Raw genomic sequence first — 112,203 nt, 5'->3', positions numbered from 1 at the left:
CGCCGAAGCCCAGAGCCACCAGGCCGTCGATGACCTCGCGGCCCACACGGTCCAGGCCCATGAACTCGGTCAGCACGGCGTAGTAGCCGGCTACGCCCAGAAGCGCGCCGCCCGCCACGAACATGCCGGTGATGGCGCCCGAGCGAAACGCCAGGTCCAGCCCGCCGGCCAGGCTCTTGGACGCCGCCTGGGCGGTGCGGACGTTCGCCCTGACCGAGATCAGCATGCCCGCGAAGCCCGCCGCGCCGGACAGGACCGCGCCGATCAGGAAGCCGACCGCCGCATAGGTCCCGATAAGAAAAAAGGCCGCGATGAGAATCACGACCCCGACCATTCCAATCGTCATGTACTGCCGCCGCAGATAGGCGGAGGCGCCTTCTTGGATCGCCGCGGCGATCTCTCTCATCTTGTCGTTGCCGGCGTCGGCCTTCAGCAGAGCGGCGGTCTGGACGGCGCCGTACAGCACCCCCAGCGCGCCGGCCGCGATGACCAGCCAAAGATAGTTCGTCATGGCGTTTCCAAGCCCTCGTGCAAAAACGCACGGATCCTTGGCGCGGCGGGCGTTATCGCCTCTGTCCGCCTTCCGGTCCCCCCGTGCGGTACGGACGCGACCGTGCGTCCCGCGGGAATTGCGGCGGAACCGTGCCATAGCGCGACATGAGGACGCAACCGCCCCTGAACAGGGTTATCCGCCCGTGCGGACTCCGGTGCGGCGGCGCGGGGTCTGCGAGACGATCTCGGCGCGCGTCACCGCCCCGCGCCCGCCGGCCGCCACGCCCGCACGAACGATGGCCGCCGCGAGGGCGCGCTCGTTCAGCCGGGTCCAGTCTCCGGGTACGGTGAAGGGCGTGCGATGCGCCGCCTTGACCACGGCGTCGCGGATGTACGGCTCCTTGAGCCGCATCTGTTCGACGGTCTTGCCCCCGCCCAGATGCAGGCGAATCGCCACGAAGACGTAGTTCCGGATGCGGCCGTCCTCGATCACCGGCAGACCGACGCCTGCGACGTTGAGCACCGGCGCGCCCTCGGGGGCCTTCTTGTCGCCAGCGAGCGCCGGGCCGGCGGCCAGGGCGGCGCCGGAGACGGCGGTCAGGGCGAGCAGGGCGCGGCGATCCATGCCCCACCTCATACCAGCGCGGCGTTGACGAAGCCTTGCTACTCGGCGGCTAGGGCAGCGGCGCGTTCGGCGTTCAGCCGGCGCGTCAAGCCCGCGTGCTGGTCCCACAGCGCTTGGGGCAGGCGATCACCGAACCTCGCGTAGAAGTCCGGGATCAGCGCGGCTTCCTCGGTCCAGATCTCGGCGTCCACGTCCAGCAGCGTCGCCAGCGCCTCGTCCGACATATCCAACCCATCCAGGTCCAGCGCGTCGCGCGTAGGCGTGCGGCCCACCGGCGTGTCCAGCGCCTCGGCCTCGCCGTCGATGCGTTCGGCGATCCACTTCAGCACGCGGGCGTTGTCGCCGAAGCCCGGCCAGACGAACTGGCCGTCTTGGTCCTTGCGGAACCAGTTGACGAAGAAGATGCGCGGCAGTTTCGCCGGGTCCCTGCCCTCGCCCATCTTCAGCCAGTGGGCGAAGTAGTCGCCCATGTTGTAGCCGCAGAACGGCAGCATGGCGAAGGGATCGCGCCGCAACTCGCCCACCTTGTTCTCAGCCGCTGCGGTGCCTTCCGACGCCACGGTCGAGCCCATGAAGACGCCGTGCTCCCAGTCGAAGGCCTCGGTCACCAGCGGCACGGCCGAAGCCCGCCGGCCGCCGAACAGGATGGCGTCGATCGGCACCCCCTTGGGGTCTTCCCACTCGGGGGCGATGGCGGGGCATTGGCCGGCGGGAGCGGCGAAGCGGGCGTTCGGATGCGCTGCGGGCTCGCCCGACGCGGGGTCGTGGGCCACGCCCTTCCAGTTGGTCAGGCCCTCGGGCGCCGTCTTGGACAGGCCCTCCCACCACACATCGCCGTCGGCGGTCAGGGCGGTGTTGGTGAAGATGGTGTTGGAGTTCAGCGTGGCCAGGGCGTTCTGGTTGGTGTTGCGGCTGGTGCCCGGCGCGACGCCGAAGAAGCCGGCCTCCGGATTGACCGCGTACAGCCGGCCGTCGTCGCCGAAGCGCATCCAGGCGATGTCGTCGCCCACCGTCTCGGCCTTCCAGCCGTCGAGGCTGGGCTGAAGCATGGCCAGGTTGGTCTTGCCGCAGGCCGAGGGGAAGGCGGCGGCGACATACTTCTGGCGGCCCTTAGGATCCGTCAGCTTCAGGATCAGCATGTGCTCGGCCAGCCAGCCCTCGTCGCGGGCCATGATCGAGGCGATGCGCAGGGCGTAGCATTTCTTGCCCAACAGGGCGTTGCCACCATAACCCGAGCCGTAGGACCAGATCTCGCGCGTCTCGGGGAAGTGGACGATCCACTTGTCGTCGTTGCACGGCCAGGCCACGTCGGCCTGCCCCTCGGCCAGCGGCGCGCCCAGGGTGTGGATCGCCGGCACGAAGACGCCGTCGTCGCTCAACTGCTCCAGGGCGGCGGCGCCCATGCGGGTCATCACCCCCATCGACACGGCGACATAGCCGCTGTCGGTGATCTCGACGCCCAGGGCGCTGATCTCGGACCCCAGCGGGCCCATGCAGAAGGGCACGACGTACATCGTCCGCCCGGCCATGCAGCCGTCGAACAGACCGTCCAGACGCGCGCGCATCTCGGTCGGTTCGGCCCAGTTGTTGGTCGGGCCGGCGTCGGCCTCGTTTTCCGGGCAGATGAAGGTGCGACTCTCGACGCGGGCCACGTCGCGCGGGTCCGAGGCGGCGTAGTAGCAGCCAGGGCGCTTGGTCTGATCGAGCGGCTTCAGCGTGCCCTTCTCGACCAGATCGGCGATGATCGTCGCCTTCTCGGCCTCCGAACCGTCGCACCAGTGGACCCGCGCGGGCTTGGTCAGAGCCGCGATGCGGCCGACCCATTCGATCAGACCGGCATGGCGAGTGGGCGCGGGCGACAGCCCGGGAATCGAGTCGATGGAAGTCACCTGAACGCTCCTGAACCTCATGGCGACCGGCGATCTGACGCCCCGTGTCGCAAAAGACCTTTGCGTCTCCGATTCCGGATCACGCAATGTTTCAGGGCCAATGACACCCGAGGCGACGCCGCGTCAACCGACGCAAGAATTCGCCCTGCAAGGGGAGTTGGAGAAGGGATTCAGGCAATTTCACCTCAGTCATCACCCACGCATCCCCGCGAAGGCGGGGATGCGCGGGGTCAGGACAGCATGACCCACGTGCATTTTCGCTCTAGGTCGGTGCAATGATCTTTTCGAGCCCTCCGCCCGACGCCCGCTTCTCGCCTGCCGCTGAGCGAAACACTCGGCCTATCCTTGAGGTGTTGCGGGCGCACCTGCCGGCCGAGGGCAGCGTGCTTGAGATCGCAGCCGGCACGGGCCAGCACGCCTGCGCCTTCGCGCTGGCTCTGCCCGGCCTGGACTGGACGCCCAGCGACCCCGATCCCGAAGCGCGCGCCAGCATCGCGGCCTGGCGCGGCGTGGCGGACGCGGCGAATCTGCGCGAGCCGCTTGCGCTGGATGTCAGGGAACGACAGTCGTGGCCCGACCGGCAGTGGTCAGCCATCGTCTGCATCAACATGGTGCACATCAGCCCGTGGGCGGCCACGGAAGCGCTGATGGAGATGGCGGGGCGCACTCTGGCACTCGCTGGCCTTCTGGCCCTGTACGGCCCCTATCGCGAAGCCGACACGCCGCTAGCTGAGTCGAACACCGCCTTCGACAAGAGCCTGAAGGCGCGAGACCCGGCCTGGGGTCTGAGAGACCGCGACGACGTGATCGCCCAGGCCAAGGTCCACGGCCTGGCCTTCACCCTGCGAAAGGCCCTGCCGGCCAACAACTTGATGCTGCTGTTCCGGCGGGCCTGACGTTCAGACGGATTAGCTGATCGCGCCGACCACGGCCGCGAGCTGGGCGCGGTCATTCATCAGGGCGACCTTGCCGTTGTGGAAGGCGGCGCCTTCGGCTTCGGCGGACACTTCAAGACGATCGGCGACCATGGCCACCGCGTCGCCAAAGGCCAGGATCGGCAGGTCCTTGGCGCGCGCCGCGTCGACCAGCGACAGCACAGCCGCCATGGAGGCTTCATCGGTCGAGCCGCCCGGCACGACCAGACCCTTCACAGCGCCGCTGGTGATGTCGGAAACGGTGGCGGTCGGCAGCACGGTCACGCCGCTGGCGCTCAGGCTGGCGTCGCCGGTGGACATAGGGGCCAGAGAGACGCCTTCGCCGCGCAACGCGGGCTCCATGTCTCCCAGCGGGCCGAAATCCATGTCGCGCCGCATGACCAGACCCATGCGAAGGCGGGTCGGAACGGGGCGGTTATAGCCGGTGCGGGAACGGGGGCCGGATGATGCGTTGCGTTGAGCGTACAAGACGTCTCCTTCGAGGGTTGTCGATCAGTATTTGACCATCCGATCATCAGAGATCGGACGAAGACCAAGCGAACTGTCTCGAAAACGAGAGGCGGCGCGTCTCGGCCGAAACCGGACGCGAACTCGACCGGTTCGCTGGAATGGTGGGGATATAGGGGGAATAACACCCGATTTCAACGCCGGCCTGACCGAGATAGTGTCAATGATCTCATAGCTGCGGGCTCTTGCGGCGACGGGTCGCCGGACCGTACACAACCGCCCGCACGGGAACCCGACCATGGCCTTCATCCGCACCTACGACGGCGACGAGCCGGTGCGCCTCAACAAGTGGCTGGGTCAGTCCGGCGTCTGCTCTCGTCGCGAGGCGGAAGCCCTTATCGCCGCCGGGCTGGTCTCCATCGACGGCGAGACGGTCACCGATGCCGGGCGCAAGATCAGCGCCGGCCAGACCCTGACCCTCAGCGACAGCGCCCAGCAGGCCCTGGCCGAAGGCGTCACCATCGTGATGCACAAGCCGCTGGGCTATGTCTCGGGCCAGCCCGAGCTGGACAAAATTCCGGCCGTGCGCCTGCTGACTGCCGAAAACCTGATCGGACCGGGCGAGCCGCCGGCGCGCGACGCCTCCCTGCCCCCGATCGGCCGGCTGGACCTGGATTCGCGCGGCTTGCTGCTGCTGTCATCGGACGGCGTGGTCGCCAAGGCGGTGATCGGCCCTCAGTCGGACCTGGAGAAAGAATATTTGGTCCGCGTCGCCGGCGACGTCACCGAAAAGGCTCTGGCCACCCTGCGCTACGGTCTGATGCTGGACGGGCGGGTGCTGCGCCGCGCCCGCGTCAGCCGTATGGATCCGCACCGCCTCCGCTTCATTCTTAAGGAAGGCCGCAACCGCCAGATCCGCCGGATGTGCGAGATGGTGGGCCTGGAGGTCACCGACCTGCTGCGCATCCGCATCGGGCCGATCCGTCTGGACAATATGCCCGAGGGACGCTGGCGCCTGCTGACGCCGGACGAGCGCACGGCCCTGACGCAGCCCCTTCCCGCCCCGTCGCCCCGGTCGTAAGGCAGACCCATGAGCCTGCGCCCCCTGTTCGTCACCCAGGTCTATGAGGCTTCCCTCGCGTCCGGCCGAGGTTTCGAAACCTTCAACGCGGGCCTGATCGACGCCTGTCGAATGCTGGCCGAAGAAGATCAGGCCGGCCGCCGCTGGTGCCGCGCGAACGGCTATCGCGGCTACACCTCCTACGGCTCGCTGACCGACCTGCCTCAGCGCATGCCCGAGTTCGCGGAGCTGAAGCGACACCTGGACAAGCACGCCGCCGCCTACGCCGCCCTGCTGAACTTCGATCTGGCGCGCAAGCCGCGGCTGGACAATCTGTGGGTCAACATCCTCAAGCCCGGAGGCGGCCACACCGGTCATATCCATCCTCACGCCTTCCTGAGCGGCACGGTCTATGTCGACGTCCCCGACGGCGCTTCGGCGCTGAAGCTGGAAGACCCCCGTCTGCCGATGATGATGGCCCGTCCCAGCGTCCACGGCGACGCCCCGGAGGCCGAACGCCCGTTCGTCTATCTGACCCCCCAGGCGGGCACGGTCCTGATGTGGGAAAGCTGGCTGCGCCACGAAGTCCCGACCAACGCCGCCCGCGCCGACCGTATCTCGATCAGCTTCAACTACGCCTGACGCCTTCAAACCGCCCCGGCGGGGCGCTACCGGTTTGCCCATCCGGCGCGCAATCGCTACATCCCGCGCCAACCTCCGCATTCGATCAGACGACAGGGCGCACCGCACCTCATGGCGCAGCAATACATTTTCCAGATGCAGGGCCTGACCAAGGCCTTTCCCGGCGGCAAAAAGATCTTCGAGAACATCTGGCTCAGCTTCTACAACGACGCCAAGATCGGCGTTGTCGGGGTCAACGGCTCGGGTAAATCGACCCTGCTGAAGATCATGGCCGGCCTGGACAAGGAGTTCACCGGCGAGGCCAAGGCCGCCGACGGCATCAAGCGCGGTTATCTGGAGCAGGAGCCCAAGCTCGACGACAGCCTGAACGTGCGCCAGAATGTCGAGGCCTGGTGCGAAGAAAAGCAGTGGGTCAACCGGTTCAACGCCATCGCCATGGAGATGGCCGAGGAATACTCCGACGAGCTTATGGAGGAGATGACCGCCCTCCAGGAGAAGATCGACGCCGGCGACGTTTGGGACATCGACAGCCGCATCGAAATGGCGATGGACGCCCTGCGCTGCCCGCCCGACGACTGGGAAGTCACCAACCTGTCGGGTGGTGAGAAGCGCCGCGTGGCCCTGGCCCGCCTGTTGCTTTCGAAGCCCGACATGCTGCTGATGGACGAACCGACCAACCACCTGGACGCCGAGTCGGTCGCCTGGCTGCAGCATCACCTGGAGAACTTCCCGGGCTGCGTCATCCTGGTGACCCACGACCGCTACTTCCTGGACCAAGTGACCAAGTGGACGCTGGAGCTGGATCGCGGCAAGGGCCACCCGCACGAGGGCAACTACTCCTCGTGGCTGGAAGCCAAGCAGAAGCGCGTGGTTCAGGAGCAGTCGGAATCCGAAGCCCGCCAGCGCGCCCTCACCCGCGAACTGGAATGGGTCCGTTCGGGCGCCAAGGCCCGACAGGCCAAGTCCAAGGCCCGTCTGGCCGCCTATGAGCGGATGGTCGACGAGCAGGAAAGCATGCGCGGCGCCCAGACCCATGCCCACATCCAGATTCCGCCCGGCCCCCGCCTGGGCAATGTGGTGCTGGAGGTCGAGGGCCTGCAGAAGTCCTACGGCGACAAGCTGCTGTTCGACAATCTGACCTTCAAGCTGCCGCCCAACGGCATCGTCGGCGTCATCGGCCCCAACGGCGCCGGCAAGTCGACCATGTTCAAGCTGATCACCGGCCAGGAAACGCCCGACGGCGGCTCCATCAAGGTCGGCGAGACGGTCAAGCTGGCCTATGTCGACCAGTCGCGCGACGACCTGAAGCCCGACGAGACCATCTGGCAGGCCATCTCGGGCGGCACCGACGTGATGATGGTCGGCAAGCGCGAGATCAACACGCGCGCCTATGTCGGCAGCTTCAACTTCAAGGGCGGCGACCAGCAGAAGAAGGTCGGCCAGCTGTCGGGCGGTGAGCGCAACCGCGTCCACCTGGCCAAGACTCTGGCGTCCGGCGGAAACCTGATCCTGCTCGACGAACCGACCAACGACCTGGATATCGAGACGCTGCAGAACCTGGAAGAGGCGCTCGAGCAGTTCGCCGGCTGCGCCGTGGTCATCTCCCACGACCGCTGGTTCCTGGACCGCCTGGCCACCCACATCCTGGCCTTCGAGGGCGACAGCCACGTCGAATGGTTCGAGGGCAACTTCGAGGCCTATGAGGAAGACAAGAAGCGTCGCCTCGGCACCGACGCCCTGATCCCGCACCGGATCAAGTTCCAGAAGTTCGGACGCTGATCCCGACACGCTGACAGAACGGCCTTCCGACACAGTCGGGAGGCCGTTTTTCTTTGGGCCGACGTGGGCTAGTCTTCGTTCATGACCCAACGCCCCGCCGTCCTGATCATGCAGCGGCATCTGGCGCCGCTGACCGGCTTTCTGGAAAGCCAGTACGATGTCTATCGCTTCTGGGAAGGCCCGCCGGTCGAGGCTCGGGACGACATCCGCGCCCTGATCGTGGCGGGCGAGTTCGAACTGGACAAGGCGCTGGTAGAACGGCTGCCAAAGCTGTCGCTGATCGCCTGTTTCACCTCGGGTTATGACGGCATCGACGTGGCTTGGTGCCGCGCGCGCGGGCTGGAGGTCACCCATGCGCCCGGCGTGAACCACGAGGATGTGGCGGACCACGCCCTGGGCCTGATCCTGGGTTCTCGCCGCGCGATCGTCAGCGGCGACCGCGCCCTGCGCGCCGGCGGCTGGACGCCGGAAAGCAAGAGCCTGAGCCCATCGCTGGCGGGCCAGAAACTGGGCGTCGTCGGCCTGGGCGGCATCGGCGAGGCCGTGGCCCTGAGGGCGCAAGCCTGTCGCATGGCGGTGTCGTGGTGGGGCCCGCGCGAAAAGCCGGATGCGGCCTGGCCCAAGGCCGCCAGCCTGCTGGACCTGGCCCGCGACAGCGACGTGCTGGTCGTCGCCTGCAAGGCCGACGAGACCAATCGCGGTCTGATTTCGCGCGAGGTTATCGAGGCGCTGGGGCCCGACGGCCTGCTGGTGAACGTCGCGCGCGGACAGTTGGTGGACGAGGACGCCCTGATCGCAGCCCTGAAGGCCGGTCGTCTGGGCGCGGCCGCGCTGGACGTGTTCGAGACCGAGCCGACCGATCCCGACTGCTGGGCCGATGTGCCCAACACGGTGCTGACCCCGCACACGGGCGGCGCGACGACGGCGGGCGTCCAGGGCATGCTCATGCTGATGCTTCAGAATCTGGCCGCCCATTTCGCCGGAGAACCGGTCAGAACCCCGGCTGCATAGGCAGTTTCTGCTTGCATAATCATATAAGGATATCCTTATATGATCGAATGACCCTGAGCGCCGAACAGACGGTTGAAGCCCTGCGTGCGGCCGGCGAGCCGACCCGCCTTCGCGTCCTGTCTCTCCTCGCCGCCGAGGAGCTTTCGGTCATGGAGCTGTCCAGCGTGCTGGAGCAGAGCCAGCCCCGGGTCTCGCGTCACCTGAAGCTGATGGCGGACGCCGGTCTGATCGAGCGCTTCCCCGACGGCGCGCGGGTCTACTACCGCCTGTCGCACGACGCCTTGCTGCGCGGTCTGATCGACACGGTGCTGGACCTTCTGGACGACGCCGCGGGCGAGGCCGACCACCGCCGGCTGGAGTTGGTCCGAAAGGACCGCGAGCAGGCCGCCACGGCCTATTTCGAACAGGTCGCGCCCCAGTGGGACCGCCTGCGCTCCCTCTACGTCAGCGAAAGCGCGGTCGAGGCCGCGCTGGAGCGCGCCGCCGGGCCCGGACCTTTCGAACGGGTCGTGGACCTGGGGACGGGTTCCGGCCGGATGCTGACCCTGTTCGGCAAGAAGGCGAAAATGGCCGTCGGCCTCGACCTCAGCCAGAACATGCTGAACATCGCCAGGGCCAATGTCTCCAAGGCCGGGCTGGACAAGGTCGAGCTGCGCCACGGCGACATCTTCGCCACCCGCCTGCCGGCCCAGAGCGCCGATCTGGTCGTGGTGCACCAGGTGCTGCACTACCTGGCCGACCCGGCCTCCGCCGTCGCCGAGGCGGCGCGGCTGGTGTCGCCGGGCGGACGGCTGCTGATCGTGGATTTCGCCCCGCACGATTTCGAGCACATGCGCGAGGCGCACCAGCATCGCCGGCTGGGCTTCGCCGACGCCGAGATCGCCGACTGGCTGGCCGACGCGGGCCTGACGTCGTCGGCGCCGATCGCCCTGCCGCCCGACAAGGAGGGGCTGACCGTCACCGTCTGGACGGGCGAACGTCCGGCCGTCGCCCAACGCAGGAGCGCCTGATGACCTCCCTGGCCCAGGCCCGCGCCCTGTTGCTGTCGCCGCTCGGCCCTGTGGCGCGCGCAGGCTCGAACCACGACGCCGTGCGCGTCTCCTTCGAGTTCTTCCCGCCCAAGACCGACGAGGCCGAGGCCAATCTGTGGAAGGCGATCCGGCGGCTGGAGCCCCTGAACCCGGCCTTCGTCTCGGTCACCTACGGCGCCGGCGGGTCGACACGCGAGCGCACGCACCGCACCGTTCAGCGGATCATCGCCGAGACCGCGCTTCGCCCCGCCGCTCACCTGACCTGCGTGGAAGCCAGCCGCGACGAGGTGGACGAGGTCATCGCGGGCTACAAGGCCATCGGCGTCGATCACATCGTCGCCCTGCGCGGCGATCCACCGGGCGGGGCTGGCATCGGCGGCGTCTATCGGCCCCGCAACGACGGCTACGCCAACGCCACCGAACTGACCCGAGCGATCAGCCGCGCAGGCGGGTTCGACATCACAGTCGGCGTCTATCCCGAACAGCATCCCGAGAGCCCCTCCATCGATCACGACATCGATGTGCTGAAGGCCAAGGTGGACGCCGGGGCGACCCGCGCGGTCAGCCAGTTCTTCTTCGACATCGACGCCTTTCTGCGGTTCCGCGACCGCGTTCGGGCGGCGGGCGTGACCATTCCGCTGATCCCCGGCGTGATGCCGGTGTCCAACTTCGCCGGCCTGACGCGCATGTGCGGCGCGTGCGGGGCCAGCATCCCCGACTGGCTCAAGGCGCATTTCGACGGGCTGGACGATGACTCCGAGACCCGCAAGCTGCTGGCCGCCTCGGTCGCCGCCGAGACCTGCGCGCGGCTGCAGGAAGAGGGCTTCTCCGACTTCCACTTCTACACCCTGAACCGGGCGGATCTGGTCTACGCCATCTGCCGGGTTCTGGGGGTGCGCGAAACCAAGGCGGCCGCCTAGATGACGTCTCCCCTCACCCGCCCCGAGCGGATCGCCGCCCTGCACGCGGCGGCCAAGGCGCGCATTCTCGTTCTGGACGGCAGCTGGGGCGTGATGATCCAGCGGCGCGGTCTGGAAGAGGTCGATTTCCGCGGCGATCGCTTCACGGCCACAAACGGCTATGACGAAAAGGAGCAGATGAAGGGGAACAACGACATCCTCTGCATCACCCGCCCCGACATCATCGCCGACCTGCATGACCAGTATTTCGAGGCCGGCGCCGACATCAGCGAGACCAACACCTTCTCGGCCACCACCATCGCCCAGGACGACTACCGCCTGGACGCCCAGGTCGTGTGGGACATCAACCTGGAAGGCGCCAAGCTCGCCCGCGCCTCGGCCGACCGCTGGACGGCGAAGGAGCCGCACAAGCCGCGCTTCGCCGCCGGTTCGATCGGCCCGCTGAACAAGATGCTGTCCATGTCGTCGGACGTGAACGACCCCGGCGCGCGGCTGGTCACCTTCGATCAGGTCTATGAGGCCTATCGCCATCAGGTGAAGGCCCTCAACGAGGGCGGCGTCGACCTGTATCTGATCGAGACCATCACCGACACGCTGAACTGCAAGGCCTGCATCAAGGCGATCAAGGATCTGGAGGACGAGGGGCTGGAGCCCCTGCCCATCTGGATCTCGGGCACCATCACCGACCGCTCGGGCCGCACGCTCTCGGGCCAGACGGCCGAAGCCTTCTGGAACAGCGTACGCCACGCCAAGCCGTTCGCCGTCGGCTTTAACTGCGCCTTGGGCGCCGATCTGATGCGCCCCTTCATCGCCGAACTGAGCCGCGTCGCCGACACCCTGGTCGCCGCCTACCCCAACGCCGGCCTGCCCAACGCCATGGGCCAGTATGACGAACAGCCCCACGAGACTGCCCACTTCATCGAGGAATGGGCCGCGTCGGGCCTGGTCAACATCGTCGGCGGCTGCTGCGGCACGACGCCGGACCACATCAGGCACGTGGCGGAAGAGGTCGGCCCGCTGAAGCCCCGAGCCATTCCAGAGCGTCCCGTGGCGATGCGCCTATCCGGCCTGGAGCCCTTTGAGTTGGTGGCATGACGTCGTCGTTAAACTACTTTCGTCGGGAAGCCGAAGCCCTCGCCGAAGCTATTGGATCCGTTCGCCCAGAAGGCGATGGGCTCGAAATCCGCATCCCGGCAGGCGGAGACGACCTCGAAATCGAGATCCAAGGCGGGTTCGTGTCTGTCAGTTGGCAAGCAATCTTCATTGAAGATGCGACCCCAAAGACCCGGCAGGAAGCGGATCTGCTTTTGGCAGTCTGCGACGCGGTGCTTGCGGGACGGGCACGGTCCGCTCGTTCCAAGGCGACCGCGATGCTGACCACGCGAGGTTACTCTAGCATTTGGAGCGCCCCGTGACAAAACCCGCGTTCAACTTCGCCGACCCGGACTTCGTCGCCAAATACATCGAGAAGGGGCCGCGCGCCTTCATGCCCGGCCAGCCCGGCGTGCTGCAGATGGCGGGCATCCTGCTGGGCGAGCGCGTGCCCGACGACGGCCATGTGCTGGTCGTGGGTGCTGGCGGTGGGCTGGATACCCAGGCCCTGGCCAAGGCCAGCCCCGGCTGGCGCTTCACCGGCGTCGATCCAGCCGGCAAGATGCTCGACCTCGCCCGGCATATCCTGGGCGAAGAGACGATGGCTCGCGTAGAGCTGATCGAGGGCGGCGTCGAGGCTGCGCCGGACGGTCCGTTCGATGGCGCGACGATGATCCTGGTGCTGGGCATCCTGCCGGACGACGGAGCCAAGCTGGCGACGCTGAAGGCCATTCGCCGCCGCCTGAAGACGGGCGCGCCCTTCGTTCTGGTCGATCGGTGCGACCGGGCGGACAATCCCCAGTTCGACCGCAACATGGACCGCTACGTCGCCTTTGCAGCGGCGAACGGCGTCGATCCAGAGACGCTGAAGAACGCCCGCGCCAGCCATCGCGGCAACCCGGGCATGGTCCCGGCCGAACGCGACGAGGTGCTGCTGGCGGAAGCGGGCTTCGCCGACATCGAGCACTTCTATCACGCCATGAACTGGCACGGCTGGGTGGCGTACGCGTGAGACCTGTCTTCATCAACGTCGGCGAACGCACCAACGTCACCGGCTCGGCCAAGTTCAGGAAGCTGGTGGTCGAGGGCGACTACGCCGCCGCCCTGAACGTCGCCCGCCAGCAGGTCGAGGCGGGCGCACAGATCATCGACGTTAACATGGACGAGGGCCTGCTAGACGGCGTCGTCGCCATGCGGACCTTCCTGAACCTGATCGCGGCCGAGCCCGACATCGCCCGCGTGCCGGTGATGATCGACAGCTCCAAATGGGAGGTGATCGAAGCGGGCCTGAAGTGCGTTCAGGGCAAGCCGATCGTGAACTCGATCTCGATGAAGTCGGGCGAGGCCGAGTTTCGCGAGCAGGCCGTCAAGTGCCTGCGCTACGGCGCCGCCGTCGTGGTCATGGCCTTCGACGAGGTGGGTCAGGCCGACACCGCCGCCCGCAAAATCGAGATCTGCACCCGCGCCTACAACATCCTGGTCAACGAGGTCGGTTTCCCGCCCGAGGACATCATCTTCGATCCCAACATCTTCGCCGTGGCGACGGGGATCGAGGAGCACGACAACTACGCGGTGGACTTCATCGAGGCGGTGAAGGTCATCAAGGCCACCCTGCCCTACGCCCGCGTCTCGGGGGGCGTGTCGAACGTCAGCTTCAGCTTCCGCGGCAACGAGCCCGTGCGCCGGGCGATCCACAGCGTCTTCCTGTACCACGCCATCAACGCGGGCATGGACATGGGCATCGTGAACGCCGGCGACCTGCCCGTCTATGACGACATCGACCCGGTGCTGAGGGAAGCCGTCGAGGACGTGATCCTGAACCGCCCGCAGCGGACCAATGTCTCCAACACCGAGCGGCTGGTGGACATGGCGCCCGGATACAAGTGCGAGAAGGGCGCGGCCAAGGTCGTGGACCTGAAGTGGCGCGAACAACCGGTCGGCAAGCGGATCGAACACGCCCTGGTCAACGGCATCACCGAATTCATCGAGGCCGACACCGAAGAGGCTCGCCTGGCGTCCGAACGCCCCTTGCACGTCATTGAAGGCCCGCTGATGGACGGCATGAACGTGGTCGGCGACCTGTTCGGCTCGGGCAAGATGTTCCTGCCGCAGGTGGTGAAGTCCGCCCGCGTGATGAAGCAGGCCGTGGCCTGGCTGGAACCCTTCATGGAGGCCGAGAAGGCCGGCAAGCCGCGCGAACAGGCCGGCCGCATCTTGATGGCCACGGTCAAGGGCGACGTCCACGACATCGGCAAGAACATCGTCGGCGTCGTGCTGCAGTGTAACAACTACGAGGTCATAGACCTGGGCGTCATGGTCCCGGCCGACCGCATCCTGGACGCCGCCGTCGAGCACAAGGTCGACATCATCGGCCTGTCCGGCCTCATCACGCCCTCGCTGGACGAGATGGTCTTCGTCGGCGCCGAGATGGAGCGGCGCGGCTTCGACATTCCGCTGCTGATCGGCGGCGCCACCACCAGCCGCACCCATACGGCGGTCAAGATCGAGCCCGCCTACGCCCGAGGCTCCACCACCTATGTCGTGGACGCCAGCCGCGCCGTCGGCGTGGTCTCGGGCCTGCTGTCGCCCACGGAAAAGGCTCGGAACGAGGCCGCCACGCGCGACGAATACATCCGCATCCGCGAGCAGTACGCGCGGGGCCAGGAGGTCAAGGCGCGGGCGTCCCTGCCCCAGGCCCGCGACAACCGCTTCCAGCTCGATCCGGCCCAACCTCGCCCCGGCAAGCCGGCCTTCATCGGCGTGCGCGCCTTCGACGCCTGGGACCTGCAGGACCTGGCCGACCACATCGATTGGACGCCCTTCTTCGCCAGCTGGGAGTTGATCGGCCGCTACCCCCTGATCCTGGACGACGAGATCGTCGGCGAGGCCGCGCGCGACCTGTTCATGGACGCCCAGGCGATGCTGAAACAGATTGTCGCCGAGAAGTGGTTCACCGCCAAAGGCGTCGTCGGCTTCTGGCCCGCTAGAGCGACAGGCGATGACATAGCCGTATTCGCCGACGAGAGCCGCAGCGAAGAGATCGCCCGCTTCCACACCCTGCGCCAGCAGATCAAGAAGTCGAACGGCAAGCCGAACCTGGCCCTGTCGGACTTCGTCGCCGAAGACGATCAGGACTACATCGGCGCCTTCGCCGTCACGGCCGGCCACGGCGAGCTGGAGATCGCCAAGCGGTTCAAGGACGCCGGCGACGACTATTCCGCCATCATGGCCACCGCCCTGGCCGACCGCCTGGCCGAGGCCTTCGCCGAGCGGCTGCACAAGCAAGTGCGGACTCAGCTGTGGGGCTATGCGCCCGACGAAGCGACCAGCGTCGACGACCTGATCGCCGAGAAATACCAGGGAATCCGCCCCGCCCCCGGATATCCGGCCCAGCCCGATCACACTGAAAAGGCGACGCTGTTCCGCCTGCTGAACGCCGGCGCCAACGCCGGCATGGCCCTGACCCAAAGCTTCGCCATGACGCCCCCGGCCTCGGTGTCAGGCCTCTATTTCGGCCATCCGGGCAGCCACTATTTCGGCGTCGGCAAGATCGACCGCGACCAGGTCCAGGACTACGCCGCCCGCAAGGGCTGGGACCTCGCCACCGCCGAACGCTGGCTGGCTCCCATCCTGAACTACGACCCGCAGGCGGCGCGCCGCGAACCGGCGGCCTAAGGGCCGGCGCGCCGCGGCGGCCGTCCACCACGCGTCCCTAACAACACAAAAGAAAAGGGCGGCGGTCCGAAGACCGCCGCCCCAATCCTGTCGGTAAACCGTCGCTTAGAAGCGGGCGGTCAAGCCGATCGAGTAACGACGACCCAGGGTGTCGTAGGTCGACGGGTCGGTGTTGGCCTGAACGCCCGGGGCATAAACCGGCGGTTGCTCGTCGGTGATGTTGTTCACCGTCGCACGCAGACTGACGGTGTCGTTCAGGTTCCAGCTGGCCAGGATGTCGAAGTAATCCTTGGAGGGGATTTCGTTCGCCGTTCCAAACTGGGTCATGCCGTCGATGTAGCGCCAGCGAGCGCCCAGCGAGACAGGACCATAGGCCCAGTTGATCGACGTCAGCGACTTCCATTCCGGGAAGGTGTTGCCGAACACGCTGTCGATCGTGTCGGTCCGGTCGATGAACGGACCGCCTGCGACGTCCTGACGCTCGAATCCTTCAAGCCAGCCAACGACGACGTTGAAGTCCAGCGTGCCCCAATCCGGGGCGCCGATGTCGGCCAGCACCAGACGCCAATCGACCTGCAGATCGACCCCGGACGTCTTCAGCGTGGCCAGGTTGGCCTGCAGTTCCTGCGCATTGACGACGTTGCCGGAAAGCGGGTCACGCTGGAACAGCTGGCAGAAGCCGTTGTTCGGGTCGTAGGTCGGGTTTTGCCCTTGGGCGTTAAAGCAGCCTTGCAGCTGGGTCGACGCCGCGACGGTGCCGATCACGTCCTTGATCTCGATGTTGTAATAATCGATCGAGGCCGAAATGCCCGACAGCCAGGGGTTCTGATACGGCGAGGTCAGAACCAAGCCGACATTGTACGAGTCCGAGGTTTCTTCGAACAGGTTCGGGTTGCCGCCCGACACGCCTTGGACCTGGTTGTTGGTGAACTGGTAGCTGTCGACGGCGCCAGCCGAGATGCCCTGCGCGATACACAGCGCACGAACCTGAGCCGCATTGGGCCCGTTCCGGTATGAGCTGCGAATGTCGCAAGGATCGCCGCCCAGGCCGGTGGCCGACACGGAGCCGATCGCGGGGAAGTTGGCGCCCCCGGCGGCGAACAGTTCGCCGATCGACGGCGCGCGGACGGCGCGCTGATAGCCGCCACGCAGGCGCAGCACGTCAAACATCTGCCAGTCGAGGTCGGCCTTGTAAGCCTCGGTGAAGCCGACAGTGTTGTAGTCCGACAGACGGTAGCCGAGGTTCAGATCAAGCTGCTGCACGAAGGGCAGATCGGCCAGGATCGGCACCAGGAATTCGGCGAAGTATTCGACCGAGTTGACCGAACCGAACAGCGCCGGCGAGGCGTTGAAGCCCGCGATTTCGGTTCCGCCGGTCGTGCCGCCGTCGGGACGGGTCACGACGGGATTGGTGCGCGCCAGCGACGCATCGGGACGGAACGCATAGTCCGTGCCGCGGTACTGAATGCCTGCCGCGAAACGCACGTCGCCGGCGGGCAGCTCGAACAGGCTGCCTTGCAGCGACGCCTCGACGATGTCCTGCTCCTGGACAGAGACGTTCTGCGAGGTCCGGCCGATGTAGGCCTGGCAAGCAGCCGAGAGATTGGCCTGGCCGACAAAGTCGAAGCCGCCGGCGCAGATCGACGCGCCGCCGTCCGCGGCGTCCAGCAGGGTCTGGACCGACGAACGCGACACGTTGCCGGTCTGGATCGTGATCTGCTCGCTGCGACCGCGCTGGGCGTAGATGTCATAGGTCCAGTCGCGCAGCCCGCGCAGCTTGCCGCGCACGCCGAAGGTCGCCTGATAGACGCTGTAGTCGTACTGGGCGTTGCGGCCGCCCAGGTCGGTGAAGCGGTAGTCCAGACGGAAAGAACCCGCCGGGTTAGGCCGCGCGTTCAAGAAGGCGCGCAGCTGCGGCGTGATGAAGGGGTTGGTCGAGGGCACGCGGAAGCCCGTAGGTCCCGCCGCAGGCGTCGCCGCCAGCTCTTGCGCCACGCTGTATTCCGAGAAGATGAACTCGCCATACAGTTCGACGTCGTCGTTCACGTCATAGGAAACGGAGCTGTAGGCGTTCCAGGCGTCAAGCGGGAGCTGCAGGTAGTTCAGCGGGCCGGTGTTGTAGAGGAAGTCCGGAGAGCGGTCGGCGAAGCCGTCGAAGTCGATGCCGCCCGGGCTCTGGAAGTTGCGGCGGCCGACATAGCTGAACAGCGATCCGTCATTGTTGAAGCCGAAGCTGCCGGTGTTGGCGATACAGGGCGCGGTCGCGTTCTGCGGCGTGGCGCAGATGGTCGGCGTGCCGAACACGCCGTTGACGAAGGCCTGGTTGGGGGCGTTGTTCGCATCGAACACCGTGTTGCCCAGCGGCGAGGCGCCAGAAGCGCCCGACACGGATGAAAACTCGCGGTCGGCGTTGAAGATCAGACCGCGCGTGGCGCGACCGACGGAGAAGACGGCGTGGCCGCGGTCATCCGCGAACCGGCTGCCCAGCGCGATCGAATAGCTTTCGGTATCGCCGTCGCTACGGTCGGTGATGCCATACTGGGCGTCCATGCGGACGCCCTCGAAGCGGGTGTCCAGGATGAAGTTGGCCACGCCGGCCACGGCGTCCGAGCCGTAAGCGGCCGAGGCGCCGCCCGAGATGACTTCGACGTTGCGGATCAAGGCGGTCGGCAGGACGTTCAGGTCGACGGCGCCGCCAGAGTTCGGCGAGATCAGTCGGCGGCCGTTGACCAGCACCAGGGTGCGGTTGGTGCCCAGGCCGCGCAGGTTGACGTTGGCCTGACCGCCGTTCGACGGGTTGTTCGAGGTCTGGTTCACCGAGGGCACGAACTGCGGCAGATCGTTGACGAGCGCGTCGATCGTCACCGCCCCTGTCGCTTGGAAGTCTTCCTGCGACACGGTCACGATCGGGCTAGCGGACTGATAGTCCTGACGCGTGATGCGCGAGCCGGTGACGACGATGTCGCTGACCTGAGCGGTTTGCTCCTCAGTGGGAGCTTCCTGAAGCGGCGCAACCTGGGCCGCCGCCATGCCGGGCGTGAACGCGACGGCCGCCAGGGCGCCGCCGATGAATGTCGTCTGCAGTAGACGCTGTCGCGTGGTGCGAATGGTCACGCCATTCCCTCCTGTCAAAATTCACCTCGGCAGTTCCCCGAGGCAATTCAGGGAGGTTAGCTGCTCGAAACGTCCAGACTAGTTATCGCCGCTTGCCGAACACAGAAACGTCGAAGATGTCACACGGCTGACACACCACTGCAATGTATTGATAGATATGCAGAAAGAGTGATTTTTTGCGACTTTGCAATGATATGCAGCCAATGGAAAGCCAATTTCGCGACATTCTGCCGCACCCGTGGGGCGTCTTCAATCGAGCTGGCGTCTCCCTTAGTCCAGCCCCACTTCTTCGGGAGTGGCCGGCGCCGCCGTCACGTTGTTCCGCACGCGGCGCGCGGCGTGTTCACAGCGTCCCGGCAGGCCATAGAACAGGCCGAAGGTCTGGCTGCGCGCCGCCTCGTCCGGATTGGCCAGAACCGGCGCCCACTTGGCCTGCGCCTCGGCGGCGGCGGACGCCGCGAGGCGTTTCATCTCGGGCGACGCCCGGCTTTCGGCCGCGACCAGGGCCCCGCGGAAATCGGCTGCTTCCAGCCTCCCCAGCTGCATGATCTCGCGGTCAAGCTCGTCGGGTTCGCTCAAGCTCTCGCCCGCCGCGACGTGGCCCGACACCAAGGCCTCGCACCAGGCAACCAGCGGGTAGTCCTCGCGAGGGGCGCCTGGCGGCAGGGACTGGGCATAGGCGATCGCCTCGCGCGTGCGTTCCGAAAGCACCGTCTCGCCGCGCGTTGCGGTGGCGATCGGCCCGTCCTGCGAAGGCTGGGCCTGACCCAGGGCGGCGGCGAGAGCGAGCGCGTGGATGATCATGTGGCTTTCAGTTCCCCGATTGGCGGTCTTGCGACCGATAGCAGGTCCCAACGCCCGAGGCCGCCCGATGGTTTGCACCGGCGCGCAAAAAAAGACGGCGGGTCGAAACCCGCCGCCTTGCTGTCCTTCCGATCCGAGGATCAGAAGCTGTAGCGCAGACCGAAGCGAACCGTGCGCGGCGCCTGATAGGAGCGCGACCGGCCGTAGTACGGAGCCCGCAGCGTCAGATCGTTGCCCGCCGTGCGGATCAGCCCCTGCTCGACCACGCGCGTGGTCTCGTCGTTGTCCAGCAGGTTGAAGATGTCGATCGAGGCCGACAGGGCGCCGCCGCGATCCGACTTGATCAGGTCGTACTTCATGTTGAGGTCGACCTGATAGGTCCAGTCCGTCTGGCCCTGAGAGCCGCGCGGCGTGGCGATGGTCGAGTTGTTCGGCCCCAGCGGGCAGAACCAGCCCGACGGCGTGCCGACCTGCGGGGCTAGCGGATCGACCGAGGTCGGCACCCGCCCGATGCAGCCGTAGTAGCGACCCGACTGCGCGGTGAAGTTGGCCCCGACGCTGAAGCGTTCCGTCGGCGCATAGGTGCCGAACAGCTTGATCGTGTGCCGGTGATGGTTCGGCAGATAACCGTAGCTGTTCAGCTGGTTGGCGGAGTGATCGTAGTCCTGGGTGATCGAGGTGTCGGTCTGACCGATGTCCGACTTGACCGCTCCCTCGTAGTTACCCTTGGACTCCGCCAGAGTGTAGGAGCCTTGCAGCCCCCAGACCCCATCGAAGGGCCGCTCGAAGGTGAACTCCAGCGCCTTGTAGGTGCGTTCGACCTCGGGCAGCGCCAGGTCATCCGCCGTCAGATCGATGTATTGCGGATTGTAGGCGGGGTTGGCGGAGCCGTCTTCCAGCGTGCGGGCGTCGCCCTGAAGGTCGATGAACACGCGCGCGCCACTGCCCGGATTGACCAAGACATATGGGAAGATGGAGGCGAAGGCCGCATCCCCCGGACCGGTCTGGCCGCAGGCGGTGTTGGTGCGCACGCAATAACGAACGACCGCATCGCCGATAGCGGTGTCTTCGATCGTGCTTTCCAGGTTGCGGTAGACGCCTCGCACGCCTGCGCGCCAGTCGGCGAACATGCCTTCAGTGAAGGTATGCTCGTATCCCAAGATGAACTCGCGCTCATACATGGGCTCGAGATCCTGCTCGATCACCGCGCGCGGATCCGGCGCGCCGGGCGGGCTGTAGTAGAGGATCTCCCGACGGGTGCCGAGTTGCGGCACGTTGCCGTTCAGAACCAGCGCGCCGGTCGGACCGCCCGTGCGGGTCGCATCGAAATACTCGTCCGTGTAGATTTCACCCGAAGAGGCGCGGATCGACGTATTGGTCGCGATCGGCAGGTAGTAGTCGCCGACCGAGCCGTAAACGCGATCCGTTCCCTGGTCGAACGGGTCCCAGTTGAAGCCGAGACGCGGGGCCCACTGGTTGTCCAGCTTGATGTAGCTGTCGCCATCGACGTTCTTGTAATCGTAGCGGTCGTTCCGCACGCCAAGCTGCAGGTTCAGGTTGGGCAGGATGTCCCAGGAGTCCTGAATGTAGAAGGCGGACTGTTCGGCGGTGAACTCGCCGTTGTTGGCGAAGGTCAGCACCTCGATACAGCCGGCTGCGGGCGTGCCGGCAGGGCAGTCTTCCGGCGCGAGCGCGTAATAAAGCGCGCCGCCCGAATAGGCGCTCTGAGCGGACGAAGTCAGATCCTCGCGGTCATAGCCGACGCGGAAGTGATGCTCGCCCATCAGATTGACGTAGAAATCCGCGTCGATGCGATAGGTGTCGCGGATGTCCTCGCCAGCGAGGTTGTAAGGCCCGGCGTGGATGCCGTTGGTGATGTAGTTACCGCCCGCCGCGACATAGTCGCGGATGCCGGGCAGTGCGATCGGATCGCCGTAATCCAGATAGCTGCTCTCGATGCGTCCATAGAGAGCCGACAGGGTGAACCAGTCGGTGAAGACGCCCGTGTATTTGTAGATTTGAGTCAGGCCGCCGGCGTCGGCGTACAGCGGCGCTGTCTCGGCGGTCTGGACATCGGTCTGTGCGTTGTAGGTTCGCGTGACCGAGGTCGTGGTGGTCTCGTCGTTCATGATCGTCGCCTCGATCCGGTGATCCGGATTGATGACGAAGTCGAGTTTGGCGGCCCAGCGCGGGTCGTCGTAGGACGAGAAGGTCTGGGTGCGCGTCGCGCCCGGCACGCCGGCCGTGTTCAAGGTGCGCGTGCGGGCCCCGGCGGTCTCCACGTCGCGCACATTGTACACGCCGAACAGGAACAGGTGGTCACGCCACAGAGGACCGCCGCCGTAGACGGTGTAGTCCTTGATGTCCGATCGGGAGTACTGATTGAAGACCTGCACGCCGGCGGAGTTGTTGCCGCCCTGCTGATAGGACAGGCCGCGCGACGACCGCAGGCCATTGGGCGTGTAATAGGCGCTGACGCCGCCGGTCCACTCGTTCGTGCCCGAACGGGTGACGATGTTCACCACGCCGCCGGTGCCCCGACCGTATTCGGCCTGATAGCCGCCGGTCTTGGTTTCGATCGTCTGAATGAAATCGAACGGCAGCTCGCCATAGCCCAGGAAGCTGCGCTGATCGGTGACGTTCAGGCCATTGATGTAATAAACGCTTTCAGCGGCGGAAGTGCCCGACAGCGACACCAGCCCTTGGTTCCGGCGCGAACTGGCCCCAATGGTGGCGTCCGGGAGGCTGGCCCCAGGCGTGAACAGGGTCACGGCGTTGATGCTGCGCCCGGTGGGCACACGCTCCGCGAACTCCTGGACATCGACCGTCAGACCGGTGTCGGTGCGGTTGAAGTCCTGAACGCGCCGCACGCCTGTCACGACGATGTCGGAGACTTGGGCGACGTCAGAGTCCGAGCTTAGCGTGAAGGCGTAGGTCGACGACCCCGGCTGTACGCTGATGCGTTGGTTGAGCGCGGCGAAACCGCTTTGTTGAATGCTCACCTGATACCCCCCAACCGCAAGGGCGGGGATGCGGAATGAGCCGTTTGCATCCGTCGTGGCGGTTCGGGTCGAACCTTGCGCCGAGGTCACGCTGATGCTGGCGCCGGCGATCGGGGCCCCGCCGCTGCTCGTCACCGTGCCCGAAAGCACGCCGGAAGTGTAATCCTGAGCCATCGCCATCGACGGCGTCATTACGACGACGGCAGGCGCGGCGGTCAGCGCCATGAGCGCGGCGCCGCCGAACATAGTGGAACGCAGCAAGCGCTCCCGGAAGGTGCGGGTTTTCAAACGTGGTCCTCCTGAGGCGGACCGCTCTGTGCGCGACAGAGCCGTCCGCAACCTTGTCAGGCCGCCCCAATGCGCCCCGACGCTGCGACCTTATGCCTCACCACTGCCTTGTTACAGCCCTGTAATGAGGAATGATTGCGCCTGTCACCCAAGCGACACACCTCGTTCAAGACATTGATATAATGGGATTTTTTGGATGACTCACCTTATTCGGCTCGACGACCTCGTTTTTGTGTCGCCACAAATCCTCGCCGAGGACATGGCTGAGCTGGCGCGACATGGCGTCGCACTCGTGGTGAGCCATCGCCCCGATGAAGAGGAGCCGGGTCAGCCGTCTTTTCGAGAATTAGAGGCCGCAGCGCGCGATGCCGGGTTGCGTTTGATCCACGCTCCCGTGCGAGGCTTGCCCCATGACGACGCCGTTGCCGCGACGGCGCAGGCTCTTGCGGACGCGAGCCCTGACCAAGCGGTGCTGCTGTTCTGTCGATCGGGCATGCGGTCCGCCGCTGCCTGGGCCATGGCGCGGGCGCGGCAGGGCGCGGACTCGCAGGCGCTCAGGGCTGCCGCGGCCGACGCCGGTTACGACCTGTCTCGCGTTCCGCTCTAGCGGCTGATGGCGACGCGCGTCGCGTAGGGCGCGGGCTCGGGCGTGCAGGACGCCACGACCAGCTGCGCCGCCATGAGACACAGGACGGCGGCTGCTATGGGCTGGAGCCGGTTTGACACAGCGAATAGGGTCGATCGCAGCATGAAACGCCTCGGAAGAAGATGACCGAGACGTTAACGCAAGGCCTGGGCCAGACCGCATGATCCCCTTCGTCCGCGACTTCGACTTCGTCTATGGCCGATGCGATCGGGTGTCGCCGCTGATCCGACGGCTGGTGGCGAACAACCCCGGCGCCTTCACCTTCGCTGGCACGGGGACTTACATCGTCGGCCGCGATGCACCCGGTGCGGAGGTGGCGGTCATCGACCCCGGCCCGCTGGACGAGGCGCATCTGGCCGCTCTTGTGGCCGCGGTCGAGGGCCAGAGGGTCATTCATGTGCTGGTCACCCACACCCACCGCGACCATGCTCCCCTCGCCCGCCCCTTCTCCAAGGCCGTAAGCGCGCCGATACTGGCGGCGCAGCCTCCGGCGCGCGACACCCACGCATCGGGGGGACTGGACGAGGACAACGACGACAGCTTCCAGCCTGACATCGTGCTGAAAGGCGGCGAACGTATCGCCGGCGACGGCTGGACCCTGGAGGCCCTGTTCACCCCTGGCCATGCTTCGAACCACATGGCGTTCGTGCTGGAGGAGGAGAACGCAATGTTCAGCGGCGATCACGTGATGGGCTGGTCCACGACCGTCGTGGCGCCTCCGGACGGCGACATGGCCGCCTATATGACCAGCCTGGATGCCGTAATCGAACGCGGCTTCAGCACCATCTGGCCAACGCATGGCGCGCCGATTACAGACCCCGAGCCCTTCCTGAAAGCCTATCGCGCGCACCGACTGGCGCGGGAGGCGCAGGTGTTGGAGCAGTTGGCGCGTGGGCCCGCCGCCATCGCCGACATGGTCCCATTTCTATACGCGGCGGTGGACAGCCGACTGTGGCCCGCCGCCTCGCTGTCGGTCCACGCCCATCTGATCAAGCTGGTGCGGGAGGGCCGCGTGCTGGCCGACCCGGCGCCCAAACTTCAGGCGACCTACCGCCTGCCCTGATCGGTCATTTCATCCAGTATCCGACGCGCCAGACGGCAGGCGACGTCGCCCTGAGGCTGGTCCTGATGCGCAATGACGCGGACATCCGTACGGCCGGGACGGATCCGCACCACCGCATCGTGTCCAAGGCCGAAGAAGTAGCCGTCACGATCCCCTTCGGCGCGGAAGGCGGCGAAGCCTATGACGTTGAACCCGGCCTGCCGCACAGCCCAGCCGGCCACCTCGGGGGCTATCTGCGTGGGTAACGGCTCCAGTCCCTCGCAAGCCACGCTCTGGCCGAGGGGCGAGGCGTTCGCCGCTGTGCGCGCGGCCATCAACTGGCGCGACAGGGCGGGCGGATCGGCCGGATCGGTCGTCACATCGTTCGGGCCGGGAACCGCCTTGGCCGACTGGGTGAAGAACACCAGCGCCGATCCCGCCGCCAGCACCAGGGCCAGAAGCGCCAAGACGCCGCGATCACGAATGTCGGCGCGTGCGATCAGCACCGCCGCCAGGGCCGCGAACAGACCCACGAAGATCAATCCGCGCACCACGGTCAGGACCAGCAGGCCGCGCGCCGTCTCCACGTCCAGCAGCCCGAACTGGCCGCCGAAAACGGCGATGGTGGTTACGATCAGCGGCAGCGCGGTGACCAGCAGCAGCGCCTTCAACCGCGATTGGGCCTTCTTGTCGGCGGCCGGATCAGCCATGCGGGATCAGCCCGCCGCCGGCAGACGATAGTCCTTCATCTGCTCGCGCAGCAGCTTCTTGTCGATCTTGCCGGTCGCGCCCAGCGGGATGTCGTCGACGAAGACCACGTCGTCCGGCATCCACCATTTGGCGATCTTGCCGTGCAGAAAGTCGAGGTGCTCCTGCTTGTCCTGGATCTCGCCGTCCTTCAGCTTGACCAGCAGCACGGGCCGTTCGTCCCACTTGGGATGCGCCGCGCCGATGACGGCCGCCAGGACGACCTTTGGGTGGCCCATGGCGAGGTTCTCGATCTCGATGGAGCTGATCCATTCGCCGCCGGACTTGATCACGTCCTTGGCGCGGTCCGTGATCTGCATGAAGCCCTGGGCGTCCACCGTTGAGACATCGCCTGTGTCGAAGAAGCCTTCGGTGTCCAGGATCTCGCCGCCCTCTTCCTTGAAATAGGCGCCGGCCACGGTCGGGCCCTTCACCATCAGGCGGCCGTAGGTCTTGCCGTCGTGCGGCATCTCCTGACCGGCATAGTTCTTGAGCTTGAGCTCGATGCCCAGCGGCGGCGTGCCCTGTTTGACCCGCCACTTCAGCTGTTCCTCGAACGGCAGGGCTTCGATCTCGGGCGGCATGTTGGACAGGGTGCCGATGGGCGAGGTCTCGGTCATGCCCCAGCCCTGCAGCACCTCGACGCCGAACTCGTCGTTGAAGGCGCGGATCAGGCTTTCCGGGACTGCAGAGCCGCCGATCAGCACGCGCTTGACCGTCGAGAGCTTCAGACTGTTGTCGCGCAGGTGGGTCAGCAGGCCCTGCCAGACCGTGGGCACGGCCGCCGAGAAGGTGACCTTCTCTTCCTCCAGCAACTCGTAGATCGCCGCACCGTCCATCCTCGCGCCCGGCATGACCAGCTTGGAGCCGGCGGCCGGCCCGCCGAAGGCGATGCCCCAGGCGTTGGCGTGGAACATCGGCACGACCGGCAGGATCACTTCCTTGGGCGTCGCGCCCAGCACGGTGGTCTGCAGGCCCAGCAGCGTGTGGATGAAGTTTGAGCGGTGCGAGTACAGCACGCCCTTCGGATTGCCCGTCGTGCCCGAGGTGTAGCAGAGGCCGCAGGCGGTGTTCTCGTCGAAGCCGCCCCAGGTCACATCCTCGGAGCCCTGCTCGACGATGGTTTCGTAGCAGTCTACGACCGGCAGCTGCGTCTGCGGCATATGGTCGGGATCGGTCATGACCACCACGCGCTCGACCGACGGGCAGTGCTTCAGGATCGCGTCCAGGAGCGGCACGAAGGTCAGGTCGACGAAGATGATGCGGTCTTCGGCGTGATTGATGATGTAGACCAGCTGCTCGGGGAACAGCCGCGGGTTCAGGGTGTGGCACACCGCCCCTATGCCCATGACGCCGTACCAGGTCTCGATGTGGTTGCCGGTGTTCCAGGCCAGGGTCGCGACGCGGTCGCCCGGCTTGATGCCCCACGCCAGCAGCGCGCTGGACACACGCTTCGCCCGGCGATGGATCTCGGCGTAATTGGTTCGGACGATCGGCCCTTCGACCGAGCGCGTCACCACTTCGCGGTGACCGTGCCAGTTCTTGGCGTGGTCAAGGATTTTGTCGACCGTCAGCGGCCAGTCCTGCATCAAACCCAGCATCGCGCATTCCCTCGGCGTTGCGCCGACCTTGATCGCGGCGCTTTTCAGCACGCTAGACGAAGTGATCAGCGTTAAGCAACGTGACGCGGCGTCAGGCCGGGCGCGACGGATGGTCCCGCGCCGGCCGCTGTGCCAGAAGGCCCGGCATGACGCTTCTGATCGCCATCACTGGCGGCTCGGGCTCGGGCAAGAGCACCCTGGCCGAGACCGTGGTCGCCGCCCTGCCCGCCGGCCGGGCCGTGCTGCTGCGCGAGGATTCTTACTACAAGGACGCCGCCAGCCTGCCGGACTTCGACGCGGCGACGTTCGACTTCGATGACGTGGCGGCGCGCGATCACGACCTGCTGATCCGTGATCTGACAGATCTCAAGTCGGGACGCGATGTCGTCGCTCCGGTCTATTCCTTCATCCATCACGGCCGCGAGCCGGGCGGCGAGCCGGTCTCGGCGACCGATGTCGTGGTGGTGGAGGGCGCGCACCTTCTTTGCACGCCGGACCTGGCCTGCCTGTTCGACATCAAGGTCTTCGTCGACACCCCCGCCGACATCCGCTTCATCCGCCGCCTCCTGCGCGACCAGGCCGAGCGCGGGCGCACCGCCCAGTCCGTGATCGAACAGTATCTGGGCACCGTCAGGCCCGGCCACGAACGGCTGACCGAACCCTCCAAGGTGCTGGCCGACTTCGTCGTCGCCGATGCGACGGCGGCTGTGCGGCTGACCGATCCGCATGCGGTCGTTCGTCTGGCGGCGCCCGTACTGGCCCATCCGCTGCTGGCGCCATTCATAGAACGCTGAAATTCGGACTTGCGGTTGTTCGGAGGCGGCGCGATCATGGCGCGCTGTCAGTGAGTTCGCATGACTATCGCTTCCAACGTCGACGACGACCCGCGCCGCGACACGGTTCTCCGTATCGCGCGCCGCTCGTTCACCGCCGACGGCTATTCCGTCACCCGGATGGAGCCTATCGCCCGTGAGGCGGGAGTTTCCACCGCGACCCTCTACGCGCTGTTTCCCTCCAAGGAGCACCTGTTCGCGGCGGTGATCGAGCGCGCGGCCGATGAGTTCGCCCAGCGCATGGACCGCGTCCGGGACGAGGCGCAAGGCGATGCTCGGCGCCAGTTGTCGCAATTCATGATCGGCTACGCCGGGTTCATGGGCGACCCTTTCATCCGCTCAATCTTTCGGCTGGTCATGGCCGAGCGGGGGCGCTTTCCCAAGCTGGCGCTGCATTTCTTCGAGCGGGGCCGTTCGGATTTCGGCGGCGTGTTGATGCAAGCCCTTCAGCGACTGAACGCGACCGGCGAACTGGCCGTGTCAAAGCCGTCCTGGGCCGCGGGCCAGCTTATGGGCATGATCGAACATCCGATCTTCTTCATGCCGCTGGTGACCGGCGACGAGCGTCAGGCGACGCGCAGCCACGATCAGATCGTTGAGGACGCCGTTGAAACCTTCATGGCTCGATACGGCGCCCGCTGAGCCTTTAGGCCCGGCGACGACCGCTCCAACGCTTGTTTGACGGCGCGGCCGGTGCGCCGGTCTTCCGGCGCTGCCGATCGCGCCAGACCTGCCAGGCCAGGGTCGCCAAAGCCAGCTTGCCGGCATTGCGGCCGGCCAAGCGGCGGCCGCCGCGGGACAGCAGAAGGCCGCCGATGATGGTGGCGATACGGGGGACGAACATGGCGGACTTCCTTGTGAGCCCGTCGATAACGGTCCAGTCCCCCGTCGGTTTCAGTAGCTCTGCAGCGGCCGGACATCCAGATCGCCGGCGCGGATGGCCGCGATCCCTTGCGCCGCAGCCAGGGCCCCGGCCGCCGTCGTGTAATAGGGGATCTTCATCATCAGAGCGGTCCGGCGCAGGCTGAAGCTGTCGGTCAGCGACTGCTTGCCCTCGGTCGTGTTGATGACCAACTGGACCTCGCCGTTCTTCATGGCATCGACGATGTGCGGACGGCCTTCCAGCACCTTCTTGACCAGGCCGACCTCTTCGCCCTGCTCGGCCAGATAGCCGTGGGTGCCCGAGGTGGCGATGACGCTGAACCCTTGAGCCTTCAGCGAGCGGACGGCCTCGAGGATGAAGGGCTTGTCGCCGTCCTTGACCGACACGAAGGCGCAGCCTTCGGTCGGCAGCACGGTGCCGCCGCCGATCTGGGACTTGGCGAAGGCGCGGGCGAAGGCGGGCGTCATGTCGGCCTCCCCATCGCGCTTCCAGTCCAGGCCCATGACCTCGCCGGTCGAGCGCATTTCCGGCCCCAGCACGGTGTCCACGCCGGCGAAGCGGGCGAACGGGAAGACCGCCTCCTTAACCGCGATGTGGTCGTAGGGTTTGTGCTCGAGTCCGAAGGACGAAAGCTTTTCGCCGGCCATCACCTTGGCGGCGATGGCGGCGATCGGCTGGCCGATGGTCTTGGCCACGAAGGGCGCCGTGCGGCTGGCGCGCGGGTTCACTTCCAGCACGAAGATGCGCGGGCTTTCGCTGTGCGGCTCTTCGATAGCGAACTGCACGTTCATCAGGCCGCGCACCTTCAGCGCCCTGGCCATTTCCGTCGTCTGGCGCATCAGCTCGGCCACCGTCTCTGCCGACAGCGAATAGGGCGGCATCGAACAGGCGCTGTCGCCCGAGTGCACGCCGGCCTCTTCGATATGCTCCAGCACGCCGGCGACGAAGACGGTTTCGTCGTCGCACAGCGCATCGACGTCCACCTCGGTGGCGCGGTTCAGATAGTGGTCGATCAGCACGGGATCGTCGCCCGACACGCGCATGGCCTCGTGGACGTAGCGGTCCAGCTGCTCGCGATCGTGGACGATCATCATGCCTCGGCCGCCCAGCACATAGGACGGTCGCAGCACGACGGGATAGCCGACCTCTTCGGCCTTGGCGGCGGCCTCCTCGGCAGAGCGGGCCAGGCCGTTCGGTGGCTGCATCAGGCCGATCTCGCCCAGCATCTGCTGGAAGCGCTCGCGGTCCTCGGCGAGGTCGATGGAGTCGACCGAGGTGCCCAGGATCGGCACGCCGTCTTCCTGCAGAGCGTGGGCCAGCTTAAGCGGCGTCTGCCCGCCGAACTGCACGACCACGCCGATGAGGTCGCCCTTGGACCGCTCGACGTCGATCAGCTCCAGCACGTCCTCGGCCGTCAGCGGCTCGAAATACAGGCGGTCGGAGGTGTCGTAGTCCGTCGAGACGGTCTCGGGGTTGCAGTTGACCATGATCGACTCGACGCCGATGTCGGCGAAGGCGAAGGCCGCGTGGCAGCAGCAGTAGTCGAACTCGATCCCCTGCCCGATACGGTTCGGACCGCCGCCCAGGATGACGGCTTTCCGGCGATCCGACGGCTCGGCCTCGCAGTACGGCGTCTGGCCCAGCACGCCCGTCTCATAGGTCGAATACATATAGGCGGTGGCCGAGGCGAACTCGGCGGCGCAGGTGTCGATGCGTTTGAAGACCGGACGCACGTCCAGGGCGCGGCGCGCCTTGCGCACCTCGGCCTCGGTCATGCCGGTCAGCTGGCCCAGGCGCGCGTCGGCGAAGCCCTTGGCCTTGAGACGACGAAACTCGGCGGCTTCGCGCGGCAGCCCCTTCACCCGCAGATGCCCCTCCTCGCGCACGATGTCGGCGATCTGGCGCAGGAACCAGGGCTCGTAGGCGCAGGCGGCCTGAACCTCTTCCACCGTCAGCCCGTGGCGGAAGGCTTGGGCGATGACGCGGATGCGGTCGGGCGTCGGACGGCCCAGGGCGCGCACCACGGCGTCGCGGATGGAGGCCTCCTCCTCCATCTCGGTCACGCCTTCGATCTCGATTTCGTCGAAGCCGGACAGGCCGGTCTCCAGTCCGCGCAGGGCCTTCTGCATCGACTCCTGGAAGGTGCGGCCGATGGCCATGACTTCGCCGACCGACTTCATCGCCGTGGTCAGCAGGGGCTCCGAACCCGGATACTTCTCAAAGGCGAAGCGCGGAATCTTCGTCACGACATAGTCGATCGACGGCTCGAAGCTGGCCGGCGTCACCTGGGTGATGTCGTTCTGCAGTTCGTCCAGCGTGTAGCCGACGGCCAGGCGCGCGGCGACCTTGGCGATCGGGAAGCCCGTGGCCTTGGACGCTAGGGCCGAAGAGCGCGACACGCGCGGGTTCATCTCGATCACGACCATGCGGCCGTCCGCCGGATTGATCGCCCACTGAACGTTCGAACCGCCCGTCTCGACCCCGATCTCACGCAGCACGTTGATCGAGCCCGTGCGCATCCGCTGGTACTCTTTGTCCGTCAGCGTCAGCGCCGGGGCGACGGTGATCGAGTCGCCGGTGTGGACGCCCATCGGGTCCACGTTTTCGATGGAGCAGACGATGATGCAGTTGTCCGCCGTGTCGCGGACGACCTCCATCTCATACTCTTTCCAGCCCAGGACGCTTTCCTCGACCAGCACCTCGGTCGTTGGCGACAGGTCCAGGCCGCGCTCCACGATCTCGCGGAATTCCTCGACATTATAGGCGATGCCGCCGCCGGTGCCCGCCAGGGTGAAGCTGGGGCGAATGATCGCCGGCAGGCCCACGAAGGCCAGGGCGTCGTCGCCCTCCTCCACCGTGTGGATGGCGCGCGAGCGCGGGCTCTCCAGGCCCAGCTTGTCCATGGCGTCGCGGAATTTCTGGCGGTCCTCGGCCTTGTCGATGACCTCGGCCTTGGCGCCGATCATTTCCACGCCATGGCGCGCCAGGGCGCCGGACTGCTCCAGCGCCAGCGCCGTGTTCAGCGCCGTCTGACCGCCCATGGTCGGCAACAGGGCGTCCGGCTTCTCCTTGGCGATGATCTTCTCGACCATCTCGGGCGTGATCGGCTCGATATAGGTGGCGTCGGCCACCTCCGGATCCGTCATGATGGTGGCGGGGTTCGAGTTCACCAGAATGACCCGGTAACCCTCGGCCTTCAGCGCCTTGCACGCCTGCACGCCGGAATAGTCGAACTCGCACGCCTGGCCAATGACGATCGGGCCGGCGCCGATGATGAGGATGGACTGGATGTCCGTACGCTTGGGCATCTGGAGCCTCTTTCCGTCAGTTCGTCACGACCGCGCACTCCCAGCCGTCATACTCCAGCTGGAAGGCCGCGGCCCAGGATTGCATCATCGAAGACACCGGCGCGAAGGATGTCTCGTCCACCGCCATCGTCGTCTCCAGAACCGTCTGGTCGTCGGCGCCGCGCGTGACGAAGCCGGCGCGCCGCGCCACCTCGTTCAGGTCGTCGTGGTCGCCGTCGCCGTGGAAATAGAAAAGCGTGTGCCGCGGGGTGACCCCGCTGTCGCCATGTTCGGCCAGCGCCGCGCGCACCATGGCGTCACGCTCGTCATGAGGAACATCGTGGGACAGCGCCGTCAGCCTTTCGCGCACGCGCGCGCCGGCCGCGATCATCGCTCGCGCCCGCCGTCGCCGGATTGTGGGTCAAGGGCGCGGTTTAGAGGGGGGGCCCCGCTCCTGCAAGCGAAACCCCACGTGACAAACATCAGACGTTTGAAGCGCCAGACTGCGACAAATCGTCTCCATTTTGTGACAATCTATTGTAAGCAAGTCACAATCTCACCGCAAAACGGTCGCATCGGGTTACGCGCCGGTCATGACCGCGCTACCCCACCCCCTTTCGCGGATCAATCACGACGCCGGCGCCCGGTCGTTCAGCACATCCGCCCCAGTCAGTATTCAGGACCCAATGATGACGCTACGACGCGCCCTTCTGACCGGCACGATCATCTCCGCCACCGCCCTAGCCGGCGTCGCCGCCGCCCAGACCCAGCCCGAGCCGCAGCCCGCGCAGGACGAAACCGCCACTGTCAGCGACATCGTGGTCACCGGCTCGCGCATTCGTTTGCAGGACTACACCCAGTCCAACCCGGTTCAGTCGGTCACGTCCGAGCAAATCGCTTATTCGGGCATCACCAACCTAACCGACTTCATCTCCGACTTCCCTGCCCTGGTCGGATCGTTCGACAGCCAGGACTCGGCCAACACCTCCGGATCGGCCTCGGCCGGCCTGAATCTGGCGGACCTTCGCAACCTCGGCACCAACCGCACCCTGGTGCTGGTCAACGGCCGTCGTCACGTCGCAGGCAGCCCCGGCAGCGCGGCGGTGGACATCAACACCATCCCGACCGCTCTGGTCGATCGTGTTGAAGTCCTGACCGGCGGCGCCTCGGCCCAATACGGCGCCGACGGCGTGTCCGGCGTGGTCAACTTCATCCTCAAGACCGACTTCGAGGGCGTCGATCTGCGCGCTCAGAGCGGCTGGACCGAGGACGGCGGCGGCCAGAAGACCTATTTCGGCGGCCTGATCGGCCACAACTTCCTGGACGGACGCCTCAACGCCACCCTCGGCTACGAGTATGACGACTCGCGCGCCATCAACGCCAGTGACCGCCGCTACACCCAGTCGGGCCGGCGCGCTGTGCTGGCCAACAACCCGGCCGACCCCCGCACCTTCGGCGGCCCTAGCGCCAATGACCCGAACATCGTCGATCAAATCCCGACGACCAACATACGCTACATCGACACGGCGCGCGGCGGGGCGGTGTTCACCAACTTCGCCACCGCGACCTCGACCGGCGGCGTCAGCTTCAACGGCGACGGCACGCCCTGGAATGACGGCATCTTCATCGGCGGCTTCTCGATGATCGGCGGCGACGGCACGCTCACCGACGACTTCGTCGATCAGTTGCTGCCGGGCCTGCGCCGCAATGCGGTCAACACGACCCTGAACTTCGAAGTCAGCCCGGCGCTGAACTTCTTCTTTGAGGGCAAGTTCGTTAACACCAAGACCCAGTTCCAGGCTCAGCCGACCTTCGACTACGGCATCCTGATCCCGATCGACAACGCCTTCATGCCGGCGTCGATCCGGGCGGACGCGCAGACCCCGGGCGGCTTTGGCGACTTCGTGCTGATGGGCCGTGACAACTTTGATCTCGGCTTCACCGGGACGCGCATCAACCGCGACACCTACCGCGCCGCGACGGGCATCAACGGTGATTTTGGCAGCGTGTTCAACTACGAGCTGTCGTATGTCTATGGTCGCACCGAGAACGACACCACCTACTACAACAACCGTCTGAACGACCGCTGGTTCGCTGCGATCGACGCGGTTGATGAGGGTCTCTTCCGTACTGGAGTGGCGAACGGCAATATCGTCTGCCGCACCAACCTCGATCCCAGCGCTGACCTGCTTTATGACGCCTTCACCGGCGGCAACAGCCCCAGCCGCGCCTTCACGTTCACGCCCGGAGCCAACAGCGGCTGCGTGGCCGCCAACGTGTTCGGCGACGGCAATATCTCGCAGGACGCGATCAACTGGATCAATCAGGACACGCAACGCCGCGCCATCATCGAGCAGGAGGTCGTTAGCGGCTTCGTCGCCGGCGACTCCTCGCCCTGGTTCAGCCTGCCGGCCGGTCCGATCGGATTCGCCATCGGCGCTGAATACCGTCAGGAGCGCAGCCGCTCCTACACCAGCGACATCGAAGCCCTGGCTGCGGCCGAAGGCGAGCCTATCTCCTGGGCGGGCGAAGGGGTCGATGTGATCGGCGCTTTCCACGTCAAGGAAGCGTTCGCGGAAGTGAACGTGCCCCTGCTGCGCGACCTGCCGTTCGCCCACAATCTGACCCTGGACGGCGCCTACCGCATCTCGGACTACTCGACCTCGGGACAGACCGAGGCCTGGAAGGCCGGCCTGCGCTGGAACCCGATCCAGGATCTTCTGTTCCGCGGCACGGTCGCCCGCGCCGTTCGCGCGCCGAACATCAGCGAACTGTTCCTCCCCACGGCTGAAACCTTCGCCCTGCTGGCCGATCCCTGCGATCGGGCGCGCATCCAGAGCGGCAACGAGTTCCGTCTGGCCAACTGCCAGGCGGCTCTGACCGCCGCCGGCATCACGACCCCGGCCGGCGAATGGACGACGTCGCTGTCGTCCTCGGTGCGCGGCGAGATCAGCGGCAACCCCGACTTGAATCCGGAAACGGCCGACACCTTCACCTATGGCGTCGTCTATTCGCCGAGCTGGCTGCCCGGCTTCAACGTCTCGCTGGACTACTACGACATCGACCTGGCCGATGCGATCAACGCGCCGTCGGCCCAGTTCATCGTTGACCAGTGCTACGACCAGCCGCAGCCGAACCAGTTCTGCGACCTAATCACGCGCAACAGCGTGGCGGGCTCGCCGACCCAGGGTTCGCTGAACTCGTTCCGCCAGACTATCCTGAACGTGTCGAACTATCAGACACGCGGTTACGACTTCACGATGCGTTACCTGCTGGATCCGGCCAACTTTGGCTATCAGGACGACATCGGCCGCCTGCAGCTCAGCCTGGCCGCGACCAAGCTGGATCGCCTGACCTTCATCGACGATCCTGAGTCCCCCAACGAGCGTTCCGGCTATCCGGAAGCGCCCGAATGGGTCGCTGCCTTCAACGCGACCTGGATGATCAAGGACTTCGCGTTCAACTATCGCTACGTCTATCAGGACGAAACCTACCGGGTTGCGCCTGAGACCGTCGCGGTGCGTCCGGACATCGTCACGCCGAACTTCTACGAATATTCGGCTCTGACGCGTCATGACATCCAGGCGCGCTGGAACGTCAGCGACCAGGTCACCGTCTACGGCGGCATCAACAACCTGCTGGGCCAAGAGCCTGATCTCGGCAGCGAATCGCTGCCGATCGGTGCGGAGGGCCGCTACTTCTACGTCGGCGCCACCATGCGTCTGGGTGCGCTCAGCTCGCTGAACCCCTTCGGACGCTAAACCCGTTCCACGGTTCGCATCATCGAAGACTTGAAAGGGCGGCTCGCGAGAGCCGCCCTTTTTCTTGACCTCAAGGCTGGAGGCGCTGGGCGTTCCAGGCCGCGCCGTCGCGCATGAACCGCAGTCGATCATGCAGTCGAAACGGCCGGTCGCGCCAGAACTCGACGGTGTGTGGGACGACGCGCCACCCCGTCCATCTTTCCGGCCGCGGCACTTCGCCGTCGCCGAATCGCGCTGTTTCACGGGCGACCGCAGCCTCAAGCGCGCGTCTGTCCGCGATCGACCGCGACTGATCTGAAGCCCAGGCGCCGATGCGGCTTTCACGGGCGCGACTGGCGAAATAGGCGTCGGCCTCTTGGGCGCTTACCGGTTCGACCGCACCCCTCACGCGCACCTGCCGACGCAGCGACTTCCAGTGGAACACCAGGGCCGCCGCCGGGCGCGCGTTCAGCTGCATCCCCTTGGCGCTCTCGCGGTTGGAGTAGAAGGTGAAGCCGCGCGCATCCACGTCCTTCAACAGCACCATGCGCGCATCGGGCAGGCCGTCGGCGTCGACGGTCGCCAGGGTCATGGCGTTGGGATCGTTGATCTCGTGCGCCCTCGCCTGCCCCAGCCATTCGATGAAGAGGCCGATCGGCTCCTCGCGGCTCCAGATGCTCTCGTCGCCATTGGCGGCCAGGGCGGCGGCGTAGTCGCGCGCGTACTCTTCGCGCGACGGGCTGGGCGGTATCACGGGCGTTGTCATGCTCGATGTTTAGGCCCGGGCGGCGGGCGTCGCCAAGCGATCACGGTTAAGCCGCTATTCACCCTGTTCAGCCAAGGCTCGGACATGGGCGACACGTCAGCCATGCCACCGCCTCTCAGCCTGGCCCAGGCCCGCGCCGTGCTGGGTCTGGACCGAGCCGACGCCCCCTCGCCCGCCGCCGCCTTCCGCGCCGCCGCCAAGGCCAGCCACCCCGACCGCGCGGGGGGCGACGCCGAGAGCTTTCGCCGCGTCGTCGAGGCCTGGACCGTCGTACGCGCGGCCGATCCGGGCGCAACGCGCCGCCTCCTTCCCGCGCCTGCGCCAGTGCTGCGTCTGACGCCGATGCAGGCCCTCCGCGGCGGCGAGGTCCGCAAGGGCGCGCATCTGCTGACCGTGCCGGCCGGCCTGCGCAGCGGCGATTGGGTGCGCGGCCCCGACCGTCAACGGCTCGTCGTTCTGGTGCAGCCGGCCGACGGCGTGAGCCTCGTGGGAGACGACCTCTATATGGACTGGGCTGTCGATCCGCGCCGCTTGGCCGATGGAGGCCGCATCGAGATCGACACCCACGCCGGCCTCCGTCCCGCCTGGATCGCGCCCGGCGGCGGCACGGGGCGGTTGCGCCTGGCCAATCTGGGCCTGCCCGCACGCGGATCACGCGCTCAGGGCCATCTGTTCGTCGCGCTTAAACCCTGCGCCGAAGCCGCCAGCGAGGCCGAGGATCTGCTGCTGCGGTTCAGCCGTGTCTGGACGCCGGCCCGCCGCGCGGCCTAAGCCTGAAGGCCATGTCGCACAACACCTTCGGCCATCTGTTTCGCGTGACCACCTGGGGCGAGAGCCACGGCCCGGCCATCGGCTGCGTGGTCGACGGCTGCCCGCCCCTGATCCCGCTGGCGGAAGGCGACATCCAGCCCTGGCTGGATCGCCGCAAGCCCGGCTCCAGCCGCTTCGTCACACAGCGCCGCGAGGACGACCAGGTCCGCATCCTGTCGGGCGTGTTCGATGACGGCGCCGGCCCCGTGACCACCGGCACGCCGATCAGCCTGATGATCGAGAACACCGATCAGCGGTCCAAGGACTATGGCGAGATCGCGCGCGCCTATCGTCCCGGTCACGCCGACTACGCCTATCAGACCAAGTATGGCGTGCGCGATCACCGTGGCGGCGGCCGATCCTCGGCGCGCGAGACCGCCTGCCGCGTCGCCGCCGGCGCAGTGGCTCGTCTGGTCCTGGGGCCGGACGTCCGCATCCGCGCCGGCGTGGTTCAGATCGGTCCGCACCGCATCACCCCTGACGCCATCGACTTCGACGCGGTCGAGCATAACCCGCTTTTCGCCGCATCGTCCGAGGTTGTCCCCGCCTGGGAGGCCTATCTGGACGAGGTGCGTAAGGCCGGCTCCTCCATCGGCGCGGTTGTCGCTCTGGAGGTGACGGGCGTTCCCGCCGGCTGGGGCGCGCCGCTCTACGCCAAGCTGGACGCCGAACTGGCCGCAGGCCTGATGTCGATCAACGCGGCGAAGGGCGTGGAGATCGGCGCAGGCTTCGAAGCGGCCGAACTGTCAGGCGAAGACAACGCCGACGAGATGCGCCTTGGACCCGACCGCGCGCCCGTCTTCCTGTCAAACCGCGCAGGCGGCGTGCTGGGCGGCATCTCGACCGGCCAGGCGATCACCGCCCGCGTGGCCTTCAAGCCCACCTCCTCGATCCTGACCACCCGACGCACGGTCACCCGCGACGGCGCGGAGACCGAGTTGCGCACCAAGGGCCGTCATGACCCCTGCGTGGCTCTGCGCGCCGTGCCGGTTGTCGAGGCCATGGCCGCCTGCGTCCTGGCCGACGCAATGCTTATGCATCGGGCCCAGGTCGACGCCCCCTTTTCGCAACAGTACTAGTTACCTATATAGGCCTCAGATCGGCGCAGACCGCGCCAGACACAGGAGGACCACCATGATCGACGTCCGCCGCTTCGACACGCTCGGAGGCGCCAACCACGGCTGGCTGCACGCCCGCCATCACTTCTCCTTCGCCAATTACTACGACCCGTCGCGGATGGGTTGGGGCCGGCTGCGCGTCTGGAATGATGACGAGATCGCGGCGCGGTCGGGCTTTCCGCCCCATCCCCACGCCGACATGGAGATCATCACCTACGTCCGCACCGGCGCGATCACCCACGAGGATTCGATAGGCAACAAGGGCCGCACCGGCGCGGGCGATGTTCAGGTCATGAGCGCAGGCACCGGCGTGCGTCACTCCGAGTTCAATCTCGAGGACGAGATGACCACCCTGTTCCAGATCTGGATCGAGACCGATCGGCCGGGCAGCCGGCCTGGATGGGGCCAGCGCGCCTTTCCCAAGGCCGACCGCTCGGGCCGGTTCAGCGTGCTGGCGTCCGGCGACCCCGCCGACGATGCCCTGTCGATCAACGCCGACGCCAAGGTGCTGGGCGCCACGCTGAAGGCGGGCGAGAGCCTGACCTATGACCTGGCCGCGGGCCGTCGCGCCTATCTGGTCCCGGCCGTCGGCGCGGTCGAGGTCAACGGCGTCGCCCTGAACGCCCGCGACGGCGCCGCCATCGCCGAGGAGGCCGCGATCACCGTGACCGCCACGGCCGACGCCGAACTGGTCATGGTGGACAGCCGCTAGGTCTGAGAGACGGCGCGCGGGCTTGCGCTCGCGCGCCGTACAGCCGATTTACCGGGCTAGTTCTTCACGAGGCCCGCCATGTCCGATCCCGTCGTCATCTGCTCCTTCGCCCGCACGCCCATGGGCGGCTTCCAGGGTGCCCTGTCGGGTGTCAAGGCGACAGAGCTGGGCGCGGCGGCGGTCAAGGCGGCGGTCGAGCGCGCGGGCGTTCCTGCCGAAAAAGTCGATCAGATCTACATGGGCTGCGTGCTGCCGGCCGGCCTGGGCCAGGCCCCGGCGCGTCAGGCCGCCATCGGCGCCGGTCTTGGACAGCACGTCGAAGCGACCACGGTCAACAAGATGTGCGGCTCGGGCCTGCAGGCGGCCATGATGGCGCATGACGCGCTCAAGGCGGGCTCGGCCGACGTGATCGTCGCCGGCGGCATGGAGTCCATGACCGGCGCCCCCTACGTCATGGCCAAGCACCGCTCGGGCGCCCGCATCGGCCACGACGTCATCTCCGACAGCATGTATCTGGATGGGCTGGAAGACGCCTACACCCCCGGCAAGCTGATGGGTGCCTTCGCCGAGGACTCGGCCGGCCAGTATCAGTTCACCCGCGAACAGCAGGACGACTACGCCATCGAGAGCCTGCGCCGCGCCAATGCGGCCATCGCCTCGGGCGCCTTCGCGGCCGAGATCGTCGCGGTCGAGGTCAAGACCCGAAAGGGCGTCGAGACGGTCAGCCAGGACGAGCAGCCGGGCAAGGCCAACCCTGAAAAGATCCCGACCCTGCGGCCAGCCTTCGCCAAGGACGGCACTATCACCGCCGCCAACGCCTCGTCGATCTCGGACGGCGCGGCCGCCCTGGTCATGACTCGCGAAAGCGTGGCCCGGTCGCTGGGTCTGCCCATCGTCGCCCGCGTTGTCAGCCATGCCGCCCACGCCCATGAGCCCGGCCTGTTCACCACCGCCCCCGTCCCGGCGATGAAGAAGGCGCTGGACAAGGCGGGCTGGAGCGTCGCCGATGTCGATCTGTGGGAGATCAACGAGGCCTTCGCCGTGGTCGCCATGATCGCCCAGAAGGAGTTGGGCATCGACCGCGACAAGCTGAACGTCAACGGCGGCGCCACCGCGCTGGGCCATCCGATCGGCGCTTCTGGCGCGCGCGTGCTCACGACCCTGCTCGCCGCACTTCAGGCGCGCGGCGGCAAGAAGGGCGTGGCCAGCCTGTGCATCGGCGGCGGCGAGGCCGTGGCCATGGCGGTCGAACTGGCCTGACGCGCCTTCAGAAGCGCTGACTCAGGTTCAGGCTGATCACCCGCCCGCGCGGATCGGCGACGACGGGGTCGTAGGCCAGGGCGAACTGCGCCAACGGCGGATCGCGGTCGGTTACATTGGCGACGGCCAGCCTGATCTCCAGGTCGTTTCGCACCGTGCGGGCATAGCTCAGGTCCAGCGTCGTCCAGCTGGCGATGTCCGCTCGCGTGATGCCCGCGCGATCGTTGCGATAGCCGTGGGTGTAGTTGACCGACAGGCCCATGCGGTCCCGCGCGCCCTGCCAGACAAGGGACGCCTGTCCTCGATTGCGCGGCATGGATCGGGCGAGAGTGTTCAGATTGGTCGAGCCCACTGCGGAAACGGGCGCCGCGCCGGGCGACAGGAGGATGTCATAGCGGTCGATATAGGTCCAGGTCGTCGTGGCCGAAATCCGCCCCCCCGCCAGGGGCCGCTCATAGTGCGCTCCCAAGTCCAGCCCCTGGGTGGTTACAGCCGAGGCGTTCACGAAGTTCAGCTGCACGAAGGTCAGGGCGCCATCAGGACCCCGCGTCACGCGCGCCTGAGCCGACGTGCCGGTCAGACCGTCGGCCGTATCGCGCGCCGCCTGATCGATGACCGCCTGGGCCGATTCCTTGACGACCAGGTCGTCGTAGTCGAACCGCCAACCGTCCAGCGTGAGCGCCAGCCCCTCGACCGGCGTCCACACTGCGCCAAACGTGGTGCTTTGCGAGGTCTCGGGCTTCAGGTCGCCCGAACCGGAAGTCAGAGTGTTGACGAAGACAAAGGCGCCGCGGTCGAACACGGAAGGCTGCGCCGCCTGAGCGCCTTGGGTGACGAAGACTGACGGCGCGCGGAAGGCCCGTCCCCAGGACGCTCTAAGGGCCAGTTCTCCCGTCGCCTGCCAGCGCGCGGCAAGCCGGGGGCTCAGGGCGTCCTGCCCACCCTGTGTTTCCTGACGAAGCGCGGCCTGGCCTTCGAGGGTGTCGCCCAATCGTCCGCGCAGCTCGGCGAACACGGCGTAGCCGGTCTGGCGACCGTCAAAATCCGGCGAAAAGCCGGCCGTCAGAAGCTCACCCGCGTTGACGAGGTCGCTCCAGTCGTGGCGAAACCGGCTCTGGCGCCACTGGGCGCCGACCACCGCGTCCAGCACGCCCCAACCGCCCTCGAACAGCCGACGATCCGCCTGCACATCCATCGTCGTCAGACCGGCGGCCCCACGAAGCCCTGTCGAGCCGATCAGACTGTCGATCAGTTCGGGCGAGTTGGCCGTGCCGGTCCCTAGATAGGCGCTGCCGAAGGGGTTGAAGTAGCGGCAGGTCCCGACACCCGGCCCGCCCGTCGCAACATCGCAATCGCCCCCGCCCAGGCCGTTCAGGGCGTTCTGCAGCGCCGAACCGATCACGTCGGGCTTGTCGTAGGCCACGTGCTGCCGGCTGGCCGTCGCCGAAGCGGCCCAGCGCCAGCCTGCCGTCTCGCCCGACAGGCCGCCGGCCAGACGCCAGGTGCGATAGTCGAACTCGGCGTCTGACGCACCAGCCTCGGCCCCCAGCAGCCGCCCCCGGAACAGCACCGCCTCGCCGAAGGGGTTGTCGGGATGCGAGGCCGGCACGGTCAGGCTGCGCGCCAGGATCGGCAACGAGGGCGACTGTCGCGCGCGCGTGAAGGTGTCGGAGACCGCCGCCTGGGCCCAGACCTGGACCGGGCCCGCATCGCCGCGCAGATCGGCGAACAGCTGGGTTCGCGTCTCCTCTGGAGCAAGATCGAAGAAGTCCGAGTAGTCCAGTCGACAGAAGACATCGCGCGGCCCGTTGCGAAAGGCCTCGGCGAACGCCGGGCTGTCGCAGTCGGGGTCAGGCGCGAAGCCTCCCGTGCTGGGCCGAAAATAGGATCCCGGCTGGCCATAGCTGGTCACCGCCGTCCAGGCGGCGCGGCCGTAGCGCTCAGCCTGCGTGAAGCCCCGCTCGTCGGACCCCAGCGCAGAGCGGTGGAAGTGCGATGCCGCCAGCGTCAGATCGACGCCCGCCAGGTTCAGACCGACAAGGGCCTGGACCGTCGTCTCGCCGAAGCCGCGCCCGAAGTCGTGAGAGACGCTGAACTCCGGGCGCTCCACGTCGCGTCGAGTGACGAAGTTGACCACCCCCGCCACGGCGTCCGAGCCATAGACGGCCGAGGCGCCGTCCTTGACCGTCTCGACCCGCTGGATCGCGATCATCGGAACGAGCGAGTTGACGTCGGTGAAGGCCGAGCCGTCGGTCGCGACGACCGCACTGTTGGTCCAACGGTGCCCATCGACCAGGACCAGGGTCGAGCCCAGGCCCAGGTTGCGCAGGTTGAACTGGGCCGTGCCGGAGCTCTGCGGCTGGTTCAGCTGATCGACCTGCGCTTCGGACCCCGAATTGGCCGTCAGCTGCCGAACCAGGCGCGAGGCGTCGCCGCCGGCCGCAACCACCGCGTCTCGATCCAGAATCTCGACCGGCGCCAGCCGCTGGGCGCCCGAAAGGCGCGAGCCGGTCACGACGATCTCGTCGACTTGGATTGGGGGCGCCGCCTGGGCCCACACAGGTCCGGCGAGCAGGCTTGAGCCGAGCACGGCGGCCTTGAGGCCGAAGCGAAGACGAATCGAGGAGGCGGACATGGTCGCGGCCTATAGGCCTGTCCGGCTCCGGAATCGACTAGGCTGTTTCGTCGCCCCAACCGCCCGCCAAGGCCTTGAACAGGGCGATCTGCAAGGTCACGACCTGAGCGTCCGAAGCGGCAAGCGCGGCCTCGGCGCCGGCCAGGGTGCGTTGGGCGTCCAACACGGTCAGGAAGCTGTCCGCGCCGGCGTCGAAGCGCAGGCGCGACAGGCGCGCGGCTTGCGCCGCCTGATCGCGCGCCTCGGTCAGGGCGTCGCGACGATCCAGCTCCTGCGCATAGGCTGACAGGGCGGTCTCGGTCTCCTGCAGGGCCGCCAGCACCGTCTGATCGAAGGTCGCGAGCGCCGCCTCGGCGTTGGCTCCGGCCGCCGCGATGCGCGAGCGCGCCACGGCGATGTTGGGGAAGGACCAGCTGATCAGCGGGCCAAAGCTCCAGCGGAACGAGGCGTCGTCGCCCAGGTCGCCCGCGTCCAGCGCCGTCGAGCCAATCGACCCGCCCAGGCTGATCGACGGATAGAGGGAGGCCGTGGCCACGTTCACCCGCGCGGCGGCGCCGGCCAGATTGCGCTCGGCGCGGCGCACATCGGGACGACGCGCCAGAAGCTGAGCGCCGTCGCCCACCGGGATGGCCTGGGTCAGGCGCGGCAGGCTGGTGCAGGCGCGCGCGGCCTGACTGGCCTCGGCCGGGGTGACCCCGGTCAGGGTCGCCAGGCGAAACAGGGCGGCGTCGCGCTGGGCGCGCAGCGGCGGGATGGTGGCCGCCGTCTGAGCCACGGCCGCACGGGCCCGCGAGGTGTCCAGGCCCGTCCCCGCGCCGGCGTCTAGCAGCCGCTGGGTCAGGCCGGCGGTCTCCTGCTGCAGGCTGAGCGAGCGCTCGGCCACAGCCACCTGCATGTTGAAGGCGCAGGCGTCGGCGTAGGCGCGGGCCGTTTCGGCCGCGACCGTGATGCGCACCACGTCGCGCGCGGCGGCGGCGGCGTCCGCATCGGCGCGCGCCGCGCGGATGGTCGAGCCGACCCGGCCGAACAGGTCGATCTCATAGGAGGCGTCCAGGCCGACACTGTAGGCCTCGCCTTCCACCGGCTGGCCGGTCGGCGAGGTCGAGCCCGGCGTGCGCGCCCGCTGGGCGGAGGCGCTGAGGCCGGTCGTGGGCAGACGACCCGCACGGGCTTCGGACAGCGAGGCCCGGACGGCGCGCAGATTGGCCTCCGCCGCCTCCAGCTCGTTGTTCTCGGCCAGGGCCTGGGCGACTAGGCCGTCCAGCGTGGCGTCCTGGTACAGCCGCCACCAGTCATCGCGCGGCGCGTCCGGCGTCACGGCGGCGTTCTGCGAGCCGATGAAGGCGCCCGACCCTGAGGAAGGGAGGGTCGGATCGGGCGCCTTCGGCCCGACCGCACAGCCGGCGACGAGCAGGCTCGAGGCGGCGGCGGTCAGGAACAGGGACCTGTTGAACATCAGGCGTCTCCGGTGCGGCCGGCGGCCGGCGCGGGCTCGTCGGGGTCGTAAGGGTCGTGCGGGGGCGCGCCATAGGTGGTCGGCAAGGCGCGCTCCTTCTCGGGGGGCTTGGGCAGTCGCGCCGCCAGGCCCCGGCAGATGACGTAGAAGACCGGCGTGAAGATCAGGCCGAAGAAGGTCACCCCCAGCATGCCCGACACCACCGCCGTGCCCAGGGATTGACGCATCTCCGCGCCCGGCCCGGTCGCCAGCATCAGCGGCAGCACGCCGAAGATGAAGGCGAAGGACGTCATCAGGATCGGCCGCAGGCGCGTCCGAGCCGCCGACACGGCCGCGTCGAAGCGGTTCATGCCTTCGTTCTCTTCGGCCTGTTTGGCGAACTCGACGATCAGGATGGCGTTCTTGGCCGCCAGGGCGATCAGAACCACCAGGCCGACCTGGACCAGGATGTTGTTGTCCAGGCCCGCCAGATTGACCCCGATCATGGCCGCCAGCACGCACATCGGCACGATCAGGATGACCGCCAGCGGCAGGGTGAAGGCCTCGTACTGGGCGGCCAGCACCAGGAAGACCAGCAGCACGGCCATGGCGAAGATCACCGACGCCCCGCCCGACGCGGCCTTCTCCTGCAAGGCCAGACCCGTCCATTCGTAGCCGAAGCCTTCAGGCAGGGTCTGGTCGGCCATCTGCTCCATGATGGTCAGCGCCTCGCCCGACGACACGCCCGGCGCCGCCTGACCCTGCAGCTCGGCCGCCGGGAACAGGTTGTAGCGCACGATGCGGGCGGGACCGGAGTCCTCACGCAGGTTGGCCACCGAGCCGATCGGCACCATCGCGCCCGAGGTCGAGCGGACCTTCAGGTTGGCGATGTCGGCCAGGTCGTCGCGATAGGCCGGCTCGGCCTGGGCGGTCACGCGGAAGGTGCGGCCCAGGAAGTTGAAGTCGTTGACGTAGGTCGAGCCCAGATAGGTGCCCAGGGTGTTGAACACCTCGGACGGCTGGACCCCCATCATCAGGGCGCGGTCGCGGTCGACGTCGGCCGCGATGCGCGGCGCGCCGGTGTTGTAGGTCGAGAAGACCTGCTGCACCTCGGTCGGGGATTGGGCCGCGGCGCCCATCATGGCGAAGGTGGCCCCTTCCAGTGCGCGATAGCCTGCGCCGGAACGGTCCTGGACCATCATGTTGAAGCCGTTGCCGGTGCCCAGACCCTGGACTGCGGGCGGCGCGATGACGAAGATCGACGCCTCCTCGATGCCCGAAACCGCGCCGGTGATGGCGCCGGCCAGGGCCGTGGCGCTCTGCTCCTTGGAACGCTCGCCATAGTCGTTGAGGCGCACGAACAGGGTCGCGGCGTTGGAGCCAAACGAGAAGCTGGAGCCGTCCAGGCCGGCGAAGGCGACCATGCCCTCGACGCCCTCGGTCTGGCCTATCAGCTCCTGAGCGCGGTTCATGACCGCCTCGGTGCGCTCGAGCGATGCGCCGGCCGGCAGCTGAATGACCCCGATCAGAACGCCCTGGTCCTGATCCGGAATGAAGCCCTGGGGTGTGTCGACCAGGCGCCAGGCCGTCAGGCCCAGCAGGCCGACGTAGACGATCAGCACCAGGGTGACGGTGCGCACCAACCGCGCCGTCAGGCGGCCATAGCGGTCCGACAGCCAGTCGAAGCCTTGGTTGAACTTACGGCCGGCATAGCCGCCGTAATACATCACCGTGCCCCAGGCGCCCTTCTTGCGGGCGTGCGGATCGTGGTCCTTGTGCGGCTTGAGCAGCAGCGCCGCCATGGCCGGAGACAGCGTCAGCGAGACGAACAGAGACACCACCGTCGCCGCCGCGATGGTTACGGCGAACTGGCGATAGAAGATGCCCGGAATGCCCGGCACGAACATGGTCGGCACGAACACCGCCACCAGCACCAGGCCGATCGCGATCAGGGCGCCCGACACCTCCTGCATGGAGCGATAGGCGGCCTCCTTGGGCGTCAGACCCTCTCGGATCAGGCGCTCGACGTTCTCGACCACGACGATGGCGTCATCGACCACGATGCCGACGGCCAGCACCAGGGCGAACAGCGACAGCGAGTTGATCGAATAACCGAGCATCAGCTGGACGGCGAAGGTGCTGACCAGGGCGATCGGGATGGCCACGATCGGAATGATGGCCGCACGCCAGTTCTGCAGGAACACCAGCACCACGATCACGACCAGGAAGACGGCCTCGATCAGAGTATGCTGCACCGACTCCACCGAGGCGGCGACGAACTCGGTCGGGTTATAGGCGATAGACACGTCCATGCCCGCCGGCAGTTCGGCCTTGATGGCGTCCAGCTCGGCGATGACGCGGTTGGCGGTGCCGAGCGCATTGGCGCCCGGCTGCTGGATCACGGCGACGCCGACGCCAAGCTGGCCGTCGAAATAGCCCTTGATGCCATAGTCCTGCGCGCCCAGCTCGACCCGCGCCACGTCGCGAACGCGCGTCACGCGGCCTTCGGCGTCCGTGCGGATGACGATGTTGGAGAACTGTTCGGGATCGTCGAGCCGGCCCTGGACCTGGATCGGCTGCTGGAATGCGGAGGCGTTGGTGGCGAACGGCGGCTGGCCGATGGCGCCGGCCGCGGCCTGCACGTTCTGGGCGCGAAGCGCGGTGACGATGTCGGTGGCCGTCAGATTGCGCGCAGCCGCCTTCGCCGGGTCGATCCAGACCCGCATCGAATAGTTGCCGCCGCCGAAGATCTGGACGTTGCCGACGCCCTCGACGCGCAGCAGGCGGTCGCGGATGGTCGAGTTGGCGTAGTTGCCGACGTAGTCGTTATCCAGGCTGCGGTCCGGCGAGGTGACGCCGGCGATCATCAGGAAGCCGCTCTCGGCCTTGTTGACGATCACGCCGCCCTGACGAACTTGCTCGGGCAGTCTCGGCTCGGCCAGGGCGATGCGGTTCTGAACCAGCACCTGGGCCGCATCCAGGTCCGTGCCCGGCTGGAAGGTGACGGTGATCGACACCGCCCCGTCCGAGGTCGAGGACGAGGTCAGATACAGCATCCCTTCGACGCCGTTGATCTCCTGCTCGATCGGCGCCGCCACGGTTTCGGCCACGGTCTCGGCCGAGGCGCCGGGATAGGCGGTGTTCACCGTGATCGTGGGGGGCGCGATCTCGGGATACTGCGAAAGCGGCAGCAGCGGATAGGCGAACATCCCCACCAGGGTGATGAACACCGCGATCACGCCCGCGAAGATCGGGCGGTCGATGAAGAAGCGTGAAATGTTCATCGGATCAGCGCGCCGCCGGAGCCGCGGCCGGCGCGGCGGCGGGGGCCGCCGACACCGTGCCGGAAATCGTGCCGGTCGCCGCCGGCGGGGCATAGGTGACCGGCGTCTGGTCTTCACGCGCCTGCGGCGTGATCGTGCCGTTCTGCGCCTGGACCTTCATGCCCGGCTGGATGCGCTGCAGGCCGTTGATGACCACGCGGTCCTGGGCCGTGATGCCCGACCGGATGACGCGCAGGCCGTCCACCAACGGGCCGAGTTGCACAGCCTTGGCCGTGACCGAGCCGTCGGCGGCCACGACCTGGACCACCCGGCGGGCGGCGTCGGTGCCGATGGCGGCGTCCGGCACCAGAAGGGCGTCATAGGCGGCGGCGCCGGCCACGCGGGCCTGGCCGAACATGCCGGGCTTCAGGAATCCGTCGGCGTTGGGCACCACGGCGCGCAGGCGAACCGTGCCCGAGCTGGCGTCGATGGCGTTGTCGGTGAAGTCCAGCGTGCCGGAACGGTTGAACGCCGCCTCATCCTGCAGACGGATCGACACCGGCGCGGCCCCGCTGGTGCGCGCCTGGCGCTGATATTTGAGCAGCAGGGCCTCGGAGCCTTCGAAGACGAAATAGATCGGCGAGGACGACACGATGGTCGTCAGCACGTCCGCGGCCGACGAGCCGCCGGCCACCAGATTGCCCGCGTCCACGCGGCGGTCCGACACGCGGCCCGAGGCCGGGGCGGTCACGCGGGTGAACTCGAGATTCAGCTGAGCCGTGCGGAGCGCCGCATTGGCGGCGGCGACATTAGCCCGAGCGCCCTCAAGCGCTCCACGATTGGCGTCGACCTCGGCCTGCGATACGGCCTGCGCGGCCAACAGGCCTTCGCTGCGGGTCAGGTTGGCCTGAGCCAGCGTCAGCTGGGCCTGGGCCTGCGACAGCTGGGCTCGCGCTGACGAGACGGCGGCTTGGGCCGGGCGCGGGTCCAGGGTGAACAGCAGTTGGCCCCGACGCACGAAATCGCCGTCCTTGAAGTGCACCGACTGGATGTAGCCGCCGACGCGCGCCTTCACATCGACCGTCTGCACCGCCTCGAAGCGGCCGGTGAATTCGTCCTGGTCCACGACCTGACGGGCTAGGGGGTTGGCCACCGTGACCGGCGCGGCCTGGGGCGCTGGGGCCTCTTCGCCACGCGAACAGCCGTAAAGCGCGCCCGTCATCATGACGGCCACGGCCAGCGTCATCTGCTTGCGCATTCGCGCTTCTCCGTTCGGGAATCCCACAACCGCCGGCCGAGGGGAGTCGGACGGGGTCAACGGGCGATGACTTAGGTGAGCCGCCCCACTCTTGTCAACAGGCGATGACATAGCCATAAGACCCGTGGGGACATTAACGGAGACGCCTGTATTGCCTGGCCCTCAAGCCTGCATCGCGCCGCGCCCGCGCAACGCCGCCGCCACGCGCGCGGCCATCCTGGACGCCGCGCGTACGCGTTTCGCCCGCGAAAGCTATGACGACGTCGGAATGCGCGACCTGGCGCGCGACGTCGGCGTCGATGCGGCGCTGATCAGCCGATACTTTGGCTCCAAGGAAGAGCTGTTCTCGGAGACGCTGGACAGCTGCTCCAGCGGCGGCGACCTGATGGACGGCGACCGCGCCACCTGGGGCGCCCGCGTGGCCGACCAGGTCGTCTATGGCAAAAAGGACGAGCAGGAGGCCCACAACAAACTGCAGGGCCTGCTGATCATGCTGCGGTCCGTCGGCTCGGCCCGCGCCAACGAACTGGTCAAGCAGTCCGCGTCAGATCGCTTCTACGGCCCCTTCGCCGTGTGGGTCGGCGGATCGGGCGCGGCCGTGCGCGCCCGCCTGGCCATCGGCCTGATCATGGGGCTGAGCATCAGCCGCGAGATGACCGGCGGCTTCAACCTGTCGCCCGACGAATGCGCGCAGTTGCGCGACCGGCTGGCGGTCGCGCTCCAGGGCCTGCTCGACGGCTGAAGCCGCTCAGGGCGCGGCCGGCGCCCCGCTCTGCGGCTTCAGATAGCGGTCCAGCCAGCCCGACATTTCCCACAGGGTGTGCCCGACCGACTCGCGCGCCCGATAACCGTGCGCCTCCAGCGGCAGGACGACATAGCGCGCGGTCGCGCCCTTGCCCTTCAGCGCCGCATAGAACCGTTCGCTCTGCACCGGGAAGGTGCCCGAGTTGTCGTCCGCCTCGCCGTGGATCAGCAGGATCGGCTCGTTGATCCGGTCGGCGTAGGTGAAGGGCGACATGGCGGTATAGGTCTCGGTCGCTTCCCAATAATCGCGCTGCTCCGCCTGGAAGCCAAAGGGCGTCAGGGTGCGGTTATAGGCGCCAGACCGCGCGATGCCGGTGGCGAACAGGTCGGTGTGCGCCAGCAGGTTGGCCGTCATGAAGGCGCCGTAGCTGTGGCCGCCCACGGCGATCCGGCCGCGCTCGGCCACGCCCATATCGACCACGGCGTCGACCGCCGCCTCGGCATTGGCGCGCAGCTGTTCGATGTAGGTGTCGTTCGGCTCGGCCCCGTCGCGGCCGATGATTGGCATGGCCGGGTTGTCCAGGATGGCGTAGCCCTGGGTCAGCAGGAACAGGTGGCTGGAGCCGCCGGGCCGTACGAAGCGGTTGCCGGAATCGACCACCTGGCCGGCCACGTCGGCGTCGGTGAACTCCGACGGATAGGCCCACATCAACAGCGGCAGCGGACCGTCGCGGTCCTTGTCGTAACCCGCCGGCAGGTACAGCACGCCCGACAGGTTCACGCCGTCGGCGCGCTGATAGGTGATGGTCTGGCGCGTCGCCCCGGCCAGTTGGGGCGCGGGGTCGGGGAAGTTGGTTAGCGCCGTGGGCTGGCCGCCCGACAGGTCGCGGATTTGCAGATTGGCCGGCAGGTCGCGCGTCTCGCGGCGCGTCACGACGCGACGGTTCTGGTCGTCCAGGAAGCCGACCAGGGTCTCGTACTCGCCGTCGGCCGAGGTCCACAGCCGCTGGGACTGGCCGCTGGCCAGATCGAGGCTGGCCAGGAAGGGGTATTCGCCCTGACGCGTGGCGCCCGCGCCGCTCATCAGAATCCCCTGCCCGTCCGGCGTGAACCGGATGGTGGAGGCGCCGCGGCCGTTGGGCTGCATCACCACCGAACCGGGGTCGTTGTAGCGGTCCTGATAGTTGCGCTCGATCAGCACCCGGCCTTGGCCGGGGTTGGACGGATCGACGACGTAGCGGGTCTCGTGACGCGTGTTGAACCAGCGGCTGTTGACCATCGCCAGGTCATCGCGCCCCCAGGCGGCGCCGGCGAAGCGCTCGTTCAGATCGATCAGGGTCGTGGGCTGGGCGGTGAAGGGCGCGGCCAGCATGAGGACGCGGTCGCGCACGGTCGCCTGGGCGCGGCTGTCGCCCCCGTCCTGGGCCTCGGTCCAGACCAGGGTCGCCGGCGCATCGGCGCGCCAGCTGATCGTGCGCGGCCCCGGCGCGACGGAGTCGAACGGGGTCGGGATGTTATCGCGCAGCGGCAGGTCCGCCACGCGGTGGACGACCCGACCGTTCAGGTCGGTCACGACCACATCCGCCGGGAATAGACCGGCCGGCACCACATAGCTGTAGGGCCGCTTGGCCACCGTCTGAAGAATGTGCCGGCCGTCGGGCGCGACCGAGAAGCCCAGAATGACGCCCGCCTGGCCGATCGCCCGAGGCTGACCGTTCAGCGGAGCCAGCATCAGCTGACCGGTGAAATAGTGATCGAAAAGGGCCTCGTCGGCGGGATCGGTCAGCAGGTCCTGATAGGTGCGGACTGGCGCGGCGCGGCCGCCGGTTTCGTCGATCAGCGGACCGGTCGGCGGACGGGTCACGTCCGGCGCGGCGCCGCGACCCGCCGGAATGGCGCGCACGATAAGGCCCGAGCTGTCCGGCAGCCAGTCCATGCCCGACCCCGCCGCCTGGTTCAGCACCGGACCGGTCAGCTTGCGCGCGCGGGCGCTCGCCACGTCGGCGACCCAGAGCTCCAGGCCCTGCGGCGTGTCCATCACCAGAGCCAGGCTCTTGCCGTCCGGCGACCAGCCGCCGGAGGTGAAGCGCGCATCGGCCGGCAGGGCGACGGCGCGCGGCTGACCGCCCTCGACCGTCTGGAAGCTGAGGCCCGTCAGCCAGGCCGTGCGGCTGTTGGCCGGGCCGTTGTTGCGCGGGTTGATGCGATAGCCGCCCAGGCGCAGCATCGGTTCGGCCAGTTCGGCGATGGGCGGCAGATTGGCGCGGTCATAGAGCGCCAGCGTCGTCCGGTCCGGGCTAAGGCTGGGCGTCGGCGACGGGCGCGCGTCCAGAATGTCGGCGATAGGCGCGGGCGGCTGCTGATAGACGGGGGCGGCGTCGTTGGCCGCTGGCGACTGCGCCTGAGCCAGCGCGGGCGTCGCGGCCAGCAGAACGAACATCGGCAGTACGACCTGCCCCATCAAACGGTTGCGCATCGTCGTCTCCCCCATCGGCCCGTCACGAAAAACGCGGGCCACCCGGTCTAGGTTACGCCGTAACGCAGGGTCAAGGCGCGATGCGACGGTCGCGCCCTTGCTCTAGACTTCACGCCGCGTTACGCACGATCAACGCCACTATATTCATCAGACGGTGAAAAAGGGAGCGCCGATGCGCAAGGTATTTCCGGATGTCCAATCCGCCCTGGAGGGCCTGACGTTCGACGGCATGACCGTGATGTCCGGCGGCTTCGGCCTGTGCGGCATTCCCGAGGGGCTGATCGCGGGCCTGCGCGACAGCGGCGTCAAGGGCCTGACGGTCATCTCCAACAACGCCGGCGTCGACGGCTTCGGCCTGGGCCAGCTGCTTGGCACGCGCCAGATCGCCAAGATGATCTCGTCCTACGTCGGCGAGAACAAGGAGTTCGAACGCCAGTATCTGGCCGGCGAGCTGGAGCTGGAGTTCAATCCCCAAGGCACCCTGGCCGAGCGCATCCGCGCGGGCGGCGCGGGCATCCCGGCCTTCTTCACCGCCACCGGCGTCGGCACCCTGGTCGCCGAGGGCAAGGAAGTGCGGAACTTCGACGGCCGCGACTACGTCATGGAGACCGGCCTGGTCGCCGACCTGTCGATCATCAAGGCCTGGAAGGCCGACGAGCGCGGCAATCTGGTGTTCCGCAAGACGGCCCGCAACTTCAACCCGATGATGGCGACGGCCGGCAAGGCCTGCGTCGTCGAGGTCGAGGAGATCGTGCCGACCGGCTCGCTGGATCCGGACCACATCCACACGCCGGGGATCTATGTGGACCGCATGGTCCAGACCGTCTCCGAGAAGCGCATCGAACAGCGCACTGTCCGTCAACGTGCCGTCGGCGCCGCCGCCGGATCGGAGGTCTGATCATGCCCCGCACCCGCGAACAGCTCGCCGAACGCGCCGCCAGGGAACTGCAGGACGGCTTCTATGTGAACCTGGGCATTGGCATTCCGACGCTCGTGGCCAACTACATCCCCGAGGGCATGACCGTGACGCTGCAAAGCGAGAACGGCATGCTGGGCATGGGCCCCTTCCCCTATGAGGGCGAAGAGGATGCCGACCTGATCAACGCTGGCAAACAGACCATTACGGCCATTCCCGAGAGCGCCTATTTCAGCTCGGCCGACAGCTTCGCCATGATCCGCGGCGGCCACATCAACCTGTCGATCCTGGGCGCTATGGAAGTGGCCGAGAACGGCGACATCGCCAACTGGATGATCCCCGGCAAGCTGGTGAAGGGCATGGGCGGCGCCATGGACCTGGTCGCCGGCGTCAAGCGCGTGGTCGTGGTCATGGACCACGCCAACAAGCACGGCCAGTCCAAGGTGCTGAAGGCCTGCACTCTGCCCCTGACCGGAACGGGCGTGGTCAGCCGCATCATCACCGACCTGTGCGTCTTCGACGTCAAGCCGGACGGCGCGGGCCTGGAGCTGATCGAACTGGCCGACGGCGTGACCCTGGACGAGGTCGCCGCCAAAACCGAGGCGACCTATACGGTCAAACCCGGCCTGGGCTGACAACGACGATCGGCAGGTCTGAAGGCGCGACGAGTCCGTCTACCGCGGATGCCTGCGGGCCATCGCCTGCCAGGTCTGTTCGGCCAGCTCCCGCAGGACGTCCAGGTCGATGTCGTCCAGCTTGTTGACGTAGAGACAGGCCACGCTGGTCTTGTGCCTGCCCAGGCGCGCCAGCAGCGGCTTGGCGTCCTCCGATCCCGGCATCTGGACATAGAGCGACAGGTTGGCCTTGCGCGGCGAGAACCCGATCCGGGGCCAGTCGCCCGTGGAGCTGCGATAGCTGCCGTAGCCGATGATCGCCGGCCCCCACATGACCGGGGCCTCGCCCGAAACCTCGGTCAACAGGGCGTTCATCGTCTGGGCGTCGGCGCGACGTCTGGGATTGTCCACGGCCGCGATGAAGTCATCGACCGAGGCGTCCGTGGGTCTGGTCTTGGGTTCGCCAGCCATCGCTAAAGCCCCTTCACGATCCCCTCGACCATCTTCTTGGCGTCGGCGAACAGCATCATGGTGTTGTCGCGGAAGAACAACTCGTTTTCGACCCCAGCGTAGCCCGAGCCCATGCCGCGCTTGATGAACAGGACGGTCCCGGCCTTCTCCACGTCCAGAATGGGCATGCCGTAGATGGGTGACTGCGGGTCGGTCTTGGCCGAGGGGTTGGTCACGTCGTTGGCGCCGATGACGAAGGCCACGTCGCAGGCGGCGAACTCGGCGTTGATGTCCTCCAGCTCGAACACCTCGTCATAGGGGACGTTGGCCTCGGCCAGCAGGACGTTCATGTGGCCCGGCATGCGGCCCGCGACGGGGTGGATGGCATACTTCACCTCGACGCCCTCCTCCTTCAGCTTGTCGGCCATTTCACGCAGAGCGTGCTGGGCCTGGGCCACCGCCATGCCGTAGCCGGGCACGATGATGACCTTCGACGCGTTCTTCATGATGAAGGCGGCGTCCTCGGCCGAGCCCTGTTTGACCGGGCGCGTCTCGACCGCGCCGCCGCCGCCCGCCACAGTATCTCCGCCGCCGAAGCCGCCCAGGATGACGCTGATGAAGCTGCGATTCATGCCCTTGCACATGATGTAGCTCAGGATCGCGCCAGACGAGCCGACCAGGGCGCCGGTAATGATCAGGGCGATGTTCTCCAGCGTGAAGCCCAGCGCCGCCGCGGCCCAGCCGGAATACGAGTTCAGCATCGACACCACGACCGGCATGTCCGCTCCGCCGATCGGGATGATCAGCGTCGCGCCCAGCACCAGGGCGATCAGGAACACGCCCCAAAAGGCCCAGGTCGCGGTTCCGCCCGAGCCGATCATCACTCCGATCAACAGCACCAGCGCCAAGGCCAGGCCGATGTTGATCAGGTGCCGCGCCGGCAGCAGGATCGGCGCGCCGCTCATGTTGCCGTTCAGCTTGGCGAAGGCGATGACCGAGCCGGTGAAGGTCACCGCCCCGATCGCGACGCCCAGGCTCAGCTCGATGATCGACAGGGTCTTGATGCCGCCCTCCGCCGTCATGATGCCGAAGGCGTCGGGCGCATAGACCGCGCCCACCGCCACCAGACAGGCGGCCAGGCCGACCAGCGAGTGGAAGGCGGCGACCAGCTGAGGCATCTGGGTCATCTGCACCCGACCGGCGATCAGCGCGCCCGCGCCGCCGCCGACGACCGCGCCGCCCAGGATCAGCGCCGCGGTCAGCAGGTCCAGCGCGCCCGAGCCCCACAGGGTCAGCAGCGTCACCCCGACCGCCAGCGCCATGCCGACCATGCCGTAGGTGTTGCCGCGCCGGCTGGTCTCCGGGCTGGACAGGCCTCTGAGGCTGAGGATGAACAGCACCCCTGCCGCCAGATAGGCCAGGGCTGCGATGGATGCGTTCATGGGCTCCCCCTCCCCGAGGCTCAGGTCAGAACACGTCGACGAAGGCGTCGCGTGAGGCGTCGCGCGTGCCGTCGGCGGTGGGCTGGCCGTTCTTAACCAGGGCGATGCCGACCGGCCCCTCGCCGCCCGTCTTCTTCAGCGTGCAGCGGCCGTTATCGGTGGGCAGGCGGCCTGGCTGAGGTCCAGTTCCGGTTCGCTGGTACCGGTTCAGCATGCGGCCCTCGATGGTCACCGGCCGAAAGCGGCAGTCCAGCGACCAGCTGGCGCCCTGGGGCGCCGCGACATGCCAGTGCAGGCCGCTGTCAGGGCGGACGCCGCCCCCCAGGCCTTGCGCGCTTGCGGGAGCGACGACGGCGATGGCGAACAGCAGGGCGAGGGTCGGCTTAAGCATGGAATGCACTCAGGTCTTGTCGAGGTTGGAGGTCCGGCCCAGACGCCACAGCGCCGCGCCGATGAAAAGAGGGCCGAAGACGACCATGCCCCAGTCGAACCAGGTCAGGGCCCGCTCCTGGGTGATGATCCGCACCAGGATGGCAGAGAAGATCAGCACCACGCCGGTGTCGTAGAAGCGCAGCTTGGCGATGGGCGTCGGCGCCTTGAGCCAGCCCCACACCCACAGGCCGACGCCGACCGCCGTGACGGCCCAGGACGCCTGAACGGCCAGGATGACAGGATCGGCGTTCAAGACGCCTCGCGCACCGGGCGCTCCTTCTTGCGGTACATGGCCAGCATTCGCCGCGTCACCATGAAGCCGCCGAAGATGTTGACGCTGGCCAGGGTCACGGCCGCCACGCCCGCACCCTTGGCGATCCAGGCGTTGGCCCCCTCGGCCTGCCCTGACACGGCCGCCGCCGCAATCAGACCGCCGACGATGATGACGCTGGAGATGGCGTTGGTCACCGCCATCAGCGGCGTGTGCAGCGCCGGCGTCACGCTCCAGACGACGTAATAGCCGACGAAGATCGCCAGCACGAAGATAGCCAGGCGGAAGACGGTGGGGTCGACGTGTTCCATCAGGCTCGGACCTCCAGTCTTGCGTCGATGCTGACGAGCAATCTCAGAACACCGCCGCTCAGGATTGATAGGATGAAAAACTCAAGCACCTTACCGACCGCGACGCCCGAACCGCCGCCATCAACGGCCAGCACAAACACGACCAAGATCGACAGGATTGGACCGCCGAGCATCACCAAGATCGAGAACGCGGCCAGGGCGGTTCTTAGTTTAGGAGAGATCACGCTCGCACCCCCTCGTGCATCACCTGGCCGGCGTGCGTCACCGCCGCCGCCTTGAGGATTTCCTCGTCCAAATCCAGCGCCAGCGCGCCGTCCCTGACCATCAGGCCGACGAAGGCGACCAGGTTGCGGGCATAGAGCGCAGAGGCGTCGGCGGCGATGCGGCCCGGCAGATTGGTCCAGCCGACGATCTTCACGCCATTCGCCGTGGTCACGACTTCGCCGGGCTTGGAGCCCTCGACGTTGCCGCCTGCCTCGACCGCCAGATCGACGATGACCGAGCCGGGCTTCATGGTCGCCACCTGCGCCGCCGTGACCAGCACCGGCGCAGCGCGGCCGGGGATCAGGGCGGTGGTGATGACGATGTCCTGCTTTTTGATGTGCTCGCCGGTCAGGACCGCCTGCTTGGCTTGATATTCGGCGCTCATGGGCTTGGCGTAGCCGCCGGCGGTCTGGGCGTTCCTGAACTCCTCGTCCTCGACGGCCAGGAACTTGGCGCCCAGGCTTTCGACCTGTTCCTTGGTCGCGGGCCGCACGTCCGTGGCCGTGACGACCGCGCCCAGGCGGCGGGCCGTGGCGATGGCCTGAAGCCCGGCCACGCCCACGCCTATCACGAAACATTTGGCGGCGGCGACCGTGCCCGCCGCCGTCATCATCATGGGAAAGCCCTTGCCATAGGCATAGGCCGCCTCGATCACCGCGCGATAGCCCGCCAGGTTCGCCTGAGACGACAGGGCGTCCATCACCTGGGCGCGAGTGATGCGCGGCACGAACTCCATCGCGAAGGCGGTGGCGCCGGCGCCGCGCAGGGCCTCGACGGTGTCGGCCTCGCGATGCGCGTCCAGCAGGGCGACGACCACGGCGCCGGCCTTCAGCGCGCTGATCTCCTGAGCGGTCGGGCCGCGCACCTTCAGCAGGATGTCGGCGCCGTCCAGGACCGCGTGGGTGTCCGGCAGGACGCGGGCGCCCGCCTCGGCGTAGTCGGCGTCGGGAATGGAAGAGCCCTGCCCCGTCCCGGCCTCGACCGCCACGGTTGCGCCTAGCGCGATCAGCTTCTTCACCGTCTCGGGCGTGACCGCGCAGCGGGTCTCGCCGTCGCGGCGTTCACGGGTCACGGCGATGGCGACGGCCAAGCGAATCCCTCCATCCAGAACGGATGGCGGAACGTTAGGCTGAATGGGAAGCGGGCGTCAAAGCGCCCAGGCCGTCAGCGGCTGATCAGTGCGCCTTGGGCTTGCGCGACTTCAGGACGATGAAGCCGATCACGCCGATCACGACCGAAGTGCCCAGCGCGGCGATGAAGCCGCCCGTGCTCATCAGCACGGCCACGAACAGGACCAGGCACACCACGAACAGCGAGCCCCACTTGGTCAGGAAGTTGAACAGGGCGAAGGTCGAGACCTGCTCGTTGATCTCCATCGAACCGCGCAGATAGGCCTCGGCGTCAGCGTCGGCTTCGGCAGTGGCGGGGTTGTGCGGATCGGCCATGGTCGTCTTCCGTGAGTCAGGCGGTGGCGGCCCTTATAGCGGCCTCGCCGCTGGGCTCAAGCCCGGTTCAGGCACCCAGATCCAGCGAGTAGCCGGCCGAGCGCACCGTGCGGATCGGATTGGGGCCGTCGCCGACGTTCAGCGCCTTGCGCAGGCGGCCGACGTGAACGTCCACGGTGCGCGCCTCGACATAGACGTCCGAGCCCCAGACCGCGTCGAGCAGCTGCTCGCGGCTGAAGACCCGGCCGGGATGCTGCATGAAGTGATCCAGCAGGCGGAACTCCGTCGGGCCCAAGTGCACCTCCTGTCCCGCACGGCGCACGCGGTGCGAGACGCGGTCGATCAGGATGTCGCCATGGGTGATCCGGTCGTCCGCCAGGCCCGGCCGGATGCGGCGCAGAACGGCGCGGATGCGCGCGGTCAGCTCCGTCATGGCGAACGGCTTGGTCATGTAGTCGTCGGCGCCGGTGTCCAGCCCTCGCACGCGGTCGGTCTCCTCGCCCCGCGCCGTCAGCATGATGATCGGCAGGTTGCGGGTTTCGGCGCGGCCGCGGATGCGGCGGCAGACCTCGATGCCCGACACCTTGGGCAGCATCCAGTCCAGCAGGACCAGATCGGGCAGGCGCTCGTCGATCTGGACCAGCCCCTCCTCTCCGTCGGCGGCGACGGCGACGTCGTAGCCTTCCTTCTCGAGATTGTACTGGAGGAGCGTCGACAGCGCGTCCTCGTCTTCCATCACCAGGATATAGGGCTGCACAGGTCGGCTCCGGTCGGGTCAGGCCAAGTCAGTCTTGAGGGATTTGAGGCACGGTCGGCGTGGGCGAATCCACGCCAGGCGTCGGGGTGAAGCGCGGGCGGTCGCCCTGGATCTCTTCTCCGACCACTTCGTAGTGGACGCTTTCGGCGATGTTGGTGGCGTGGTCGCCGATCCGTTCCAGGTTCTTGGCCATGAACAGCAGGTGCGTGCAGGCCGTGATCGTGCGCGGGTCCGCCATCATGTAGGTCAGCAGCTCGCGGAACAGGGCGTTGTAGTGTTCGTCCACCTCGTCGTCCGACGCCCAGACCGACAGGGCGCGTTGCACTTCCGAGGCCGTGTAGGCGTCCAGCACTTCACGCAGACGATTGGACACCAGCCGGCCCATGCGCTCGATCGAGCGGGTCAGGGGCTGGATCGGCTCGCCATCGGCCAGCACCAGGCTGCGCTTGGCGATGTTGGAGGCCAGGTCGCCCGTGCGTTCGAGGTCCACGGCCAGCTTCATCGAGCCCAGCGTGCGGCGCAGGTCAGAGGCCACGGGCTGGCGCAGGGCGATCAGACGGATGGCCTTGCGCTCGATGTCACGGTGAAGGGCGTCCAGCTTGTGGTCGCGCTCGATGACCGCGCGGGCTAGGGCCACATCGCGGCGCGCAACGGATTCGACGGCGTCGGCGACCTGAGCCTCGGCCAGGCCGCCCAGGCGCACGACCTCGGCGGTCAGTTGGTTCAGTTCGTCGCCGTAAGCCTTGACGGTGTGTTGGGTCATGGGGGCGATCCTAGCCGAAGCGGCCGGTGATGTAGTCGAGCGTGCGGCGCTCGCGCGGGTTGGTGAAGATGTCCTCAGTGTCGCCCATCTCGATCAGGCGGCCCATGTGGAAGAAGGCGGTGCGCTGGCTGACCCGCGCGGCCTGGGCCATGGAGTGGGTGACGATGACGATGCAGTAATTCTCGCGCAGTTCGTCGATCAGCTCCTCGATCCGCGCGGTGGCGATGGGGTCCAACGCCGAGCAGGGCTCGTCCATCAGGATCACTTCCGGCTCGACGGCGATGGCGCGGGCGATGACCAGACGCTGCTGCTGCCCGCCCGACAGGGCCGTGGCGGGGGCCTGCAGCCGGTCGGCGACCTCGTCCCACAGGCCGGCGCGCTTCAGCGCCCCTTGAACCACATCGTCCAACTCGCTCTTGGTCGAGGTCAGGCCGTGGATCTTGGGTCCGTAGGCGACGTTCTCATAGATCGATTTCGGGAACGGGTTGGGCTTCTGGAACACCATGCCCACCCGCGCGCGCAAAAGCACCGGGTCGACCGAGCGGGCGTTGACGTCCTCGCCGTCCATGGTGATCCGGCCCGTCACCTTGGCCCCGGCGATGGTGTCGTTCATGCGGTTCATGGTCCGCAGGAAGGTGGACTTGCCGCAACCAGACGGACCGATCAGCGCCGTAACCGCCTTGTCGGGCATGTCCAGGTCGACGTCGAACAGGGCCTGCTTGTCCCCATAGAAAACCGACACGCCGCGCGCCTCGATCTTAACCGGTCCGGGCGGCGGGCCGGCATGGGTCTTGACCTCTGGCGCGGGCATTCCGCGCTCGCCGGCGGTGGGCGCCGGCATTTCTTCGGGGCGGCCGGCCTCGGGCTGGGCGGCGGGCAGCACCTGGCCGCCCATGCGGGGAACCTGGGTCGGATCGGCCCCGCCGCCGGAGCCTTGCGCGGACTTGAAGGTCTTGAAGTTCATGCTCTTACCACCGACGCTCGAAGCGCCGCCTGAGAAGTATGGCCGCCGCGTTCATCACCACCATGAAGGCCAGCAGCACGATGATGGCCGCCGCGGTCCGTTCGTGGAACGCCCGCTCCGAGGCGTTCTCCCAGATATAGACCAGCGACGGCAGGGCGCCGGCCGGCTCGACGATCGAAGTCGGCAGGCCGGGGGTGAAGCTGACCATGCCGATCAGCAGCAGCGGCGCGGTTTCGCCCAGGGCGTGGGCCATGGAGATGATCGAGCCCGTCATGACGCCCGGCATGGCCAGAGGCAGGACGTGCTGGAACACGGTCTGGGTGCGGCTGGCGCCCATGGCCAGAGCCGCCTCGCGGATCGACGGCGGCACCGCCTTCAGAGACGAACGGGTGGCGATGATCAACGTCGGCAGAGCCATCAGCGCCAGCACCAGGCCCCCGACCAACGGGCTGGCGCGCGGCAGGTGCATGAAGTTGATGAACACCGCCAGGCCCAGCAGGCCGTAGACGATCGACGGCACGGCGGCGAGGTTGTTAATGTTGACCTCGATGAAGGCCGTGATCCGGTTGCGCGGTGAGAACTCCTCGAGCCAGATCGCCGCCCCGACGCCCAGCGGAATGGCGATCAGGGCCGTCACCAGAAGCATCAGCGCCGAGCCGATCACCGCGCCCAGCACGCCGGCCAGCTCGGGTTCGGTCGAGTCGCCATTGGTGAACAGGGCCGTGGCGAAGTGGCGCTGGACCACGTTCTCGGCCTTCATCCGGTCCAGCCAGTCCATTTGCTGGTCGCTGAGACGGCGCTGGGTCTCAGGCGTCGACCGCTTTATCTCGCCCTTGAAATACAGGTCCGCGTCGTCAGACAGCGGAGCCCGGATCTGGGTGTGACGGCCCAGCAATTCAGGGCTGCGCGACACGCGCTCGGCCGCCGCGAACTTCAACTCCGAGGAATAGAGCGACCGCAGCGCCGCCGCGTTCGATCCATCCGGGTCGGCCACGCCCCAGCGCGCCAGCTGCTGCTCGGCCACCAGCAGTTCGAAGTTGGTGCCGGCCGGATAGGCCCGGTCGATGCGGGTCGTGTCCATGTAGACGGGCACAGTGACGCTGTGGGCGGTGAAGGCCGAATAGCCCTGCAGTCCGATGCGGCCCAGCAGGATCACCAGGAAGGCGATGGCGAAGGCGATCGCCAGCCGGCCGTACAGCTTGAAGCGGCCCTCGCGGGCGTGACGGCGCTTCAGACCGGCTTCCAGCCGGCCCAGCCGTTCCGCCTGGGCGGCGGGCGTGGGGACGGAGGCGTCAGTCATACTGTTCGCGATACCTTTGCACGATGCGCTGGGCGATCAGGTTCAGCCCCAGGGTGGCGACGAACAGCGTCAGGCCCAGGCCGAAGGCGGCCAGCGTCTTGGGACTGTTGAACTCCTGGTCGCCGGTCAGCAGGGTGACGATCTGCACCGTGACCGTGGTCACCGTGTCCAGCGGATTGAAGGTCAGGCGGGCGGCTAGGCCGGCCGCCATGGTCACGATCATCGTCTCGCCGATGGCCCGCGACACGGCCAGCAGCAGGGCGCCCGAAATGCCCGGCAGGGCGGCGGGCAGCAGCACCCGCTTGACCGTCTCCGACTGGGTCGCGCCCATAGCGTAGGAGCCGTCGCGCAGGCTCTGCGGCACGGCGTTCAGGATGTCATCGGACAGGGAGCTGACGAAGGGGATCAGCATGATGCCCATGACCGCCCCGGCCACCAGCGCCATCTGGTTCTGGACCAGCATCAGATACTGCCCCAGCCCGTCCAGCGGGCCGCCGGCCAGTTGAGCCCCAATGCCGTTGAAGAAGGCCCGGAAGGCCGGCCCCACCGTCAGGGCGGCGAAGAAGCCGTAGACAACGGTCGGCACCCCCGCGAGCACCTCAAGCACCGGCTTGACCACCGCGCGCGTCACCGGCCCGGCGTATTCCGACAGATAGATGGCCGAGAACAGGCCGATGGGCGCGGCCACCGTCATGGCGATCAGCATGATCAACAGGGTGCCGGCGAACAGCGGCACGGCACCGAAGGCGCCCGAGGACCCGACCTGATCCGCGCGGATCGCGGTCTGCGGGCTCCACTGCGTGCCGAACAGGAAGTCGGTGGGCGGGACCGACTGGAAGAACCGCAAGGAATCCCAGGCAAGGGCCCCGATGATGCCCAGGGTGGTCAGGATGGCGACGACGGAACAGGCGAACAGCAGACCGCCGATCCAGCCCTCAACCCGATTGCGCGCGCGCATGGACGCCTTGATCTGGCTCAGCGCGAACAAGGCGCCCAGCATGGCCGCCAAGATGGCAGCCGCGGCTCCGCCCCATGACAGCGTCGCTTCTATGCGGTGGGCGCGGCGTCCCTCGGCCGGAAGCAGCTCGGCGTAGGGCTGCTCCCACAGTTGCTGGGCTTCCAGCCCCTGCCCCACCCGGTGGGCGTCGCCCATGAAGGCCTGGCGACGGAAGGGGTCAAGGTTCTGCACCGCTTCGGGTGCGCCCTCCAGCATCAGCGTCTGCGTGACCGGCCCGGCGGTCACCGCGCCCAGAACCATGAGGGCGATCGCAGGAGCCGCCGCCCAGATCAGCGCGTAGGCGGCATGCTGGTTCGGGCGCGAGTGCGGGCGCGCGCCGACCGATCGACGCACGGCCAAAGCCCGTCCGGCGGCGTATGCGCCCGCGACGACCAGAACCAGCAGGGCGAGAACGAGCCACAGCATGAGCAGAGGCGAGCGCCTTATTCCTTGGAGGCGCCCAGGCGCCGGACCGCCGGTCGGACCGGCGCGGCGGAAACTGCCTGCGATGCATCAGCGGATTAAGACGGCTGCATGACAGTTCGGTTACAGCGCAGGTTCCTCAACGACGGCGGACTGGCGCGAAGCCCCGGCTGCGGGGAACCAGGCGGTGAACGCGGCCCCTTCGCCCTTCACGCTTTCGACCATCAGCCCGCCGCCGTGGCGGTTCACGATATGCTTGACGATGGCCAGACCGAGCCCGGTCCCCTGCCTGTCGCCGCTCTTCTGGCCTTCGACGCGATAGAATCGCTCGGTCAAGCGCGGCAGGTGCTCGCGCGCCATCCCCGGCCCATGATCGCGCACCGTGACGGAAACATATCGGGCCGCGGCATCGTGGTCAGGCGTGACCAGCGACAACCTAGACGCGCCGTCCCAGCGGGACCCGCCGGCCTCGTCGCCAGTGAGGCCTGCGCGCAGCGTCAGATCGACCTCGCCGCCGGCCGGCGAATATTTCACGGCGTTGTCGATCAGGTTCTGGATCACCTGAACGATCTCGTCGCGCTCGCCCACGACTTCGCGCCCGTCGTCCCCGCCCTGAACGCGGATGCTGACCTCGCGCTCGCGCAGCAGAACGCTGACCGCGTCCACGACGTCGCTCGCCGCACGCTCAACGCGCACGCGGCCCGAGGGCGGGATGTGTTCATTGAGCTCGATCCGGCTCAATGACAGCAGATCCGCCACCAGCCGTCCCATGCGGTCCGCCTGCACGGCCATGATGTCGAGGAAACGGTCGCGCGCGACCGGATCGTCCTTGGCGTGGCCCTTCAGCGTTTCGATGAAGCCGCTCAGCGAGGCCAGCGGCGTGCGCAGTTCGTGGCTGGCGTTGGCCAGAAAGTCGACCCGCATCATCTCCATGCGCCGCGCGTCCGTTTCGTCGCGCAGAACCAGCAGGGCCAGGCGGCTGTCGTCAGCGGCGCCCAGCGGCCCCGTCGAAGCGCGCCAACGCCGATCCTTGGCGCCGCCCGGCGCATAATCGACCTTCTGAGCGATCTCGCCGAACAGGGCCTCGTCCACCGCCTCCAGCATCCGTGGATCACGCAGAGCCGAGAGGAACAGAGCGCCCGTGGCTGGAATGCGAAAGAGATCGCGCGCCGCGCGATTGGCCAGCACCACCCGTCGCCCGGCCAGATCGTCCGCCTCGTCGCCGGCGATGATGAGCATCGGATCGTCCACCGCCTCGAACACGCTTTCCAGCAATCCGGCGGGCGCGCTGACGGCTGAAGCGTCAAGCAGTCCCGGTTCGACCACGGCTGCAGCCTCGACACGCGGTCTGTTCAGAACCCAGGCCGAAAGCGCCACAAGGACCGCGCCGGGAACGAGCCAGATCGCAGCTGCGGGCTCGGCGGCCGCCGCGAAGATCATGACGCCGACCGCGACCCCCGCCGTTGCGCCTGCCGTCCACAGCCGGGACGTTCCCTGAGGCGCGACGGGAGACTGTGTGCTGTCAAACGGCATTTTCCGATCCGCGCGGCGATAGGGTCGAACGCTCGCCGGGCCCGTCTTTTCAGCCTGATCAGAAAGAGGTTTCAGCGCGTTCGTCCCCGGTTGTGGCGGCCGTTTGTGACATTTGACGCCCGGCGGCGGTCGGACGCCACGGTTTTTTCACCTATCGAGCCCATCCTGATGGACGATCGGGGAAACGCGTGCCTTTCAGCCCACAGGAAATTCTGACGCATCACGACTGGCGGCTCGTCCTGTTGGCGATCCTCGTCGGCTATGCGGGCGTCACCATGGCCTACAAGCTGCTGGCCGAGGCGCGCAAGGGGCCGCACCGGGGCCGCCGCATCAAGGGCCTGGGCGCCATGGTCGTCGGCAGCCTGGCCATCTGGACGATCCACTTCATCGCCATGCAGGGCTACGCCTTCGCCAGCCCGGTGCGTTACGACGTCGCGCTCACGGTTCTGTCGTATCTGACGGTGATCGGCTCGACGATCGTCACCTTCGTCATCTCGGTCAGCGGCAAGACCCGACCCTGGCGGGCCCTGGCGGGCTGCGCCGGGGCCCTGTTCTTTTCGTCCATGGTGGTGGTCAGCGTTTCGGGCCTGCAGGTTCAGGGTCGCATCGAATGGGACTGGCCACAGGTGGCCCTCGGTTATGTCGCGGCCTGCGCCCTGGCGGCCACGGCGGGCTGGCTGAACGACGCCCGCAATGTCGCCCGGCTGCTGCTGGCGTCCGCGGTGGCCACCAGCGCCGTCGTGGCGGCTCACTTTCTGATCATGCCGGCGCACGACGTGGTGTTCGATGTTGGGGCCCCCTTCGACGCCCGCGCGCTGTCGCCGGGCGCCATGCAGGTCTGGGTCACGGCGGCGGTGGCGGTCATCATCCTGATCGGCGGGTTCTTGGGCGGCCTGTTCTACTGGTCGCGCCACAGCGCCATCTCTCAGATCCGCGAAGCGGTCGAGGCGATGCCGGACGGTCTAGGCTTCTATGACGCCCACGATCGGCTGGTGCTGTGGAACGCGCGGTACGCCGAGGTGAATCCCGAGGTGGCGGGACAACTCCGCGCCGGCATGACCTTCCGTGAGCTGCTGGAGGTCGGTATCAGCCAGGACCTCTACGCCGAGGCGCGCGGCCGCGAGCAGGAGTGGATCGCCGAGCGCCTGCTGGCGCGCCGCGCCGTTCTGAACAGCATGGAGCAGCACACGACGACCGGGCGCTGGCTGCGGGTGCGGGACCGTCGCACCGCGGAAGGCGGCATCGTCACGGTCGTCAGCGATATCACCGAAATGAAGCGCGACGCCCAGGCCCTGGCCGAAGCGCGCGACGCCGCCGAAGACGCCAACCGCGCGAAGAGCCAGTTCCTGGCGAACATGAGCCACGAAATCCGAACGCCCCTGAACGGCGTCATCGGTCTGTCTCAGGTCTTGGCCCGGACCGAGTTGGACGAAGAGCAGCGGCGGATGTTGGAGCTGATCCAGTCCTCCAGCCGCACATTGCAGGCGCTGCTCAGCGACATCCTGGATCTGGCGCGGGTCGAATCCGGTCGGCTGACCCTCACCGCGGAAGATTTCGACCTGGGCGAGGCGGTGCGTGAGGCAGGCTGGCTCTACGCCGACGCGGCCCGCGACAAAGGTCTCAAATTCCTGCTCGACGTGGCGCCGGAGGCCGAGGTGTGGGTGCGCGGCGACGTGGTGCGCCTCAAGCAAGTTCTGACCAATCTGGTGTCGAACGCGGTCAAGTTCACGGGCGAGGGACTGGTCAGCCTTACGGTCGAGCCGGCCGCGCCGGTCGGAGGCCGCACGACCTTGCGCTTTACGGTGCAGGACACCGGCATCGGCTTCGACGAAGAGACGCGGCAGCGCCTTTTCAGCCGTTTCGAGCAGGCCGACGGCGCCATCACCCGGCGGTTCGGCGGCTCCGGCCTGGGGTTGGCCATCTGCAGCCAGCTGACCGAACTCATGGGTGGGTCGCTGGACTGCGAAAGCGAACCGGGCGGCGGGTCGGCCTTCATCCTGACCCTGCCGGTCGAGACCGTCGATGCGCCCCATGTCGCCACGCCCCGCGCCGGCCAAAAGGACGAGCCGCAGCAAGCCGCGTCGCGCCTGCGAGTGCTTTCGGCCGACGACCATCCGGTCAACCGCCGCGTCGTCGAACTGATGCTCCAGGGCGCCGGGGTGGATCTGGTGTCTGTATGCGATGGGCATGAGGCGCTTGAGGCCTACCGCCGTGAAGACTTCGACCTGGTCCTGATGGATATGCAGATGCCCGGCATGGACGGACTGACGGCGACGCGCGAAATCCGGCGTCACGCAGCCGAAACGGGAGGTCAGCGTCCCTGCATCGTCATGCTGACCGCCAACGCCCTGCCCGAACATGTCGAGGCAGGCCGATCGGCTGGCGCGGACCATCATCTGTCCAAGCCCTTCAGCGCCGAAGATCTGCTTGGCCTTCTACAGACCCTGCCTCAGCGCGTGGCGGAAGCGGCCTGACCTTCGTCGCCCAGAACGGCGCGCACCGCCGCTTCCAACACCACGTCGCGCCCATTGGCCACGTCGTCATAGGTCGGCGTCACCGCGAGGTCGGGCGTCACGCCCTGCTTTTCCAGCACAGCGCCCGACCCGGTGCGGAACTCGCTGACCCCGACCCGCAGCAATCCCCCGTCCGGCAGCTGATAGGCTACTGAACCGACCACGGCGCCGGCTGAGACCTGGCCGACGACCGGCCCCCGATCGTATTCCTGGAAGGCGGCGGCGAAGACCTCGGAAGCGCTGCCCGACAGGTCGGACTGCAAGACCGCCGCCGCCCCGGTCCAGGGCGTCCGCGCGCTCCGGGTTTGTCGGGCGACGCGCGGCACGGGCCCCAGATTGTAGTAGGCGAAGCGGACGCGCCGCTCGAAGAAGGCCCCCAGAATGGCGGCGGTGGCGTCCACCCGGCCGCCGCTGTTGCCGCGCAGGTCCACGATCACGGCGCGCGGCGGATCGGCCTGCGCCTCGGCCAGCCGGGCCAGCATCCAATCGCGCGACGCCGCGTCGAAGGTGCTGAAATGCAGCACCAGCACACCGTCCTCGCGCCGCTCGGCCACGCCCACTTCACGAGGCAGCGGCCGCGCCTCCATCTCGACCTCGTGTTCGCCCCCGTCGGCGTCGAGGAATTCGAAGCGGCGGAGCTGACCGGCGTAGCTGATGGTCCCGTCGAACGGCTCACCGTCGACCGTCGCGATCCGCCAGCCCGCCTTGACACCGGCGTCCGCGGCTGGTCCGTCCTGCCGAACGCGCGTCACGAAATAGCGCCGCTCGTCTGTTTCGGAGTGGACCGCCAGCGCCAGGGTCATGCCGAAGACGCGCGCCTCCTCGAGCCGGGCTTGGGCGCGCAGCCTGTTCACGCTGGGGCGAACAGCGACCGTGTGTCGATCGTCCAGCAGCCTCAGCGTTTCGTTCAAGGCGCGGTAGAAACCCGCCTCGTTTGGCTGAGCCAGAGCCTCCGCTCGACGTGCGGCCGCCTCGGCGCGAAAATCCACCCCATTGTAGGTTCGGTCGTAAAAACGTCGCGCGACCAGATCGACGGAGACGTCGAAGACGCGGGCGTTCATCGCCGCCCGTTCCGCGGAACCGTCCTGCAATGTCACGACTTCCGGCACGCGGTTTTCGTTGACCGCAGGCAGGGTCTGGCAGGCGGCCAGGCCGGCCAATACGAAGGCAAGGGCAAGGCGGCGCAGGCTGGCGATCATTCAGGCGGTCCCCTCGCGGCTGGGAGCGATCCTAGAGACCGCGCGCCGCCGCTGTCGAGGCGCGCTCGCTCCGTTCGGCCGCCAAGGTACGCAGGGCCAGGTCCAGGGCCGGATCGCGCCCCTCGCGCCGGTCGGCCCAGGTCGCGGCGACCTCGAGATCGGGCAGCACGCCGCGCTTCTCCAGCCGCACCCCGCCGCGCGTGACGAAGTCCGCCCGGCTGAGCGTCAGCCGCCCGCCGTCCGGCAGCGGCGTGTCTTGGGAGATCAGGACGGCGCCGGCTGTTCGCTCCCCCAACACGACGGCGCGCCCGGCCTCCTGCAAGGCGGCTGGCGTCAGTTCCGCCGCACTGCGGCTGGTGCGATCGACCAGGACCGCGACCTCGTGGTCGACCGGCCCCTCCAGCACGCCGCAACCCGCGACCGTGCGCAGCACCACTGCCCGTCCGGACCGTCCGGTGCGGGTCGCCCATTCGCGGTGCCGGGGCAGGAAGCACGACAGCACCGCGTCGGCCTCCATCAGCAGGCCACCGGGATTACCCCTCAGATCAAGCACCACGTCCGTCCCCGCAGGCGTCTGCGCCAGCTGCTCGCCCAGCCAGTCGCCCAACCCCCTTTCGAAAGCCGCGATGCGCAGCACCACCACCCCCGGCCGGGTCCGATCAGCGACAAACAGCGGCGGCGGCGGCATCACGCGGGGCGTCAGATCGACGATGTGCGCCCCGCCCTCCTCGTCGGTAAGGTCCAGCCGCACGGGCTCGCCATCCTGTATTCGAACGTCGGCGCCCCACGGCCGCCCATTGATCGCGTCCACCCGCCACCCCAGTTGGACGCCCGCTACGGCGGCGGGTGACCCTTCCCGCACCCGTTCTATGCGATAGACGTGGCCGCCGTCGGCGCGTTCTCGGGCGATGGTGACGCCCATGACCGCCCGGCTGGCGTAAAGGTCGGTCCGCGCCACTCCGGCCGGCGGCAGCGCTCCGGCATGGTCGTCGTCCAACAGGTCCAGCATGCGCCCAAGGACTTCGTAGAGTTGGCGGTCATCGCTCGCCGCCAGAGCCTGAGGCCGATAGGTCGCCCGCGCTGCTCGCCAGTCCACACCGTGCAGGCGCGGATCATAGTAGTCCCGCCGCACCTCGTTCCAGATGCGATCGAACACCTGCTGGTTCATCCGCGCCCGTTCCGCCGAGGGCGCGGCGGCAACACCTTCACGGGCCTGGACCGGCGAAGCGGCCGGCCCCACGCTGACAAGCGCCAGGATGGCGATCGCCGGCAACAGGCTTCGGTATGCGGTCGATAAGGTCATGCCCGCATTAGAAACGGCCTGACGGCGTCCACAAATCACGAATTCGCGGCCAATGCCGCCTATCCCCTTTGCGGCAGGGCGTAGGCGATGACGTAGTCGCCCTCCGGCGTCTCCATGAAGTGATGGCCGCCCGCCATGATGACCAGATATTCGCGGCCATTCTGCTCATAGATCATCGGATTGGCCTGGCCGCCCGCCGGCAAGACATCGGACCACACCGTTTCGCCCGTCTCGATGTCGATGGCGCGGATCAGGTCGTCGGTGGCCGCCGCGATGAAGATCAGCCCGCCGGCCGTGACCACGGCCCCGCCATTATTCGGCGTGCCGATCTCGACCGGCAGCATCGATGGGATGCCGAACGGACCGTTCTTGCGCGCCGTGCCGAACGGACGATCCCAGAAGGTCCGGCCGGTGCGCAAATCCAGCGCCCGGATGCCGCCATAGGGCGGCTGCTTGCACAGCAGACCCGTGAAGGGCACGCGCCAGCCGGCGTTGACGTCGATGGCGTAGGGCACGCCGATCTGCGGATCGCCCGCGCCCTCGGCGCCGCCCTTGGCCTGATAGCGCGGGTCGTCTCGGGGGAACCAGCCCCGGCGGTCGGCCTCTGCGCGCGGGACCAGCCGGTTGTGGTTGGGCATGTCGTTGTAGTTGGCCACGATCACGCCGCGCGTCGGATCGACGGCGATGCCGCCCCAGTCCGAACCGCCGTTGTAGCCCGGATACTGGATCCAGTACCGGTCAGCCGTCGGCGGGGTGAAATAGCCCTGATAGGCCGCGCGCTTGAACTGGATGCGGCAGAACATCTGGTCGATAGGCGACATGCCCCACATGTCGCGCTCGGTCAGGTCAGGCTTGCGCAGGGTGTGGAACAGCGAGAACGGCTGGGTCGGCGTGCGTTCCGACGGCTCCACCCCGCCCTGAGCCACAGGCCGCTCTTCGACGCCGTGCAGCGGCTGTCCGGTTCGGCGGTCCAGAATGTAGATGTCACCCTGTTTCGACGGCAGGATCACCGCCGGAACCACGCCGCCGGACGTCGGCATGTCCACGAGCGTCGCCTGCGATCCCAGATCGTAGTCCCAGACGTCCTTGTGAACCGTCTGGAAGTGCCAGCGCGGCTTGCCCGTGGTCACGTCCAGCGCCACCAGGGCGGTCGAATATTCGTTCTCGGCCGGCCGACGCAGGCCCGAATAGTAGTCCGCAGACGAGTTGCCCATCGGCAGATAGACCAGGCCAAGCGCCTCGTCGCCCGTCGCCATGGTCCACATGTTCGGCGTGCCGGGCGTATAGGTCTGACCTTCGGGCGGCAGGCCGGTCAGATCGGGCCGCATCATGTCCCAGGCGAAGCGCAGCGCGCCGGTCTCGACATCGAAGCCCTGGATCACGCCCGAGGCGTTCCAGCGACGCTGCCCGTCCAGCACCTGATGGCCCGTCACGATCACACCGCGCACCACGACCGGCGGCGAGGTGATGGAGACCATGCCCGGGAAGGGATCGCCCATGCCCGTCTTGATGCTGACCGCGCCATTGGTCCCGAAGTTCGGGCATGGGCGGCCGGTGGCGGCGTCCACGGCGATGATGCGGCCGTCCAGCGTGCCTTCGATCACCTTGGCGGCGCACGGCTGGGCCGGATCGGCGTTGGCCGTCGCGTGATAGGTCACGCCCCGACAAGCGGCGGTGTAGGGGATCTGCTCGTCCGCAACCTGCGGATCATAGGTCCACTTCTGCTGACCGGTGACGGCGTCCAGGGCGAACAGCAGGTTGCGGCCCGAGCAGAGATACAGGGTGTCGCCGATCTTCAGCGGCGTCGTCTCGGCCCCGAATCGCTCGCCCGGCAGGTCGCCCGTGCGAAAGGTCCAGGCGCGTTCCAGTTGGCTCACATTGGCCTTGGTGATGGCGGCGAGCGGCGAATAGCGCTGGGCGCTCGTGGCGCCGCCATAGGCCGGCCAGTCCGCGCCGGTCCGCGCCTCGGCGGGATCGCCCGCACCGCCTGCGCCGGCGCCCGGGACCGGGCTCATGACCGGATGGCGGTTCGCCTGGGCCACGGCGAACCCGCCGACAAGGCCCAGCACGACGATCGCCGCCAGCCCGCCGAAGGCGAGCTTGCCGCCGCCCCCATCGCGCTTCACCGCTGGGAAGCTCAGCACCACGAACACCAGCAGAACCAGCGGCGCGACCACGCGCGGCACCAGGGCCCAACCGTTCAAGCCGACTTCCCAGAAGGCCCAGGCCAGGGTGCCGATGAAAATCAGGATGTAGAGCCAGGCGCCCGACGGCTTCAGCGCCGCCAGCAGCGCGCCCGAGATCACCATCAACAAGCCAGTCACGATGTAATAGGACGAGCCGCCGGCCGCGATCAGCATTCCGCCGCCGACCGTCAGCACCAGGCCGATGAGGGCGATCACCACCCCCAGCAGTCGAACCAGGACACTGCCCGGTCCCCTGCCCCGCTCTATGGACGACATGGCCTTCCCCTCCGCAAACGCTCCGCCATTGCACGCAATGCGGCGGTCCGACGTGCGTTCCGACGCAGACGCATTTTCCTGGGCCTGGCCGATTCGCCGCGTCGCGCGTTCAGCCGCCATGCATGGTGAACTCGAAACCTATCAGAAGAAGCGGAACTTCGCGGCCACGCCCGAGCCGAAGGGCAGGAAGGCGCGCGGCAAGCCGAATGCGCTGCGCTATCTGATCCAGCGCCACGCGGCCACGCGTCTGCACTACGACTTCCGCATCGAGCACGATGGCGTGCTGAAATCCTGGGCCGTGACCAAGGCCCCGTCCCGCGATCCCGCTGTCAAACGTCTCGCGGTCGAGGTCGAGGATCATCCGCTCGACTACGGCGGCTTCGAAGGCACCATCCCTTCCGGCAACTACGGCGCCGGCACGGTGCAGATGTGGGACGAAGGGCGCTGGACGCCCCAGGACGAGGACCTGGACGCCGCCTTCAAGAAGGGCGTGCTGAAGCTGACGCTGGATGGCGAACGGCTGAAGGGAGGCTGGGCGCTGATCCGCCTCAAGTCCGATCGCGGCAAGCCGTCAAAGCGCTCCAACTGGCTGCTCATCAAGGAAAAGGACGAACACGCCGTGGAGGGCGAAGGCGACGCCCTGGCCGAGATCGACGCCTCGGTGACGACCGGCCGAAGCCTGGCCGAGATCGCGGACGGCTCCAAACAGTGGACCGCATCCAAGCCGACGGGCCGCAAGGCGCCGCCCAAGCCGAAACCGTCCAAGGCTCAGACGTCCACCGCCCGCAAGCCGCACGCCTTTGTGCCGATCCAGTTCGCCAAGGTCGTGGACCATCCGCCCGGCGCGGCGGGCTGGGTGCACGAGATCAAGTTCGACGGCTACCGCATCCAGATCTCGCCCGGCGGCGGCAAGGCGACCCTGCGCACGCGCAATGGCCTGGACTGGACCGATCGCTTCTCGGCCCTGGCGGAACAGGCGGCCGCCTGGCCCGACGCCGTGATCGACGGCGAGCTTTGCGCGCTGGACGACGACCATATGCCCGACTTCTCGGCCCTGCAGACGGCGATCTCAGACGGGAAGACGGACGGCCTGATCTATTTCGCTTTCGATCTGCTGTTCGAGGGCTCCGAGGATTTGCGCGCCCTGCCCCTGTCGCATCGCAAGGCGCGGCTTCAGGCCTATGTCGATCGGGTGGGCAAGTCCGGCCCGAAACTGCGGTTCGTCGACCATTTCGCCTCGTCCGGCGAGGCGGTGCTTAAAAGCGCCTGCCGCATGGACCTGGAAGGGGTCATCTCCAAGAAGCTGGACGCGCCCTACGCCGCCGGCCGGTCTTCGACCTGGGTCAAGTCGAAATGCCGGGGGCGTGACGAGGTGGTCATCGGCGGCTGGTCGTCCGAGGGGGGCGCGCGGTTCCGGTCGCTTCTGGTCGGGGTAAAGGACAAGGGCGGCCTGCGCTATATGGGTCGCGTCGGGACAGGCTATTCCCAAGCCCTGCTCAAGACCCTGGTCCCCGCGCTCAAGGCGCAGGGCGCGAACAAGAGCCCCTTTGTCGGCGCCGGCGCACCCAAGGGCGGGCGCGACATCCATTGGCTCAAGCCCGTCCTGGTGGCCGAGATCGAACATGCGGGCGTCACCGAGGGCGGCTCCGTCCGCCAGGCCGCCTTCAAGGGCCTGCGCGAGGACAAGCCCGCCAAGGAGGTGACCGCAGAGCCTCAGGCCCCGGCGTCGACCACGGCCTCCCTTCCGAAGGCGAAGGCGCGCGGCAAGGACAAGGTCGTGGTGGCGGGCGTGACGATCTCCAGTCCCGACAAGGTGCTGTGGCCCGCGCGCGACGGCCGGCCGGCCGTCACCAAGGCCGATCTGGCGCGCTACTACGAGATGGCGGCCGACCGCATCCTGCCGCACGTCGCCGACCGGCCGGTGTCCATCATCCGCGCGCCGGAGGGTATCGAGGGCGAGACCTTCTTCCAGCGCCACGCCATGGCTGGCCACAGCCCGCGTCTGAAGCTGATCGACGTGAAGGAGCGCAAACCCTACGTCGGCGTGGTCGATGTCGGCGGCCTGGTCGCCATCGGACAGTCCGGCGGGCTGGAGCTTCACCCGTGGGGCTGCCGACCGGGCGATCCCGAGACGCCGGACCAGATCACCTTCGATCTGGACCCCGACGAAGGCCTGAACTTCGACGATGTCATCGCGGCGGCCCGCCTGCTTAAGCCACGCCTGGAGGAACTGGGCCTGACGCCCTTCGTCAAGACGACCGGCGGCAAGGGTCTGCACGTCGTCGTACCCATCAAGTCCGACGGACGAAGCCGTGTCGAATGGGATCAGGCCAAGGCCTTCGCCAAGGCGGTGTCCGAGGCGCTCAAGACCGAACACCCCGACCGGTTCACGACGACCCTCGCCAAGAAGGCGCGCGGCGGGAAAATCTTCCTGGACTATCTGCGCAACGGCCGCATGGCGACGGCGGTCGCACCCTGGTCGCCCCGCGCCCGGCCGGGCGCCGGCGTCGCCTTCCCGCTGTCCTGGGGTCAGGTGAAGAAGGGGCTCGACCCCGCCGCCTTCACCCTGCGCGACGCGGCGACGCTGCTGAAAAAGCCGGATCCATGGAAGGATTTCCGCAAGGCCGAGGCCAGCCTGAGGCCTGCACTTAAAGTGATGCTCTAGCCGAACAGCGCGCGTTCGAAGGCCTCGCCCGCCCGGCCGGCGGCCTTTGGGCCCAAGGCCGCGCTGGCGGTGCGGCCCGAGGCCAGAACACGGCGCAGCGCCTGTCGGACGTCCTCGCCCGTAACGGCCGCGACTTGCGCTGCCTGCTCCTGCGGCGACAGAGGCGCGCCGTGGATCAGGGTCTGGACCGCCACACGACCGGCGCGGGCCATGGGCGATTCCTCGGCCATCCACAAACCGGCGGTCTGGACCGCGCGGGCGCGATCCAGTTCGGCCGGGGTCGGGCCCTCGTCGGCGAGCGTGCGGATTTCGGCGGCGCAAACCTCGGCCAGCTCGACGGCCCGGTCCGCCGCCGCGCCCGCATAGACGCCCAGCAGACCGCCGTCCTCATAGGGTTCGTGATAGGCGTCGATGGCGTAGGCCAGGCCGCGCTCTTCGCGCGCGCTCTGAAACAGGCGCGAAGCCATGCCTCCTCCCAGGATTTCGACCGCCAGCCGCAGGGCCGGCAGGTCCGGGTCGACTGCCGACAGCGACGGCAGCTGAAATACGAGATTAGCCTGTTCGATCCGGCGGGCCAGCTTCGTATGGCCGCCGACGAAGCGCGCCGGCTCAGGCTCGGCGCCGGGCCCGGTCCGCGCCGAGCCGAAGGCCTGTTCAGCCAGGTCCAGCAGACTATCCTCGTCCACCGCCCCGGAGACGGCCAGGACCATGCGCTCGGGCGCGTACAGGCTGGCGCGCCAGACTTCCATGCTGGACTTGTCGGCAGGCGCCAGAGAGGCCACCGAGCCCAAGATCGGGCGGCCCAGCGACTGGCCCTGGAACGCGCGGGTCTGCGCCATCTCGAAGACGTGGTCGTCAGGCGTGTCGAAAGCCTCGGCGATCTCCTGGGCGACCACGTCCTTTTCGCGCTCGATTTCGGCGGGATCCAACCGGGGCCGCAGCATCAGATCCGACACCACCTGCACCGCGCGAGGCAGGGCCTCGGCCATGCCGCGCACTTCGAAGCTGGTGCGTTCATAGCCGGTTGCGGCGTTGATCGAGCCGCCCTCGGCCTCGATCCGCTCGACGATCTCGCGCGCCGACATGTCGCCCGCGCCCTTGAACACCAGATGCTCGAGCAGGTGCGACCAGCCGGACTGGCTCTCGCTTTCCCAGCGCGAGCCGCCGCGCACGGCGGCGACCAGGGCAAAGCTCTTGAGGCCCGGCATGGGATCGGCCACGACCCGCACGCCGTTGGAAAGTGAATGCGCCCGGCTCATACCTGATCGGGCGCCTTTCTGAACCGCCGCATCACCATCGCGACGTAGAAGCCGGCCAGAACGAGGGCCAGGCCGAACCAGGTCACCGCATAGCCGAGATGGTTGTTCGAAAAGGCCGCGGGCGGCGAAACGGGCCGCAGCGCCGCCAGCTCAGGGTTCGTCGGCGTCTCGGCAAAGATCAGCAGGTCAGACACCGGTCCCTGAACCTCCAGGGCCGCGGCCATCGCCGCCTCGTCACGCGCATAGAACCGGCCGTTGGACGGGGGCGGCGCCATGGCGGGCGCATCCGGCGCGTGGCGCAGCTGGCCGACGAAGGCCGTCGGCAGGGTCGAGGGTTCGACCTGCGGGCGCGTCGTCACCGAATCGGACACGAAACCCCGGTCGATCAGGAAGGCCTGGGTCACGCCGGCCGGACGGCACGCCGAGATCAGCCGCACGCCCGCCTCCCCGTCCAGGATGGTCTGCAGCTCGACATAGGGGGCCGAGGCCAGGCCGGGGCAGGCCAGCACCACCTTGCGGAAGTCCAGGTCGCCGCCTTCGGCCAGCACGGTCTCGATCGGCTGGGCCGGACGGGCCGCCGCAGCTTCGGCTTGAGCGATCAGGCCGTTCTTCCAGCCCATGCGCTGGGCCTGCCAGACCCCCAGCGAAATCAGCACCGCCAGAAGGACGGCCGTCGCGGCGGTCAGACCCCAGGGAAAGCGCTTCATTGTCCGTTCGTCCCGTTCCTCATCTGCAAGGCGATCATCAGCCCCTTGCCGGGCCGCATCAGGCCCAGCGACAGCGCGCCTACCAACGGCAGGGTCACCAGCAGCATGAGCCATATGGGCGGATCATAGGCGATCTGCACCGCGAGCGCCGAGAACACGACCAAGCCGCCAGCGATCTGCATGATGAAGACCGCCGCGCCGTCGCCGGTGTTCATGCGGCTGAAGTCAAACCCGCACGCCTCGCAGCGCTCAACCACCTTCAGAAAGCCCGCGAACAGCGGCCCTCGCCCGCAGTTGGGACACCGACAAAGCAGACCGGCGCGGATCGGATCGATCCGCGCCGGTTGGGACGTCTCAGGCTCGGTTGGGATCAACCGAAGACGACGTAGACAAAGGCGAACAGGAACAGCCAGACCACGTCCACGAAGTGCCAGTACCAGGCCGCCGCCTCGAAGCCGAAATGCTTCTCGGGGCTCATCTGGCCGGCCAGCAGGCGCAGCAGGCAGACGATCAGGAAGATGGTGCCGATCAGGACGTGGAAGCCGTGGAAGCCCGTCGCCATGAAGAAGATCGAACCGTACAGGCCCGAGTTGATCGCGGCGTCGTTGAAGAACAGGTCTTCGTGCAGGATGTGATAATATTCGTACACCTGAACGCAGGTGAAGAAGACACCGAGCACGACCGTCAGGGCCAGGCCGATCTTGGCTTCCTTGCGGTTGCCGACTTGAAGCGCGTGGTGAGCCCAGGTCACGGTGCAGCCCGACAGCAGCAGGGTGACGGTGTTCAGCAGCGGCAGGTGCCAGGGGTCCAGAACCTCGACGCCGGCGGGCGGCCAGGTCGACCAGGCGGCGGCGGTGTCGGCCCAGGTGCCGACTTCCGGGATCAGCGTCCGCGAATCCGCGAACAGGGTCATATCGAAGAACATCCAGAAGAAGGCGGCGAAGAACATCACTTCCGAAGCGATGAAAAGCACCATGCCGTAGCGCAGGCCCAACGACACGACCGGGGTGTGGTCGCCGGCGCGGCTTTCCTTGATGACGTCGGCCCACCAGCCGAACATCGACACCAGAACGCCCGCCAGGCCGGCGAAGAACAGCGCCTTGTCACCCTTGGCCAGCAGGACCGCCAGGCCCTCGGCGTCGGCGCTGACCAAACCCTTCATCCAGACGACCGCTCCGATCATCATGATCGTGACGGCGGCCGAGCTGACCAGGGGCCAGGGGCTGGGGTTGACCAGGTGGTAGTCGTGGTGCGGAGCGGCGTGGGCCATCGAGGGTCTTCTCTTGGATACGCGAGAGTCGGTTCAGTGAGGGGCTATAGCGTCGCCTATCCGACTGCGCCAGAGGCCGCCGGCCCCGATTTCGCCCCGATCGAGGCTGTGCGCGTGGGGTTCGTCTCGCCCTTGGTCGGATAGAAGGTGTAGCTCAGGGTGATCTCCTTGATCCCCTGGGCCTCGCGGTCGGTCGCGATCTCCGGCGCGACAAAGTACTGGACCGGGAACTGCACGGTCTGGCCCGGCTCGATCGTCTGACCGTCAAAGCAGAAGCACTGCAGCTTCTGGAAGTAAGCGCCCGCGTTCTCCGGCACGACGTTGTAGGACGCCGTGGCGTGGATCGGCTGATCCGAGGTGTTGGTCACGTCGAAAAAGGCCATGCCAGTGTCGCCGATCTGGACCCGCTGGCTGACCTGTTCGGCGCGGAAGTCCATGGGCAGGCCGCGCACATTGGTGTCGAAGCGGACCAGGACCGTGTCTTCCAGCACCTTGTCCGGCGCGGCGTCGGCGCGCATCACCGTGCCGTTGAAGCCCGTCACCTGACAGAACAGCTGATAGAGCGGCACGGCGGCGAAAGCGGCGCCGGTCATGAACATGACCCCGCCGGCGCAGGCGATGGCGATCAGATTCTTGCGGCGAGCCAGCTTGGCTGCGGGACCGGTCACGGGCGAGCCTCCGTCGAGGGCTGGAAGGCGACGGCCGCCGGCGCGGTGGCTGGCGCAGGCCCGGGCGCCACGACGGCGGCGGCGGCCAGACCGGCCTCGCGCTCGGCCTTGCCGGCCTCGATGTTGCGCCGCAGGTTCAGCACCGTGACGATGAACACCAGCACGATGAAGGCCACCAGCGCGCCCGCGATGGCCAAGTTGCGCCGCTTGCGGGCGGCCAGTTGATCGTCGGTCAGTCGCATCGGTTTACAGTCCCAAGCCCGGCAGGCGTTCGACAAGCAGCGCCGCGAACAGGGCCATCAGATACAGGATGGAAAAGGCGAACAGGTTGCGCGCCGGTTTGGCCTCGGCGCGCACGTCATACAATGCGGCCTCTCGCCCCACGGCCTCCGCTTTGTCAGGCTGATCGCCGGCGCGCGAACGCCATAAGCGAAACGCCAGCCCCAAGAAGCCCAGACCGCCCAAGACCGAGACGACCAGATAGATCAGCCCGCCCAGGCCGACGAAGGCGGGTGCGATCGCCACGGGCACGAAAATCAGGCTGTAGATCAGGATCTGCAGGCGCGTTGACTTGGCGCCGCGCGCCACCGGCATCATCGGAATGCCGGCCTTGGCGTAGTCACCAGCCGAATACAGCGCCAGCGCCCAGCTGTGAGGCGGCGTCCACAGGAAGATGATGAGGAACAGCAGCCAGGCCTGCCAAGGCGCCTGGCCGGTCGCCGCCGCCCATCCGATCACGGGCGGAAAGGCGCCCGCCGCCCCGCCGATGACGATGTTCTGAGGCGTCCGCCGCTTGAGCAGCAGGGTGTAGAAGGCCGCGTAATAGACGATGGTCAGGGCCAGCAAGCCCCCGGCCAGCCAGTTCGTCGTCATGCCCAGCAGCATGACCGAAAAGACCGACAGGATGATCCCGAACGTCATGGCGTCGCCGCGCGGGATGCGGCCCGCCGCGACCGGGCGGCCGCGCGTGCGGCGCATAAGAGCGTCGGTCTCGCCTTCCAAGGCCATGTTCAGCGCGCCCGCGGCGCCCGCGCCCACAGCGATGCACAGCACCGCCAGCGCAGACGAGATCGGGTCAAGATCTCCGCCGGCGACCACCAGCCCGGTCACGGCCGTGAAGATGACCAGCGACATCACGCGCGGCTTCAGCAGCTGGAAGAAATCTTCCGGCTGGGCGGTCGATACGGTGACGGGGGCGTCGGCCTTCATGCGGAACTCTCTACTCCCTCGCCGGGGCTGCGCGAAGCGTCGCAGGCCGGAAAGCGGAGAGGCCGCCCCTTCTCGCGAAGGAACGGCCCCTGTCGTTTGGCCGAGACCCGGCCTGGCTTAGTGCTCGTCGGCCTTGACCACGGGCAGTTCGTTGAACTGGTGGTGCGGCGGCGGCGAGGACAGCGTCCACTCCAGCGTGGTGGCGCCTTCACCCCAAGGATTGGCCACGCCCGGACGACGGCGGATGGCGGCTTCCAGCAGCATGATCAGGAACACGCCCACGCCCACGATGGTGATGACGTAGCCGACGGTCGAAACGTGGTTCCAGAGCGTATAGGCCTCCGGATAATCGACGTAGCGGCGCGGCATGCCCTGCAGACCCAGGAAGTGCTGCGGGAAGAACACCAGGTTCACGCCCACGAACATGATCCAGAAGTGCGCGGCGCCCAGGAACTCGTTGTACTTCACCCCGAACATCTTCTCGAACCAGTAGTAGAAGCCCGCGAAGATGGCGAACACGGCGCCCAGCGACAGCACGTAGTGGAAGTGCGCCACGACGTAATAGGTGTCGTGCAGGCTGTAGTCGATGCCGGCGTTCGACAGCACCACGCCGGTCACGCCGCCGACAGTGAACAGGAAGATGAAGCCAATCGCCCACAGCATGGGCGTCTTGAAGCTGACCGAACCGCCCCACATGGTGGCGATCCAGCTGAAGATCTTCACCCCCGTCGGCACCGCGATAATCATGGTCGCGGCGATGAAGTAGGCGCGCAGATTGATCGACATGCCGACCGTGTACATGTGGTGCGCCCACACGATGAAGCCGACGAAGCCGATGGCCACCATGGCGTAGGCCATGGCCAGATAACCGAACACCGGCTTCTTGGAGAAGGTCGAGACGATGTGGCTGATGATGCCGAAGCCCGGCAGGATCAGGATGTACACCTCGGGGTGGCCGAAGAACCAGAACAGGTGCTGGAACATCACCGGGTCGCCGCCGCCGGCGGGGTCGAAGAACGACGTGCCGAAGTTGCGGTCGGTCAGCAGCATGGTGATGGCGCCGGCCAGGACCGGCAGCGACAGCAGCAGCAGGAAGGCGGTGATCAGCACCGACCAGGCGAACAGCGGCATCCGGTGCAGAGTCATGCCCGGCGCGCGCATGTTGAAGATGGTGGTGATGAAGTTGATCGCGCCCAGGATCGAGCTGGCGCCCGCCACGTGCAGCGAGAAGATCGCCAGATCCATGGCCGGGCCGGTGTGGCCGGTCGTCGATAGCGGCGGATAGATGGTCCAGCCGCCGCCGAAGCCCTGACCTGGCCCGCCATCCACGAACAGACTCAGGCACAGCAGGATCCACGCCGCCACCAGCAGCCAGAACGAGATGTTGTTCATGCGCGGGAAGGCCATGTCCGGCGCGCCGATCATGATCGGCACGAACCAGTTGCCGAAACCGCCGATCATGGCGGGCATGACCATGAAGAAGATCATGATCAGGGCGTGGGCCGTCACGGTGACGTTGTAGCCGTGCTTGGACGCCTCGACGATGCCGAGGTGCTGGATGATCGAGCCTTCACGGAAGATCTGAATGCCCGGCTCGGCCAGTTCCCAGCGGATCAGGCCCGACAGAGCGCCGCCGACCAGTCCCGCCATGATGGCGAAGATCAGGTACAGGGTGCCGATGTCCTTGTGATTGGTCGACAGGAACCAGCGGGTGAAGAAACCCGGCTTGTGGTCGTGCTCGGCGTGGGCGTCGTGCCCTGGGCCGGACGAGGTGTGGTCGTGGGTCGCGGTGGCCATGGTCTTGGGCTCTTCCGTCTCGTCTTACTGGGCCGCGGGCGCGGCGGGCGCGGTCGCGGGCGCCGCGGCCGGCTGAGCGGTCGGGGTGGTGGCGGTCTGGGCGGTGGGGATCGCAGCGCCCTCTTCGGTGGTCGGGCCCGTCGAGGCCGTGCCGGTGACGGGCGCGCCCGTCGTGCCGGCGGCGACCTGGGCGGCGGTGCCGCCCGGCGCGGCCTCGGCCGAGGCCGGGGTCATGGAGCCGCCCTTGGACGCCACCCAGGCGGCGAACTCGGCCTGGCTGACGACATTGACCTGGATCGGCATGAAGGCGTGATCGACGCCGCACAGTTCCGAGCACTGGCCGTAATAGATGCCGGGACGCTCGGCGCGGAACCAGGTTTCGTTCACTCGGCCGGGGATGGCGTCGATCTTGACGCCGAAGGCCGGCACGGCGACGGCGTGGATCACGTCGGAGGCCGTCACCAGCAGACGGACGGTCTGACCCACCGGCACCACCATCGGCTCATCGGCGGCCAGGCGGAACAACTGCGGCGTGGTCTGGTCGGCCGGCAGCATGTTGGAGATGTACTCCGGCACGCCCTGGTCGGGATACTCATAGGCCCAGTTCCACTGGTTGCCCGTGACCTTAACCGTCAGGTCCGGCTCCGGCATGTTGTGATAGGCGAACAGCAGGCGGAACGAGAACAGGGCGATGAAGACGAGGATCAGGACGGGCACGACCGTCCAGATGATCTCGACCATCGTGTTGTGGCTCCACTTGGCCGGGGTCGGGTTCCGCTTGGCGTTGTAGCGGATCACGATCCAGCCCAGCAGGCCAAGCACCAGCAGGCAGATCACCGTGATGATCGGCAGCAGGATGATATTGTGGAAGAAGTGCGCCTGCTCCTTGAGCGGCGACGCCGCCGGCTGCAGCCCGATACCGTCCGGCGTCGGCTGCCCCATCAAGGGCTGAGCCCAGGCCGGCGTGGCGGCGAAAACAGCCAGGGACAAAGAGGCGACAGCGCCTCCGATCATGCCCCGGGCCCGCGTGCCCATCCCCATTCTCGACGTCCTCATAAAACCGTTTGTCGTTCGCTGTTTGAGAGCCAGTCGCAAACAGGCGCGAAGGCCCGGAAGCCGTCGCGGTTCATGGGCCGGTCCCTATCGGATCGACTTGCGCTTGCCAAGCGATGACCGCGTACCGCGACGCCGGACCGCAATGTTAAAACGTCGTCATGTTATGACAGCTACCTTGCAGCGCACGATACCTTGCGATAGGTAATCGGCATCCAAGGAGGCCACGGGATGCCCGAGACCATCGACATTCAACTGAAGAAAGGGGTGCTGGGCCTCTGCGTTCTGGCCCTGCTCGCCCGAAGCGACAGCTACGCCTACGAAATCGCCAGCCGCCTGTCCGACGCGATCGGCATGGGCGAAGGCACCATCTATCCGCTGATGCGCCGGATGCAGACCGACGGACTGGTCGAGACCTATCTGGTCGAATCATCGGCGGGCCCCTCGCGGAAATACTATCGCCTGACCCCAGCCGGCCGCGCCGCGCTGGGGGGTCAGAGCGCCGAATGGCGGGCCTTCGCCCGCGCGGTGGACGCCCTGGTCGCCGACACCGCACCCATAGCGGCGGGCGCGCCGGTCGAACCCGCCGCCCTCGCCGACCAGACCCAAAGGGGAGACGCCTGATGACCCGCGAAGAATTTCTGTCCCGCCTGAAGCGCGGCCTCGTCGGCCTGCCGATGTCGAGCCAGGCCGAGATCCTGAGCGACTACGAGACCCACTTCGACGACGGCCGGGCCGCCGGCCGCACCGAGGCCGAGGTTTCGGCCGCCCTGGGCGATCCCGACCGCCTGGCGCGCGAGCTGAAGGCGGAGGCCGGCTTCAAGCGCTGGCGCGAGGAGAAGAACCCCTCGGCCGCCGCCGGCGCCGTGATGGCCCTGGTCGGACTTGGCGCGCTGGACATCCTGATCCTGCTGCCCCTGCTGACCGCCGTGGTCAGCGCCATGGCCGGCTTCTATCTGGCGGGCGCGGGCGTCTTCATCGCCGGCGGCGGCATCATGGTCGCCGGGCCCTTCTTCGGACCGCCTGGAGGCCCGCTGTTCGCCATCCTGCTGGGCCTGGGGATGATGGGCGCCGCGATCGCGGGCCTGGCCCTGCTGACCATCTTCGCGGTCTGGCTGGTCAACGGCTTGATCTGGTTCGCCCGCCTGCACTACCGCCTGCTGAAGCCCGCGCTCGCCAACACCGACGGCCCCTCGGCCGACGCTCGTCTCTAAGGGAGGACGTCACATGATCCGCAATCTTCTGATCGTCGCCGGCGCAGGCGTCGTGCTCGCCATCGTCGGTTTCGCCGGAGCCGCCGGCGTCGGCGGCGCCGACATGGCCCGCAACGGCTGGAACTGGACCCTGGTCGGCAGCGACGGCGAGCGTGTCAGTTTCCACCGCGACGGCTCCAACAGCTGGCGCGTGGACGTCAACGAGGAGGGCCAGACCGCCGAGACCATCACGCGCAATCTAGATTGGACCGGCGGCGACCTTCTGGCCGTCGATCTGCCCGCCGACGTGGTGCACATGCAGGGCGCCGAGGCCGGGGTGCTGATCGAAGGCTCCCGCAACCTTGTCGACCGTGTCACCCTTACCGACGGCCGCCTGTCCCTTGCGCAAGGCCCCTCCCAGCGCGGCCGGCTTCGCGTCACCGTCACCGCGCCGTCGGTGAGCCGCTTCGAGGTCAACGGCTCGGGCGACCTCTCCATCCGCGGCTATGACCAGCCGTCGATCAGCGTCAGCGTCAACGGCTCGGGCGATATCGAAGCCGACGGCCGCGCCCAGACTGCCGAGATCGCGGTCTCCGGCTCCGGCGACGTCGACCTGTCGCCCATGACGCTGGAGCAGGCGCGCGCGTCGATCAACGGCTCGGGCGAGGCGCGGCTGGGGCCCACGCAGTCGGCCGAACTGATCGTCTCCGGCTCGGGCGACATCGTCCTGACCCGGGAGCCAGCGCGCACCACCACCGATGTGTCCGGCTCGGGCCGGGTGCGCCGGGACTAGAAGACCATGAGGGGGCGTTCGCGCCCCCTCCCCCGTGACGAACCGGTCGCCAGCCCCTATCTGTCGGTCATGAGCACCACCGCCCTCGATCCCGCCATCCTTGAAACCGCCGGGGTCGACCCCGACGAGGCCCGCGCCATCCTGTCCTTGGCCCTTCAAGGCGCCGACGACGGCGAACTGTTCCTGGAAAGGTCCGAGAGCGAATCGCTGGTGTTCGATGACGGCCGGCTCAAGGCCGCGGCCTATGACGCGACCGAGGGCTTCGGCCTGCGGGTGGTGGCGGGCGAAACCGCCGGCTACGCCCACGCCAATGAAATCTCCGTCGCCGCGCTGGGCCGCGCCGCCGACAGCGCCGCCCTGGCCAAGGCCGGCCACGCCGCCCGCGTCGCCGAAGGCCCGCTGGCCACCAATCAGAAGCTTTACGGCGAGATCGACCCCCTCGCCTCGCCCGCCTTCTCCGACAAGATCGCCCTGCTGGCCGAGATCGACGCCTTCGCCCGCGCCCGCGATCCGCGCGTGGTCCAGGTCTCGGCCTCGCTGGTTGGCGAACGCCGCCATATCGAGATCCTGCGGGCCGACGACCGCGCCGTGCGCGACATTCGGCCCTTGGTGCGGCTGAACGTGTCGGTCACCGTCGAGCAGAACGGCCGGCGCGAGACCGCCTCGTCCGGCGCCGGCGGCCGCGCGGGCTTCGAGGAATTGGTCGCGCCCCAGCGCTGGCAGGCCCAGGTCGACGAGGCCTTGCGTCAGGCCCTGGTCAATCTGGACGCCGTCGACTGCCCCGCCGGGGAGATGGACGTAGTCCTGGGCGCCGGCTGGCCCGGCGTGCTGCTGCACGAAGCGGTCGGCCACGGCTTCGAGGGCGACTTCCACCGCAAGGGCTCGTCGGTGTTCAACGGCATGATGGGCAAGCGCGTCGCCGCGCCCGGCGTGACCGTGGTCGACGACGGCTCGATCGCCGGCCGTCGCGGCTCTCTGTCCGTGGATGACGAAGGTACGCCGACCTCGCGCACCGTGCTGATCGAGGACGGCATCATGGTCGGCCTGATGCACGACCGGTTGTCGGCGCGTCAGCTGAACACCCGCGCCACCGGCAACGGCCGGCGCCAGTCCTTCGCCCACATGCCCATGCCGCGCATGACCAATACCTTCATGGAAGGCGGCAAGGACAGCCAGGCCGACATGATCGCGTCGACCAAGCGCGGCCTCTACGCCGCCAACTTCGGCGGCGGGCAGGTGGACATCACCAACGGCAAGTTCGTGTTCCAGTGCACCGAGGCCTATCTGATCGAGGACGGCCGGATCACCGCCCCGGTGCGCGGCGCCACCCTGATCGGCGACGGCGCCACGGCCCTGACGCGCATCGAGATGATCGGCGACGACTTCGCCTTCGATCCGGGCGTCGGCGTCTGCGGCAAGGCCGGCCAGGGCGTGCCCGTCGGCATCGGCCAGCCCAGCCTCAAGATCGGCGGCCTGACCGTTGGCGGCACCGCCGTCTGATCAGGCCTCGATCAGCCAGGGCCTGACCTTGGCCACCAGCTCCGGCGTCGGACGGCGCGGGCGACCATCCAGGTGGATGCACACGGCGGTCACCTCGGCCCGGCACAGCACCTCGTCGCCGCGCGTGATAGTCTGGCTGATCATCAGCCGGGGGCCCTTCACCGCATCATAGGTGGTGCGCACCACCAGGGCGTCGTCGATGTGCGCCGGCTTGACGAACTGCAACTGCATCTCCGCCACGACGAAGGCCAGCGGCGGCTGGGCGTCCAGAAGCTCGGCGTGCCCCACGCCCGCCATGCGCAGGAAGTCCGACCGACCCCGCTCAAAATAGCGCACGTAGTTGGCGTGGTAGACTAGGCCGGTGAAGTCGGTGTCCTCGTAATAGACGCGCACGGGCAGACGGTGTTCACGGCCTTCGAAGCGGCCCGCTGTCGGCTGGTCGGTCATCGCGTCGGACGTTTCGGAAAGTCGGGGCAAAAGCGGTCTCTCGTATCGGCGAACTCGGCCGGCAGCGGGTCGTCGCCGAACAGGATGCGCTGCGGCCGCGAAACGAACGCGACGGCCCCGCCGCCCGGCGGTCCTGCGTAGCCGCACACAACCCGCCCCTGTCCATCCTGAAGGAAGCGCACCTCCCAGGCCGCGCCGCGCTCGGCGTGGATCTGGCGTTCGGCGCGGGCGCCGGCCGCTTCGGGTCTCGGCTGCCCCCCGCCGGTCACGCGCCACAGGACCACCAGGCCCAGCACGACCACCGCCGCCCCAAGCACCGCAATCAGCCGATCTGTGCGGATGCGCCTCTGCATCGCAACAGAATGTCCCGCTTCGGCCGCCGGGTGAACCCGCGAAATGGTTCAGTCGAATAGGTCGCCCACCGCCGGCGGCGCCTTGGGCGCGGTCAGGCCCAGGTGTTCGTAGGCCCTCGCGCAGGCCATTCGGCCCCTCGGCGTGCGCTGAATGAAGCCCTGCTGCAGCAGATAAGGCTCGATCACGTCCTCGACCGCGTCGCGCGCCTCGGCGATCGCGGCGGCCAGGGTGTCCATGCCGACCGGCCCGCCGCCATAATTCTCGATGAGCGCCTTCAGGAAGCGGCGGTCCAGCGAATCCAGGCCCGCCTCGTCCACCTCCAGCCGGGCCAGAGCCCGCGCGGCGGCCAGATGATCGATCGTTTTGGCTCCGTCGGCGGCGGCGAAGTCGCGCACCCGCCTCAGCAGCCGACCCGCGACACGCGGCGTGCCGCGCGACCGCCGGGCGATCTCCAGAGCCCCGTCCTCGCTGATCGGCGCGCCCATCTTGCGGGCAGCCCCGCGGATCACGGCCGTCAGCTCCTCGGCGGTGTAGAACTCCAGCCTCAGCGGAATGCCGAAGCGGTCCCTCAGCGGCGTAGCCAGCAGTCCGGCCCGTGTCGTCGCCCCGACCAGGGTGAAGGGCGCCAAATCGATACGCACGCTGCGCGCCGACGGCCCCTCGCCGATGATCAGGTCCAGCACATGGTCCTCCATGGCTGGATACAGGATCTCCTCCACCGCCGGGTTCAGGCGGTGGATCTCGTCGATGAACAGGACGTCGCGCGGCTCCAGATTGGTCAGGATCGCCGCCAGGTCGCCCGCCTTGGCCAGGATCGGCCCGGACGTGGCCCGAAAGCCCACGCCCAGTTCTCGCGCCACGATCTGCGCCAGCGTCGTCTTGCCCAGGCCCGGCGGGCCGAACAGCAGCACATGGTCCAGCGCCTCGGCCCGGCCGCGCGCGGCGTCGATGAAGACCTTCAGATTGCCCTTGGCCTGCGACTGGCCGACGAACTCCCCCAGCGTCTGCGGCCGCAAGGCGCGGTCATAGGTTTCCCCAGGGGCCGGCGCCGGCGAGATGATGCGTTCGTCGCTCACCGCCCCAGCTCCTGCAGGGCGGCGCGGATCACGGCGGACAGTTCGGCGTCTTCGCCCAGGCGCATCAGGGCGTGATCAACGCCGCGGCGTGCATTGACCTCGGCGATGCCCAGGCCCAGCAGGGCAGCCACCGCTTCGCCGGTCAGGCTGGGCGCGGGCGGCGCGAGCTCGACATGCATCCCCGGCGCGGACGGCGTGAACGACACGTCACCCAGCGGCTTGCCCTTCAGCTCGGTGACGATGCGCAGCGCCAGTTTCGGGCCGACGCCATTGGCGCGGCCGACCGCCGCCTTGTCCTCGCGCGCCACCGCGCCGGCCAGTTCGACCGGCGGCATCACGTCCAGCACCGACAGCGCCGCCTTGGGCCCCACACCCTGCACGCCCGTCAAGGTGACAAAGGCGCGACGCTCGCCGCGTTCCAGGAAGCCATAGAGCCTCGGCCCGTTCTCGGCCGACCAGGCGCTTTCGACGTGCAGGATGGCCTCGTCGCCCGGCGCCGGCAGGCGGGCCAGGGTGCGCGCGCCGCACATGACGACATAGCCGACCCCGCCGCAGTCGATCAGGCAGTGGCCCTCCTCCACCTCGACCACCGTGCCGCGCAGCCGGCCGATCATGCCGCCGCTCCCGCCATCAGCGCGCGCTTGCGCAGCTGGGCATGGGTGATCGCCACGGCCAGGGCGTCGGCGGCGTCAGCCGTCACATCGCCGGCGGCCGGCAGCAGACGCTTCACCATGAAGGCGATCTGGCTCTTGTCGGCATGGCCGGCCCCGACGACCGCCTTCTTGATCAGATTGGGCGCATACTCCGCTACCGGCAGGCCGCGCCTTGCGGGCGCCAGCATGACCGCCGCGCGGGCATGACCGAGTTTGAGTGTCGAGGACGGGTTCATGTTGACGAACACCTCCTCCACCGCCGCCTCGTCGCAGGCGTGATCGGCGCAGATCATCGACAGCGACTCCATTAGATGCAGCAGCCGTTCGGCGAAGGGTGCCTTGTCGGACGGCGCGACCACCCCGTGCGCGATCCAGCGCAGGCGCGAGCCCTCGCAAGCGATCACGCCCCAGCCGGTGCGGCGCAGGCCGGGGTCCAGGCCCAGGATGCGGATCGTTTCGTTCGCCATCCGTTCCTCATGCCCGACTCGGCGTTTATGAACAACTAACCAAGACCTAGTCGTCGCGCGGCATCACCGAAAAGCCCGCCAGACCCTCGCGGCCCGCCAGCTGCTTCACCAAGCCGTCCACGTTCAGCGGCACCGGCCCGCGCGCTTTGATGTGATGTTCGTGCACCGCCCCGTCCGGGCTCATGACATGGCCGATGCGCAGCGCCTTGAGCCCGTTGTCCGACAGAAGCCGCCGCAGGGTCGTCTCACACGGCGCGTCCGGCCGACTCCACCGCAAGGTGACGTCCAACACGCCCACATGCGGCAGGCGCGCGTCCAGGAAACGCAGGATGGCCAGCACCAGCAGCGTCGCCCCCGCCGCCGTCAGCGCCAGGTCGAGCATGCCCACGCCGAACATCATGCCGATAGCCGACGTGGTCCACAGCGACGCCGCCGTGGTCAGGCCGTGGACCGAGAAGCCCTCGCGGAAGATCACCCCGGCGCAGAGGAAGCCGATGCCGGTCAGTATGCCGTGCGACATACGGGTCGGGTCGATGACCAGGTTCTGGCCCGGCAAGCCGACGAAGCTCCACGTCGCCTGATGCATGGCCGCCAGCATCAGCACGCACGAGGTCATGCACACCAGGATGTGGGTGCGGAACCCCGCCGGATGGCCGTGATAGGTGCGCTCAACCCCGATCAACCCGCCTGCGGTCATCGCCGCCGCCACGGGCCAAGCCAACGCCAAGTCGATCATCATGCCCCTCCCCGCGCCGCCTCTGCGGACGGCCGAACCGAGGATGCTGAACCGCGTCGCGGCGGCCTGCAAGCGGCCTCAGTCGTCGCGCGGATCCAGCACGAAGTCACAGACGCCGCCGATGCCGCACAGGCTGTCGGCCAGGGCTTTCAGCTCCGCCTCGCCATGCACCTTCATGCGCCAGGTCCGGCGGATGACGGCGCCGCCCTCGGCCAGTTCAATCCGATCGTGGCGGACCTCCGAACCGTGCCGGGCCAGAGCGGCCTCGACCTCGGCCTGAGGCGACGGGCCTTCGCGCCGCCAGCTGACCGCCACATCGGTCAGCACCCGTGAGGGCAGCTGGCGATTGACCAGCCGCAGCCCGACCAGGATCAAGGCCGTCACCGCTGTGCCGACGGCCCCGAGCGTGAACAGCCCCGCTCCGAACAGTAGTCCCAGCGCCGAGGTGATCCACAGCGACGCCGCCGTCGTCAGCCCGTGGATCGAGAAACCCGAGCGGAAGATGACGCCGGCGCATAGAAAGCCGATACCCGTCAGCACCCCGTGCGCCATGCGCGTGGGATCGGTGACGATGTTCTCGTCCGGCAGGGCCCGGAACGCCCAGTCGCCCTGCGACATGGCCGCCAACATCAGCAGGGACGAAGCCAGGCAAACCAGAATATGCGTACGAAACCCCGCCGCCCGGCCGCGCCACTCGCGCTCAAAGCCGATCAGCCCCCCGGCGACGACCGAGGCCGCGAGGGCCGACAGGGTGAAGGGCCAGTGCATAAATCAGGTCGAAGCTGTTGTTACAGCACGATCAATCGCCGGCCCGACGAGTCTCGCTCCCGCAGCGGCTACGCCGATGACCAGCGCCCCGGCCACGATCCAGGCGATAAGCTTCACCCTGCGCCACGGCTTGCCAGCCAGCGGAGGGGCGTCGTCGCCAGGCAGGGCGACCCGGACATCAGGATCGGGTTCAGGCTCAGCCATGTTTCTCTATGTAGGCGTCAGGATCCTTGTTGACCGGCTTGACGCCGGTGATGTGCTCGGCCTCGAAGGCGGCGTACTTCACCGCCAGCTCGTGCCGGGTGTCCAGCGAAGCGTTGATGCGGAAGTCGGTCAGACCCTGCCGCTCCTCCTCGCCCATGTGCTTGGAGTTGACCACATTGGCCTCGCCGACCGCGTCCAGCCAGGCCTGGGTGCCGACCTTGTGCTGTTCGACGGCTTTCACCGCGTCGCGCAGCTTGTTGTGATCCTCGATGGCGTCTTCGGTTTCGCCCTCGACCGTGCCGTCCTCGGCGTCGTTGGCGCCCTCGCCCAGCTTCAGCAGCTCAGGGTAAAAGAACCGCTCCTCGGCCTCGGCGTGCGCGTCCAGAAAGGCCGACAGCCGGCCCCAGACCTTGGTCAGGGCGTCTGTGTCCTTGGGATCGATCTGCTCGATGATCGAGAACAGCCGTCGTTGCTCGGCGTGGTCGTCGAGAATCAGCTGGCAGATGTCCATGGAGCGCCCCTTCAGTTTAACGCCACGCTTGAACCCTCGGAGTGTCGACGGGTTCCGGGCGCCGGCTTGTCGTCATGGTCGCATCGGAGCAGACTGAACGATCATCGATCTGCGAAAGAGGCCCAGTCATGCGTGCGTCTCTCTGCGTAACCCTGATCCTGATCGCCGGGTCGGCGTCGCCCGCCGCTGGTCAGGACGTGCGTTCCCGCTTCCTCGAGACCTGCCGGGCCGAAGTGGTCGCGGCCAACCCTCAAGGCGCAGCCTGGGCCGATCAGGAATGCGGCGATCGCTGGACGGCCGCCATGCGGTCCAATCCCGCCGTGGACGCCCTGCTCTCGCTTTTCAGGGAGGGATCAACGTCTCCCCGAACCGCCGCCGAGATCCGCGCGCGCGCGACGCCCGTGAACTGGTCCGGACCGGAGGGCCGCCTCGGCCCGTTCGTCGCCAGCGTGGAAGACTCTGACCTTGCGCTCAATCTGGCGTGGCAGGCGCAGGGCGAGCCGTCGCCGTTCGATGTGCCGTCGGCCTTGCGCGTGCGCGGCGCGCAGTTGACGCGCATCGGCTGCTACGGCTTCGGCTTTGGCGAGCAGACCCACGTCTATCGCGTGGACCTGACGGGCCACGCGCCCTTCGCCCTGACGGTCTATTCGCGCGAAGCCCCGACGGCGTCGGCCTTCTCAAGCTATTCGGTTTCGGCGCGCGCCGACCGGGTCATCCCCACCCTGGCGCAGCTGCAGGCCGATCCAGACGTGGAGTGGCGGCCCGACTGCGGCTGATCAGCCCGCGTACTTCGCCGCGTCCTCGTCGGAGATATCCTCGTTGGAATAGACGGCCGAGACGTCGTCCTCGGCATCCAGCGCGTCCAGCAGCTTGAACAGCGTGCCGACCGCGTCGCCGGTGACCGGCACTTCCGACTGGGGCTTCCAGACGATGGCGGTGGACTTCGGGTCGCCCAGCACCTTGGACATGGCGTCGGCGACCTCGTTCAGATCCTCGAAGGCGGTCCAGATGGTATGTCCGGGCGCGTCCTCGTAGATGTCGGGCTTGACCAGGTCGCTTTCGACGTCCTGGGCGCCGGCCTCGATCGCCGCCTCCATGACGGCGTCCTCGGTCCCGGCCTCGGCGGCGTAGGTGATCTTGCCCACCTTGTCCCACATGAAGGCGACCGAGTTCATCTCGCCCAGCGCCCCGCCGTTCTTCGAGAAGGCCGCCCGGATATTGGAGCCCGCACGGTTGCGGTTGTCGGTCAGGGCCTCGACGATGATGCCCACGCCGCCGGGCCCGCGGCCCTCGTAGCGGATCTCCTCCATCGTATCGACGTCGCCGCCCGACGCCTTGTTGATGGCGCGCTGAATGACGTCCTTGGGCAGGCTTTCCGCCTTGGCGTTGTTCACCGCCAGGCGCAGGCGCGGGTTCAGGGCCGGATCGGGCATGCCGGACTTGGCAGCCACGGTGATGTCGCGCGACAGCTTGGAGAACAGCTTGGAGCGCTGCGCATCGGCGCGCCCCTTGCGGTGCATGATGTTCTTGAACTTGGAATGGCCGGCCATGGGATCGTCTTCAGCAGTCTGAAACTTGTGAGGCGCTCCCTAGCGGATGGGCGGCATCGTGTCACGACGCCGACCGGAACCGCCGCCACGGCGACGGATTACGTCGCCAGGACCACGCGAAGGGAGGCCGCCATGGGCGCCGAAGAAGCTCTGATCGACGACTACGACGACTATGAGGAAGCCGACATTGTCGAATGGTACGAGGCCAAGCCCGTCACCGTTTCAACGGCGGTGGCCACCGGCTCCATCGTCGCCGCCTTCACCTTCGGCGTGCTGACAGCCGTGGGCGCCCTGGCCCTGCTGGGCCACTTCGACGACTGACGAGGTTCTGAAGGCGGCTAGTCCGCCTTCAGGTTCTCCACCACTGCCCGCAGCTTGGCCGGCAGCGGCTTAGGCCTGCGCGTGTCGGCGTCGACATAAACGTGGACGAAATGGCCGATGGCGGCCGGGGCGCTGGCGCTGCGCTTGAAGACGGCGAAGCCATAGGTGACGCTGGACGTCCCGATCCGGTCGACCTTGATGCCGACCTCGATCACGTCTGGGAACTTCAGCGACGAGGTGTAACGGCAGCCCGAATCCACCACCAAGCCGATCGACTCATCCAGAGCCCCCGCGATCAGCAGGTGCGCATTCACCGCCGAATCGACGAACTCGTAGAACTTGGCGTTGTTGATGTGGCCATACTGGTCGTTGTCGGCCCAGCGGGTCGAGACCATGTGAAAGGCCTTGTAGGTGGCCCGCTCGGCCAGAGCGCCCTCGTCTCTTTTAGGCATATCCGCTCCGCTTCCTTTTTGCGCTACCGCGACCCGCACGGCGGGCCGCTGCTTGAGCGCGTTTCCTCCGCCCGATCTGCGCCGGCCGACCTGGACCGTCAGGCTTGGCCGACGCGGCGTCAAGCGCCTAGCGTACCGTCAGGAGGCTCCGCCATGATCCAGACCCGCGCCGCCGTGCTCCGCGCCATAGGCGCCGCCCGGCCCTATGCCGACAGCCGGCCGCTGACGATCGAGACGGTCACGCTGGATCCGCCCGACCCCGGCGAAGTGCTGGTGGCCATCAAGGCGGCGGGCCTGTGCCACTCCGACCTCAGCGTCATCAACGGCGACCGCCCCCGTCCCCTGCCCATGGCTCTGGGTCACGAGGCGGCCGGAGTAGTCGAGGCGCTGGGCGAGGGCGTGAACGACCTGATGATCGGCGATCACGTGGCCATGGTGTTCATGCCGTCTTGCGGCCACTGCGATCCCTGCGCGGGAGGTCGGCCCGCCCTGTGCGAGCCCGGCGCGGCGGCAAACGGCAAGGGAGAACTGCTGACCGGCCATCGGGCGCTGCATGACGCGGCAGGGGCGTCGCTGAACCACCATCTGGGCTGCTCGGCCTTTGCGGACCGGGCCGTGGTGTCGCGCCGCTCGCTGGTGAAGATCGATCCCGACCTGCCGTTCGAAATCGCCGCCCTGTTCGGCTGCGCCGTCCTGACCGGCGTCGGCGCGGTGGTGAACACCGCCGGCGTGCGCCCGGGCCAGGCCGTGGTCGTGGTCGGCCTGGGCGGGGTCGGCCTGGCCAGCGTGCTTGGGGCGCTGGCCGCCGGGGCCTCGCCCGTCGTGGCGGTCGATCTTAACCCCGACAAGCTGGCGCTGGCGGCCTCGTTCGGCGCGGTCCGCACGGTTGACGCCCCCGCCCCCGACGCGGTCGAGCAGGTCCGCGCCCTGACGAATGGCGGGGCCGACGTGGCGCTGGAGATGGCCGGTTCGGTTCGCGCGCTGGAGGCCGCCTGGAAGATGACCCGGCGCGGCGGGACCACCGTCACCGCCGGCCTGCCGCCGCCCGACGCGGCCCTGGCGGTCAACATCGTGAACCTGGTCGGCGAAGAGCGGACTCTGAAGGGCTCCTACATCGGAACCTGCGTCCCCAGCCGCGACATTCCCCGCTACGTCGCCCTGTACCGCGACGGCCGCCTGCCCGTCGACCGACTGCTGTCCGGCGTCATCGGCCTGGAAGACATCAACGCAGGCTTCGACCGCCTGCACGCCGGAGAGGTGGCGCGGCTGGTTGTCGAGATGAGGTAGCTGGCGACGGTAGCGTCGTTCTCTCGGAGAAGGTCCAAAACCATCCATCCATGGGTGTCGCAGGCTGCTTCGACAGACTAAGACCCCGGAATGAGCATGCCGACTGACTTCGAAAAGGCCCTCCTGGAACAGGAGTTCGTCTTTCCATCCGACCCGCCGGTTCGGCAACGCAAGGTCACGGAAGTGTCGGCCCATGCGCGCCTTCAGTTCAAGACGATCGACGACCAGATCGCCTGCGGCGTCCATATCCTGGAGCCGGGCGCTCCAGGCGGATCGGCGGAGCTGCTGATCGACGCCTCGGGGTGCGAGCATGAGTGTCGCCTGACGTTCAGACTGGACGCCCTGTCCCCCTACATGATCTCAGCCAATCCAGAGGCCGAACTGGACATGGTCTTCATGTTCACGGCCAAGGCCAGCGGAGCCGAGGGTATGGAACCGCCGATCCGTCAGGTGACCCTGTTCGAATACGCTCCCGACGGCGTGCTGCGCGTCGCTCACAAGATACGCAAGAAGGCTCCGCTGACCCAGGCTTTCGCGGCCCAGACGTTCACGAGCGATCTTCCCGCGGCTTCAGGGCCGATTGGCTTTTACGAGTTCGGGGTGATTATCGCCCCCCGCGCCTCCGCCTTCGTCGTCAAGAGCGCTGGCGCCCGCCTGGGCCGGATGCTGAACCGAAATGCCGAGATATCGCAGAGCGGCGCCCGCCTGCAGGGGGTGATCCCCGATGAGGCGCCGGCCTCGGTCGTTCTGCGGCTGCCGGACGAGAGCTTGGAGATCCCGGTGCGCGCGCAGGACTTCACCCTGATCGCGCATGAGCGGCATGTGGAGTTTGACGCCCCTCTGGCGCGGCTGGCGCAACCGGCTCGCACCGACGCTTCGGCCGGCCACGCCCTGCTTATGATCGACGGACGTCTTGCCGGGTTCACGCGGATTGACCTGCCACGGTCTGAAGACGCCAAGGCGCCCGCAGATCCAGGAGACTTGGACGCACGCGCCCTGGTGGCGCAGGCCGAGGCGGCCATCAGGGCGTCACGGAACTTCGAAGGCCTGGCGCTGCTGGATCAGGCGTGTGCTCTCACCACTCAGCATGACCGCAGCCTCGCGCGGCTGCGGATGCGCGCCCTCATCAATCTACGCCGTTTCGACGAGGCGATTGACCTATTCGAGTCTCTGGACGCCCGCCTTCAGAACGAAGCCGCTATGTCGAGGCCTGCGCCAACCTGCGTGATCTGGAGCGAGCTCGCAGCGAGCTGCGCAAGGTGATGTTGCTGGATCGCGGCAAGGCGGTGGCCAACATAGCCGCCCTGTATCGCTTCGCGCCGCTGCTGCCGCCCGATCAGCGGTCCATGATGACTGATCTCATGGCCTCGGCAGCGCCCGAAGCTCGCGCGCAGGCGACCGTGATCATGCGTTGCGCCCACGACTACATTCAGGCCGGCGACTGGAAGGGATATTTCGACCTAATCGGCGTGCTGGACGGGTTCGATCTCAGCTCCGGTGAGCATGGCCGCATGGCGTTGCTGCGGGCGCAGTTGGCGTTCCGTCTGGGCGACGCAACCGCCATGGTCGATCAGTTGAATGCGGCCCTGACGCTGCTCAAGGCGTCGCCTATCCGCATGCTTGAGCCGCGGCGCGGGCTGACGCTGGACAACATCGAGGGGACCGAGGCGCAAACCCGATCCGACGGCCCCCTGGTCTCGGTCATGATGACCTCGTTCAACAGCGCCGAAACCATCGGCTACGCCATCCAGTCCATCCTGGGCCAGACCCACGCCAATCTCGAGCTGTTGGTGATCGACGACGCCAGCACCGACAACTCCGCCGAGATCATCAGTGGCTACGCCAAGCGCGACCCGCGCGTGGTTCCCATCCTGTCCTCAACGAACGCCGGGACCTACGTCTCCAAAAACCTCGCCCTGTCGCAGGCGCGCGGCGAGTTCGTGACCTGTCAGGACTCCGACGACTGGGCGCACCCCCGCAAGCTGCAGGCCAGCGTGGCGAGGCTGTCGGCCAATCCTCGCCTGGTAGCCACCGGCGTGCAGCATGTACGAATGTCGCCCGAGGCCGGCCTGCAGTTTCGCGCCGACTACGTTCGGCCGGACGCGTCGTCTCTGATGTATCGAGCACATCCGGTGCGGCGTTCGATCGGCTTTTACGATTCCGTTCGAGCCGGCGCCGACTCCGAGTTCCAACGTCGCCTGGAACTCAGCTTCGGCCGCACGGCCGTTCAATACGGGCAGGAACTGCTGTCGTTGGTGTTGTGGTCCAGCGGCTCGCTGTCGGGTGGCGGCGATTTCGCCATCGACGACGACTCTGGCGTCCTTCCGCCCGCACGCAACGCCTACCGGCAGAGCTTCGTCCAGTGGCATGAGCAGAGTGAAAGCCACCACATCGACTTTCCCCTGACGAGCCGCCCGTTCGAAGCCCCCGCGTCCATGCTCCCCGAGCGCGGTTAAAGCAGCGTGGCTATGGCTACATAGACGGAAGACTGGCGACCCCGGCAGGACTCCAACCTGCGACCTCGGCTTTAGGAAAGCCTTGCTCTATGCAGCTGAGCTACGGGGCCGTCGGGGGGCTGACTAGCGGTTTGGACAGCGCGCGGGAAGCCCTTTGGGCGACTGCGTTTCCGCCTTGTGGTTAAGGCGCGTTAAGCTACCCTATCTTGTAGGGAACAAATCCCGAATCGGGCCGTGTCGGTGATTCGGTCCCGATTCGTTTCGCGCCTGTTCCGCTCCTTTCAGCTTCAGCGTTAATGATCGAAGGCGGCGCTTGAGGAACCCGACGTTCGTCGCCACCTTGAAGCCGTCATGAGTGATCGCTCGACAGGCCAGGCTCCCTCGCGCGTCACTGCGGTGCTGGGGCCCACGAACACCGGCAAGACGCATCTGGCGGTCGAGCGGATGCTGGGGCACGCCTCGGGCATGATCGGCCTGCCGCTGCGGCTTCTGGCGCGCGAGATCTATGACCGCATCGTCGCGCGGCGCGGGGCGGCGGCCGTGGCGCTGATCACGGGCGAAGAGAAGATCGTGCCGGACCGGCCGCATTATTTCGTCTGCACCGTCGAGGCCATGCCGCTGGAGCGGTCGGTCGAGTTCGTGGCGGTGGACGAGATCCAGCTGGCGGCCGATCCGGAACGCGGCCACGTCTTCACCCAGCGGTTGCTGCACGCCCGCGGCCGGTTTGAGACCATGTTCCTGGGCGCGGCGACCATGGCGCCGCTGATCCGGCAGCTGGTCCCGGACGCCGAGATCGTGTCGCGCGATCGACTGTCGACGCTCAGCTACGCCGGCTCCAAGAAGCTGACCCGCCTGCCGCCGCGCAGCGCCGTGGTCGCCTTCTCGACCGATCAGGTCTACGCCATCGCCGAGCTGATCCGGCGGCAACGCGGCGGCGCGGCGGTGGTCATGGGTTCGCTCAGCCCCCGCACGCGCAACGCCCAGGTCGAACTGTTCCAGTCGGGCGAGGTTGATTTCCTGGTCGCCACCGACGCCATCGGCATGGGGCTGAACATGGACGTCGACCATGTGGCCTTTGCCGGGATGCGCAAGTTCGACGGTCGGCGCACGCGCTGGCTGCACGCCCACGAGATCGGCCAGATCGCTGGTCGCGCCGGCCGTCACCTGCGCGACGGCACCTGGGGCGTGACCGGCGAAGCCCAGGAGCCCGACGAAGACATTCTGGAACAGGTCGCCGAGCACCGGTTCGAGCCGATCGAGGCGGCGGAATGGAGAAATGCGCGGCTGGACTTCGACAGCCTGCCCGATCTGCTGCGCTCTCTGACCGTCTCGCCGGGCGTGGGCGGCCTCAGCCTGACGGCGGAGGCGCTGGACGAGACCCTGCTGCGCCGGGCGATGAAGGACGAGGAGGTGCGCCGCATCGGTCGCTCGCGCGGCGCGATCATGCGGCTGTGGGAGACCTGTCAGCTGCCGGACTTCCAGAAGACCACGCTGGACGCCCACGCCCGGCTGGCGAAGGATATCTTCCAGGCGCTGACGCGCGGTCGCGGGCGGCTGGACCAGGACTGGTTCGCACCCCGCTTCGCCGACGTGGATCGCGACGACGGGCAGATCGACCAGCTGTCCGCACGGCTCGCGGGCGTCCGGACGCTCAGCTACATCGCCAACCGACCCGACTGGCTGGATGGCGCCATGCACTGGCGCCAGCGGACCAAGGAACTGGAGGTGCGTCTGTCTGACGTTCTGCACGAACGCCTGACGGCCCGCTTCGTGGATCGGCGCACCACCGCCCTGATGCGCGCGCTGAACGTGCACGACGAGACCATGGCCGGCGTGGGCGAGGACGGCGAGGTGACGGTCGAGGGTCAGTTGGTCGGGCGACTGGACGGCGTGCGCTTCACCAGCGAAGCGGGCGGCTCGACCCTGTCGGACCGCACCCTGCGCCAGGCCGCGCATCGCGTCGTCGGGCCCGAGATCGCGCGTCGGCTGGGCCGTCTGGCCGCCGACGAGGACGCCGCCTTTTTCGTCACGCCCGCCGGCGAGGTGCTGTGGCGCGGAGCGCTGGCGGCGCGGGTCGTCACCACGCCCCAGGGCGCCGATCCCTTCGCGCCTCAGGTGCGCCTGATCGGCGACCTGGGGCCTCAGCCGGCGCGGGAGCGGGCGGCGCGGCGGCTGGAGGCCTGGCTGGCGGCCGAGGCGGGCCGGGCGCTACGCGAACTGCGCAGGCTGCGTCATGCCGTGGAGAGCGGCGCGCTGAAGGGCCTGCCGCGCGGCATCGCCTTCCGCCTTATCGAGGCCGGCGGCCTGATCGACCGTCGTGACGTCGAGCGCGACCTGCACGCCCTCAGCCAGGTCGAGCGGCGAACTCTGCGCAGCTTCGCCGTGCGTGTCGGCGTGCACTCCGTCTGGCTGCCCGGCGCAATAAAGCCGCGGGGCCGCGCCTTCGCCCAGGCGTTCGCGCCCGCTCCGCTTCTGGCGTCGCCCGATAGCCCCACCGCTCTAATGCCAGCGCCGATTGAAGCGCCCTCCCCTCGCGCGCTCTCTGCCCTCGGCCTGCGCGGCGTGGGCGCGTGGTTGGCGCCGCTGGAGGCGCTTGAACGGATGGCGGAGATGCGCGCCGCGAATGACGGACGCCTGTCGGATCAGGCGCTCGCTGAACTTGCTTGGACCGAGTCGCAGGCGCGCGCCGTGATCGCCGCCTTGAAGACTGAGCGCGCCAAGCAGCCCGACAGGCCAGGTCGCAAGCCGCCACAGCCGAAGGACACACCCTTCGCCGCCTTGGCTGCGCTCACCGCACCCGCCGCCCCCAGAAAAGCTCGACGGACGGCCAGGCGCCGCCCGTCATCGGCGAAATCTGCTCAAAAATGAGCGGGGCTTCCGTTTCGTGCCGCATCGACGTTTGGCTGTGGCGCGCGCGGTTCGCGCGGACGCGGACGCTGGCTGCGGGACTGGTGGAGCGAGGCGCGGTGCGGCTGACCCACAACGGCGCGCAGAGCCGTCTCGACAAGCCCAGCCGGTCGGTCCACGTCGGCGACGAACTGGTCTTCGTCCTGGGCGGGCGCCTGCACGCCTTGCGCGTCGTCGCCCTGGGCGACCGGCGCGGGCCCGCCGAAGAAGCCCGCGCCCTTTACGAGCTTCTTGACGCCCGCTGACCGCCCGTCTCCCCGGCGAAGGCCGGGGTCCAGAAGATCGGGCGCCGCGAGTGCCGTTCTGGGCCCCGGCCTTCGCCGGGGAGACGGATTTGGCCTTATTGTTTCAGAACGAACTCACCCTCGAGGTGCAGCTCAACCTCGTCGCCGATGGCAGGCAGGGCGTAGTTGATGCCGAACTCCGAGCGCTTGATGGTCGCTTCGCCGTCGAAGCCGACCTTGTAGCCGCCGCCCATGGCCGGCCCGGCCTGGTTGAACTTGACCTCCATCTTCACCGGACGCGTGACGCCGCGCAGGGTCAGTTCGCCGTAGACGTCGGCCTCGGTCGCATCGTCGCTGTCGATCTCGATGCGGGTCGAGCGGAAGCTGGCCGTGGGATGGTTGGCGGTGTCGAAGAAGTCCGCCGTCTGCAGGTGGCGATCCAGCCCGTCCGAGTTGGACGCGACGTCGGTCAGCGGGATCGTCGCCGTCAGCGTGCCGGCCGAGGGATTGGCCGGGTCGATACTGAGCTCGGCCTGCACGTTCACGAACTGGCCGATGTAGGTCGAGAAGCCCAGATGATCGACCTTCCAGGTGATCTTGCCGTGCGCCGAGTCCAGCGCATAGGCGCCGGCGCGCACCTCGGCGGGGTTCTTGGTGTTGGCCGATTGCGCCACGACGCCGCCGGACGCCAGCAGGCTGAGGGCGGCCGCGCCGGCCAGAAGCGGTTTGAACAGGGTCTTCATAAGCGGTCTCCGGGGGATGATCTGTAATCGACATTGATGCGGATTGAGCCGTCCGGCGTCAAGCCGGTGTTGACATGCAGGCGGGCGGCGGCCATGTCCCCGGCCTCTCCCAACCTGACGCCGCGCGCCCCTCGCCCATGACCTACATCGTCACCGACGCCTGCGTGAAATGTAAGTTCATGGACTGCGTCGAGGTGTGTCCGGTGGACTGCTTCTACGAGGGCGAGAACTTCCTGGTCATCGCGCCCGACGAATGCATCGACTGCGGCGTGTGCGAGCCCGAATGCCCCGTCGACGCCATCGTGCCCGATACCGAGGACGAGCCGGACGGCAAGTGGCTGCAGGTCAATGCGGAATACGCCAAGGCCTGGCCCAACATCACGGTCAAGGGCACGCCCCCGGCCGACCGCGAGCAGTATGAGCGCGAAACCGGCAAGTTCGAGAAGTATTTCAGCCCCAAGCCCGGCAAGGGCTCCTGACGGCCTTCGGCACTGGAATTCGCCCCTGCGCGTCTGTCGCGCTGTGGATGTTTTGAAATTCCCGCATTTTGTGATAGGTTACTGTCATTGGGTCGGGCGGTAAGCGAATTCCTCGCGCCGCCCGCGTTTGCGAATGAATCCCGTCCATAGCAGGCGGGATCGGCCAGAGGTTTGGTGATCCGTTTCCGCTTCGACAACTGAATTCATCCGCCCCGACGAACCTCTCGCCGGACCGGACGATCTGTTGTCCCTGCGCCTTCGCCTCGCCCTTCCCTGTTGCCGGGAAAGGACTGACATGACGAACAAGAGCGGTCTGGAGTTCAAGGTCGGCGACGCCGTCGTTTATCCCGCCCACGGCGTCGGCAAGGTCGCCGCCGTCGAGACGCAGGAAGTCGCGGGCATGAGCCTGGAAGTCTATGTGGTCACCTTCGACCACGAGAAGATGACCCTGCGCGTTCCGACCAAGAAGGCCGCCACAGCCGGCCTGCGTTCCCTGGCCGCCGACGACACCGTCACCCGCGCCCTGACCACGCTGAAGGGCCGCGCCCGCGTCAAGCGCACCATGTGGTCGCGCCGCGCCCAGGAATATGAAGCCAAGATCAACTCGGGCGACCTGATTTCGATCGCCGAAGTGGTCCGCGACCTGCACCGCGCCGACACCCAGCCGGAACAGTCCTATTCCGAGCGCCAGCTCTATGAATCGGCTCTGGACCGCATGGCCCGCGAAGTCGCCGCCGCCAACAAGATCGACAAGGACGCCGCCGTCGAGTTGCTGGCCAAGTCGCTCAGCGCCAAGAAGCCGATCGTCCCGGCCGCCGAAGCCGCCTGATCGGCTGACACCTCAGACCATGGAAAAGGCCCGGGTTCGCCCGGGCCTTTTTTCGTTCACGCCCTGAGGCCGCGCAGGGCCAGACCGTGACGATAGGCGGCGATGTCGGCCAGCACGGCGTCCAGCGCGCCCTGGACCCGGTCCAGCGCCGCCGGCGCCATGGGCGGATCGGCGGCCTCGGCCTCGGCGCACAGAACCGCCAGCTGTCGGGCGCCCACGCCCCCCGCCGTGCCCTTCAGCGTATGCACCGCGTCGCGCCAACCCTCGATCTCGGGTCGCAACAGGCGCGACCACATCGCCGCCTGCTCGACGAACAGGCCAAGAACCTCTTCGGATACGCCGTCGTCGCCCCCGGTCGTGGCCTCAAGGACGGTGAAGTCAACCGCGCCGGTCAGATCTCGCAAAGCCATCCCGGCCTCCCTTCGCGCCTCCCTGCGTCAAGAAGGCCGCCCCATTCAGAAACGGCTTGCGCCCCGCAACGCAAGCCTCTACATGCAGCCCCCTTCGGACAAGCGCCGAAGCCAGACGACCGGTACGGGTGATTAGCTCAGTTGGTAGAGCAGCTGACTCTTAATCAGCGGGTCCACAGTTCGAACCTGTGATCACCCACCATCGTCTCTTTCGTTTCAGTGGTTGTCGCAGCCCTCGCCTGGCCGATGCGCGTGGGCGAATGTCCCTCCAGCATTGCGAGCCGGCCACGCTTCGCCGCGCACCTTCGCGATAGCCGACCTTTTTCAACAGCCGCCATGGGTGGTTTGCGGACGTTAGCTCTGACATCCTTGTTGCGCGGACAGATTACGAGGCATCAACCTATGGCACGTACACGTGTGGTCGAAGGAGCGGTCTTCGAAGTCCCGGTCAGCGGGGGCCGATTCACCTACGCGCAGGCCCTAAGCGAACCTCTGGTAGGCTTCTACGAGGGTTGCTTTTCCGACGCTCAGCCTGTGGAGAGCATCGCGGGCCTTCCGTTCAAGCTCCGCCTATGGGTCCACCGTGACGCCTTCAAGCGTTGGCGGAAGATCGGCACTGCGCCCGTCGCCGCCGAGGTGAATGACCAGTGGTTCTATATCCAAGACGCACTGACGAAGTCAGTTGAACTCTATCAACACGGGACAGGCCTCAGACGTCCAGTTGACGCCCCCCTCGGCGACTTCGAGGCCGCAGCAGTCTGGGGCCCGGAACAGATCGAGGAACGACTCGCGGATGAGGCGAGCGGCCACCGCAGCCGGAATGCAACTGCTATGCTGGAACTGGCTCAAAGCGGACTTGCCCAACGTCGATAACGGGTCGAGAGCAGACCGTCGCCTATGGGCCGGGAGCGGACTTCACTTCATGAAGATGTAGGCGATCAGTGCCTCAGAGGACGCAGGCAAGTGGCCCTGGGCCTCCGAGGGGCTGAGCCTCAACTTCCCCCTCTTCGCTTTATGCGAGCGCTTTTCCAGAACATGGGTTGCGACGCTATGAAGCCATGACCGCACCACTTCGGTGCCGGTGGGCACTTCTTCCATCCCAACGATTATGACATCCCGCTTCGCACCGACGCCAAGCTCGACGCGGTGACCGGCGGCCGTCATTGCGAACCCTTCTTTGTCTTCGACCCACCAGTATTCCAGGTGAGCGCAAGCATCGCCGGCGTGGCGGAAGATGCTCACATCACCGGCCACTGTTTCGTCGGGGCTTTCATTCACGACCACGATTTCGGAGAGCCAGTTGTCCGTCATCCGTTGAACGTGCCCGCCGGTTTGAATGGCCGCAATGGGTCGAAGGCGGTCATACGCAGTCAGGTCCAAATCGGACGCGGCCTGCCCATCCAAGGCGGCGCTGAGGCCAGATCTGATTCTGGAGCGCCCCTCGGCCCGAGGCGTCGATATCGGCGATTTGCGACCGGTCCGGCCATTCGCCAGTGGAAGCCTCGGCCGGGGCCGCCCGTCGCATTTAGGCAATTCGGTCAGCCTGCGGAGAGCCGTTGACTTTGGGGCGGTCCTGAGTATGTTCCGCGCCTCTCATTTCAAGCGGCTTTCGCCGTCGCAAGGGTAATTGTCCGATGGCCAAACCGGCTTCCATCAAGATCCGCCTGAACTCCACGGCGGACACCGGCTTCTTCTACGTGACCAAGAAGAACGCCCGCACCATGACCGAGAAGATGGTCGTCAAGAAGTACGACCCGGTCGTGCGCAAGCACGTCGAGTTCAAGGAAGGCAAGATCAAGTAAGATCTGCCGCTCTGTGATTTGAAGACGCCCGGTCCCACGACCGGGCGTTTTTTTGTCCGAAGGATCAGGCCGCGCGGGCGATGACCTGGTCGCGACCTCGGGCCTTGGCCTCGTAGACGCCTTCGTCGCCGCGCTTGAGCAGGGCCTCGGGCGTATCGCCCTCGCCCAGGCTGGCGGCCACGCCCACAGACACGGTGATGGACAACTGCTCGCGGCCGCCCATGACGCGGAAGGGGCTGGCGGCGATGTCACGACGAATGCGGTCGGCGATGCGGTGGGCGTCATCCAGGGTCGTGCCCGGCATGACCACCACGAACTCCTCCCCGCCCAGTCGGCACGGCAGATCGACGGCGCGCACATTGGTCGCCAGCCGCACGGCGAACTCCTGCAGCACCTCGTCGCCGGCGTCGTGGCCGAAGCCGTCGTTCACCGCCTTGAAGTGATCGATGTCCAGCACCAGCACGGCCACGGGCTCCCCGCCTCGGCCGGCGCGACTGACCAGTCCTTGCAGCTGTCCGGCCATGTAGCGGCGGTTGTGCAGGCCGGTCAGGGCGTCGGTGACCGCCATCTCCAGGCTGTAGTCCAGCTTTTCGCGCAGGAAATCGGCGTATCGCTTGCGACGCACCTGGGTGCGCACCCGCGCGGCCAATTCTTCCGAATCGACAGGCCGCGGCAGGATGTCGTTGGCTCCCAGCTCCAGCGCCTTGACCAGGCGCGGCCGGTCCAGCGGATCGACCACGGCCAGGATCGGCAGCTTGCGGGTGCCCGGCGCAGAGCGCGCCTGGGCGATCAGCCGCAGGCCGTCGAAACCTTCGCTGGTGGTGTCCACGATCATCAGATCGATGGGGCCGGCGGCGGCGGCCAGGGCCTTTTCTGGATCGGCCTCGACCATCGGTCGGTGCTCCTTGGCCAGCTCCACCGCCATACGCTCCAGCTGAAGCGCGTCGTCGTCGACGACCAGCACGCGCCCGCCCGAGCCGCGCAGGCGGGCCGCGCCCTCGATATTGACGCCCAGGCGCCGGCCGCTCTCCTCGCGTTCGCGCAGCTCGTCAGTGACCTCCTTGAGCCGGGTCAGCGACTTGACGCGCGCGAACAGGACCACGTCGTCGATCGGCTTGGTGACGAAATCGTCGGCGCCGGCGTCCAGGCCCTTGATGCGGTCGTCCCGCCCATCCAGGGCCGTGACGAGAACCACGGGAATATGGCGCGTCGCTGGATCGGCCTTCAGACGCCGACAGGTCTCGAACCCGTCCATGCCCGGCATCATGACGTCGAGGAGCACCAGATCAGGCTGATGCTCGGCCGCCATGGCTAGGGCGGTGACGCCGTCATGGCACGACAAAGCCTCATAGTACTCCAGCGTCAGCTTGGCCTCGAGCAGGCGGACGTTCACGTCGACGTCGTCGACGACTAGGATGCGTGCGCTCATGCCGCCACCTGGCCCAGGTGGCGCCGCACCGTCTCAAGGAAGTGCATCACCGAGATCGGTTTGGAGATATAGGCTTCGCAGCCGCCCTGACGGATGCGCTCCTCGTCGCCCTTCATGGCGAAGGCGGTGACGGCGATGACCGGGATGTGGCGCAGCTCTTCGTCGTCCTTGAGCCATTTGGTCACTTCCAGCCCCGAGATCTCGGGCAGCTGGATGTCCATCAGGATCAGGTCGGGGCGATGCTCGCGCGCGATCGCCAGCGCCTGCAGCCCTTCGCGGGTCTGCAGGGTGCGATAGCCCTGAGAATCGAGCAGATCATGAAAGAGCTTCATGTTCAGCTCGTTATCCTCGACGATGAGGACGGTCTTGGACATCACCACCCGGTTTGGGACACGAGGCTTGTTCGCCTTCTGGAGATGCGATCATCGCGATCCAGTCTTAAGTTGGGGTGAAGTTGAGTCTCCAAGTTGCGCTATCGCGCTTCGCGCTGCTTGAGCGCGGAAGGTTTCCGATGAAGGCCATCTGCCGGGATTGCGAGTGGACGGGGGCCGAAGCGCCCTCCCCGCGCCGTTGTCCGACGTGTGGCTCGCCGCGCCTGCTGGCGGATCCCGAACTGGACCAGCTTTCGATCGCCCACATGGACTGCGACGCCTTCTACGCCTCGGTGGAGAAGCGCGATCGTCCCGAATTACGCGACAAGCCGGTGATCGTCGGCGGCGGCAAACGCGGCGTGGTGTCGACCGCCTGCTACATTGCGCGTCTGTATGGCGTGGGCTCGGCCATGCCGATGTTCAAGGCGCTGAAGGCTTGCCCCGACGCGGTGGTGATCAAGCCCGACTTCACCAAATACGTCGCCGAGTCCAAGCGCATCCTGGGCGCCCTGGCCAAGCTGACGCCTCTGATCCAGACCCTGTCTCTGGACGAGGCCTGGGTCGATCTGTCGGGCACGGAACGCCTGAACGGCGGTCCGCCCGTGCTGCAACTGGTCCGCGCCCAGAACTGGATCGAGCGTGAGACGGGTCTGACCGTCTCCATCGGCCTGGCGCCCAACCGCTTCCTGGCCAAGATCGCGTCTGAGCTGGACAAGCCGCGCGGCTTTTCGGTGATCGGCGCGGCGGGCGCCCAGGCCCTGCTTGCGCCGCGCCCTGTGACCATCCTGCCCGGCGTCGGTCCCATCTTTGGCCGCACCCTGCGCAGCGACGGCTTCGCCACGGTCGGCGACTTGGCCCGCGCGGATCCCCAGGACCTGATCCGGCGCTATGGCGAGAGCGGCCTGCGGCTGCACGACCTGGCCCACGCCCGCGATGCGCGGCCGGTAAATCCCGACCGTGACCGCAAGGGCATGAGCGCCGAGACCACCTTCAATGAGGATCTCACGGACCCCGCCGCCCTTGAGGCCGAGCTGTGGCCGCTGTGCGAAAAGCTGGCGGCCAAGGCCAGGCGGGACGGCGTCGCCAGCCGCGTGGTGGTGTTGAAGCTGCGGCGCACCGACTTCAAGATCGTCACCCGACGCATCACCGAGCCCGACCCGATCCAGACTGCGCGAGGGCTGTTCGCGGCGGCTCGCGCCCTGCTGAAGCCGGAGCTGGGGCGCCCCTACAGGCTCATCGGGGTGGGCATGGCGGACATTCAGGACGCCGAGGATGCACCAGCGGCCCTGTTCGAAAGCGCCGGCGCGCGAACGCTGAAAACCGAGCGCGCCATCGACGCCCTGCGAGACCGTTTCGGCGGCGACGCGGTCATCGCCGGCCGCGCCCTTGAGCCCAAGCCGCCCCGCTAGAGCAGGCCAGAGTTCTTGGGCAGTTCCTTATGACGATGAACCCGCACGGCCATCACTAGGCCGAAGCCCACCATCAGAGTCATCATCGACGAGCCCCCGTAGGACAGGAGCGGCATGGGCACGCCCACCACCGGCGCCAGCCCCATCACCATCGCGCCGTTGATCAGGACGAACAGGGCGAAGGTCGCGGTGATGCCCGACGCCGCCATCCGCCCGAAGTGGCTGTAGCTCAGCGACGCGATCCGCAGGGAGATCAGCACGATCCCCGCATAGACCAGCAGGATCGAAAAAGAGCCGACGAAGCCGAACTCTTCCGACAGGGCGGAAAAGATGAAGTCGGTGTGCCGCTCTGGCAGGAACTCCAGCTGGCTCTGGCTGCCCAAGCCGAAGCCCTTGCCCAGGAGGCCGCCCGAGCCCAGGGCGATCTTCGACTGGATGATGTTGTAGCCGGTGCCCGCCGGGTCACTTTCAGGATTCAGGAAGGTCAGCACGCGATTGCGCTGATAGTCGTGCATCACGAACATCACGAAGGGCGGAATGATCGCCGCCGCCGCCGCCGCGCCCGCTGCGATGATGCGCCAGCTCAGTCCAGCCAGGAACATCATGGCCGCGCCGGTCAGGCCGATCATCATGGCCGAGCCCAGGTCGGGCTGTTTCGCCACCAGGATGAAGGGCACGCCGATCATGCCGGCGGGGATCAGCAGCTTCCACGACAGCCGCGCCTCGGCCGCCGTATGGCTGTGGTACCAGCGGGCCAGGGCCAGAACGAGCCCGAACTTGACGAACTCGGCCGGCTGCAGCCGGATGAAGCCCAGGTTCAGCCAGTTGCGCGCGCCGCCGGCCACATAGCCCAGCGGCGTGAACTCGGTCATCAGCACCAGCAGCAGGAACAGGGCATACAGCGGATAGGCCGCCCTGAACCACCACTTCAGATCGATCAGGGCCAGGGCGATCATCACCGCCGTCATGATCGCAAAGCGCACGGCGTGGTCGAGGGCCCAGGGGCTCCAGCCGCCGCCGACGGAATACAGGATCACCGCGCCCGCGCCGCCGACCATTGCCAGCAGGATCACCAGCCGCCAGTCGATCTCGCCCAGCTTGACCGACAGCCGGTCTCGCTGGCCGGGCCGCGTCAGAGCCGACGCGGTCATTCGCCGGTTCCCGGCGCGATCGTGGGCGGGCCGTTCGCCAGCAGGTCGGTCACCTCGTGAGCGCCGGGATCGTCGCTTTCGACAAAGCCCTCGGTCTCGATCCGGGCGCGGATTTCCGGATCCTTGAGCAGGGCCACCTTCATCACTTCGCGCGCGCGCGGCGCGCCGGCGGTGCCGCCCCCCATGCCGCCGTGCTGAACGATGACCGAGACGGCGTAGCGCGGATTGTCGATCGGGGCGTAGGCGATGAACAGATTATGGTCCTTCTCGGCCCAGGGCCGTCCAGCGCCCTTGCGCGAGCCCGAGCCATAGTTGCGCGCCTGGGCGGTGCCGGTCTTGCCGGCCATTCGTACGGGGCCCAGGCCGAGCTGGCTGTTGCGGAAGGCCGTGCCGCCGGCCTCCGTCACCGCGTTCATGCCGTCACGCAGAACCTGCATATGGGCCGGATCGAAGGTCAGATCCTCGAACGGCGCCTGCGGACGCTCGACGCCGCCGACCGACTTGATCAGACGCGGCATGACCTTCTTGCTGCCGTTCGCCATCCGCGCCGTATAGACCGCCAGCTGCAGCGCGTTGACCGTCAGGGCGCCCTGGCCGATGCCATAGCTCGGGTTCTCGCCCGGATACCAGTTGGGATCGCCGCGCACCGGATTGCGCCGCCGCCAGTCCCGATCGGGCACCAGACCCTCGTTCTGACCGCCGATGCCGATGTCGAACTCCTGGCCGAAGCCCATGCGCCGCGCCGTCTCCGCGATGGCGTCTGGCCCCATCTCGACCGCCAGGGTCATGAAGTAGACGTTGCAGGAGTTCTTGATCGCCTCGCGCATGTCCTGCGAGCCGTGGGTGGCGTGACAGGCGAACCGCCGTCCCAGATAGAAGCCGCCGGAGCAATGGATCCGGCGGTTGGGATTGGTGCCGCGCATCAGCGCCGCCAGGCCGGTCACCGGCTTGAAGGTCGAACCCGGCGCGAACACGCCGGTCGTCGACTTGTCGAGCAGCGGCCGACGCTCATAGTCGGCCCAGGCGCGATAGACCGGCCCCGGCACGCCAGACACGAAAAGGTTCGGATCGAATGAGGGCGACGACACCATGGTCAGGATGTCGCCGTTTCGCACGTCCATCACGACGCAGCCGCCCGACTCCTCGCCAAAGACCTCCAGAGCCCGGCGCTGGACGTCGGCGTCCAGGGTCAGAACGACCTCTTGGCCCGCCACGGGCGGGCGCGAGCCCCCGGCATCCTCGGCCACGACCCGCCCCCGAGCATCCACCTCTACGCGATTGCCGCCGGCTTCGCCGCGCAGTTCGGCGTCTAGCGCACGCTCGACCCCCTGCCGCCCGATGCGGAAACTGGGGTTGAACAGAATAGTCGGAATCTCTTCGCCTCGATCTCGAAGAGCCTTGACGTCGCGGTCCGACACCTTGGCCACATAGCCCAGCACATGCGCGAAGGCGCCGCCATAAGGATAGAACCGCGCCTCGTTCATGTCGGCCATCACACCCGGCAGGTCGGCGGCGTGCAGATTGACCTTGGCGAACTCCTCCCAGGTCAGGTCGCTCTTGACCGGAACAGGGTTGAAGCGTGGCGCGGCGTTGACTTCGCGAATGATGGTGCGACGGCGTTCCAGCGTATCGGGCAGCAGTCGGCCCAAAAGGTCCAGCGTCTGGTCCAGATCCTTGGTTTCGTCACGGACCACCAGAACCCGGAAGCTAGGCCGGTTGCCGGCCAGCACCACGCCGTTCCGGTCCTTGATCAGGCCGCGCGGCGGCGGCACCAGGCGGAAGTTGAACTGGTTGCGCGCCGAAAGCGTGGTGTATTCCGCTGCCTGCACGACCTGCAGCTGGCCCAGCCGTCCCGCCAGGGCGGTCAGTCCCAGCGCCGTCGCCCCGCCGACCAGCAGGGTCCGGCGCAGGAAGGAGCCCTGACGCTCGTTCGGATCCGAGAACATGATCGAAGGTTCTGAGCTCATCGGAACCGCACGTCGCCATCGTCGAACCGCTGGATCAACCAGTCGGCCAGGGGAAAGAGCAGAAGCGTGGCGACCGCCTGCCACAGGACCGCGATCAGACTGGGCGCCACGCCTGTACGCAGACTGACGATCAGATAGGCCAGAAGAAAGGCAAGACTGACCAACCCGGCGTACCAAGCGAACAACATCAGCGTCGCCTGCCCCGCCAACAGATTGCGCGACAGCAAGGCCGCGCCATGCACGACCAGGAGAGCCACCGCCCACAGGCCCAGCGGCCCGCCCATCACCAAATCCAGGAACAGACCCAGCGCCAGCACCACCCAAGGCGCCAGCACCGAAGGCCGGATCAGCGGCCAGGCGAAGGCCAGCACCATCGGCAGCACGGGCTCAGGCAGCTTCAACCCGAACACCTGCAGCGGCGTGGTCAGCACAAGGGTCGCCGCAGCAGCGACCAGCGCCGGTCCGGCCAGCCACTGCAAAGGGCCGACGACTCGGACGGCGCCGCGCCTCATCCGTTGTCTCCGTCAGCATCAGGCGAGGTCGGCGCGGGCTCGACAGGCGCCGGCTGGGGCTGAGGCGGGGCGGGCGGCGGCGCCGGGCGCGCAGTGGCCGCAGGCGGCGGAGCGGTTCGCGGGGTCGGCGGCGACGCCACGGGCGCCGTGACG

At 67.7% G+C, this 112,203-nt stretch carries 104 protein-coding genes and 2 tRNA genes (1 of these 106 only partly in view); 41 read left to right on the top strand and 65 right to left on the bottom strand.

The window, feature by feature from the left end; translation table 11 throughout:
• From ACK4I0_RS07230 to ACK4I0_RS07220, 3 genes are all read right to left on the bottom strand, one after another.
• Positions 1–511, bottom strand: partial view of a sodium-translocating pyrophosphatase gene (locus ACK4I0_RS07230; protein ID WP_409609449.1) — the 5' portion only. Its footprint begins 1,643 nt before the window's first position; 511 of the gene's 2,154 nt are visible here — the first part of the coding sequence; it begins with the start codon at positions 509–511; its stop codon lies beyond the left edge, outside the window.
• A 174-nt stretch (positions 512–685) separates the two neighbouring features.
• Positions 686–1,117 (bottom strand): hypothetical protein, encoded by a 432-nt coding sequence (locus ACK4I0_RS07225; RefSeq protein ID WP_409609447.1) that lies wholly within the window; start codon positions 1,115–1,117, stop codon positions 686–688.
• A 38-nt stretch (positions 1,118–1,155) separates the two neighbouring features.
• Positions 1,156–3,027: a phosphoenolpyruvate carboxykinase (GTP) gene (locus ACK4I0_RS07220; RefSeq protein ID WP_409609446.1), complete on the bottom strand. Its 1,872-nt coding sequence runs from the start codon at positions 3,025–3,027 to the stop codon at positions 1,156–1,158.
• 254 nt (positions 3,028–3,281) lie between these two features.
• On the opposite strand from ACK4I0_RS07220, the gene ACK4I0_RS07215 reads away from it, so the two are divergent.
• Positions 3,282–3,902: a DUF938 domain-containing protein gene (locus ACK4I0_RS07215; protein ID WP_409609444.1), complete on the top strand. Its 621-nt coding sequence runs from the start codon at positions 3,282–3,284 to the stop codon at positions 3,900–3,902.
• A 12-nt stretch (positions 3,903–3,914) separates the two neighbouring features.
• Here the strand turns inward: ACK4I0_RS07215 and ACK4I0_RS07210 are convergent, their stop codons facing one another.
• Positions 3,915–4,409 carry a hypothetical protein gene (locus ACK4I0_RS07210; protein WP_409609442.1) on the bottom strand — a complete coding sequence of 165 codons (495 nt, stop codon included), beginning with the start codon at positions 4,407–4,409 and terminating at the stop codon, positions 3,915–3,917.
• 277 nt (positions 4,410–4,686) lie between these two features.
• Here ACK4I0_RS07210 and ACK4I0_RS07205 point away from each other — a divergent pair, with 277 nt between their 5' ends.
• From ACK4I0_RS07205 to metH, 10 genes are all read left to right on the top strand, one after another.
• Entirely contained in the window at positions 4,687–5,469 is a 783-nt protein-coding gene (locus tag ACK4I0_RS07205; protein WP_409609440.1) for a pseudouridine synthase, read from the top strand.
• Between the two features lie 9 nt (positions 5,470–5,478).
• Positions 5,479–6,090, top strand: coding sequence for a TIGR02466 family protein (locus tag ACK4I0_RS07200; protein WP_409609438.1), 612 nt, complete (start codon positions 5,479–5,481; stop codon positions 6,088–6,090).
• Between the two features lie 111 nt (positions 6,091–6,201).
• The gene (gene ettA, locus ACK4I0_RS07195) at positions 6,202–7,869 is read left to right on the top strand and encodes an energy-dependent translational throttle protein EttA (RefSeq protein ID WP_409609436.1); all 1,668 of its coding nucleotides are present in this window, start codon (positions 6,202–6,204) and stop codon (positions 7,867–7,869) included.
• A gap of 81 nt (positions 7,870–7,950) precedes the next feature.
• Positions 7,951–8,880, top strand: a complete 930-nt coding sequence (locus ACK4I0_RS07190; protein WP_409609434.1) for a 2-hydroxyacid dehydrogenase — start codon at positions 7,951–7,953, stop codon at positions 8,878–8,880.
• Between the two features lie 47 nt (positions 8,881–8,927).
• Positions 8,928–9,890 (top strand): ArsR/SmtB family transcription factor, encoded by a 963-nt coding sequence (locus ACK4I0_RS07185; protein ID WP_409609432.1) that lies wholly within the window; start codon positions 8,928–8,930, stop codon positions 9,888–9,890.
• Positions 9,890–10,831, top strand: coding sequence for a methylenetetrahydrofolate reductase [NAD(P)H] (gene metF, locus ACK4I0_RS07180; RefSeq protein ID WP_409609430.1), 942 nt, complete (start codon positions 9,890–9,892; stop codon positions 10,829–10,831). Before ACK4I0_RS07185 ends, metF begins: the two co-directional genes overlap by 1 nt.
• Positions 10,832–11,926, top strand: a complete 1,095-nt coding sequence (locus ACK4I0_RS07175) for a homocysteine S-methyltransferase family protein (protein ID WP_409609428.1) — start codon at positions 10,832–10,834, stop codon at positions 11,924–11,926.
• The gene (locus ACK4I0_RS07170; RefSeq protein WP_409609426.1) at positions 11,923–12,246 is read left to right on the top strand and encodes a hypothetical protein; all 324 of its coding nucleotides are present in this window, start codon (positions 11,923–11,925) and stop codon (positions 12,244–12,246) included. Before ACK4I0_RS07175 ends, ACK4I0_RS07170 begins: the two co-directional genes overlap by 4 nt.
• On the top strand, positions 12,243–12,935 hold the full coding sequence (locus ACK4I0_RS07165; protein WP_409609424.1) for a class I SAM-dependent methyltransferase: 693 nt from the start codon (positions 12,243–12,245) through the stop codon (positions 12,933–12,935). Before ACK4I0_RS07170 ends, ACK4I0_RS07165 begins: the two co-directional genes overlap by 4 nt.
• The gene (gene metH / locus ACK4I0_RS07160; RefSeq protein WP_409609422.1) at positions 12,932–15,598 is read left to right on the top strand and encodes a methionine synthase; all 2,667 of its coding nucleotides are present in this window, start codon (positions 12,932–12,934) and stop codon (positions 15,596–15,598) included. Before ACK4I0_RS07165 ends, metH begins: the two co-directional genes overlap by 4 nt.
• 105 nt (positions 15,599–15,703) lie before the next feature.
• On the opposite strand, the gene ACK4I0_RS07155 is transcribed toward metH, so the two are convergent.
• The 3 genes from ACK4I0_RS07155 to ACK4I0_RS07145 form a co-directional block, all read right to left on the bottom strand.
• Complete coding sequence (locus ACK4I0_RS07155) at positions 15,704–18,712, bottom strand: TonB-dependent receptor domain-containing protein (protein WP_409609420.1); 3,009 nt, start codon at positions 18,710–18,712, stop codon at positions 15,704–15,706.
• A 270-nt stretch (positions 18,713–18,982) separates the two neighbouring features.
• A complete protein-coding gene (locus tag ACK4I0_RS07150; RefSeq protein WP_409609418.1) occupies positions 18,983–19,516 on the bottom strand; it encodes a hypothetical protein in 534 nt (177 codons plus the stop codon).
• A gap of 140 nt (positions 19,517–19,656) precedes the next feature.
• Complete coding sequence (locus ACK4I0_RS07145) at positions 19,657–22,779, bottom strand: TonB-dependent receptor domain-containing protein (protein ID WP_409609416.1); 3,123 nt, start codon at positions 22,777–22,779, stop codon at positions 19,657–19,659.
• A 223-nt stretch (positions 22,780–23,002) separates the two neighbouring features.
• Between ACK4I0_RS07145 and ACK4I0_RS07140 the strand changes: the two genes are divergently transcribed.
• Complete coding sequence (locus ACK4I0_RS07140; protein WP_409609414.1) at positions 23,003–23,413, top strand: TIGR01244 family sulfur transferase; 411 nt, start codon at positions 23,003–23,005, stop codon at positions 23,411–23,413.
• Here the strand turns inward: ACK4I0_RS07140 and ACK4I0_RS07135 are convergent.
• The gene (locus tag ACK4I0_RS07135) at positions 23,410–23,556 is read right to left on the bottom strand and encodes a hypothetical protein (protein ID WP_409609412.1); all 147 of its coding nucleotides are present in this window, start codon (positions 23,554–23,556) and stop codon (positions 23,410–23,412) included. The two genes, ACK4I0_RS07140 and ACK4I0_RS07135, sit on opposite strands and share 4 nt — an antisense overlap.
• A gap of 56 nt (positions 23,557–23,612) precedes the next feature.
• Here ACK4I0_RS07135 and ACK4I0_RS07130 point away from each other — a divergent pair, with 56 nt between their 5' ends.
• Complete coding sequence (locus ACK4I0_RS07130) at positions 23,613–24,515, top strand: MBL fold metallo-hydrolase (RefSeq protein WP_409609410.1); 903 nt, start codon at positions 23,613–23,615, stop codon at positions 24,513–24,515.
• Here the strand turns inward: ACK4I0_RS07130 and ACK4I0_RS07125 are convergent.
• Positions 24,500–25,204 (bottom strand): DUF1499 domain-containing protein, encoded by a 705-nt coding sequence (locus tag ACK4I0_RS07125; RefSeq protein WP_409609408.1) that lies wholly within the window; start codon positions 25,202–25,204, stop codon positions 24,500–24,502. The two genes, ACK4I0_RS07130 and ACK4I0_RS07125, sit on opposite strands and share 16 nt — an antisense overlap.
• Positions 25,205–25,210: 6 nt before the next feature.
• Positions 25,211–26,842, bottom strand: a complete 1,632-nt coding sequence (locus ACK4I0_RS07120) for a long-chain-fatty-acid--CoA ligase (protein WP_409609406.1) — start codon at positions 26,840–26,842, stop codon at positions 25,211–25,213.
• A gap of 146 nt (positions 26,843–26,988) precedes the next feature.
• On the opposite strand from ACK4I0_RS07120, the gene udk reads away from it, so the two are divergent.
• Positions 26,989–27,636, top strand: a complete 648-nt coding sequence (udk, locus tag ACK4I0_RS07115; RefSeq protein ID WP_409609404.1) for a uridine kinase — start codon at positions 26,989–26,991, stop codon at positions 27,634–27,636.
• 60 nt (positions 27,637–27,696) lie between these two features.
• A complete protein-coding gene (locus ACK4I0_RS07110; protein WP_409609402.1) occupies positions 27,697–28,317 on the top strand; it encodes a TetR/AcrR family transcriptional regulator in 621 nt (206 codons plus the stop codon).
• Between the two features lie 4 nt (positions 28,318–28,321).
• On the opposite strand, the gene ACK4I0_RS07105 is transcribed toward ACK4I0_RS07110, so the two are convergent.
• The 3 genes from ACK4I0_RS07105 to ACK4I0_RS07095 are packed head-to-tail and all read right to left on the bottom strand — an operon-like array spanning position 28,322 to position 32,236.
• Positions 28,322–28,519, bottom strand: coding sequence for a cysteine protease (locus ACK4I0_RS07105; protein WP_409609400.1), 198 nt, complete (start codon positions 28,517–28,519; stop codon positions 28,322–28,324).
• 50 nt (positions 28,520–28,569) lie between these two features.
• Complete coding sequence (gene carB, locus ACK4I0_RS07100; protein WP_409609398.1) at positions 28,570–31,866, bottom strand: carbamoyl-phosphate synthase large subunit; 3,297 nt, start codon at positions 31,864–31,866, stop codon at positions 28,570–28,572.
• Positions 31,867–31,882: 16 nt separating this feature from the next.
• Entirely contained in the window at positions 31,883–32,236 is a 354-nt protein-coding gene (locus ACK4I0_RS07095) for a hypothetical protein (protein WP_409609396.1), read from the bottom strand.
• 298 nt (positions 32,237–32,534) lie between these two features.
• On the opposite strand from ACK4I0_RS07095, the gene ACK4I0_RS07090 reads away from it, so the two are divergent.
• Complete coding sequence (locus ACK4I0_RS07090) at positions 32,535–35,606, top strand: TonB-dependent receptor plug domain-containing protein (protein ID WP_409609394.1); 3,072 nt, start codon at positions 32,535–32,537, stop codon at positions 35,604–35,606.
• Between the two features lie 70 nt (positions 35,607–35,676).
• Here ACK4I0_RS07090 and pdxH read toward each other — a convergent pair whose 3' ends face one another.
• Entirely contained in the window at positions 35,677–36,351 is a 675-nt protein-coding gene (gene pdxH, locus ACK4I0_RS07085; RefSeq protein ID WP_409609392.1) for a pyridoxamine 5'-phosphate oxidase, read from the bottom strand.
• An 84-nt stretch (positions 36,352–36,435) separates the two neighbouring features.
• Here pdxH and ACK4I0_RS07080 point away from each other — a divergent pair, with 84 nt between their 5' ends.
• The 4 genes from ACK4I0_RS07080 to ACK4I0_RS07065 all read left to right on the top strand — a co-directional run bounded on the left by ACK4I0_RS07080 (position 36,436) and on the right by ACK4I0_RS07065 (position 40,251).
• Positions 36,436–37,122, top strand: coding sequence for a J domain-containing protein (locus ACK4I0_RS07080; RefSeq protein ID WP_409609390.1), 687 nt, complete (start codon positions 36,436–36,438; stop codon positions 37,120–37,122).
• An 11-nt stretch (positions 37,123–37,133) separates the two neighbouring features.
• Positions 37,134–38,240 carry a chorismate synthase gene (aroC, locus tag ACK4I0_RS07075; RefSeq protein ID WP_409609388.1) on the top strand — a complete coding sequence of 369 codons (1,107 nt, stop codon included), beginning with the start codon at positions 37,134–37,136 and terminating at the stop codon, positions 38,238–38,240.
• Positions 38,241–38,295: 55 nt separating this feature from the next.
• Positions 38,296–38,991, top strand: coding sequence for a pirin family protein (locus tag ACK4I0_RS07070; RefSeq protein ID WP_409609386.1), 696 nt, complete (start codon positions 38,296–38,298; stop codon positions 38,989–38,991).
• A 78-nt stretch (positions 38,992–39,069) separates the two neighbouring features.
• A complete protein-coding gene (locus ACK4I0_RS07065; protein ID WP_409609384.1) occupies positions 39,070–40,251 on the top strand; it encodes a thiolase family protein in 1,182 nt (393 codons plus the stop codon).
• A gap of 7 nt (positions 40,252–40,258) precedes the next feature.
• On the opposite strand, the gene ACK4I0_RS07060 is transcribed toward ACK4I0_RS07065, so the two are convergent.
• From ACK4I0_RS07060 to ACK4I0_RS07045, 4 genes are read right to left on the bottom strand one after another with little or no spacing between them, the layout of a single operon-like run.
• A complete protein-coding gene (locus ACK4I0_RS07060) occupies positions 40,259–42,886 on the bottom strand; it encodes a TonB-dependent receptor domain-containing protein (protein ID WP_409609382.1) in 2,628 nt (875 codons plus the stop codon).
• 37 nt (positions 42,887–42,923) lie between these two features.
• A complete protein-coding gene (locus tag ACK4I0_RS07055) occupies positions 42,924–44,342 on the bottom strand; it encodes an efflux transporter outer membrane subunit (RefSeq protein ID WP_409609380.1) in 1,419 nt (472 codons plus the stop codon).
• On the bottom strand, positions 44,342–47,605 hold the full coding sequence (locus tag ACK4I0_RS07050) for an efflux RND transporter permease subunit (protein WP_409609378.1): 3,264 nt from the start codon (positions 47,603–47,605) through the stop codon (positions 44,342–44,344). Before ACK4I0_RS07050 ends, ACK4I0_RS07055 begins: the two co-directional genes overlap by 1 nt.
• A gap of 4 nt (positions 47,606–47,609) precedes the next feature.
• On the bottom strand, positions 47,610–48,842 hold the full coding sequence (locus ACK4I0_RS07045) for an efflux RND transporter periplasmic adaptor subunit (protein ID WP_409609376.1): 1,233 nt from the start codon (positions 48,840–48,842) through the stop codon (positions 47,610–47,612).
• 151 nt (positions 48,843–48,993) lie between these two features.
• On the opposite strand from ACK4I0_RS07045, the gene ACK4I0_RS07040 reads away from it, so the two are divergent.
• Positions 48,994–49,584: a TetR family transcriptional regulator gene (locus ACK4I0_RS07040; protein ID WP_409609374.1), complete on the top strand. Its 591-nt coding sequence runs from the start codon at positions 48,994–48,996 to the stop codon at positions 49,582–49,584.
• Positions 49,585–49,590: 6 nt separating this feature from the next.
• On the opposite strand, the gene ACK4I0_RS07035 is transcribed toward ACK4I0_RS07040, so the two are convergent.
• The gene (locus tag ACK4I0_RS07035; RefSeq protein ID WP_409609372.1) at positions 49,591–52,062 is read right to left on the bottom strand and encodes a prolyl oligopeptidase family serine peptidase; all 2,472 of its coding nucleotides are present in this window, start codon (positions 52,060–52,062) and stop codon (positions 49,591–49,593) included.
• 172 nt (positions 52,063–52,234) lie between these two features.
• Here ACK4I0_RS07035 and ACK4I0_RS07030 point away from each other — a divergent pair, with 172 nt between their 5' ends.
• Entirely contained in the window at positions 52,235–52,960 is a 726-nt protein-coding gene (locus tag ACK4I0_RS07030) for a CoA transferase subunit A (protein ID WP_409609370.1), read from the top strand.
• A 2-nt stretch (positions 52,961–52,962) separates the two neighbouring features.
• Positions 52,963–53,613 carry a 3-oxoacid CoA-transferase subunit B gene (locus ACK4I0_RS07025; protein ID WP_409609368.1) on the top strand — a complete coding sequence of 217 codons (651 nt, stop codon included), beginning with the start codon at positions 52,963–52,965 and terminating at the stop codon, positions 53,611–53,613.
• A gap of 39 nt (positions 53,614–53,652) precedes the next feature.
• Here ACK4I0_RS07025 and ACK4I0_RS07020 read toward each other — a convergent pair whose 3' ends face one another.
• The 14 genes from ACK4I0_RS07020 to ACK4I0_RS06955 form a co-directional block, all read right to left on the bottom strand.
• Entirely contained in the window at positions 53,653–54,063 is a 411-nt protein-coding gene (locus tag ACK4I0_RS07020; protein WP_409609366.1) for a DUF1801 domain-containing protein, read from the bottom strand.
• Positions 54,064–54,065: 2 nt separating this feature from the next.
• Positions 54,066–55,484: an NAD(P)(+) transhydrogenase (Re/Si-specific) subunit beta gene (locus ACK4I0_RS07015; RefSeq protein WP_409609364.1), complete on the bottom strand. Its 1,419-nt coding sequence runs from the start codon at positions 55,482–55,484 to the stop codon at positions 54,066–54,068.
• A gap of 25 nt (positions 55,485–55,509) precedes the next feature.
• Positions 55,510–55,875: a hypothetical protein gene (locus ACK4I0_RS07010; RefSeq protein WP_409609362.1), complete on the bottom strand. Its 366-nt coding sequence runs from the start codon at positions 55,873–55,875 to the stop codon at positions 55,510–55,512.
• Positions 55,876–55,884: 9 nt separating this feature from the next.
• Positions 55,885–56,169, bottom strand: a complete 285-nt coding sequence (locus ACK4I0_RS07005) for a hypothetical protein (RefSeq protein WP_409609360.1) — start codon at positions 56,167–56,169, stop codon at positions 55,885–55,887.
• Positions 56,166–56,498, bottom strand: coding sequence for an NAD(P) transhydrogenase subunit alpha (locus tag ACK4I0_RS07000; protein WP_409609358.1), 333 nt, complete (start codon positions 56,496–56,498; stop codon positions 56,166–56,168). The genes ACK4I0_RS07005 and ACK4I0_RS07000 overlap by 4 nt, the downstream gene beginning before the upstream one ends.
• The gene (locus tag ACK4I0_RS06995; RefSeq protein WP_409609356.1) at positions 56,498–56,722 is read right to left on the bottom strand and encodes a hypothetical protein; all 225 of its coding nucleotides are present in this window, start codon (positions 56,720–56,722) and stop codon (positions 56,498–56,500) included. Before ACK4I0_RS06995 ends, ACK4I0_RS07000 begins: the two co-directional genes overlap by 1 nt.
• Entirely contained in the window at positions 56,719–57,852 is a 1,134-nt protein-coding gene (locus tag ACK4I0_RS06990) for a Re/Si-specific NAD(P)(+) transhydrogenase subunit alpha (RefSeq protein ID WP_409609354.1), read from the bottom strand. Before ACK4I0_RS06990 ends, ACK4I0_RS06995 begins: the two co-directional genes overlap by 4 nt.
• Before the next feature lie 85 nt (positions 57,853–57,937).
• A complete protein-coding gene (locus tag ACK4I0_RS06985) occupies positions 57,938–58,207 on the bottom strand; it encodes an aa3-type cytochrome c oxidase subunit IV (RefSeq protein WP_409609352.1) in 270 nt (89 codons plus the stop codon).
• Positions 58,208–58,274: 67 nt separating this feature from the next.
• Positions 58,275–58,964, bottom strand: coding sequence for a phosphate regulon transcriptional regulator PhoB (gene phoB / locus ACK4I0_RS06980; protein WP_409609350.1), 690 nt, complete (start codon positions 58,962–58,964; stop codon positions 58,275–58,277).
• A 28-nt stretch (positions 58,965–58,992) separates the two neighbouring features.
• Positions 58,993–59,727, bottom strand: a complete 735-nt coding sequence (gene phoU, locus ACK4I0_RS06975) for a phosphate signaling complex protein PhoU (RefSeq protein WP_135064884.1) — start codon at positions 59,725–59,727, stop codon at positions 58,993–58,995.
• A 10-nt stretch (positions 59,728–59,737) separates the two neighbouring features.
• A complete protein-coding gene (gene pstB / locus ACK4I0_RS06970; protein WP_409609347.1) occupies positions 59,738–60,691 on the bottom strand; it encodes a phosphate ABC transporter ATP-binding protein PstB in 954 nt (317 codons plus the stop codon).
• A 4-nt stretch (positions 60,692–60,695) separates the two neighbouring features.
• A complete protein-coding gene (pstA, locus tag ACK4I0_RS06965) occupies positions 60,696–61,991 on the bottom strand; it encodes a phosphate ABC transporter permease PstA (protein WP_409609345.1) in 1,296 nt (431 codons plus the stop codon).
• Positions 61,984–63,414, bottom strand: coding sequence for a phosphate ABC transporter permease subunit PstC (gene pstC, locus ACK4I0_RS06960; protein WP_409609343.1), 1,431 nt, complete (start codon positions 63,412–63,414; stop codon positions 61,984–61,986). The genes pstA and pstC overlap by 8 nt, the downstream gene beginning before the upstream one ends.
• A gap of 120 nt (positions 63,415–63,534) precedes the next feature.
• Entirely contained in the window at positions 63,535–64,944 is a 1,410-nt protein-coding gene (locus ACK4I0_RS06955; RefSeq protein WP_409609341.1) for a sensor histidine kinase, read from the bottom strand.
• A 188-nt stretch (positions 64,945–65,132) separates the two neighbouring features.
• Here ACK4I0_RS06955 and ACK4I0_RS06950 point away from each other — a divergent pair, with 188 nt between their 5' ends.
• Positions 65,133–67,418, top strand: coding sequence for an ATP-binding protein (locus tag ACK4I0_RS06950; protein WP_409609339.1), 2,286 nt, complete (start codon positions 65,133–65,135; stop codon positions 67,416–67,418).
• On the opposite strand, the gene ACK4I0_RS06945 is transcribed toward ACK4I0_RS06950, so the two are convergent.
• The 3 genes from ACK4I0_RS06945 to ACK4I0_RS06935 are packed head-to-tail and all read right to left on the bottom strand — an operon-like array spanning position 67,394 to position 72,421.
• Positions 67,394–68,656, bottom strand: coding sequence for a S41 family peptidase (locus ACK4I0_RS06945; RefSeq protein ID WP_409609337.1), 1,263 nt, complete (start codon positions 68,654–68,656; stop codon positions 67,394–67,396). The genes ACK4I0_RS06950 and ACK4I0_RS06945 overlap by 25 nt on opposite strands.
• A gap of 31 nt (positions 68,657–68,687) precedes the next feature.
• Positions 68,688–69,959, bottom strand: coding sequence for a S41 family peptidase (locus ACK4I0_RS06940; protein WP_409609335.1), 1,272 nt, complete (start codon positions 69,957–69,959; stop codon positions 68,688–68,690).
• Positions 69,960–70,018: 59 nt separating this feature from the next.
• Complete coding sequence (locus ACK4I0_RS06935; protein WP_409609333.1) at positions 70,019–72,421, bottom strand: membrane-bound PQQ-dependent dehydrogenase, glucose/quinate/shikimate family; 2,403 nt, start codon at positions 72,419–72,421, stop codon at positions 70,019–70,021.
• A gap of 118 nt (positions 72,422–72,539) precedes the next feature.
• Here ACK4I0_RS06935 and ligD point away from each other — a divergent pair, with 118 nt between their 5' ends.
• Entirely contained in the window at positions 72,540–75,086 is a 2,547-nt protein-coding gene (gene ligD / locus ACK4I0_RS06930; protein ID WP_409609331.1) for a DNA ligase D, read from the top strand.
• On the opposite strand, the gene ACK4I0_RS06925 is transcribed toward ligD, so the two are convergent.
• The 9 genes from ACK4I0_RS06925 to coxB all read right to left on the bottom strand — a co-directional run bounded on the left by ACK4I0_RS06925 (position 75,083) and on the right by coxB (position 83,037).
• Positions 75,083–76,345: a M16 family metallopeptidase gene (locus ACK4I0_RS06925; RefSeq protein ID WP_409609329.1), complete on the bottom strand. Its 1,263-nt coding sequence runs from the start codon at positions 76,343–76,345 to the stop codon at positions 75,083–75,085. The genes ligD and ACK4I0_RS06925 overlap by 4 nt on opposite strands.
• Complete coding sequence (locus ACK4I0_RS06920; RefSeq protein ID WP_409609327.1) at positions 76,342–77,052, bottom strand: SURF1 family protein; 711 nt, start codon at positions 77,050–77,052, stop codon at positions 76,342–76,344. The genes ACK4I0_RS06925 and ACK4I0_RS06920 overlap by 4 nt, the downstream gene beginning before the upstream one ends.
• The gene (locus tag ACK4I0_RS06915; RefSeq protein ID WP_409609325.1) at positions 77,049–77,426 is read right to left on the bottom strand and encodes a DUF983 domain-containing protein; all 378 of its coding nucleotides are present in this window, start codon (positions 77,424–77,426) and stop codon (positions 77,049–77,051) included. Before ACK4I0_RS06915 ends, ACK4I0_RS06920 begins: the two co-directional genes overlap by 4 nt.
• A complete protein-coding gene (locus ACK4I0_RS06910) occupies positions 77,423–78,322 on the bottom strand; it encodes a cytochrome c oxidase subunit 3 (protein WP_409609323.1) in 900 nt (299 codons plus the stop codon). Before ACK4I0_RS06910 ends, ACK4I0_RS06915 begins: the two co-directional genes overlap by 4 nt.
• Positions 78,323–78,378: 56 nt before the next feature.
• The gene (locus tag ACK4I0_RS06905) at positions 78,379–78,990 is read right to left on the bottom strand and encodes a cytochrome c oxidase assembly protein (protein ID WP_409609321.1); all 612 of its coding nucleotides are present in this window, start codon (positions 78,988–78,990) and stop codon (positions 78,379–78,381) included.
• Positions 78,987–79,232: a hypothetical protein gene (locus tag ACK4I0_RS06900; protein WP_409609319.1), complete on the bottom strand. Its 246-nt coding sequence runs from the start codon at positions 79,230–79,232 to the stop codon at positions 78,987–78,989. The genes ACK4I0_RS06905 and ACK4I0_RS06900 overlap by 4 nt, the downstream gene beginning before the upstream one ends.
• Before the next feature lie 4 nt (positions 79,233–79,236).
• Positions 79,237–80,199, bottom strand: a complete 963-nt coding sequence (gene cyoE, locus ACK4I0_RS06895) for a heme o synthase (RefSeq protein ID WP_409609317.1) — start codon at positions 80,197–80,199, stop codon at positions 79,237–79,239.
• 117 nt (positions 80,200–80,316) lie between these two features.
• Positions 80,317–81,996, bottom strand: coding sequence for a cytochrome c oxidase subunit I (ctaD, locus tag ACK4I0_RS06890; RefSeq protein ID WP_409609315.1), 1,680 nt, complete (start codon positions 81,994–81,996; stop codon positions 80,317–80,319).
• Between the two features lie 24 nt (positions 81,997–82,020).
• A complete protein-coding gene (coxB, locus tag ACK4I0_RS06885) occupies positions 82,021–83,037 on the bottom strand; it encodes a cytochrome c oxidase subunit II (RefSeq protein ID WP_409609313.1) in 1,017 nt (338 codons plus the stop codon).
• Between the two features lie 243 nt (positions 83,038–83,280).
• On the opposite strand from coxB, the gene ACK4I0_RS06880 reads away from it, so the two are divergent.
• From ACK4I0_RS06880 to tldD, 4 genes are all read left to right on the top strand, one after another.
• On the top strand, positions 83,281–83,673 hold the full coding sequence (locus tag ACK4I0_RS06880) for a PadR family transcriptional regulator (protein WP_409609311.1): 393 nt from the start codon (positions 83,281–83,283) through the stop codon (positions 83,671–83,673).
• Positions 83,673–84,263 carry a DUF1700 domain-containing protein gene (locus ACK4I0_RS06875; RefSeq protein ID WP_409609309.1) on the top strand — a complete coding sequence of 197 codons (591 nt, stop codon included), beginning with the start codon at positions 83,673–83,675 and terminating at the stop codon, positions 84,261–84,263. The genes ACK4I0_RS06880 and ACK4I0_RS06875 overlap by 1 nt, the downstream gene beginning before the upstream one ends.
• 13 nt (positions 84,264–84,276) lie before the next feature.
• Complete coding sequence (locus ACK4I0_RS06870) at positions 84,277–85,035, top strand: GIN domain-containing protein (RefSeq protein ID WP_409609307.1); 759 nt, start codon at positions 84,277–84,279, stop codon at positions 85,033–85,035.
• Between the two features lie 69 nt (positions 85,036–85,104).
• Positions 85,105–86,535: a metalloprotease TldD gene (gene tldD / locus ACK4I0_RS06865; protein WP_409609453.1), complete on the top strand. Its 1,431-nt coding sequence runs from the start codon at positions 85,105–85,107 to the stop codon at positions 86,533–86,535.
• On the opposite strand, the gene ybgC is transcribed toward tldD, so the two are convergent.
• The 9 genes from ybgC to ACK4I0_RS06820 all read right to left on the bottom strand — a co-directional run bounded on the left by ybgC (position 86,536) and on the right by ACK4I0_RS06820 (position 91,751).
• Complete coding sequence (gene ybgC / locus ACK4I0_RS06860; RefSeq protein ID WP_409609305.1) at positions 86,536–86,982, bottom strand: tol-pal system-associated acyl-CoA thioesterase; 447 nt, start codon at positions 86,980–86,982, stop codon at positions 86,536–86,538.
• Positions 86,979–87,335 carry a hypothetical protein gene (locus tag ACK4I0_RS06855; protein WP_409609303.1) on the bottom strand — a complete coding sequence of 119 codons (357 nt, stop codon included), beginning with the start codon at positions 87,333–87,335 and terminating at the stop codon, positions 86,979–86,981. Before ACK4I0_RS06855 ends, ybgC begins: the two co-directional genes overlap by 4 nt.
• Before the next feature lie 48 nt (positions 87,336–87,383).
• On the bottom strand, positions 87,384–88,412 hold the full coding sequence (gene ruvB / locus ACK4I0_RS06850; protein ID WP_409609301.1) for a Holliday junction branch migration DNA helicase RuvB: 1,029 nt from the start codon (positions 88,410–88,412) through the stop codon (positions 87,384–87,386).
• Complete coding sequence (gene ruvA / locus ACK4I0_RS06845) at positions 88,409–89,026, bottom strand: Holliday junction branch migration protein RuvA (RefSeq protein ID WP_409609299.1); 618 nt, start codon at positions 89,024–89,026, stop codon at positions 88,409–88,411. The genes ruvB and ruvA overlap by 4 nt, the downstream gene beginning before the upstream one ends.
• On the bottom strand, positions 89,023–89,532 hold the full coding sequence (gene ruvC / locus ACK4I0_RS06840) for a crossover junction endodeoxyribonuclease RuvC (protein WP_409609297.1): 510 nt from the start codon (positions 89,530–89,532) through the stop codon (positions 89,023–89,025). The genes ruvA and ruvC overlap by 4 nt, the downstream gene beginning before the upstream one ends.
• 46 nt (positions 89,533–89,578) lie before the next feature.
• Positions 89,579–90,268: an MgtC/SapB family protein gene (locus ACK4I0_RS06835; protein ID WP_409609295.1), complete on the bottom strand. Its 690-nt coding sequence runs from the start codon at positions 90,266–90,268 to the stop codon at positions 89,579–89,581.
• Positions 90,269–90,346: 78 nt separating this feature from the next.
• The gene (locus ACK4I0_RS06830; RefSeq protein WP_409609293.1) at positions 90,347–91,036 is read right to left on the bottom strand and encodes an MgtC/SapB family protein; all 690 of its coding nucleotides are present in this window, start codon (positions 91,034–91,036) and stop codon (positions 90,347–90,349) included.
• A gap of 3 nt (positions 91,037–91,039) precedes the next feature.
• A complete protein-coding gene (locus tag ACK4I0_RS06825; RefSeq protein ID WP_409609291.1) occupies positions 91,040–91,240 on the bottom strand; it encodes a hypothetical protein in 201 nt (66 codons plus the stop codon).
• Positions 91,233–91,751: a hemerythrin domain-containing protein gene (locus ACK4I0_RS06820; RefSeq protein WP_409609289.1), complete on the bottom strand. Its 519-nt coding sequence runs from the start codon at positions 91,749–91,751 to the stop codon at positions 91,233–91,235. The genes ACK4I0_RS06825 and ACK4I0_RS06820 overlap by 8 nt, the downstream gene beginning before the upstream one ends.
• Positions 91,752–91,879: 128 nt before the next feature.
• Here ACK4I0_RS06820 and ACK4I0_RS06815 point away from each other — a divergent pair, with 128 nt between their 5' ends.
• Complete coding sequence (locus ACK4I0_RS06815) at positions 91,880–92,527, top strand: hypothetical protein (protein ID WP_409609287.1); 648 nt, start codon at positions 91,880–91,882, stop codon at positions 92,525–92,527.
• On the opposite strand, the gene ACK4I0_RS06810 is transcribed toward ACK4I0_RS06815, so the two are convergent.
• Positions 92,528–93,301 carry a YebC/PmpR family DNA-binding transcriptional regulator gene (locus ACK4I0_RS06810; RefSeq protein ID WP_409609285.1) on the bottom strand — a complete coding sequence of 258 codons (774 nt, stop codon included), beginning with the start codon at positions 93,299–93,301 and terminating at the stop codon, positions 92,528–92,530.
• A gap of 132 nt (positions 93,302–93,433) precedes the next feature.
• Here ACK4I0_RS06810 and ACK4I0_RS06805 point away from each other — a divergent pair, with 132 nt between their 5' ends.
• Entirely contained in the window at positions 93,434–93,622 is a 189-nt protein-coding gene (locus tag ACK4I0_RS06805) for a hypothetical protein (protein ID WP_135064657.1), read from the top strand.
• A gap of 17 nt (positions 93,623–93,639) precedes the next feature.
• Here ACK4I0_RS06805 and ACK4I0_RS06800 read toward each other — a convergent pair whose 3' ends face one another.
• Positions 93,640–94,074: an acyl-CoA thioesterase gene (locus ACK4I0_RS06800; RefSeq protein WP_409609283.1), complete on the bottom strand. Its 435-nt coding sequence runs from the start codon at positions 94,072–94,074 to the stop codon at positions 93,640–93,642.
• 153 nt (positions 94,075–94,227) lie between these two features.
• Between ACK4I0_RS06800 and ACK4I0_RS06795 the strand changes: the two genes are divergently transcribed.
• The 3 genes from ACK4I0_RS06795 (at position 94,228) to ACK4I0_RS06785 (ending at position 97,817) form a co-directional block, all read left to right on the top strand.
• Positions 94,228–95,361 carry a zinc-dependent alcohol dehydrogenase family protein gene (locus ACK4I0_RS06795; RefSeq protein ID WP_409609281.1) on the top strand — a complete coding sequence of 378 codons (1,134 nt, stop codon included), beginning with the start codon at positions 94,228–94,230 and terminating at the stop codon, positions 95,359–95,361.
• Between the two features lie 90 nt (positions 95,362–95,451).
• Positions 95,452–96,624: a hypothetical protein gene (locus ACK4I0_RS06790; RefSeq protein WP_409609279.1), complete on the top strand. Its 1,173-nt coding sequence runs from the start codon at positions 95,452–95,454 to the stop codon at positions 96,622–96,624.
• The gene (locus ACK4I0_RS06785; protein WP_409609277.1) at positions 96,624–97,817 is read left to right on the top strand and encodes a glycosyltransferase family 2 protein; all 1,194 of its coding nucleotides are present in this window, start codon (positions 96,624–96,626) and stop codon (positions 97,815–97,817) included. Before ACK4I0_RS06790 ends, ACK4I0_RS06785 begins: the two co-directional genes overlap by 1 nt.
• A 33-nt stretch (positions 97,818–97,850) precedes the next feature.
• On the opposite strand, the gene ACK4I0_RS06780 is transcribed toward ACK4I0_RS06785, so the two are convergent.
• A tRNA-Arg gene (locus ACK4I0_RS06780) sits at positions 97,851–97,927 on the bottom strand.
• A gap of 241 nt (positions 97,928–98,168) precedes the next feature.
• Between ACK4I0_RS06780 and ACK4I0_RS06775 the strand changes: the two genes are divergently transcribed.
• Entirely contained in the window at positions 98,169–100,685 is a 2,517-nt protein-coding gene (locus tag ACK4I0_RS06775) for a helicase-related protein (RefSeq protein ID WP_409609275.1), read from the top strand.
• Positions 100,682–100,969 carry an RNA-binding S4 domain-containing protein gene (locus ACK4I0_RS06770; RefSeq protein WP_409609273.1) on the top strand — a complete coding sequence of 96 codons (288 nt, stop codon included), beginning with the start codon at positions 100,682–100,684 and terminating at the stop codon, positions 100,967–100,969. The genes ACK4I0_RS06775 and ACK4I0_RS06770 overlap by 4 nt, the downstream gene beginning before the upstream one ends.
• Before the next feature lie 95 nt (positions 100,970–101,064).
• On the opposite strand, the gene ACK4I0_RS06765 is transcribed toward ACK4I0_RS06770, so the two are convergent.
• A complete protein-coding gene (locus ACK4I0_RS06765) occupies positions 101,065–101,691 on the bottom strand; it encodes a YceI family protein (protein ID WP_409609271.1) in 627 nt (208 codons plus the stop codon).
• 137 nt (positions 101,692–101,828) lie between these two features.
• On the opposite strand from ACK4I0_RS06765, the gene fdxA reads away from it, so the two are divergent.
• Together fdxA and ACK4I0_RS06755 are read left to right on the top strand one after the other, a co-directional pair.
• Positions 101,829–102,170 carry a ferredoxin FdxA gene (gene fdxA, locus ACK4I0_RS06760; RefSeq protein ID WP_409609269.1) on the top strand — a complete coding sequence of 114 codons (342 nt, stop codon included), beginning with the start codon at positions 101,829–101,831 and terminating at the stop codon, positions 102,168–102,170.
• Between the two features lie 295 nt (positions 102,171–102,465).
• Entirely contained in the window at positions 102,466–102,999 is a 534-nt protein-coding gene (locus tag ACK4I0_RS06755) for a CarD family transcriptional regulator (protein ID WP_135063034.1), read from the top strand.
• Between the two features lie 56 nt (positions 103,000–103,055).
• On the opposite strand, the gene ACK4I0_RS06750 is transcribed toward ACK4I0_RS06755, so the two are convergent.
• Positions 103,056–103,409, bottom strand: coding sequence for an Hpt domain-containing protein (locus ACK4I0_RS06750; protein WP_409609267.1), 354 nt, complete (start codon positions 103,407–103,409; stop codon positions 103,056–103,058).
• 126 nt (positions 103,410–103,535) lie between these two features.
• On the opposite strand from ACK4I0_RS06750, the gene ACK4I0_RS06745 reads away from it, so the two are divergent.
• Positions 103,536–103,611 (top strand) — tRNA-Lys (locus tag ACK4I0_RS06745).
• Between the two features lie 713 nt (positions 103,612–104,324).
• Here the strand turns inward: ACK4I0_RS06745 and ACK4I0_RS06740 are convergent.
• A complete protein-coding gene (locus ACK4I0_RS06740; RefSeq protein ID WP_409609265.1) occupies positions 104,325–104,720 on the bottom strand; it encodes a hypothetical protein in 396 nt (131 codons plus the stop codon).
• Between the two features lie 323 nt (positions 104,721–105,043).
• Here ACK4I0_RS06740 and rpmG point away from each other — a divergent pair, with 323 nt between their 5' ends.
• A complete protein-coding gene (gene rpmG / locus ACK4I0_RS06735; protein WP_003164451.1) occupies positions 105,044–105,211 on the top strand; it encodes a 50S ribosomal protein L33 in 168 nt (55 codons plus the stop codon).
• 64 nt (positions 105,212–105,275) lie between these two features.
• Here the strand turns inward: rpmG and ACK4I0_RS06730 are convergent, their stop codons facing one another.
• Together ACK4I0_RS06730 and ACK4I0_RS06725 are read right to left on the bottom strand one after the other, a co-directional pair.
• The gene (locus ACK4I0_RS06730) at positions 105,276–106,640 is read right to left on the bottom strand and encodes a PleD family two-component system response regulator (protein ID WP_409609263.1); all 1,365 of its coding nucleotides are present in this window, start codon (positions 106,638–106,640) and stop codon (positions 105,276–105,278) included.
• Positions 106,637–107,014 carry a response regulator gene (locus ACK4I0_RS06725; RefSeq protein WP_409609261.1) on the bottom strand — a complete coding sequence of 126 codons (378 nt, stop codon included), beginning with the start codon at positions 107,012–107,014 and terminating at the stop codon, positions 106,637–106,639. The genes ACK4I0_RS06730 and ACK4I0_RS06725 overlap by 4 nt, the downstream gene beginning before the upstream one ends.
• Before the next feature lie 137 nt (positions 107,015–107,151).
• Between ACK4I0_RS06725 and ACK4I0_RS06720 the strand changes: the two genes are divergently transcribed.
• Complete coding sequence (locus ACK4I0_RS06720; protein ID WP_409609259.1) at positions 107,152–108,420, top strand: DNA polymerase IV; 1,269 nt, start codon at positions 107,152–107,154, stop codon at positions 108,418–108,420.
• Here the strand turns inward: ACK4I0_RS06720 and rodA are convergent.
• The 3 genes from rodA to ACK4I0_RS06705 are packed head-to-tail and all read right to left on the bottom strand — an operon-like array spanning position 108,417 to position 112,050.
• Complete coding sequence (gene rodA / locus ACK4I0_RS06715) at positions 108,417–109,571, bottom strand: rod shape-determining protein RodA (RefSeq protein WP_409609257.1); 1,155 nt, start codon at positions 109,569–109,571, stop codon at positions 108,417–108,419. The two genes, ACK4I0_RS06720 and rodA, sit on opposite strands and share 4 nt — an antisense overlap.
• Positions 109,568–111,538 (bottom strand): penicillin-binding protein 2, encoded by a 1,971-nt coding sequence (mrdA, locus tag ACK4I0_RS06710; protein ID WP_409609255.1) that lies wholly within the window; start codon positions 111,536–111,538, stop codon positions 109,568–109,570. Before mrdA ends, rodA begins: the two co-directional genes overlap by 4 nt.
• A complete protein-coding gene (locus ACK4I0_RS06705; protein WP_409609253.1) occupies positions 111,535–112,050 on the bottom strand; it encodes a hypothetical protein in 516 nt (171 codons plus the stop codon). Before ACK4I0_RS06705 ends, mrdA begins: the two co-directional genes overlap by 4 nt.
• Positions 112,051–112,203 lie beyond the last annotated feature (153 nt).

This window comes from Brevundimonas sp., assembly GCF_046295775.1.
In the GTDB taxonomy this organism is placed as follows: domain Bacteria; phylum Pseudomonadota; class Alphaproteobacteria; order Caulobacterales; family Caulobacteraceae; genus Brevundimonas.
This window is presented reverse-complemented; position numbering and strand designations above follow the sequence as displayed.

What these genes read in the sequence shown, in the direction of transcription:
- ACK4I0_RS06705 (WP_409609253.1), bottom strand. Translation starts at nt 112,050, where the DNA reads ATGAGGCGCGGCGCCGTCCGAGTCGTCGGCCCTTTGCAGTGGCTGGCC.
- ACK4I0_RS06940 (WP_409609335.1), bottom strand. Translation starts at nt 69,959, where the DNA reads ATGACCTTATCGACCGCATACCGAAGCCTGTTGCCGGCGATCGCCATC.
- ACK4I0_RS07095 (WP_409609396.1), bottom strand. Translation starts at nt 32,236, where the DNA reads ATGATCGCGGCCGGCGCGCGCGTGCGCGAAAGGCTGACGGCGCTGTCC.
- ACK4I0_RS06800 (WP_409609283.1), bottom strand. Translation starts at nt 94,074, where the DNA reads ATGCCTAAAAGAGACGAGGGCGCTCTGGCCGAGCGGGCCACCTACAAG.
- ACK4I0_RS06830 (WP_409609293.1), bottom strand. Translation starts at nt 91,036, where the DNA reads ATGCACTGGCCCTTCACCCTGTCGGCCCTCGCGGCCTCGGTCGTCGCC.
- ACK4I0_RS06875 (WP_409609309.1), top strand. Translation starts at nt 83,673, where the DNA reads ATGACCCGCGAAGAATTTCTGTCCCGCCTGAAGCGCGGCCTCGTCGGC.
- ACK4I0_RS07190 (WP_409609434.1), top strand. Translation starts at nt 7,951, where the DNA reads ATGACCCAACGCCCCGCCGTCCTGATCATGCAGCGGCATCTGGCGCCG.
- ligD (WP_409609331.1), top strand. Translation starts at nt 72,540, where the DNA reads ATGCATGGTGAACTCGAAACCTATCAGAAGAAGCGGAACTTCGCGGCC.
- ACK4I0_RS06955 (WP_409609341.1), bottom strand. Translation starts at nt 64,944, where the DNA reads ATGCCGTTTGACAGCACACAGTCTCCCGTCGCGCCTCAGGGAACGTCC.
- ACK4I0_RS06725 (WP_409609261.1), bottom strand. Translation starts at nt 107,014, where the DNA reads ATGTCCAAGACCGTCCTCATCGTCGAGGATAACGAGCTGAACATGAAG.
- ACK4I0_RS07015 (WP_409609364.1), bottom strand. Translation starts at nt 55,484, where the DNA reads ATGAACGCATCCATCGCAGCCCTGGCCTATCTGGCGGCAGGGGTGCTG.
- ACK4I0_RS06740 (WP_409609265.1), bottom strand. Translation starts at nt 104,720, where the DNA reads ATGACGGACAACTGGCTCTCCGAAATCGTGGTCGTGAATGAAAGCCCC.
- rpmG (WP_003164451.1), top strand. Translation starts at nt 105,044, where the DNA reads ATGGCCAAACCGGCTTCCATCAAGATCCGCCTGAACTCCACGGCGGAC.
- ACK4I0_RS07080 (WP_409609390.1), top strand. Translation starts at nt 36,436, where the DNA reads ATGGGCGACACGTCAGCCATGCCACCGCCTCTCAGCCTGGCCCAGGCC.
- cyoE (WP_409609317.1), bottom strand. Translation starts at nt 80,199, where the DNA reads ATGAAGGCCGACGCCCCCGTCACCGTATCGACCGCCCAGCCGGAAGAT.
- ACK4I0_RS06750 (WP_409609267.1), bottom strand. Translation starts at nt 103,409, where the DNA reads ATGGCTTTGCGAGATCTGACCGGCGCGGTTGACTTCACCGTCCTTGAG.
- ACK4I0_RS07060 (WP_409609382.1), bottom strand. Translation starts at nt 42,886, where the DNA reads ATGTCCGCCTCCTCGATTCGTCTTCGCTTCGGCCTCAAGGCCGCCGTG.
- ACK4I0_RS07125 (WP_409609408.1), bottom strand. Translation starts at nt 25,204, where the DNA reads ATGGCTGATCCGGCCGCCGACAAGAAGGCCCAATCGCGGTTGAAGGCG.
- metF (WP_409609430.1), top strand. Translation starts at nt 9,890, where the DNA reads ATGACCTCCCTGGCCCAGGCCCGCGCCCTGTTGCTGTCGCCGCTCGGC.
- ACK4I0_RS07170 (WP_409609426.1), top strand. Translation starts at nt 11,923, where the DNA reads ATGACGTCGTCGTTAAACTACTTTCGTCGGGAAGCCGAAGCCCTCGCC.
- ACK4I0_RS06765 (WP_409609271.1), bottom strand. Translation starts at nt 101,691, where the DNA reads ATGAAGACCCTGTTCAAACCGCTTCTGGCCGGCGCGGCCGCCCTCAGC.
- ACK4I0_RS06900 (WP_409609319.1), bottom strand. Translation starts at nt 79,232, where the DNA reads ATGCGACTGACCGACGATCAACTGGCCGCCCGCAAGCGGCGCAACTTG.
- ACK4I0_RS07135 (WP_409609412.1), bottom strand. Translation starts at nt 23,556, where the DNA reads ATGCTGCGATCGACCCTATTCGCTGTGTCAAACCGGCTCCAGCCCATA.
- ACK4I0_RS07150 (WP_409609418.1), bottom strand. Translation starts at nt 19,516, where the DNA reads ATGATCATCCACGCGCTCGCTCTCGCCGCCGCCCTGGGTCAGGCCCAG.
- phoU (WP_135064884.1), bottom strand. Translation starts at nt 59,727, where the DNA reads ATGACCCAACACACCGTCAAGGCTTACGGCGACGAACTGAACCAACTG.
- ACK4I0_RS06910 (WP_409609323.1), bottom strand. Translation starts at nt 78,322, where the DNA reads ATGGCCCACGCCGCTCCGCACCACGACTACCACCTGGTCAACCCCAGC.
- ACK4I0_RS06775 (WP_409609275.1), top strand. Translation starts at nt 98,169, where the DNA reads ATGAGTGATCGCTCGACAGGCCAGGCTCCCTCGCGCGTCACTGCGGTG.
- ACK4I0_RS06945 (WP_409609337.1), bottom strand. Translation starts at nt 68,656, where the DNA reads ATGATCGCCAGCCTGCGCCGCCTTGCCCTTGCCTTCGTATTGGCCGGC.
- ACK4I0_RS07090 (WP_409609394.1), top strand. Translation starts at nt 32,535, where the DNA reads ATGACGCTACGACGCGCCCTTCTGACCGGCACGATCATCTCCGCCACC.
- ACK4I0_RS06870 (WP_409609307.1), top strand. Translation starts at nt 84,277, where the DNA reads ATGATCCGCAATCTTCTGATCGTCGCCGGCGCAGGCGTCGTGCTCGCC.
- ACK4I0_RS07220 (WP_409609446.1), bottom strand. Translation starts at nt 3,027, where the DNA reads ATGAGGTTCAGGAGCGTTCAGGTGACTTCCATCGACTCGATTCCCGGG.
- ruvC (WP_409609297.1), bottom strand. Translation starts at nt 89,532, where the DNA reads ATGGCGAACGAAACGATCCGCATCCTGGGCCTGGACCCCGGCCTGCGC.
- ACK4I0_RS07140 (WP_409609414.1), top strand. Translation starts at nt 23,003, where the DNA reads ATGACTCACCTTATTCGGCTCGACGACCTCGTTTTTGTGTCGCCACAA.
- ybgC (WP_409609305.1), bottom strand. Translation starts at nt 86,982, where the DNA reads ATGACCGACCAGCCGACAGCGGGCCGCTTCGAAGGCCGTGAACACCGT.
- pstA (WP_409609345.1), bottom strand. Translation starts at nt 61,991, where the DNA reads ATGACTGACGCCTCCGTCCCCACGCCCGCCGCCCAGGCGGAACGGCTG.
- ACK4I0_RS07215 (WP_409609444.1), top strand. Translation starts at nt 3,282, where the DNA reads ATGATCTTTTCGAGCCCTCCGCCCGACGCCCGCTTCTCGCCTGCCGCT.
- ACK4I0_RS06770 (WP_409609273.1), top strand. Translation starts at nt 100,682, where the DNA reads ATGAGCGGGGCTTCCGTTTCGTGCCGCATCGACGTTTGGCTGTGGCGC.
- ACK4I0_RS07010 (WP_409609362.1), bottom strand. Translation starts at nt 55,875, where the DNA reads ATGCTTAAGCCGACCCTCGCCCTGCTGTTCGCCATCGCCGTCGTCGCT.
- ACK4I0_RS06985 (WP_409609352.1), bottom strand. Translation starts at nt 58,207, where the DNA reads ATGGCCGATCCGCACAACCCCGCCACTGCCGAAGCCGACGCTGACGCC.
- ACK4I0_RS06935 (WP_409609333.1), bottom strand. Translation starts at nt 72,421, where the DNA reads ATGTCGTCCATAGAGCGGGGCAGGGGACCGGGCAGTGTCCTGGTTCGA.
- ACK4I0_RS07185 (WP_409609432.1), top strand. Translation starts at nt 8,928, where the DNA reads ATGACCCTGAGCGCCGAACAGACGGTTGAAGCCCTGCGTGCGGCCGGC.
- ACK4I0_RS06785 (WP_409609277.1), top strand. Translation starts at nt 96,624, where the DNA reads ATGTTGCTGGATCGCGGCAAGGCGGTGGCCAACATAGCCGCCCTGTAT.
- ACK4I0_RS07110 (WP_409609402.1), top strand. Translation starts at nt 27,697, where the DNA reads ATGACTATCGCTTCCAACGTCGACGACGACCCGCGCCGCGACACGGTT.
- ruvA (WP_409609299.1), bottom strand. Translation starts at nt 89,026, where the DNA reads ATGATCGGCCGGCTGCGCGGCACGGTGGTCGAGGTGGAGGAGGGCCAC.
- udk (WP_409609404.1), top strand. Translation starts at nt 26,989, where the DNA reads ATGACGCTTCTGATCGCCATCACTGGCGGCTCGGGCTCGGGCAAGAGC.
- ctaD (WP_409609315.1), bottom strand. Translation starts at nt 81,996, where the DNA reads ATGGCCACCGCGACCCACGACCACACCTCGTCCGGCCCAGGGCACGAC.
- ACK4I0_RS06825 (WP_409609291.1), bottom strand. Translation starts at nt 91,240, where the DNA reads ATGGCTGAGCCTGAACCCGATCCTGATGTCCGGGTCGCCCTGCCTGGC.
- ACK4I0_RS07070 (WP_409609386.1), top strand. Translation starts at nt 38,296, where the DNA reads ATGATCGACGTCCGCCGCTTCGACACGCTCGGAGGCGCCAACCACGGC.
- ACK4I0_RS06925 (WP_409609329.1), bottom strand. Translation starts at nt 76,345, where the DNA reads ATGAGCCGGGCGCATTCACTTTCCAACGGCGTGCGGGTCGTGGCCGAT.
- ACK4I0_RS06805 (WP_135064657.1), top strand. Translation starts at nt 93,434, where the DNA reads ATGGGCGCCGAAGAAGCTCTGATCGACGACTACGACGACTATGAGGAA.
- fdxA (WP_409609269.1), top strand. Translation starts at nt 101,829, where the DNA reads ATGACCTACATCGTCACCGACGCCTGCGTGAAATGTAAGTTCATGGAC.
- ACK4I0_RS07225 (WP_409609447.1), bottom strand. Translation starts at nt 1,117, where the DNA reads ATGGATCGCCGCGCCCTGCTCGCCCTGACCGCCGTCTCCGGCGCCGCC.
- tldD (WP_409609453.1), top strand. Translation starts at nt 85,105, where the DNA reads ATGAGCACCACCGCCCTCGATCCCGCCATCCTTGAAACCGCCGGGGTC.
- ACK4I0_RS06855 (WP_409609303.1), bottom strand. Translation starts at nt 87,335, where the DNA reads ATGCAGAGGCGCATCCGCACAGATCGGCTGATTGCGGTGCTTGGGGCG.
- ACK4I0_RS07035 (WP_409609372.1), bottom strand. Translation starts at nt 52,062, where the DNA reads ATGCGCAACCGTTTGATGGGGCAGGTCGTACTGCCGATGTTCGTTCTG.
- ACK4I0_RS07055 (WP_409609380.1), bottom strand. Translation starts at nt 44,342, where the DNA reads ATGTTCAACAGGTCCCTGTTCCTGACCGCCGCCGCCTCGAGCCTGCTC.
- carB (WP_409609398.1), bottom strand. Translation starts at nt 31,866, where the DNA reads ATGCCCAAGCGTACGGACATCCAGTCCATCCTCATCATCGGCGCCGGC.
- ACK4I0_RS07030 (WP_409609370.1), top strand. Translation starts at nt 52,235, where the DNA reads ATGCGCAAGGTATTTCCGGATGTCCAATCCGCCCTGGAGGGCCTGACG.
- rodA (WP_409609257.1), bottom strand. Translation starts at nt 109,571, where the DNA reads ATGACCGCGTCGGCTCTGACGCGGCCCGGCCAGCGAGACCGGCTGTCG.
- ACK4I0_RS06880 (WP_409609311.1), top strand. Translation starts at nt 83,281, where the DNA reads ATGCCCGAGACCATCGACATTCAACTGAAGAAAGGGGTGCTGGGCCTC.
- ACK4I0_RS07065 (WP_409609384.1), top strand. Translation starts at nt 39,070, where the DNA reads ATGTCCGATCCCGTCGTCATCTGCTCCTTCGCCCGCACGCCCATGGGC.
- ACK4I0_RS06835 (WP_409609295.1), bottom strand. Translation starts at nt 90,268, where the DNA reads ATGATCGACTTGGCGTTGGCTTGGCCCGTGGCGGCGGCGATGACCGCA.
- ACK4I0_RS06730 (WP_409609263.1), bottom strand. Translation starts at nt 106,640, where the DNA reads ATGAGCGCACGCATCCTAGTCGTCGACGACGTCGACGTGAACGTCCGC.
- ACK4I0_RS06795 (WP_409609281.1), top strand. Translation starts at nt 94,228, where the DNA reads ATGATCCAGACCCGCGCCGCCGTGCTCCGCGCCATAGGCGCCGCCCGG.
- ACK4I0_RS06920 (WP_409609327.1), bottom strand. Translation starts at nt 77,052, where the DNA reads ATGAAGCGCTTTCCCTGGGGTCTGACCGCCGCGACGGCCGTCCTTCTG.
- ACK4I0_RS07105 (WP_409609400.1), bottom strand. Translation starts at nt 28,519, where the DNA reads ATGTTCGTCCCCCGTATCGCCACCATCATCGGCGGCCTTCTGCTGTCC.
- mrdA (WP_409609255.1), bottom strand. Translation starts at nt 111,538, where the DNA reads ATGAGCTCAGAACCTTCGATCATGTTCTCGGATCCGAACGAGCGTCAG.
- ACK4I0_RS06815 (WP_409609287.1), top strand. Translation starts at nt 91,880, where the DNA reads ATGCGTGCGTCTCTCTGCGTAACCCTGATCCTGATCGCCGGGTCGGCG.
- ACK4I0_RS07205 (WP_409609440.1), top strand. Translation starts at nt 4,687, where the DNA reads ATGGCCTTCATCCGCACCTACGACGGCGACGAGCCGGTGCGCCTCAAC.
- ACK4I0_RS07000 (WP_409609358.1), bottom strand. Translation starts at nt 56,498, where the DNA reads ATGGAACACGTCGACCCCACCGTCTTCCGCCTGGCTATCTTCGTGCTG.
- ACK4I0_RS06755 (WP_135063034.1), top strand. Translation starts at nt 102,466, where the DNA reads ATGACGAACAAGAGCGGTCTGGAGTTCAAGGTCGGCGACGCCGTCGTT.
- ACK4I0_RS06720 (WP_409609259.1), top strand. Translation starts at nt 107,152, where the DNA reads ATGAAGGCCATCTGCCGGGATTGCGAGTGGACGGGGGCCGAAGCGCCC.
- ACK4I0_RS06790 (WP_409609279.1), top strand. Translation starts at nt 95,452, where the DNA reads ATGAGCATGCCGACTGACTTCGAAAAGGCCCTCCTGGAACAGGAGTTC.
- ACK4I0_RS07175 (WP_409609428.1), top strand. Translation starts at nt 10,832, where the DNA reads ATGACGTCTCCCCTCACCCGCCCCGAGCGGATCGCCGCCCTGCACGCG.
- ACK4I0_RS06820 (WP_409609289.1), bottom strand. Translation starts at nt 91,751, where the DNA reads ATGGACATCTGCCAGCTGATTCTCGACGACCACGCCGAGCAACGACGG.
- ACK4I0_RS07045 (WP_409609376.1), bottom strand. Translation starts at nt 48,842, where the DNA reads ATGCGCAAGCAGATGACGCTGGCCGTGGCCGTCATGATGACGGGCGCG.
- aroC (WP_409609388.1), top strand. Translation starts at nt 37,134, where the DNA reads ATGTCGCACAACACCTTCGGCCATCTGTTTCGCGTGACCACCTGGGGC.
- ACK4I0_RS07025 (WP_409609368.1), top strand. Translation starts at nt 52,963, where the DNA reads ATGCCCCGCACCCGCGAACAGCTCGCCGAACGCGCCGCCAGGGAACTG.
- ACK4I0_RS07020 (WP_409609366.1), bottom strand. Translation starts at nt 54,063, where the DNA reads ATGGCTGGCGAACCCAAGACCAGACCCACGGACGCCTCGGTCGATGAC.
- coxB (WP_409609313.1), bottom strand. Translation starts at nt 83,037, where the DNA reads ATGGGGATGGGCACGCGGGCCCGGGGCATGATCGGAGGCGCTGTCGCC.
- ettA (WP_409609436.1), top strand. Translation starts at nt 6,202, where the DNA reads ATGGCGCAGCAATACATTTTCCAGATGCAGGGCCTGACCAAGGCCTTT.
- ACK4I0_RS06810 (WP_409609285.1), bottom strand. Translation starts at nt 93,301, where the DNA reads ATGGCCGGCCATTCCAAGTTCAAGAACATCATGCACCGCAAGGGGCGC.
- ACK4I0_RS07120 (WP_409609406.1), bottom strand. Translation starts at nt 26,842, where the DNA reads ATGCTGGGTTTGATGCAGGACTGGCCGCTGACGGTCGACAAAATCCTT.
- ACK4I0_RS07200 (WP_409609438.1), top strand. Translation starts at nt 5,479, where the DNA reads ATGAGCCTGCGCCCCCTGTTCGTCACCCAGGTCTATGAGGCTTCCCTC.
- pstB (WP_409609347.1), bottom strand. Translation starts at nt 60,691, where the DNA reads ATGAACTTCAAGACCTTCAAGTCCGCGCAAGGCTCCGGCGGCGGGGCC.
- pstC (WP_409609343.1), bottom strand. Translation starts at nt 63,414, where the DNA reads ATGCTGTGGCTCGTTCTCGCCCTGCTGGTTCTGGTCGTCGCGGGCGCA.
- pdxH (WP_409609392.1), bottom strand. Translation starts at nt 36,351, where the DNA reads ATGACAACGCCCGTGATACCGCCCAGCCCGTCGCGCGAAGAGTACGCG.
- ACK4I0_RS07050 (WP_409609378.1), bottom strand. Translation starts at nt 47,605, where the DNA reads ATGAACATTTCACGCTTCTTCATCGACCGCCCGATCTTCGCGGGCGTG.
- ACK4I0_RS07130 (WP_409609410.1), top strand. Translation starts at nt 23,613, where the DNA reads ATGATCCCCTTCGTCCGCGACTTCGACTTCGTCTATGGCCGATGCGAT.